100 protein-coding genes, 1 tRNA gene and 1 pseudogene (1 of these 102 running past the window's edge) are annotated in these 113,258 nt (G+C 69.6%); 53 read left to right on the top strand and 49 right to left on the bottom strand.

Annotated elements, in window-relative coordinates:
- Nucleotides 1–2,037: the 5' portion of a bifunctional acetate--CoA ligase family protein/GNAT family N-acetyltransferase gene (locus tag CIW48_RS14130; protein WP_149311346.1), read on the bottom strand. 639 nt of this gene lie to the left of the window's left edge; 2,037 of the gene's 2,676 nt are visible here — the first part of the coding sequence; the start codon lies at nucleotides 2,035–2,037; the stop codon falls past the left edge of the window.
- 407 nt (nucleotides 2,038–2,444) lie between these two features.
- Between CIW48_RS14130 and CIW48_RS14125 the strand changes: the two genes are divergently transcribed.
- Both CIW48_RS14125 and CIW48_RS14120 read left to right on the top strand, forming a co-directional pair.
- Nucleotides 2,445–2,858 carry a MucR family transcriptional regulator gene (locus tag CIW48_RS14125; RefSeq protein ID WP_149311345.1) on the top strand — a complete coding sequence of 138 codons (414 nt, stop codon included), beginning with the start codon at nucleotides 2,445–2,447 and terminating at the stop codon, nucleotides 2,856–2,858.
- 95 nt (nucleotides 2,859–2,953) lie between these two features.
- A complete protein-coding gene (locus CIW48_RS14120) occupies nucleotides 2,954–3,703 on the top strand; it encodes a restriction endonuclease (protein WP_149311344.1) in 750 nt (249 codons plus the stop codon).
- Nucleotides 3,704–3,709: 6 nt separating this feature from the next.
- On the opposite strand, the gene CIW48_RS14115 is transcribed toward CIW48_RS14120, so the two are convergent.
- Nucleotides 3,710–4,351: a DedA family protein gene (locus CIW48_RS14115; RefSeq protein ID WP_149311343.1), complete on the bottom strand. Its 642-nt coding sequence runs from the start codon at nucleotides 4,349–4,351 to the stop codon at nucleotides 3,710–3,712.
- Between the two features lie 92 nt (nucleotides 4,352–4,443).
- Complete coding sequence (locus CIW48_RS14110; protein ID WP_091777962.1) at nucleotides 4,444–4,923, bottom strand: peroxiredoxin; 480 nt, start codon at nucleotides 4,921–4,923, stop codon at nucleotides 4,444–4,446.
- Nucleotides 4,924–5,224: 301 nt separating this feature from the next.
- Here CIW48_RS14110 and CIW48_RS14100 point away from each other — a divergent pair, with 301 nt between their 5' ends.
- Nucleotides 5,225–5,875, top strand: a complete 651-nt coding sequence (locus CIW48_RS14100) for a YqgE/AlgH family protein (protein ID WP_281407344.1) — start codon at nucleotides 5,225–5,227, stop codon at nucleotides 5,873–5,875.
- 118 nt (nucleotides 5,876–5,993) lie between these two features.
- Here the strand turns inward: CIW48_RS14100 and CIW48_RS14095 are convergent, their stop codons facing one another.
- Nucleotides 5,994–6,977 (bottom strand): hypothetical protein, encoded by a 984-nt coding sequence (locus CIW48_RS14095; RefSeq protein ID WP_149311341.1) that lies wholly within the window; start codon nucleotides 6,975–6,977, stop codon nucleotides 5,994–5,996.
- 391 nt (nucleotides 6,978–7,368) lie between these two features.
- Between CIW48_RS14095 and dnaK the strand changes: the two genes are divergently transcribed.
- The 4 genes from dnaK (at nucleotide 7,369) to CIW48_RS14075 (ending at nucleotide 11,889) form a co-directional block, all read left to right on the top strand.
- Complete coding sequence (gene dnaK, locus CIW48_RS14090) at nucleotides 7,369–9,282, top strand: molecular chaperone DnaK (protein WP_091777959.1); 1,914 nt, start codon at nucleotides 7,369–7,371, stop codon at nucleotides 9,280–9,282.
- 255 nt (nucleotides 9,283–9,537) lie between these two features.
- Nucleotides 9,538–10,686 (top strand): molecular chaperone DnaJ, encoded by a 1,149-nt coding sequence (dnaJ, locus tag CIW48_RS14085; RefSeq protein WP_091777957.1) that lies wholly within the window; start codon nucleotides 9,538–9,540, stop codon nucleotides 10,684–10,686.
- 141 nt (nucleotides 10,687–10,827) lie between these two features.
- The gene (locus CIW48_RS14080; protein WP_091777955.1) at nucleotides 10,828–11,466 is read left to right on the top strand and encodes an rRNA adenine N-6-methyltransferase family protein; all 639 of its coding nucleotides are present in this window, start codon (nucleotides 10,828–10,830) and stop codon (nucleotides 11,464–11,466) included.
- A gap of 108 nt (nucleotides 11,467–11,574) precedes the next feature.
- A complete protein-coding gene (locus CIW48_RS14075; protein WP_149311340.1) occupies nucleotides 11,575–11,889 on the top strand; it encodes a hypothetical protein in 315 nt (104 codons plus the stop codon).
- A 138-nt stretch (nucleotides 11,890–12,027) separates the two neighbouring features.
- On the opposite strand, the gene deoA is transcribed toward CIW48_RS14075, so the two are convergent.
- The 9 genes from deoA to CIW48_RS14030 form a co-directional block, all read right to left on the bottom strand.
- The gene (deoA, locus tag CIW48_RS14070) at nucleotides 12,028–13,329 is read right to left on the bottom strand and encodes a thymidine phosphorylase (RefSeq protein ID WP_149311339.1); all 1,302 of its coding nucleotides are present in this window, start codon (nucleotides 13,327–13,329) and stop codon (nucleotides 12,028–12,030) included.
- Nucleotides 13,330–13,331: 2 nt separating this feature from the next.
- Nucleotides 13,332–14,063: a deoxyribose-phosphate aldolase gene (gene deoC / locus CIW48_RS14065; RefSeq protein WP_149311338.1), complete on the bottom strand. Its 732-nt coding sequence runs from the start codon at nucleotides 14,061–14,063 to the stop codon at nucleotides 13,332–13,334.
- On the bottom strand, nucleotides 14,056–14,880 hold the full coding sequence (locus tag CIW48_RS14060) for a purine-nucleoside phosphorylase (RefSeq protein ID WP_149311337.1): 825 nt from the start codon (nucleotides 14,878–14,880) through the stop codon (nucleotides 14,056–14,058). Before CIW48_RS14060 ends, deoC begins: the two co-directional genes overlap by 8 nt.
- A complete protein-coding gene (locus CIW48_RS14055) occupies nucleotides 14,873–15,301 on the bottom strand; it encodes a cytidine deaminase (protein WP_149311336.1) in 429 nt (142 codons plus the stop codon). The genes CIW48_RS14060 and CIW48_RS14055 overlap by 8 nt, the downstream gene beginning before the upstream one ends.
- 63 nt (nucleotides 15,302–15,364) lie before the next feature.
- Nucleotides 15,365–16,129, bottom strand: coding sequence for an anti-sigma factor (locus CIW48_RS14050; RefSeq protein WP_149311402.1), 765 nt, complete (start codon nucleotides 16,127–16,129; stop codon nucleotides 15,365–15,367).
- A gap of 101 nt (nucleotides 16,130–16,230) precedes the next feature.
- A complete protein-coding gene (locus tag CIW48_RS14045; RefSeq protein WP_149311335.1) occupies nucleotides 16,231–16,878 on the bottom strand; it encodes a sigma-70 family RNA polymerase sigma factor in 648 nt (215 codons plus the stop codon).
- Between the two features lie 57 nt (nucleotides 16,879–16,935).
- Nucleotides 16,936–17,490: a glutathione peroxidase gene (locus CIW48_RS14040; RefSeq protein WP_149311334.1), complete on the bottom strand. Its 555-nt coding sequence runs from the start codon at nucleotides 17,488–17,490 to the stop codon at nucleotides 16,936–16,938.
- A 115-nt stretch (nucleotides 17,491–17,605) separates the two neighbouring features.
- Nucleotides 17,606–19,297 carry a CHASE3 domain-containing protein gene (locus CIW48_RS14035; protein WP_149311333.1) on the bottom strand — a complete coding sequence of 564 codons (1,692 nt, stop codon included), beginning with the start codon at nucleotides 19,295–19,297 and terminating at the stop codon, nucleotides 17,606–17,608.
- Between the two features lie 234 nt (nucleotides 19,298–19,531).
- On the bottom strand, nucleotides 19,532–20,659 hold the full coding sequence (locus CIW48_RS14030) for a patatin-like phospholipase family protein (protein WP_149311332.1): 1,128 nt from the start codon (nucleotides 20,657–20,659) through the stop codon (nucleotides 19,532–19,534).
- Nucleotides 20,660–21,032: 373 nt separating this feature from the next.
- Here CIW48_RS14030 and ispG point away from each other — a divergent pair, with 373 nt between their 5' ends.
- From ispG to CIW48_RS14005, 5 genes are all read left to right on the top strand, one after another.
- Nucleotides 21,033–22,358 carry a flavodoxin-dependent (E)-4-hydroxy-3-methylbut-2-enyl-diphosphate synthase gene (gene ispG / locus CIW48_RS14025; protein WP_091777936.1) on the top strand — a complete coding sequence of 442 codons (1,326 nt, stop codon included), beginning with the start codon at nucleotides 21,033–21,035 and terminating at the stop codon, nucleotides 22,356–22,358.
- A gap of 439 nt (nucleotides 22,359–22,797) precedes the next feature.
- Complete coding sequence (locus CIW48_RS14020) at nucleotides 22,798–24,816, top strand: potassium transporter Kup (protein WP_149311331.1); 2,019 nt, start codon at nucleotides 22,798–22,800, stop codon at nucleotides 24,814–24,816.
- A 1,001-nt stretch (nucleotides 24,817–25,817) separates the two neighbouring features.
- Nucleotides 25,818–26,297, top strand: a complete 480-nt coding sequence (locus tag CIW48_RS14015) for a (2Fe-2S)-binding protein (protein ID WP_149311330.1) — start codon at nucleotides 25,818–25,820, stop codon at nucleotides 26,295–26,297.
- Entirely contained in the window at nucleotides 26,294–28,621 is a 2,328-nt protein-coding gene (locus tag CIW48_RS14010; RefSeq protein WP_149311329.1) for a xanthine dehydrogenase family protein molybdopterin-binding subunit, read from the top strand. The genes CIW48_RS14015 and CIW48_RS14010 overlap by 4 nt, the downstream gene beginning before the upstream one ends.
- Before the next feature lie 74 nt (nucleotides 28,622–28,695).
- Nucleotides 28,696–29,079 carry a hypothetical protein gene (locus tag CIW48_RS14005; protein WP_149311328.1) on the top strand — a complete coding sequence of 128 codons (384 nt, stop codon included), beginning with the start codon at nucleotides 28,696–28,698 and terminating at the stop codon, nucleotides 29,077–29,079.
- A gap of 215 nt (nucleotides 29,080–29,294) precedes the next feature.
- Here CIW48_RS14005 and CIW48_RS14000 read toward each other — a convergent pair whose 3' ends face one another.
- The 3 genes from CIW48_RS14000 to CIW48_RS13990 form a co-directional block, all read right to left on the bottom strand.
- A complete protein-coding gene (locus CIW48_RS14000) occupies nucleotides 29,295–30,077 on the bottom strand; it encodes a DUF1194 domain-containing protein (protein ID WP_149311327.1) in 783 nt (260 codons plus the stop codon).
- A 309-nt stretch (nucleotides 30,078–30,386) separates the two neighbouring features.
- Nucleotides 30,387–30,611: a hypothetical protein gene (locus tag CIW48_RS13995; RefSeq protein ID WP_012320868.1), complete on the bottom strand. Its 225-nt coding sequence runs from the start codon at nucleotides 30,609–30,611 to the stop codon at nucleotides 30,387–30,389.
- Nucleotides 30,612–30,907: 296 nt separating this feature from the next.
- Nucleotides 30,908–31,621, bottom strand: coding sequence for an NAD-dependent deacylase (locus CIW48_RS13990; protein ID WP_149311326.1), 714 nt, complete (start codon nucleotides 31,619–31,621; stop codon nucleotides 30,908–30,910).
- 120 nt (nucleotides 31,622–31,741) lie between these two features.
- Between CIW48_RS13990 and CIW48_RS13985 the strand changes: the two genes are divergently transcribed.
- From CIW48_RS13985 to CIW48_RS13950, 8 genes are all read left to right on the top strand, one after another.
- Nucleotides 31,742–32,305, top strand: coding sequence for an isochorismatase family protein (locus CIW48_RS13985; RefSeq protein WP_149311325.1), 564 nt, complete (start codon nucleotides 31,742–31,744; stop codon nucleotides 32,303–32,305).
- On the top strand, nucleotides 32,302–33,297 hold the full coding sequence (locus CIW48_RS13980; RefSeq protein WP_149311324.1) for a helix-turn-helix domain-containing protein: 996 nt from the start codon (nucleotides 32,302–32,304) through the stop codon (nucleotides 33,295–33,297). Before CIW48_RS13985 ends, CIW48_RS13980 begins: the two co-directional genes overlap by 4 nt.
- 103 nt (nucleotides 33,298–33,400) lie before the next feature.
- A complete protein-coding gene (hydA, locus tag CIW48_RS13975; RefSeq protein ID WP_149311323.1) occupies nucleotides 33,401–34,828 on the top strand; it encodes a dihydropyrimidinase in 1,428 nt (475 codons plus the stop codon).
- 59 nt (nucleotides 34,829–34,887) lie between these two features.
- Nucleotides 34,888–35,883, top strand: coding sequence for an ABC transporter ATP-binding protein (locus tag CIW48_RS13970; protein ID WP_149311322.1), 996 nt, complete (start codon nucleotides 34,888–34,890; stop codon nucleotides 35,881–35,883).
- Between the two features lie 17 nt (nucleotides 35,884–35,900).
- Nucleotides 35,901–37,163, top strand: a complete 1,263-nt coding sequence (locus CIW48_RS13965; protein ID WP_149311321.1) for an extracellular solute-binding protein — start codon at nucleotides 35,901–35,903, stop codon at nucleotides 37,161–37,163.
- A gap of 202 nt (nucleotides 37,164–37,365) precedes the next feature.
- Nucleotides 37,366–38,301: an ABC transporter permease gene (locus CIW48_RS13960; protein WP_149311320.1), complete on the top strand. Its 936-nt coding sequence runs from the start codon at nucleotides 37,366–37,368 to the stop codon at nucleotides 38,299–38,301.
- A gap of 2 nt (nucleotides 38,302–38,303) precedes the next feature.
- Nucleotides 38,304–39,191, top strand: a complete 888-nt coding sequence (locus tag CIW48_RS13955) for an ABC transporter permease (protein WP_149311319.1) — start codon at nucleotides 38,304–38,306, stop codon at nucleotides 39,189–39,191.
- A 213-nt stretch (nucleotides 39,192–39,404) separates the two neighbouring features.
- On the top strand, nucleotides 39,405–40,088 hold the full coding sequence (locus tag CIW48_RS13950) for a 50S ribosomal protein L25/general stress protein Ctc (RefSeq protein WP_149311318.1): 684 nt from the start codon (nucleotides 39,405–39,407) through the stop codon (nucleotides 40,086–40,088).
- 70 nt (nucleotides 40,089–40,158) lie between these two features.
- On the opposite strand, the gene pdxH is transcribed toward CIW48_RS13950, so the two are convergent.
- Nucleotides 40,159–40,782, bottom strand: a complete 624-nt coding sequence (gene pdxH, locus CIW48_RS13945) for a pyridoxamine 5'-phosphate oxidase (RefSeq protein ID WP_149311317.1) — start codon at nucleotides 40,780–40,782, stop codon at nucleotides 40,159–40,161.
- Between the two features lie 92 nt (nucleotides 40,783–40,874).
- On the opposite strand from pdxH, the gene CIW48_RS13940 reads away from it, so the two are divergent.
- Nucleotides 40,875–41,369: an RT0821/Lpp0805 family surface protein gene (locus CIW48_RS13940; RefSeq protein ID WP_246695243.1), complete on the top strand. Its 495-nt coding sequence runs from the start codon at nucleotides 40,875–40,877 to the stop codon at nucleotides 41,367–41,369.
- Nucleotides 41,370–41,430: 61 nt separating this feature from the next.
- On the opposite strand, the gene CIW48_RS13935 is transcribed toward CIW48_RS13940, so the two are convergent.
- On the bottom strand, nucleotides 41,431–41,727 hold the full coding sequence (locus tag CIW48_RS13935; protein WP_149311316.1) for a hypothetical protein: 297 nt from the start codon (nucleotides 41,725–41,727) through the stop codon (nucleotides 41,431–41,433).
- A 344-nt stretch (nucleotides 41,728–42,071) separates the two neighbouring features.
- On the opposite strand from CIW48_RS13935, the gene CIW48_RS13930 reads away from it, so the two are divergent.
- From CIW48_RS13930 to CIW48_RS13910, 5 genes are all read left to right on the top strand, one after another.
- The gene (locus tag CIW48_RS13930; protein ID WP_149311315.1) at nucleotides 42,072–43,688 is read left to right on the top strand and encodes a formyl transferase; all 1,617 of its coding nucleotides are present in this window, start codon (nucleotides 42,072–42,074) and stop codon (nucleotides 43,686–43,688) included.
- 139 nt (nucleotides 43,689–43,827) lie between these two features.
- The gene (locus CIW48_RS13925) at nucleotides 43,828–45,801 is read left to right on the top strand and encodes a monovalent cation:proton antiporter-2 (CPA2) family protein (protein WP_149311314.1); all 1,974 of its coding nucleotides are present in this window, start codon (nucleotides 43,828–43,830) and stop codon (nucleotides 45,799–45,801) included.
- A gap of 8 nt (nucleotides 45,802–45,809) precedes the next feature.
- Entirely contained in the window at nucleotides 45,810–47,255 is a 1,446-nt protein-coding gene (locus CIW48_RS13920) for an MATE family efflux transporter (RefSeq protein WP_149311313.1), read from the top strand.
- A gap of 108 nt (nucleotides 47,256–47,363) precedes the next feature.
- Nucleotides 47,364–48,140 carry a DUF937 domain-containing protein gene (locus CIW48_RS13915; RefSeq protein WP_149311312.1) on the top strand — a complete coding sequence of 259 codons (777 nt, stop codon included), beginning with the start codon at nucleotides 47,364–47,366 and terminating at the stop codon, nucleotides 48,138–48,140.
- Between the two features lie 73 nt (nucleotides 48,141–48,213).
- Nucleotides 48,214–48,531 carry a cupin domain-containing protein gene (locus CIW48_RS13910; protein ID WP_149311311.1) on the top strand — a complete coding sequence of 106 codons (318 nt, stop codon included), beginning with the start codon at nucleotides 48,214–48,216 and terminating at the stop codon, nucleotides 48,529–48,531.
- Between the two features lie 96 nt (nucleotides 48,532–48,627).
- Here CIW48_RS13910 and CIW48_RS13905 read toward each other — a convergent pair whose 3' ends face one another.
- Together CIW48_RS13905 and CIW48_RS13900 are read right to left on the bottom strand one after the other, a co-directional pair.
- Nucleotides 48,628–49,074 carry a hypothetical protein gene (locus CIW48_RS13905; RefSeq protein ID WP_149311310.1) on the bottom strand — a complete coding sequence of 149 codons (447 nt, stop codon included), beginning with the start codon at nucleotides 49,072–49,074 and terminating at the stop codon, nucleotides 48,628–48,630.
- Nucleotides 49,071–49,652, bottom strand: coding sequence for a hypothetical protein (locus tag CIW48_RS13900; protein ID WP_149311309.1), 582 nt, complete (start codon nucleotides 49,650–49,652; stop codon nucleotides 49,071–49,073). Before CIW48_RS13900 ends, CIW48_RS13905 begins: the two co-directional genes overlap by 4 nt.
- A 319-nt stretch (nucleotides 49,653–49,971) precedes the next feature.
- Here CIW48_RS13900 and glyA point away from each other — a divergent pair, with 319 nt between their 5' ends.
- The 4 genes from glyA (at nucleotide 49,972) to CIW48_RS13880 (ending at nucleotide 53,650) form a co-directional block, all read left to right on the top strand.
- Nucleotides 49,972–51,276, top strand: coding sequence for a serine hydroxymethyltransferase (gene glyA, locus CIW48_RS13895; protein ID WP_091777886.1), 1,305 nt, complete (start codon nucleotides 49,972–49,974; stop codon nucleotides 51,274–51,276).
- 113 nt (nucleotides 51,277–51,389) lie between these two features.
- Complete coding sequence (gene nrdR / locus CIW48_RS13890; protein ID WP_149311308.1) at nucleotides 51,390–51,917, top strand: transcriptional regulator NrdR; 528 nt, start codon at nucleotides 51,390–51,392, stop codon at nucleotides 51,915–51,917.
- Nucleotides 51,914–53,023 carry a bifunctional diaminohydroxyphosphoribosylaminopyrimidine deaminase/5-amino-6-(5-phosphoribosylamino)uracil reductase RibD gene (ribD, locus tag CIW48_RS13885; protein WP_149311307.1) on the top strand — a complete coding sequence of 370 codons (1,110 nt, stop codon included), beginning with the start codon at nucleotides 51,914–51,916 and terminating at the stop codon, nucleotides 53,021–53,023. Before nrdR ends, ribD begins: the two co-directional genes overlap by 4 nt.
- Before the next feature lie 3 nt (nucleotides 53,024–53,026).
- Nucleotides 53,027–53,650 carry a riboflavin synthase gene (locus CIW48_RS13880; protein WP_149311306.1) on the top strand — a complete coding sequence of 208 codons (624 nt, stop codon included), beginning with the start codon at nucleotides 53,027–53,029 and terminating at the stop codon, nucleotides 53,648–53,650.
- A gap of 117 nt (nucleotides 53,651–53,767) precedes the next feature.
- Here the strand turns inward: CIW48_RS13880 and CIW48_RS13875 are convergent, their stop codons facing one another.
- From CIW48_RS13875 to CIW48_RS13820, 12 genes are all read right to left on the bottom strand, one after another.
- Entirely contained in the window at nucleotides 53,768–54,196 is a 429-nt protein-coding gene (locus CIW48_RS13875) for a PaaI family thioesterase (RefSeq protein ID WP_149311305.1), read from the bottom strand.
- Nucleotides 54,197–54,298: 102 nt separating this feature from the next.
- Entirely contained in the window at nucleotides 54,299–55,876 is a 1,578-nt protein-coding gene (locus tag CIW48_RS13870; protein ID WP_149311304.1) for a SpoVR family protein, read from the bottom strand.
- A 119-nt stretch (nucleotides 55,877–55,995) separates the two neighbouring features.
- Nucleotides 55,996–57,297, bottom strand: coding sequence for a YeaH/YhbH family protein (locus CIW48_RS13865; RefSeq protein ID WP_091777874.1), 1,302 nt, complete (start codon nucleotides 57,295–57,297; stop codon nucleotides 55,996–55,998).
- Between the two features lie 191 nt (nucleotides 57,298–57,488).
- Nucleotides 57,489–59,441: a PrkA family serine protein kinase gene (locus CIW48_RS13860; RefSeq protein ID WP_149311303.1), complete on the bottom strand. Its 1,953-nt coding sequence runs from the start codon at nucleotides 59,439–59,441 to the stop codon at nucleotides 57,489–57,491.
- Nucleotides 59,442–59,659: 218 nt separating this feature from the next.
- A complete protein-coding gene (locus CIW48_RS13855) occupies nucleotides 59,660–60,103 on the bottom strand; it encodes a 4-aminobutyrate aminotransferase (protein ID WP_149311302.1) in 444 nt (147 codons plus the stop codon).
- Nucleotides 60,104–60,223: 120 nt separating this feature from the next.
- The gene (locus CIW48_RS13850; protein ID WP_149311301.1) at nucleotides 60,224–60,643 is read right to left on the bottom strand and encodes a hypothetical protein; all 420 of its coding nucleotides are present in this window, start codon (nucleotides 60,641–60,643) and stop codon (nucleotides 60,224–60,226) included.
- Between the two features lie 100 nt (nucleotides 60,644–60,743).
- Nucleotides 60,744–61,226 carry a MerR family transcriptional regulator gene (locus tag CIW48_RS13845; RefSeq protein ID WP_149311400.1) on the bottom strand — a complete coding sequence of 161 codons (483 nt, stop codon included), beginning with the start codon at nucleotides 61,224–61,226 and terminating at the stop codon, nucleotides 60,744–60,746.
- Between the two features lie 134 nt (nucleotides 61,227–61,360).
- Nucleotides 61,361–61,681, bottom strand: coding sequence for an integration host factor subunit alpha (locus CIW48_RS13840; RefSeq protein ID WP_149311300.1), 321 nt, complete (start codon nucleotides 61,679–61,681; stop codon nucleotides 61,361–61,363).
- Nucleotides 61,682–61,848: 167 nt separating this feature from the next.
- Nucleotides 61,849–62,856, bottom strand: a complete 1,008-nt coding sequence (locus tag CIW48_RS13835) for a beta-ketoacyl-ACP synthase III (RefSeq protein WP_149311299.1) — start codon at nucleotides 62,854–62,856, stop codon at nucleotides 61,849–61,851.
- Between the two features lie 107 nt (nucleotides 62,857–62,963).
- Nucleotides 62,964–63,998 carry a phosphate acyltransferase PlsX gene (plsX, locus tag CIW48_RS13830; protein WP_149311298.1) on the bottom strand — a complete coding sequence of 345 codons (1,035 nt, stop codon included), beginning with the start codon at nucleotides 63,996–63,998 and terminating at the stop codon, nucleotides 62,964–62,966.
- A gap of 401 nt (nucleotides 63,999–64,399) precedes the next feature.
- Nucleotides 64,400–64,915, bottom strand: a complete 516-nt coding sequence (locus tag CIW48_RS13825) for a DUF177 domain-containing protein (protein WP_149311297.1) — start codon at nucleotides 64,913–64,915, stop codon at nucleotides 64,400–64,402.
- Nucleotides 64,912–65,481, bottom strand: coding sequence for a ubiquinol-cytochrome C chaperone family protein (locus tag CIW48_RS13820; protein ID WP_149311296.1), 570 nt, complete (start codon nucleotides 65,479–65,481; stop codon nucleotides 64,912–64,914). The genes CIW48_RS13825 and CIW48_RS13820 overlap by 4 nt, the downstream gene beginning before the upstream one ends.
- A gap of 155 nt (nucleotides 65,482–65,636) precedes the next feature.
- On the opposite strand from CIW48_RS13820, the gene bamE reads away from it, so the two are divergent.
- Nucleotides 65,637–66,134 (top strand): outer membrane protein assembly factor BamE, encoded by a 498-nt coding sequence (gene bamE, locus CIW48_RS13815; RefSeq protein WP_091777857.1) that lies wholly within the window; start codon nucleotides 65,637–65,639, stop codon nucleotides 66,132–66,134.
- Here the strand turns inward: bamE and CIW48_RS13810 are convergent.
- The 4 genes and pseudogenes from CIW48_RS13810 to CIW48_RS13795 all read right to left on the bottom strand — a co-directional run.
- A complete protein-coding gene (locus CIW48_RS13810; RefSeq protein ID WP_149311295.1) occupies nucleotides 66,071–66,790 on the bottom strand; it encodes an HAD hydrolase-like protein in 720 nt (239 codons plus the stop codon). The two genes, bamE and CIW48_RS13810, sit on opposite strands and share 64 nt — an antisense overlap.
- Before the next feature lies 1 nt (nucleotide 66,791).
- Nucleotides 66,792–68,705, bottom strand: a complete 1,914-nt coding sequence (locus CIW48_RS13805; protein WP_149311294.1) for a PAS domain S-box protein — start codon at nucleotides 68,703–68,705, stop codon at nucleotides 66,792–66,794.
- 104 nt (nucleotides 68,706–68,809) lie between these two features.
- The gene (locus tag CIW48_RS13800) at nucleotides 68,810–69,901 is read right to left on the bottom strand and encodes an alkene reductase (protein WP_149311293.1); all 1,092 of its coding nucleotides are present in this window, start codon (nucleotides 69,899–69,901) and stop codon (nucleotides 68,810–68,812) included.
- Between the two features lie 182 nt (nucleotides 69,902–70,083).
- Nucleotides 70,084–70,262, bottom strand: a pseudogene (locus CIW48_RS13795) (IS5/IS1182 family transposase); the annotation flags it as partial.
- Nucleotides 70,263–70,332: 70 nt separating this feature from the next.
- Here CIW48_RS13795 and CIW48_RS13790 point away from each other — a divergent pair.
- The 4 genes from CIW48_RS13790 (at nucleotide 70,333) to CIW48_RS13775 (ending at nucleotide 75,599) form a co-directional block, all read left to right on the top strand.
- Complete coding sequence (locus CIW48_RS13790; protein ID WP_149311292.1) at nucleotides 70,333–70,977, top strand: SGNH/GDSL hydrolase family protein; 645 nt, start codon at nucleotides 70,333–70,335, stop codon at nucleotides 70,975–70,977.
- A gap of 538 nt (nucleotides 70,978–71,515) precedes the next feature.
- The gene (locus CIW48_RS13785) at nucleotides 71,516–73,318 is read left to right on the top strand and encodes an adenylate/guanylate cyclase domain-containing protein (RefSeq protein ID WP_149311291.1); all 1,803 of its coding nucleotides are present in this window, start codon (nucleotides 71,516–71,518) and stop codon (nucleotides 73,316–73,318) included.
- An 87-nt stretch (nucleotides 73,319–73,405) separates the two neighbouring features.
- Nucleotides 73,406–74,167, top strand: coding sequence for a phosphatase PAP2 family protein (locus tag CIW48_RS13780; protein WP_246695242.1), 762 nt, complete (start codon nucleotides 73,406–73,408; stop codon nucleotides 74,165–74,167).
- 67 nt (nucleotides 74,168–74,234) lie between these two features.
- Nucleotides 74,235–75,599, top strand: a complete 1,365-nt coding sequence (locus CIW48_RS13775) for a S8 family serine peptidase (RefSeq protein ID WP_149311289.1) — start codon at nucleotides 74,235–74,237, stop codon at nucleotides 75,597–75,599.
- A gap of 176 nt (nucleotides 75,600–75,775) precedes the next feature.
- On the opposite strand, the gene CIW48_RS13770 is transcribed toward CIW48_RS13775, so the two are convergent.
- A complete protein-coding gene (locus CIW48_RS13770; protein WP_149311288.1) occupies nucleotides 75,776–76,492 on the bottom strand; it encodes a helix-turn-helix transcriptional regulator in 717 nt (238 codons plus the stop codon).
- Between the two features lie 465 nt (nucleotides 76,493–76,957).
- On the opposite strand from CIW48_RS13770, the gene CIW48_RS13765 reads away from it, so the two are divergent.
- The 7 genes from CIW48_RS13765 (at nucleotide 76,958) to CIW48_RS13740 (ending at nucleotide 88,391) form a co-directional block, all read left to right on the top strand.
- On the top strand, nucleotides 76,958–77,674 hold the full coding sequence (locus CIW48_RS13765; protein ID WP_149311287.1) for a Crp/Fnr family transcriptional regulator: 717 nt from the start codon (nucleotides 76,958–76,960) through the stop codon (nucleotides 77,672–77,674).
- A 218-nt stretch (nucleotides 77,675–77,892) separates the two neighbouring features.
- On the top strand, nucleotides 77,893–78,027 hold the full coding sequence (locus CIW48_RS34520; RefSeq protein WP_281407343.1) for a hypothetical protein: 135 nt from the start codon (nucleotides 77,893–77,895) through the stop codon (nucleotides 78,025–78,027).
- A 677-nt stretch (nucleotides 78,028–78,704) separates the two neighbouring features.
- Entirely contained in the window at nucleotides 78,705–82,706 is a 4,002-nt protein-coding gene (locus CIW48_RS13760) for an autotransporter outer membrane beta-barrel domain-containing protein (protein ID WP_173009264.1), read from the top strand.
- 689 nt (nucleotides 82,707–83,395) lie between these two features.
- Nucleotides 83,396–84,607 carry an ABC transporter substrate-binding protein gene (locus CIW48_RS13755; RefSeq protein WP_149311285.1) on the top strand — a complete coding sequence of 404 codons (1,212 nt, stop codon included), beginning with the start codon at nucleotides 83,396–83,398 and terminating at the stop codon, nucleotides 84,605–84,607.
- A gap of 109 nt (nucleotides 84,608–84,716) precedes the next feature.
- Nucleotides 84,717–85,589, top strand: coding sequence for a branched-chain amino acid ABC transporter permease (locus CIW48_RS13750; protein ID WP_149311284.1), 873 nt, complete (start codon nucleotides 84,717–84,719; stop codon nucleotides 85,587–85,589).
- 38 nt (nucleotides 85,590–85,627) lie between these two features.
- Nucleotides 85,628–87,676, top strand: coding sequence for a branched-chain amino acid ABC transporter ATP-binding protein/permease (locus CIW48_RS13745; protein WP_149311283.1), 2,049 nt, complete (start codon nucleotides 85,628–85,630; stop codon nucleotides 87,674–87,676).
- Nucleotides 87,669–88,391 carry an ABC transporter ATP-binding protein gene (locus tag CIW48_RS13740; protein ID WP_091777833.1) on the top strand — a complete coding sequence of 241 codons (723 nt, stop codon included), beginning with the start codon at nucleotides 87,669–87,671 and terminating at the stop codon, nucleotides 88,389–88,391. The genes CIW48_RS13745 and CIW48_RS13740 overlap by 8 nt, the downstream gene beginning before the upstream one ends.
- Before the next feature lie 351 nt (nucleotides 88,392–88,742).
- Here CIW48_RS13740 and CIW48_RS13735 read toward each other — a convergent pair whose 3' ends face one another.
- Complete coding sequence (locus tag CIW48_RS13735) at nucleotides 88,743–90,434, bottom strand: methyl-accepting chemotaxis protein (RefSeq protein WP_149311282.1); 1,692 nt, start codon at nucleotides 90,432–90,434, stop codon at nucleotides 88,743–88,745.
- 601 nt (nucleotides 90,435–91,035) lie between these two features.
- Here CIW48_RS13735 and CIW48_RS13730 point away from each other — a divergent pair.
- Both CIW48_RS13730 and CIW48_RS13725 read left to right on the top strand, forming a co-directional pair.
- Entirely contained in the window at nucleotides 91,036–91,290 is a 255-nt protein-coding gene (locus CIW48_RS13730) for a NepR family anti-sigma factor (RefSeq protein ID WP_149311281.1), read from the top strand.
- Nucleotides 91,287–91,883, top strand: coding sequence for a sigma-70 family RNA polymerase sigma factor (locus CIW48_RS13725; protein WP_091777829.1), 597 nt, complete (start codon nucleotides 91,287–91,289; stop codon nucleotides 91,881–91,883). Before CIW48_RS13730 ends, CIW48_RS13725 begins: the two co-directional genes overlap by 4 nt.
- Before the next feature lie 74 nt (nucleotides 91,884–91,957).
- Here the strand turns inward: CIW48_RS13725 and CIW48_RS13720 are convergent, their stop codons facing one another.
- The 9 genes from CIW48_RS13720 to CIW48_RS13680 all read right to left on the bottom strand — a co-directional run bounded on the left by CIW48_RS13720 (nucleotide 91,958) and on the right by CIW48_RS13680 (nucleotide 101,862).
- Nucleotides 91,958–92,491 (bottom strand): isochorismatase family protein, encoded by a 534-nt coding sequence (locus tag CIW48_RS13720; protein WP_149311280.1) that lies wholly within the window; start codon nucleotides 92,489–92,491, stop codon nucleotides 91,958–91,960.
- A gap of 726 nt (nucleotides 92,492–93,217) precedes the next feature.
- A complete protein-coding gene (locus tag CIW48_RS13715; RefSeq protein WP_149311279.1) occupies nucleotides 93,218–94,234 on the bottom strand; it encodes an asparaginase in 1,017 nt (338 codons plus the stop codon).
- 144 nt (nucleotides 94,235–94,378) lie between these two features.
- Entirely contained in the window at nucleotides 94,379–94,915 is a 537-nt protein-coding gene (locus CIW48_RS13710) for a hypothetical protein (RefSeq protein ID WP_246695241.1), read from the bottom strand.
- Nucleotides 94,916–95,162: 247 nt separating this feature from the next.
- Entirely contained in the window at nucleotides 95,163–96,026 is an 864-nt protein-coding gene (locus tag CIW48_RS13705; protein ID WP_149311277.1) for a protein-glutamate O-methyltransferase CheR, read from the bottom strand.
- Nucleotides 96,023–97,234, bottom strand: coding sequence for a chemotaxis response regulator protein-glutamate methylesterase (locus tag CIW48_RS13700; protein ID WP_149311276.1), 1,212 nt, complete (start codon nucleotides 97,232–97,234; stop codon nucleotides 96,023–96,025). The genes CIW48_RS13705 and CIW48_RS13700 overlap by 4 nt, the downstream gene beginning before the upstream one ends.
- Nucleotides 97,235–97,306: 72 nt before the next feature.
- Nucleotides 97,307–97,699, bottom strand: a complete 393-nt coding sequence (locus tag CIW48_RS13695; RefSeq protein ID WP_149311275.1) for a response regulator — start codon at nucleotides 97,697–97,699, stop codon at nucleotides 97,307–97,309.
- Between the two features lie 11 nt (nucleotides 97,700–97,710).
- Complete coding sequence (locus tag CIW48_RS13690) at nucleotides 97,711–98,229, bottom strand: chemotaxis protein CheW (protein ID WP_149311274.1); 519 nt, start codon at nucleotides 98,227–98,229, stop codon at nucleotides 97,711–97,713.
- A 64-nt stretch (nucleotides 98,230–98,293) separates the two neighbouring features.
- Entirely contained in the window at nucleotides 98,294–101,050 is a 2,757-nt protein-coding gene (locus tag CIW48_RS13685; protein WP_149311273.1) for a hybrid sensor histidine kinase/response regulator, read from the bottom strand.
- 101 nt (nucleotides 101,051–101,151) lie between these two features.
- The gene (locus tag CIW48_RS13680) at nucleotides 101,152–101,862 is read right to left on the bottom strand and encodes a histidine phosphotransferase family protein (protein ID WP_149311272.1); all 711 of its coding nucleotides are present in this window, start codon (nucleotides 101,860–101,862) and stop codon (nucleotides 101,152–101,154) included.
- A 453-nt stretch (nucleotides 101,863–102,315) separates the two neighbouring features.
- Between CIW48_RS13680 and CIW48_RS13675 the strand changes: the two genes are divergently transcribed.
- Together CIW48_RS13675 and CIW48_RS13670 are read left to right on the top strand one after the other, a co-directional pair.
- The gene (locus tag CIW48_RS13675; protein ID WP_149311271.1) at nucleotides 102,316–105,270 is read left to right on the top strand and encodes a bifunctional [glutamine synthetase] adenylyltransferase/[glutamine synthetase]-adenylyl-L-tyrosine phosphorylase; all 2,955 of its coding nucleotides are present in this window, start codon (nucleotides 102,316–102,318) and stop codon (nucleotides 105,268–105,270) included.
- Between the two features lie 73 nt (nucleotides 105,271–105,343).
- A complete protein-coding gene (locus CIW48_RS13670; protein WP_149311270.1) occupies nucleotides 105,344–106,216 on the top strand; it encodes a 3'(2'),5'-bisphosphate nucleotidase CysQ in 873 nt (290 codons plus the stop codon).
- Here the strand turns inward: CIW48_RS13670 and CIW48_RS13665 are convergent.
- On the bottom strand, nucleotides 106,197–106,703 hold the full coding sequence (locus CIW48_RS13665) for a YHS domain-containing (seleno)protein (RefSeq protein WP_246695240.1): 507 nt from the start codon (nucleotides 106,701–106,703) through the stop codon (nucleotides 106,197–106,199). The genes CIW48_RS13670 and CIW48_RS13665 overlap by 20 nt on opposite strands.
- Nucleotides 106,704–106,936: 233 nt before the next feature.
- Here CIW48_RS13665 and CIW48_RS13660 point away from each other — a divergent pair, with 233 nt between their 5' ends.
- The 7 genes from CIW48_RS13660 (at nucleotide 106,937) to CIW48_RS13630 (ending at nucleotide 111,724) form a co-directional block, all read left to right on the top strand.
- A complete protein-coding gene (locus CIW48_RS13660; RefSeq protein WP_149311268.1) occupies nucleotides 106,937–107,557 on the top strand; it encodes a DUF1134 domain-containing protein in 621 nt (206 codons plus the stop codon).
- Nucleotides 107,558–107,683: 126 nt separating this feature from the next.
- On the top strand, nucleotides 107,684–108,394 hold the full coding sequence (locus CIW48_RS13655; protein WP_149311267.1) for a hypothetical protein: 711 nt from the start codon (nucleotides 107,684–107,686) through the stop codon (nucleotides 108,392–108,394).
- A 144-nt stretch (nucleotides 108,395–108,538) separates the two neighbouring features.
- A complete protein-coding gene (locus CIW48_RS13650) occupies nucleotides 108,539–108,841 on the top strand; it encodes a 3',5'-cyclic-nucleotide phosphodiesterase (protein WP_149311266.1) in 303 nt (100 codons plus the stop codon).
- Nucleotides 108,842–108,981: 140 nt separating this feature from the next.
- On the top strand, nucleotides 108,982–109,326 hold the full coding sequence (locus tag CIW48_RS13645) for a lipoprotein (protein ID WP_149311265.1): 345 nt from the start codon (nucleotides 108,982–108,984) through the stop codon (nucleotides 109,324–109,326).
- 168 nt (nucleotides 109,327–109,494) lie between these two features.
- Entirely contained in the window at nucleotides 109,495–110,763 is a 1,269-nt protein-coding gene (gene lysA, locus CIW48_RS13640; protein WP_149311264.1) for a diaminopimelate decarboxylase, read from the top strand.
- Nucleotides 110,760–111,620: a glycosyltransferase family 2 protein gene (locus tag CIW48_RS13635; RefSeq protein WP_246695239.1), complete on the top strand. Its 861-nt coding sequence runs from the start codon at nucleotides 110,760–110,762 to the stop codon at nucleotides 111,618–111,620. Before lysA ends, CIW48_RS13635 begins: the two co-directional genes overlap by 4 nt.
- Nucleotides 111,621–111,632: 12 nt before the next feature.
- Nucleotides 111,633–111,724, top strand: a tRNA-Ser gene (locus CIW48_RS13630).
- 224 nt (nucleotides 111,725–111,948) lie between these two features.
- Here the strand turns inward: CIW48_RS13630 and CIW48_RS13625 are convergent.
- On the bottom strand, nucleotides 111,949–112,608 hold the full coding sequence (locus CIW48_RS13625) for a DUF1353 domain-containing protein (protein WP_173009263.1): 660 nt from the start codon (nucleotides 112,606–112,608) through the stop codon (nucleotides 111,949–111,951).
- Nucleotides 112,609–113,258 lie beyond the last annotated feature (650 nt).

The following is a 113,258-nucleotide window of genomic DNA, read 5'->3' as shown; positions in this document are numbered from 1 at the left end:
GTTGATGTCGAGTTCGCGGACCTGCGGCAGGTCAGCGGCGAGCTGGGACAGCTTCACCAGCGTCAGCGCGATCGCCCCGAGATCGGCGGCGGGCACGTCGCGGTAAGCCTCGAGGCGCCGCGCGACCCGGGTGCGGGCGATGAGGTCGCGCGCCAGGGTCAGGTCCAGGGGCGGCAGGCCAAGGGCGCGGTCATCGATCACCTCCACGGCGGTGCCGCCCCGACCGAAGACCACCACCGGACCGAACACCGCATCCTCTGCGAGCCCAGCGATCAGCTCCCGGCGCTGGCCGCGGCGGATCATCGGCTGCACGGCGAAGCCGGTCACCCGGGCGTCAGGCCGCTCCCGGCGCGCGCGCGACAGGATGCTGCGGGCGGCCGCCGCGACGTCGGCCTCGCTGGTGAGGTCGAGATGGACACCGCCGATATCGGATTTGTGCACCACGTCCGGCGAGACGACCTTCAGTGCCACCGTTCCGCCTGCGGCGATGATCGGCCACGCGGCCGCCGCGGCCGCATCCTTATCGGGCGCCAGCGTGATCGGAACCGTCGGGATCCCGTAGGCCTCGAGGAGGCCGTTCACCGCCACCGGATCGAGCCAGGCGGCGCCCTGGCGCAGGGCGCCGGCGACGATCGAGCGGGCTCGCGCCGTGTCGGGGGAGAAGTCTCGCGGCAGCGAATCCGGCGTGCGCATCAGGTCGTCCTGCGCCTCGCGGTAGCGCACGAGATGCAGGAAGCCCTCGATCGCCTCGGAATCGGTGGTGAAGTGCGGGATCCCGGCTTGCGCGAAGGTCTCGCGTCCCGCCTCCGCGTCGCCCAGCGTGACCGCAAAGACCGGCTTCTTGCGGGTCTGGCCGGCGCGGGCAGCCCGAACGGCTCCGGCGATGGCCTCGGCCACCGCGCCCGCTTCCGAGCGGATGGTGGGCACGTGGATGGCGAGAACGGCGTCGCTCGTCCGGTCCGTCAGCAGCGGCGCCAGCGCGGCGGAGAAGGCTGGCCCGGCGGCATCGATGCCGAGATCGAGGGGGTTGCCCGGCGCGCGCCCCTCCGCCTCGGCCGGCGCCGCGAGGGTCCCGGCTCGCTCCATCAGCCGGTCCGCGGCAAGGAGGCCGATGCCGCGGCCGTTCGATACGATCGCAAGCCGGTGGCCCGGAAACGGCCGCTGGCGCCCCAGGGTCTCCACGGCGGAGAACATCGCGTCGAGGTCCGGCACGTCCAGCAGGCCGGCCCGGCGAAATGCCGCCGCATAGACCGCATCCGGACGGGCCAGGGCGCCGGTATGGGTGGCGGCGGCACGGGTGTCGGGGCGGTGCTGGCCGGCCCGCAAGACCACGACGGGCTTGGCCCGGGCGGCGGCGCGGGCGGCCGACATGAAACGCCGGGCATCCGCAACCCGGTCCAGGCAGAGCAGGATCGCGCGGGTGCGATAATCGGCGGCGAAATGATCCAGGCAATCGGCCACGCCGATGTCGAGGACGTTGCCCAGCGACAGCACGGCCGAGAAGCCGGTCCCGTGACGGGCGCCCCAGGCGACGATGGCCGCCGCGACCGTGCCGGATTGCGAGACAAGGGCGAGATCGCCGGCCTTCGGCGCATGGGCGAACAGGCTGGCATTGAGCTTGGCACCCGGTACAGCGAGGCCGGCGCTGTCGGGTCCGAGCAGGCGCAAGCCGTGGGCGCGGGCGATCCGGTGGGCGACCGGGCCTGGATCGTCCGGCCCGGAACCGAGCCGGGCCGTGAGGATCACGGCCGCACCGGCGCCGATCGCGGCCGCCTGCGCGACGACCTCTGGCACGCTCGGCGGCGGTACCGCGATCAGAACGAGGTCTGGGGCGGCGGGCAGATCCGCGACCCGCGGCATGCAGGGCAGCCCCTCGACGGTCGCGTGATCGGGCTGAACCGGCATGATCGCGCCGGGGAAGCCTGCAGCGCGCAGGCTGTCGAGCATGCTGCGCCCCAGTGAGCCCTCGCGTGCCACCGCCCCGACCAGGGCGATCGAGCGGGGCGCCAGCAGCTTGTCGAACCGGTAGGTGCTCACGACCGGCGGCTCACGGTGCCGCCGTCACGGGATGAGGTCCCGCAAGCCGTTCGTGGCGGCACGCATCTGGTCACCCTCGCTCACGTTCCATCAGGCGCGGCCCATCGCGCACTCGCCGCCCCCCAGATGGCGCGATCCGGCGCGCCTGCAACGCCTGAGCGGCGCGCGACGACCGGAAATCGGATGGCAGGCTCGATGCAGCCGTCCAGACCTCCTTTTCTCCAATAACGATCGCCATTTATCCACTCTAAGACGACACTTGTGAGTGGGTGTAGATTGGTCTTGCTATTAAATTCACATCACCATAGTAACTGCGCCTTAACTACCCTGTATCGGGTTGAGCAGAAACAGATTCCAGCCGGCGCCGACGGTCGGCGGCCGTCTGGGAACGAGTGGAGGTTTTTGGGATGGACGCCACGGGTGAAGGGCAACCGGACTATCTCGCGCTGTCCGTCGACATCGTGTCGGCCTTCGTGAGCAACAATCCGGTCCCCGCGCCGGACCTGCCCGGGCTTATCGCGGCTATCCACGCAACGCTGCACGGTCTCGGCGAGCCCGCCGCCACGCCGACGGAGGAGTTGCGGCCGGCCGTTCCGGTCAGGCGCTCGGTCCAGCCCGACTTCATCGTCTGTCTGGAGGACGGCAAGAAGTTCAAGTCGCTGAAGCGCCACCTGCGGACGCACTACAACCTGACGCCCGAGGAATACCGGGGGAAATGGGGTCTTCCGCCCGACTACCCGATGGTCGCGCCGAACTACGCCGCGGCGCGATCCAGCCTCGCCAAGAGCATGGGCCTCGGCCACCAGCGCCGGAAGGGCTGACGCGCCGCCCGCATCCACAGCTTTCGGATCCGGGTTAGGCTTCGGGCAAGCCGCGCTTGCGAGGGTCAGGGGCCCGTCAGCGCCCCCGAGACCCGATGCCCGGCAAGCCCAATCCCGTCGCCCGCCTGTTCTGGACGGCCGTCATCGGCCTCCCGTTCGGGCTCTGGTACGGCCTGCCGGCGCTCGCCGCGACGGGACTTGCCCTCGTTCTCGTCCTGCTCCGGCATCTCGGGCGCCCGCGCCGGTTCCGGTCCCGGGTGCGGCGGATCGCCCGGGCGCATGCCGACACCCTGGCGCTGCGGCGGCGTCAGGAGAGCTACTGCGATCCCTACGGCAACTGGATCGAGGACGGCTGGCTGCGCGAGCGGGACTACTTCCTCGACCGGACCGTCCTGCCGCAGCTCGGCCCCCGCTTCGCCGACCTCGCCGACGCGGAGCACGAGCGGATGCTGGCGATCATCGAGGCCGAGGCGGCCGCCGTCGCGCTACCCGATGAGGACGAGGCGCCCGGGGACGGGCTCGACTACGAGCGCTACTGCGCCGAGCGCCTGACCCGGGCAGGCTGGCGGGCGCACCGGACGCCTGCGAGCGGCGATCAGGGCGCCGACATCGTCGCGGTGCGGGACGGGCTGCGCCTCGTCGTCCAATGCAAGCGGCTGAGCAAGCCCGTCGGCAACGCCGCCGTGCAGGAAGTGGCCGCGGCGCTGCGCTACTGGGCTGGGGACCGGGCGGCGGTGGTCTCGAATGCCGGCTTCACGCCGGCGGCGCGCCGGCTCGCGACGGCCACCGGCGTGCTCCTCCTGCATCACGACGCCCTCGAGGCGATCGACCTCTTGGAGGCGTGACGGCCGTCAGGCGAGCGGCCCGGGGATGGCGATCTCCGCCTCGTTGAGCAGGCGCGCCTCGTGGCGGCGCACGAAGAGCCACAGGGCCAGGCCGCCGAAAACCACGAGCGCCAGCAGCGTCAGCCCCACCGGGCCGACGATGTGCTCGATCTGGCGCCCGCAATAGTACGAGCCGATGCCCATGCCACCGGCCCAGACGATGCCGCCGAGGGCGTTGAAGGCGAAGAAGCGGCGGGCATCCAGGCGGTTCACCCCGGCGAGCAGGGCGGCGTAGGCGCGCAGCATCGCGGTGAAGCGGCCGAAGAACACGATCTTGCCGCCGTGCTGACGGAACAGGTACTGGCCGAGCTTGAGCCGCCCGTGATCGAGGGCGATGAGATGGCCGTAGCGCAGGAGCAGGGGCATGCCCCAGCGTCGCCCCGCCCAATAGCCGACATTGTCCCCCAGGATCGCCGCCCCCGCGGCCGCGGCGATGACCAAGCCGATATTCAGGTTGCCGGTGCTGCCGGCATAGACGGCGGCCGAGATCAGCACCGTCTCGCCGGGGCACGGCACGCCGGCGCTCTCGAGGGTGATGATCACGAAGATCGCGATGTATCCGTAATTCGCGATCAGCTCGGCGATGGGCAGGTCGTTCAGGAAGGCCATGCGGTCCTCGGGGCCGGTCTCCGGGCAAAGCCCGGCGACACAAGCGGACGGAAGGTGGCCTTAAAAGGGCCGATCTGCGGCGCAGGGCGCCCTCAGAGGACCTTCAGCAGTGCCTCGGCGCCCGAGGCCTCCGCCTTCGAGGGCGTCTCCTCGACGTTCAGGATCCGGACGACGCCGTCCTCGACCAGCATCGAATAGCGCTTCGAGCGGATACCGAGACCGAAGCCCGTGCCGTCCATCTCCAGGCCGAGGGCCCTGGCGAAATCGGCATTGCCGTCGGCGAGGAATTCCAGCCCTTCCGCGCCGCTCGCCTTCGACCACGCGTCGAGCACGAAGACGTCGTTGACGCTCGTCACCGCGATGGCGTCGACGCCGCGGGCGAGGATCTCGTCCTTGTGGGTGACGAAGCCCGGGAGGTGGTTGCGGTGGCAGCTGGGCGTGAACGCGCCCGGCACGCCGATCAGGACCACGCGGCGGCCCTTGAACACGTCGTCGGTGGTGCGCGCGATCGGGCCCTCGGGGCCGATCACCCGGAAGGTGGCCTGGGGCAGGTGGTCGCCGACCTGGATCATCGCGGGTCCCTCGTTGTCGCGCGCTGGGATGGCGCGCGTGAGCAGCGCGCCTGACCTAGCGTGGCGGGTGGTGCCTGTCGAGGATGCGGCCGATTCCGACGTGCCGCGCCTTCAGGCTCCGAGGAGCTTGATGAAGGCTGCGCCGGCTCCAAAGAATGCCGCTCCTGCGGCCATGCCCGAGAGGGCAACGAGCGGCACCGGTATTCTGGAGCATGGATTGGAACACGTACAAGCTTGGGGGAGGCTTGCTGCGTCCCTTTTGCCTGCTGGACAACCGGAGGACGGGGCGTAGCATGGATGCATGGCGCACCCTCCGCATCGCAGGCCCGATCGCTCATCGGCAGCGTCACCGCTCCGGACGGAGCTGTCGGGCCCGAATTTCCTCGACGGGCAGTTCCTTGTGGCGATGCCCGGCATGGCCGACGAGCGCTTCGCCCGGTCGGTGATCTATGTCTGCGCCCATTCCGCCGACGGCGCCATGGGCATCATCGTCAACAAGGCGGCGACCGACATCAGCATGCCGGACCTCCTGGTCCAGCTCGATGTGGCACCCGAGGCGGATGCGATTCGCCTGCGCGAGCGGGTTGGCCATATGCCGGTCCTGATGGGCGGCCCGGTGGAGGGACGGCGCGGCTTCGTGCTCCACAGCGACGATTTCCACATCCAGCAATCGACGCTGATCATCGACGACGGCATCTGCCTGACCGCGACGGTGGAGATCCTCCGTGCCATCGCCAGCGGCGAGGGGCCGGCGAGCGCCGTCCTGGCGCTCGGCTATGCCGGCTGGCAGGCGGGTCAGCTGGAGAGCGAGATCATGGCCAATGGCTGGCTCAACTGCCCGGCTGATCCCGCCCTGATCTTCAACGCTGACCTCGACGCCAAGTACGACCTCGCCCTGCGGGCCAACGGCATCGATCCGGCAATGCTGTCGATGACAGCTGGCCGAGCCTGATCGACCGGCCCGGCGCGTAGGCTCGGGCGTCTCTGCCTTCGCGAGCGGAGCACAGCAATCTGGCGGCACAACGCGTGCCGTTGTGGCGCGACCCTGGCTCGCCTCGCTGCGGGAGCGTCTATTCCGGCAGCGCGTCGCCGCCGCCCACCGCATCCGGGTTCATGCCCTCCACGGCCGGCTTGGGACGTGGCCTGCGGGGCGCGACGGCCGCAGTGGGCGTCGCCGTGTTGGCGCCCAGCCGGGTTGCCAGGGCCAGGGCCCGGTTCTCCGTCACCCGCAGATGGCAGAACCCGTGCGTGCCCTCGCGCGCATAGGTGCGGCAGAGCTGCTCCCGGTCCGACGAGAAGGCCGCCTGCTCGCTGACGATCGGCCGCACGTCCTCGCGCCGGGCGCGCTGGGTCATCAGCTTGTAATTGTCCCGCACGGCCTTGTCGGCGACGCCGCGGGCCGTGTCGAATTCGCCGGCCCGCGGAAGCAGGGTAGCGGCGGCTGGCCCCCAGAGGCCCACCGGGGTCGTGGCGCAATCCGCCGCCGAGAAGGTGCAGACAGGTCCCGCGCCCAGGCTCGAGACCAGGATGCCCCCCTCGGTCACGTCGAAGCGCAGCGGGCATTCCGCCCCGGCGGCCTCGAAGCGCGGCACGCCTTCGGGCTTGCCTTCGGCGGTGAGCGTCACCGGATTGCCGCCGGCGAGCGGAACCGTGCAGGATTCCGCCGGCTGCGAGATCTTGGTCCCCGGCAGCTTGATCCGCGCCGTGACGGTAGTGCCGGACCGTTCCAGCTTCAGGGATCCGGCCAGGCCGTTGAGCTGGAGATCCTGGCCGATCACGCCCTCCTCGGAGGGCGTCTTCAGCACGACCGGGCGGGCCGGGGCCGGGGCCGGCCGGGGCGCCTCTGGGGCCGCGGGCGGGCCCGGCTCGCCCGGTGCCGCTGGGGCGGGCGACGGCTCCGGCAGGCCGCGCGGCGGCATCGGCGGCCGCTCCGGCTTGATGCCGAACAGGCGCTCGAAGAAGTTCTGGGCCTGCGCCGGGGGCGCGGCGAGCATCCCGGGCGCCACGACGGCGACCGCCAGGATCGGGAGCAGGAGGCTTCGGATCGGGCGCATCGGACTCTACGAAGGGGCACGAAGTGGCGGGGCCACGCGCAACCCCTTGTCGAAACGTTAACACGTCGTCGATGGCGCCGACGTGGCAGCGGAGCAACAAAATGCAGCCACGCCACCCGGCAGATGGGTGGCCTGCGGCGAGATCCTGCCGGAATGACAAGGAGATGGCGCGATTCCAGACGGCGCCCCCGCCGCGCAGGCTTCGCCTTGCGAGCCCGGAACGGGCTTCTTATATCGCCCTCGACGCGGGATTGCGCGCTGGGTTTCAGCCGTTCACGGCCCTTGATCCGGCCCGGGTCCCATACTCACATCACCCCCGTACACCGCCATGGGCCGAGCTGCTTCGGGGCTCGGCGGTCTGCTTGAACGCGACGAAAAGAGGGATCCCACCATGGGTAAAGTTATCGGCATCGACCTCGGCACCACCAATTCCTGCGTGGCCGTGATGGAAGGCACGCAGCCCAAGGTCATTGAGAATTCGGAAGGCGCGCGCACCACGCCGTCGATCGTCGCCTTCACGGATGACGGCGAGCGGCTCGTCGGCCAGCCGGCCAAGCGCCAGGCTGTCACGAACCCCGAGCGTACGTTCTTCGCCATCAAGCGGCTCATCGGCCGGACCTACGACGACCCGATGACCCAGAAGGACAAGGGCTTGGTGCCCTACAAGATCGCCCGCGGCGACAACGGCGACGCCTGGGTCGAGGCGGACGGCAAGAAGTACTCGCCCTCGCAGATCTCCGCCTTCACGCTGCAGAAGATGAAGGAGACCGCCGAGTCGCATCTCGGCCAGCCGGTCACGCAGGCCGTGATCACGGTGCCGGCCTACTTCAACGACGCCCAGCGTCAGGCCACCAAGGATGCCGGCAAGATCGCCGGCCTTGAGGTGCTGCGCATCATCAACGAGCCGACCGCGGCGGCGCTCGCCTACGGCCTCGACAAGAAGAAGTCCGGCACGATCGCGGTCTACGACCTCGGCGGCGGCACCTTCGACGTCTCGATCCTCGAGATCGGCGACGGCGTGTTCGAGGTGAAGTCGACGAACGGCGACACCTTCCTGGGCGGCGAGGACTTCGACAACCGCATCGTTGAGTACCTGACGGCCGAGTTCAAGAAGGAGCAGGGCATCGACCTGACCAAGGACAAGCTCGCCCTCCAGCGCCTCAAGGAGGCCGCCGAGAAGGCGAAGATCGAGCTGTCCTCGGCCACCCAGACCGAGATCAACCTGCCCTACATCACCGCCGACAACACCGGCCCGAAGCACCTCGCGCTGAAGCTCAGCCGGGCGAAGTTCGAGTCGCTCGTCGACGATCTGGTCCAGCGGACGATCGAGCCCTGCCGCAAGGCGCTCAAGGATGCCGGCGTCTCGGCCTCCGAGATCGACGAGGTGGTGCTGGTCGGCGGCATGATCCGCATGCCGAAGATCCAGGAGGTGGTGAAGTCCTTCTTCGGCAAGGAGCCCCACAAGGGCGTCAACCCGGATGAGGTCGTGGCCATCGGCGCCGCCGTGCAGGCCGGCGTGCTCCAGGGCGACGTCAAGGACGTGCTGCTCCTCGACGTGACCCCGCTGTCGTTGGGCATCGAGACGCTGGGCGGCGTGTTCACCCGGCTCATCGACCGCAACACCACGATCCCGACCAAGAAGTCCCAGACCTTCTCGACGGCCGAGGACAACCAGAACGCCGTCACGATCCGGGTCTTCCAGGGCGAGCGCGAGATGGCGGCCGACAACAAGCTGCTCGGCCAGTTCGACCTCGTCGGCATCCCGCCGGCGCCCCGCGGCATGCCGCAGATCGAGGTGACCTTCGACATCGACGCCAACGGCATCGTGAACGTGACGGCGAAGGACAAGGCGACCAACAAGGAGCACCAGATCCGCATCCAGGCCTCGGGCGGCCTCTCGGACGCCGATATCGAGCGCATGGTCAAGGACGCCGAGGCGAATGCCGAGGCGGACAAGAAGCGGCGCGAGCTGGTCGAGGTGAAGAACCAGGGCGAGAGCCTGATCCACGCCACCGAGAAGTCGGTGTCCGAGTACGGCGACAAGGTGCCGGCCTCCGACAAGGGCGCGATCGAGACCGCGATGACCGCGCTCAAGACCGCGCTCGAGGGTGAGGATGTCGAGGCCATCAAGGCCCGCACCACGGACCTGATGCAGGCCTCGATGAAGCTTGGTGAAGCCATGTATGCCGCCAACCAGGCGGCCGGCCCGGATGCCGGTGCCGAGGCGGCCTCCGAGAAGAAGGACGACGTCATCGACGCCGACTTTCAGGAGGTCGACGAGAAGGACCAGAAGAAGCGCGCCTGAGGCGCGGTTCTGTTAAGACCGCGCGGGGCCGGAGCAATCCGGCCCCGCCTTTGCGTGGGCAGCGTATTCAGAAGCTCCGTCATTCCAGGGATGCGAAGCGGAGCCCGGAATCCACGATCCGCCGACCGATCGCGCTTCTGCGCCGTCGTCGCATCTGGATTCCGGGCTCGTCTGCCGCGCCCCGGAATGACGACTCGATGTTAGAAGCGTCGCGATCCGAGGTCGGGCCGGGACGAGAAGGCACCTGAGGGCGGGATGTCGAAGCGGGACTATTACGAGATCCTGGGGGTCACCAAGACCGCGTCGGAAGGCGAGATGAAGGTCGCCTTCCGCAAGCTCGCGATGACCTATCATCCCGACCGCAATCCCGGCGACAAGGACGCCGAGATCAAGTTCAAGGAGATCAACGAGGCCTATCAGTGCCTCTCCGACGGCCAGAAGCGCGCCGCCTACGACCGGTTCGGCCACGCGGCCTTCAGCCAGGGCGGGGGCGGTGGCCCCGGATTCGGCAACGAGTTCGGCGACTTCATGTCGGACATCTTCGACAATTTCTTCGGCGACGGCCGCAGCGCCGGTGGCGCCCGGGGTGGACGCGGCGGCGCGCCGGGGCGCGAGCGCGGGGCCGACCTGCGCTACAATCTCGAGATCACCCTGGAGGAGGCCTTCACCGGCAAGGCCGAGACCATCAAGATCCCGACTTCGGTGACCTGCGAGGCCTGCGACGGTTCCGGCGCCAAGCCCGGGTCGAAGCCGCGTACCTGCCCGACCTGCGCCGGCTACGGCCGGGTCCGGGCGGCGCAGGGCTTCTTCGCCATCGAACGCACGTGCCCGAATTGCCACGGCCGCGGCGAGATCGTCGACGATCCCTGCACGGCCTGCCAGGGCGCGGGCCGGGTCAACCGCGAACGCACCCTCTCGATCAACGTGCCGGCGGGTGTCGATGACGGCCTGCGCATCCGGCTCGCCGGCGAAGGCGAGAGCGGGCTGCGTGGTGGCCCGGCCGGGGACCTCTACGTCTTCCTGTCCATCAAGCAGCATGAGTTCTTCCAGCGCGACGGCGCCGACCTGTTCTGCCGTGTGCCGATCTCGATGGTCACCGCCGCGCTGTCGGGCGAGATCACCGTGCCGGTGATCGACGGCTCGCAGACCCAGGTGCGAATTCCCTCCGGCACGCAGACCGCCAAGCAGTTCCGCATCAAGGGCAAGGGCATGCCGGTGCTCCGCTCGCGGGAGGTCGGGGACCTCTACATCCAGGTCTTCGTCGAGACCCCGCAGAACCTGACCAAGCGCCAGCGCGAGCTGCTCCAGGAGTTCGATCAGTCCGCCTCTCCGGAGAATCATCCCGAATCCGCGGGCTTCTTCTCGAAGGTTCGGGACTTTTTCGGAAGCGCGGTCCGGCCATGAGGCCGGATCCGAAACCCGGGAAGACCTGTTATGCAAGCGGCCGGCGTGGCTTGCATACCCTAGGCGCGGCGCCGGCTTGACTGTAAGACAGCGCCGTTCTTTAGCCTTTCATTCTCAATTCGGCATCAAGGAATCCAGGACTTGCCGCCGCTCCGCCGTCCCAACGCGAAGGCTCCTGCCGGCAGGAGCGCGATTTTCGGGCCGCGGCGCGACCCCCTGGAGGATGAAGCGCGGTTCTTGCGCTCTTGGTTCGAGCGTCCCCTCGTCACCGGCGCCGTGACGCCGTCGGGCAAGATGCTCGCGCGGACCATGGCCGCCTATGTCGACCCGCGGCTGGAAGGGCCGGTGGTCGAACTCGGTCCAGGCACCGGACCGGTGACCGAGGCGCTGATCCGGCGCGGCGTCGCGCCGGAGCGGCTGATCCTCGTGGAATTCAACCCCGATTTCTGCCGCCTTCTGACCCACCGTTTCCCGGGCGTCCAGGTGATCCAGGGCGACGCCTACAACATGCGTGCGAGCCTGAAGGACGTGCTGACGCAGCCCGCGGCCGCGACGATCTCGAGCCTGCCGCTGTTCACCAAGCCGCTGGAGCAGCGGCTGGACCTGCTCAACACCGCCCACGACCTGATGCGGCCGGGCGCGCCGTTCGTGCAGTTCACCTACGCGGTCGTGCCGCCGATACCGGCACGGTGCGAGGCCGGCAGCTACACTGCCGACCGTTCCAGCCGGGTCTGGCTGAACCTGCCGCCCGCGCGGGTGTGGGTCTATCGCCGTCCTTGAGCTGAACACGGCCTGAGCGAACAGCTCACAATTGCGTCAACTCAAAGGGCGCACACCTGAGACACGGCCGGATGCCCAGCGCGCCCGGCGTGGAACAGGAGAACGCCGATGTTCACCAAGACCGTACGGAATAGCTTGGCCGCCGCCCTGGCCTTCGGCGGCCTCGCCTTCGCGGCGCCCGCCATGGCCGCCCCCCTCAGCCGAGATGCCGGGCTGCAGCAGGGCTCCAGCGACATCCACACCGTCCAGTACGGGTACGGCCACGGCCACGGCGGCTGGGGACATCGCGGCTTCGGCCCGCACCATCGCCATCACGGCGGCTGGGGGCGCGGCCACCACTATGGCTGGCGCCACCACGGTTTCGGGCCGCGTCACCATCATCACGGTGGCTGGGGCCATCGCCACGGCCACGGCCGCTGGTGAGGCCGACGGGCATTCGCCCGCTTGTCACCCCCGTAAAGGCGCCGACGTCCTGCACCGTCGGCTGAACGCCATCGACTTGCGCGCCCCTCGCCTCTGCGGGGGGCGCGGAGCCGGCCGAACTGCCGCTCCGAGACGGATCTAAGATCCGGACCCCACGCGCTCGATGACCGCCGGCCGGCCGACCGGCGCCTCGCCCATGCGATAGGCGGCCCGCAACGCGGCCTCGGCGCGATCCGCGCCGGCCTCATCGGCGGCGTGGACAATCCCGAGCAGGCCGCCGGATGCGCCGGGAGCGGCAAGATCCGTGAAGCCGACGCGCGGATCGATCGGATCGTCCGGCCGGGTTCGGCCGCCCCCGAGTCCGATCACCGCCAAACCCAGAACCCGCGTCGCAACGCCCGCGACGGTTCCGTCCTGACGAACCGGACGCCGCACCGGCGCGGCGGGCAGATGTGAGGCGGGCTTCTTCAAAAGGTCACCCGGCCCGCCAAGAGCCGCGACCATACGGGCGAAATATTCAGCCGCCCGGCCCGACGCGAGGGCCTCCTCCAGTCGCTCCGCGGCGCTGTCGCGGTCCGGCGCCAGACCGCCGACAACCAGCATCTCCGCGCCCAGCGCCGTTGTGACCGCGTGGAAGCGCGGCTCGCGGCGCGCACCCGTCAGGTAGTCGATCGCGTAAGCGACCTCGACGGCGTTGCCGGCCGCACTCGCCAGCGGCGCGTCCATGTCGGTGATCAGCGCGGCCGTCCGCAGGCCCGCGCCCTCCGCCACCGTGACGATGCTCTCGGCCAGCGCCCGCGCTTCCGCCACGCTCTCCATGAAGGCGCCGGAGCCCTGCTTCACGTCCATCACCAGCCCGTCGAGCCCGGCGGCGAGCTTCTTCGACAGGATCGAGGCGGTGATCAGGTCACGCGACTCGACCGTGCCGGTGACGTCGCGGATCGCGTAGAGGCGCCGGTCGGCCGGGGCGAGATCGGCAGTCTGGCCGATGATGGCGCAGCCGACCTCTTTGACGACCCGGCGGAACGCGTCCAGCCCGGGCGTCGCGTCGTAGCCCGGGACGCTGCCGAGCTTGTCCAGCGTCCCGCCGGTATGGCCGAGGCCGCGCCCGGAGATCATCGGCACGTAGCCGCCGCAGGCCGCCACCATCGGAGCGAGCGGCAGGCTCACCGCATCGCCGATGCCACCGGTCGAGTGCTTGTCGAGGACCGGCCCGGGCAGGTCCCAGGTGAGGACGCGGCCCGATTCCGCCATGGCGCGGGTCAGCGCCACCCGCTCCGGCAGCGACAGCCCGCGGAAGAACACCGCCATGGCGAAAGCCGCCGCCTGTCCCTCCCCAACCCCGCCGTCGGTGAGGCCTCGGACGAACGTTTCGATCGCCTCCGGGTCGAGGGGCAGCCCGTCGCGCTTGGCCCGGATTGTTTCCTGCGGCAGCCGCACGCTCACAGCTCCCGGGCCTGGATCAGAGTCTCGAACAGGCTGCTCGCCCCGAGACGGAAGGTGTTGGGGCTCACCCAGCCGGGGCCCATGATCCGGTCTGCCAGGGCGAGATAAGTGGCGGCGTCGGCAACGCTGCGCAGGCCGCCGGAGACCTTCAGGCCCGCGGGGCGACCGCTCGCGCGGATCTCGGTCAGCATCGCCTCGGCCGCCTCCGGCGTAGCCGAGACCGGGCTCTTGCCCGTGGAGGTCTTCAGGAAATCGGCGCCGGCCTCGAGGGAGATCCGGCAGGCCTGCCGGATCCGTTCGGGATCGGCGAGTTCGCCCGTCTCCAGGATCACCTTGAGGATCGCGGACCCGCAGGTGTCGCGCACGGCCTCGACCATGTCGCGGGCGATTGCCGCCTCACCCCGCAAAAGGGCTCGGTAGGGCAGGACGAGGTCGATCTCGTCCGCGCCGTCGCGCAGGGCCTCGGCGGTGTCGTCGGTGGCGCGGGCGCAATCCTCGTCGCCCTTCGGAAAGTTGATCACCGTGGCGGTCCGGATGCCGGTCCCGGCGAGCGCCCGCGCGCCCTGTTCGACGAAACGCGGCCAGACGCAGATCGCCGCGACCCCGCCGCGCTTCGCGTCCCGGCAGAGGACGTCGATCTTGGTCTCGGTGCAGGTCTCGCCGAGATCGGTGAGGTCGAGGAGCGGCAGGGCGCGACGGGCGATTGCGCCGGCTTCGGGGTCAGTCATAGGCTCTCTCTCCGTCGGGCAGGCCGGCCACGAAGGCCTCGACCAACCGGCCAAGATCCTGCGCGGCCCGGGCCGCCACCGCCTTCGTCTCCGCGTGGTGCGGCGCGCCGCCGGCGATGCCGGCCGCGAGGTTCGTCACCACCGAGACCGCCGCCACCGGCAGGTCGAGGAACCGGGCGAGGATCACCTCGGGCACCGTGGACATGCCCACGAGGTCGGCGCCCAGGATGCCGGCCATCCGGACCTCCGCGGGCGTCTCGAAGCTCGGCCCCGAGAACCATGCGTAGACCCCCTCCTCCAGGGGCACGCCGCAGGCCTCGGCCGCCGCCCGGAGCCGCACCCGCAGACCCGGGTCGTAGGCCTCGGTCATCGGCACGAAGCGGGCGTCGCTTGCTTCGCCGATCAGCGGGTTCAGGCCAGAGAGGTTGATGTGGTCGGAGAGCAGCACGAGGCTGCCGGGCCCGGTCGCAGGCCGCAGCGATCCGGACGCGTTGGTGAGCAGCAAGCGCCGGGCGCCGAGATGCCGGGCGCAGGCGAGCGGCACCCGCATCACCGCCGGATCGCCCCGCTCGTAGGCGTGGGCCCGTCCCTCGAAGATCAGGACCGACCGCCCCGCGAGGCGGCCGCGGTGCAGCCGGCCGCCATGGCCGCTGACGCCCGGCCCCGGAAAACCCGGGATCGCCGCATAGTCGAGGGTGGCCGAATCCGTGAGAGCGTCCGCGATGCCGCCCAGCCCGGTGCCGGTCACAACCGCGCAGGAAAAGGGCCCCGCGAAACCGGCGGCGCGCAGGGCGTCGCGGGCGGCCGCCTCACTCACCCAGCGTCTCCGGTCCGAAGGATTCCGGCAGCAGCTCCGCAAGGGTGAAGGTGCGGGCGACGCCGTCCGGTCCGGCGGCGTGGATCGGCGTGTCGGGCCCGGCGAATTCACGAATGCGCTGGCGGCAGGCGCCGCAGGGCGTCACCAGGCCGATGCCGTCGCCGCAGACCAGGATCGCCGCGATGCGCCGGCCTCCGGCCGCCACCATGGCGGCAATCGCGCCGGCCTCAGCGCAGGTCCCGACGGGGTAGGCGGCGTTCTCGACGTTGCAGCCGGCATGGATCGCGCCGCGCTCGTCGCGGAGTGCCGCACCGACCAGGAAACGGGAATAGGGGGCGTGGGCCCGCGCGCGCACCGCGCGAGCGGCCTCGAACAGGGCAGCGAGCCCGTCATCGTCCCGTGCTGGATCCGCGGCCTGCATGGCCGATCTTTCGCACCCGCCGGGGCGCCCTGTCGAGGGCCCCGAAGAGGCTTCAGCGCGCGGTCAGCGGAGCGCCAGGCCGGCGCCGAGCAGGCTCGCCGCCTGCCGCAGTTCCGCGTCGCTCCGCGGGCCGCTCAGGGCGTAGGCGGTGTCGCCCGCATTCCACGCGACGACGTCGCCGTCATCCGAACCGGAGAGCGTCGTCGGCCCGCCGCGGATGCCGCGGGTGGCGAACAGCGACGCCTCGCCGAAATGTCCGGCCTCGAGGGCGACCTCGATCCCAGTGCCGTGCCGGGCGGGGAAGACCTGAATGTCGCGGACCCGCCAGCCGTCGGGCAGGGCCGGAAGATCGATCCCGGTCACAGAGCGGAGGCGCTCCCGATCGTAGACCGGTCCGTCGGCCTGACCACCGATGCTTTTGCGCAGCTGCGCCACGGCCCGAGCCTGCCGGGCATCCGCGATCAGCGCCGGATCCGGCGTTGCCGCCAGGGTATCGGGAACGCCGAACCGGCCGATCTCGTCATGGGCGAGCCAGCCCGCGCCCACGAGCACCGCGATGGCGGCGGCCCGCTTCAGGCGCGAGGCGACGCGGCGCCAGCGCAGGTTCCGGTCGAAGCGGCGCGCCAGGATCACGTTCCGGTCCGGCCCGGGCTCCGGAACGGGCTCGAAACAGGCCCGCAGGGCATCGCGATCGTGCATCTCGGCCATCACCCGGGCCGCCGCCTCGGGGTTGGCTGCCAGATGGGCCTCGACGTCGAGACGGCGCATCGGGTCGATCTGCCCGTCGACGAAGCCGATGAGATCGTCATCTGTGATCGGATCGATCATCGTGAAGTCCTCGAATCCAGCGTGCCCGGAGGCGATCCGCCGGTCGCAATCGTCAGTCGCCACCGGCGCCCTCGGGTGCCGGTCCTTCATCAACCTCGTCCTCAATCCTCTCCGACAGCGCGTCGAAGGGGCCAGACGGACCGGCCCTTCGGCTCGTCGGACACGACCAGCCGAAGGGCGGAGGGCGGCCCGCGCCGCGTCTCGGATGTCCGCTCGGGTGGCCGGGGGGGCTCCGCCTCGCCGGAGGTCCGATCGGTTCGCGTTCCCTCCTCGAAGGCCCGCAGGGCCGCGCGGCCGCGGCCGAGACGGGACATCAGCGTGCCGATCGGGATGCCGAGCACGTCCGCCGCGTCGGCGTAGGCCATGCCCTCCAGGGTGACGAGGTGGAGCGCGGCGCGCTGCTCCTCCGGCAGCCTGAGGAAGGCCTGCCGGATCTGGGCCAGGCGCACCTGTCCCTCCTGGGCCGGCGGCGCCATGTCCTCGGTCATCCGCACCAGTGTGTCGGCGTGCCGCGCCTCGACCTGCCTGCGGCGCTGCTCGTCGATGAAGGCGTTGTGCAGCACCGTCATCATCCAGGTGCGCAGGTTGGTGTTGGGCCGGAGCGTGCCCTGCATCTCCAGGGCGCGCACCAGCGTGTCGTGGACGAGATCGTCGGCCCGCAGCGTGTCGCGGGTGAGCGATCGGGCGTAGCGCCGCAGCGGCACCAGCAGGTCGAGGAGGTCCGGGCGCTTGTTCTTGTCCGATGCCATAAGGTGCGAACGCGGGGCAGCGACCCTTTAATCCCACGTGCCGGACCGGCGTCGACCTCAAGCTTGGTCGAGGGTCGTGGCGATGCCCGAAATGATCCGCGGATCGGTCGGCTCGACTTGCGTGGCGAAGGCCGCCGCGAGGGTCCCGTTCCGGGCGATCAGGTATTTGTGAAAGTTCCAGCGCGGCGTCTCGGCGGGCCGCTCGGCCGCAGCCCAGCGGTAGAATGGGTGGGCTCCCGGCATCTTCACCCGGGTCTTGGCCGTGAGCGGGAAGGTGACGCCGTGATTCTTCCGCGCAGCCTCCGCGATGGCCGGCCCGTCCAGCGGCTCCTGATTGCCGAAATCCGGGGATGGGACGCCCAGCACGATGAGCCCGCGATCGCCGAACCGCGTCCAGAGCGTCTGGAGCCCGGCAAGCTGCCCGGCATAGCCGCAGGCCGTGGCGGTGTTGACCACCAAGATCGGCTTACCCGCATAGGCAGAGAGCGGCATGGGGCCGCCCTCCGGAGTGTCGAAGGCGAAACTCGTGGCCCGCATGGGTTCGGCGGCGCGGGCCGTACTGGCGATGCCGGCGCCGATCAGGATCAGGGCTTCGCGACGCAGCAAGGTCATGACGGCAGCCTCGTCCGGGATACAACGCCCCGCAACGCGTCAAACGCGCTGGTGTTTCACCCACCGATCCGGTCGATTCGTCGCAGGCCTGCCTTGGACCGCCAGGGACGTTACCCTAGGCAGCCCGGACCGAGTCGAGGAAGCGACGCACCTCCGCGTCGAGCCGTCGGGCCTCGGTGGACAAGCCGGCCGCCGAGCCCAGGACCTGCGCGGCTGCGGCGCCGGCGCCCTCGGCGGCACGGGCTACCCCCGCGATGCTGCCCGTCACCTGGCCGGTCCCGAGTGCCGCCTCCCCGACATTGCGGACGATCTCCTGGGTCGCCGCGCCCTGCTGCTCGACTGCGGACGCGATGCCGCCGGCCAGGACGCTGATCTCGTTGATGCGGCCCACCACCACCGCGATCGCATCCGACGCCTCCCCGGTCCGGGATTGGATATCGCCGATCTGCCGCGCGACCTCCTCGGTCGCCCTAGCGGTCTGGCCAGCCAGTTCCTTGACCTCCGTCGCCACCACGGCGAAGCCGCTTCCTGCCTCGCCGGCGCGTGCCGCCTCGATGGTGGCATTGAGCGCCAGCAGATTGGTCTGCGCGGCGATCCCCGAGATGAGGCCGACCACATCGCCGATCCGGGCAGCGCCCGCGCGCAGGGTCTGCATCAGGTCGGCGGATTTCCCAGCCTCCGTGACGGCCGAGCCGGCGAAATCCGCCGAGTTCTGGACCTGACGCCCGATCTCCGCCACCGTGGCACCGAGTTCCTCGGCCGCCGCCGCCACCGTGCTGACGTTTGCGGAGGCCTGCTCGGCCGCAGACGCCACCATGGTCGATTGCCGCGCGGTCTCGGTGGCGGCCGCGCTCATGCTCGCGGCCGTGGATTGCAGCTCGGTCGCCGCAGTCGAGACGGCGCGCACGACGCCGCCGACCGCGGTCTCGAACCCGTCGGCCATCTCGCGCATCGCGGCCTTACGCTGCGCCTCCAATGCCGCCCGCGTCTCGGCCGCCTCGGATTCCAGTGCCTTGGCTCGGGCGAGTCCATCCCGGAAGACCTGTACAGCCTCGGCCATGGCGCCGATCTCGTCGCGACGTCCGACGCCTGGCACCGTGACCGACAGGTCGTCGGCGGCGAGGCGGATCATCGTCCCCGTTATGGCGCCGATCGGCCGGGCGATGCCGACCTGGAGGAGGAGCAGACTACCGAGCGCTGCGAGCACCATCAGTCCCAGCCCGACGTAGCTGGCAGCGCGCGACGAGGCGATGGCCGCCGCCGACTCGGCGGTGCGCGTCGTCAGCAAGTCCCGCTCGGTCGTCGCGATCTCGGTCGCCTTGGCACGCAGACCATCCATCGCGGCCTTGCCGGCTCCCGAACTCTCGATGCGGCGCGCCTCATCCCGGGTCGCGGGATCCTTCATCAGAGCGATCTCGTAATCCGCGACGTTCCGGCCCCAATCCTCCGCCAGGGTCTTCAAGTCCGTCAGCCTCCGCTGCTGCGCGGCGTTGTCGGACGTTAGACTGCGCGCCACGTTCCAGGCCACCGCGAATGCCGCGCGGCCCGCTTGCTCGGGTTCGAGGAAGCGGGGATCCGCCGAGATCAGGTAGCCGCGCATGCCGGTTTCGCGGTTGATCATCGCGGCCGTCATCTGCTCGACCGCGGAGATCAGTTCGTGCGTGTGCGTCGTCCAGGCTTCCGTATCTTCGGTCAAATCGATATTCCGCAGTGAGATGACCGATACGCTGATCGTGATGACCAGCATCACCGCCAGGATCAGCGCGATCTTCGCGCCGATCCTGAAATCGACCAATCGAACGCTCATGAACGACCTCTGCTCTGACGATGGAGCCCACCAGGGCAGCCATCTCGTCGGCACAAGTGGCCGGCAGAAGATAAAATCAGGATCAAAAAATCGTCTAAGATCTTTTCGACGCATGGATGCTGGAAATTTATTTGCAAAAAATCGGCTATTTATTCATGACTAACTCCAGATTTGGCCCATTTTTAGAAACTTTTAGCCATATTATGTCGAAAATTGCTAAATAATACAATCTATCTACTGATATGCCTGCTGCAGGTCGATCGTGCAATCCTGGCCGATCCGCTCGTAATTCTCGGCGAGCCAAGCCTGCGCGGCGGCTCGGCCCTTGTCGCGCAGGCGCTTGAACACGGTCCAGCGGGCGTCGAGCTTGGACGCGGCGTTGTAATCCTCCAGCGCGTCGGTGCCGTCGATCCGGTGCACGAGAACCCGACGGTACTGGCCCTGGCCGAGAACGCCCTCCTCGATCAGCCCGTCGAGAAAATCGATCGCCCGCAATTCCCGCATCAGGTTGGCGTTGAAAGTGATCTCGTTGAGCCGGTCCCGGATCTCGCTCTCGGTGCGCGGGGTCTCGCGCCGCTCCACCGGGTTGATCTGCACGAGCACGATGTCGCGGGTCTGGGCACCCCGGTGGAGCGGATAGAGCGGCGGGTTGCCCAGATAGCCGCCGTCCCAATACGGCACCCCGTCGATCTCCACCGCCTGGAAGACGGTCGGCAGGCAGGCCGAGGCCATCAGGTGATCGACGGTCAGGCGTTCGCGCTCGAACACGGCGAGCTTGCCGGTCCAGACATTGGTGGCGGAGACGAACAGGCCCGCCGTGTCGGCCGCGCGCAGACGGTCGAAATCGACCTGCTCGGCCAGCGCCTTGCGCAACGGGTTGATGTTGAGCGGGTTCGACACGTAGGGGCTCGGCGCCAGCATCTTGGCCCAGAATTCGGCAACCGGATTGCCCTTCCACAGGTTGAACAGGCCGCTGACGAGGTTGCGCTGGGCCGGCCCCAGGTCGCCGTCGAGGCTGACCTCGCGCCAGAAGCGCTCCAGACCCTCGCGCGCCCCGTCAGGACCACCCTTCAACCAGCCATCCACCAGGACGACGGCGTTCATCGCCCCCGCGCTCGCACCGGTCACCGCCTCGAAGCCGAGACGCCCATCCTCGATCAGGGCATCGAGAACGCCCCAGGTGAAGGCACCGTGCGCGCCGCCGCCCTGGAGGGCCAAGGCGACCGGCTTCTCGGCATTCGGCCCGGCCAGCATGTGGTTCGGCGCCTGCGCGGCCGGCACATCGATCGCATCCGAAACGGGCGCCTCGGGCACGGCAGTGACGGGATTGTGCGGCTCGGCGCCGCTGGGTTGCTCGCTCATTTCGGCCTCCTGATCCGCGACAGAGATGGGATGCTGCAATGCAGCATCAACCGCGGACCAAGCTTGCGCGCGGTCTCACAGCCCGGATCCGCACCGAGCGAATCGGCAACAGACGCGGACGAAAACCCGCCGTCGGGAGCGGCGGCGTCTGCGGGACGTGCAGAAAACTCGACATCTGCGCCCGGATACGACATGACAGCCGCGATGCTGTCATGCGCGATGCTGTCCTGCGCGGCGCCGGGTTGACGCGGCGCCGGGTCATCCGCAGCTAACTCGCGGCAGCCCCGAAGTTCCGGCGAGGCGTGTCCCCGGGACCGGCCCGGCAGCCGTCACGGCTCCGGCATCCCGCGAGGCGCGCACGCGAAGGTCCACGATGGAAGTCATGGAAGCCACCCGTTCCGAAATCCCCGCCGAGACTCCGCTGGCCAGCGGCGGCCCGGAAATCGCAGGCCCCGCGCCGCGCCACCGCACCGTCGGCGTCACGGTCGGCGAGGGTGAAGGCGCGGTCACGGTCGGTGGTGGCGCGCCGATTGTCGTCCAGTCGATGACCAACACCGACACGGCCGACATCGACGCTACGGTGGCCCAGGTCGCCCAGCTCGCCCGGGTCGGCTCGGAGCTGGTGCGGATCACGGTCGACCGCGACGAGGCGGCCGCTGCCGTTCCGAAGATCCGCGAGCGCCTCGACCGGATCGGCGTCCACGTTCCGCTGGTGGGCGACTTCCACTATATCGGCCACAAGCTGCTCGCCGACCACCCGGCCTGTGCCGAGGCGCTGGCTAAGTACCGGATCAACCCCGGCAATGTCGGCTTCAAGGACAAGAAGGACACCCAGTTCTCGGCGATCATCGAGCAGGCGATCAAGCACAACAAGACCGTGCGGATCGGCGCCAACTGGGGCTCGCTCGACGGCGAGCTGCTCACCCACCTGATGGACGAGAACGCCAAGGCGCCGCGGCCGATCGATGCGCGCGCGGTGATGCGCGAGGCGATGGTCCGCTCGGCGATCGGCTCGGCCGACCGCGCCGTGGAACTCGGCCTGCCGCAGAACAGGATCATCCTCTCGGCCAAGGTCTCGGCCGTGCAGGATCTCATCGCCGTCTACCGCGAGGTGGCGCGCCGCTCGGATTACGCGATCCATCTCGGGCTGACCGAGGCCGGGATGGGCTCGAAGGGTCTCGTCGCCGCCTCGGCCGCTATCGGCGTGCTGCTTCAGGAGGGTATCGGCGACACGATCCGCTACTCGCTCACCCCAGAGCCGGGCGGCGACCGGAGCGTCGAGGTGAAGGCAAGCCAGGAACTCCTGCAGACGATGGGATTCCGCACCTTCGTGCCGATGGTGGCGGCCTGCCCGGGCTGCGGACGCACGACCTCGACGACCTTCCAGGAACTTGCCCGCGACATTCAGAACTGGATCGTCACCTCCATGCCGGAATGGAAGAAGACCTATCCCGGCGTCGAGGGGCTGAACGTCGCCGTGATGGGCTGCATCGTGAACGGACCGGGCGAATCGAAGCATGCCGATATCGGCATCTCGCTGCCCGGAACCGGCGAGACTCCGACCGCGCCGGTCTTCATCGATGGCAAGAAGGCGATGACCCTCCGCGGCCCGACGCTGGCCAAGGATTTCGAGACGATCGTGATCGACTACATCGAGCGCCGATTCGGTCAGGGCGGGACGCGCACCGCGGCCGAGTGAGGGGCGCGGGGTCGGCGCGGGCGTCCTTCGCGACACGGAGGACCCGTTCGTCCGCACCGTCATTCCGGGGCGCGCAGGCGCGCCCGGAACCCAGACGCACGGTCGGTGAAAGGCGCCCGGCCTCGGCGGCTCTAGATCCCGGACTCCGCTGCGCGGGCCCGGGATGACAGGGAAGCGGCCGCCCAGGCTGGCTCCGACGCGCCGCTTTAACGTCTATAGCCCAGTCGGTCGCGCTGAGACCCAGCTCCGCGATCTTCGCAGATGCACACGGTTTCCGGCTGCACGAGGGCATGATAGCAAGGCCGCACGATCCCGCGAGCGGTCGGCCCGGTGGCCGGCCCGCACGGTTCGGCGGAGTCTTCGCGTTTTCTGCCCGGCCCCGATTGGCCCCTGAGCTGAACCGCGAAGCGCCGGCCACGCCCGAGCTTCCGACATCCGCATGAGCCACACTTTCGCACCCGGCGTAGCCGCCCAACCCGCGCCCGCAGCTCCCGACGCCGCGCGCGCGGACGCACCGGCAGCCGACGAGACCGGCGCTCAGGCGCCGACGCACGGGCCAGCCACCTCCGGCAGCCTCGACGCGCCCGAGAAGGGCGAGACCCAGCACGGTCATGCCGGCTTCTGGACGCTGCTGGTCGGCTCCGTCGGCGTCGTCTACGGCGACATCGGCACGAGCCCGCTCTACGCGTTCCGCGAGGCGCTTGTCCCGGCCCGGACCGACGGCATCCTGCTGCCCGAGGAGGTGATCGGCACGGTCTCGCTGATCCTCTGGGCGCTCTTCATGATCGTGACGGTGAAATACGTCGCGATCCTGCTGCGCATGGACAACAACGGCGAGGGCGGCATCCTCTCGCTGATGGCGCTGGCGCGAAAGGCGCTCGGTGGCTCGCGCATCGTGTTCATGCTGGGCCTGCTCGGGGCGTCGCTGTTCTACGGCGACGCGGTGATCACGCCGGCGATCTCGGTGCTCTCGGCGGTGGAGGGGCTTAAGCTCGTCACACCCGCCCTCGACGATTACGTCCTGCCGATCACCGTGGTGATCATCGTCGCGCTCTTCCTCGTGCAGAACCGCGGCACCGGGAAGGTGGCGGCCTTCTTCGGGCCGATGACCATCGTGTGGTTCGTCGCCATGGCGCTTGCGGCGCTGCCGCACATCGCCCTGCACCCGGAGGTGTTCCGCGCGGCCAACCCCGTGCACGCCGTGGTCTACCTCCTCGGCCATGGCACCGGAGCCCTGGTGGCGCTGGGCGCCGTGTTCCTGGCGGTCACCGGCGCGGAGGCCCTGTTCGCCGATCTCGGCCATTTCGGCCGCAAGCCGATCCAGGTGGCCTGGATCGGCCTCGTCTTCCCGGCGCTCGCCCTGAACTATCTCGGGCAGGCCGCCCTGGTGCTGGAGAAGCCCGACACCGCCGACCCGTTCTTCCAGCTGGTGCCGGCTTGGGGCCTGCTGCCGATGGTGCTGCTCGCCACGCTGGCCACCGTGGTGGCGAGCCAGGCGGTGATCACCGGCGCCTTCTCGCTGTCCCGGCAGGCGATCCAGCTCGGGCTGCTGCCGCGGCTGGAGATCCGCCACACGTCCGAGTCGCATGCCGGCCAGATCTACCTGCCGCAGATCAATTCGCTGCTGATGATCGGCGTGGTGCTGCTGGCGGTGCTGTTCAAGACCTCGTCGTCGCTCGCCTCGGCCTACGGCATCGCGGTAACCGGGACGATGCTGCTCACCGCCTCGCTGACCTTCCTGGTGATGTGGCGGATGTGGAAATGGTCGCCGGTGGCGGCGGCGGCCGTGATGCTGCCCTTCATCGTCCTCGAGTTCCTGTTCCTGCTGTCCAACCTGATCAAGGTGGTGGAGGGCGGCTACGTCCCTCTGCTGCTGGCCGGCGGCCTGATCATCCTGATGTGGACCTGGGTCCGGGGGGTGACGATCCTGTTCAACAAGACCCGCAAGACCGACGTGCCGCTCGTGGAACTCGTCGGCATGCTGGAGAAGAGCCCGCCCCACCACGTGCGCGGCACCGCGGTATTCCTGACGAGCGACCCCGAGATCGCCCCGGCGGCGCTCCTGCACAACCTCAAGCACAACAAGGTGCTGCACGAGAAGAACGTGATCCTCACCGTCGAGACGGTGGATACGCCCCGCTCGAACGAGGCCGACAAGGTGCGCATCGAACCGGTCGGCCCGCATTTCTACCGGGTCGTGATGAAGTTCGGCTACATGGAGACGCCGAACATTCCGAAGACCCTGGTGCTGCTGCGCCGCCAGGGCTTCAAGTTCGACATCATGGCGACCTCGTTCTTCCTGTCGCGCCGCTCGATCCGGCCGGCGGCGCATTCGAACATGCCTCTCTGGCAGGACCGGATCTTCATCACGCTGGCCAAGAACGCCAACGACGCCACGGACTTCTTCCAGATCCCCACCGGGCGGGTCGTGGAGGTGGGAACGCAGGTAACAGTGTAGGTAGCGGTCTCGTCAGCACACGACAAGACCGATTAACACTTTAGGATAGCACTGCGCTTTCACCGCCGAGATTTATATAGTCATACAATATTCTGAACATTCTCGCCGAGCAGCCGTCTCATTTCCGCGCCTGAGTCGGAGTCACGCATAGGCAACATTGCGGCCGGCCGCCTGCGAGTTCAGACAAACGATTCCTCGCGACTCTTTGAGGTCGAACCATGGTGATTGCGGAGCGACCTCTGTCGATACAGGACGGATCCGAGTTCAAGACGTGCAAGATTGCAATGCACGCACCTGAAAACGCGGATGTGATGTGCATCTGCTGCTATACGATCGGCTAGCCGAGAGCTTCGGCGCTGGCGTGGACGCCTGTCTAGCACTCCACCTAACGCTCCAGAAAATCGGCGTCACGCTTTATGCCAGCGCCGATCAAAGGCCGGCATCCTGGTGTTCGACAAGCTCGGGCGAAGCTACGGATTTGCCATTCCGAAGAACGGGCGTGACCTTCTGATCGGAAACGACAAGATCTTCGACGGGTGAGCACCGGACTCGCTCGCCGACTGATCGGCTCCGTCGTCGCGGGCCGCAAGGCACCTCTGGCGGGAGGCCGCCGGAGCCGCGGCAGCGCTGGACCGCTTCTCACTCAGACCGGGATCCGGGCCGGTGATCGACAGGTTGATCTTGCAACACTCGATGGCACGGCCTGACAGGCCGCGCCGGCTGAGCGGACACAATCTCCGGCTGTTCCCACAGCTACTCACCGCATGTGCGGCGCCGCACGCGGCATGACCTGAGCGCAAGCAAGCGAGGATGACCGGCCGTGTCCGTGCGTTGCGCCCGGGAGGGGGCCTGCTTTAGAATATTTATTATTCTGAGCTTGAGCGTTTGCCCGGCGATCTCCCCCGCATCGGCACGCGTGAGCCGGCAATGCCGGCCTTGGCCTCAGGCCCGGCTCGGACCCGACTGAACGCCGCTCCGGCGCCGCCAGACAGGACGCAACGATGATCAAACTCACCGTGAACGGGGCTGCGCGCAGCTTCGACGGCGACCCCGACATGCCGCTGCTGTGGTACCTGCGGGACGAGCTCGGGCTCACCGGCACCAAGTTCGGCTGCGGCGTCTCGCTCTGCGGGGCCTGCACCATCCATCTCGGCGGCGCGGCGACCCGCGCCTGCATCACGCCGGTCTCGGCGGCCGCGGGCCAGGAGGTCGTCACCATCGAGGGGCTGTCGCCGGACGGCAACCATCCCGTGCAGGTGGCGTGGCGCGACCAGAACGTCGCCCAGTGTGGTTTCTGCCAGTGCGGCCAGATCATGCAGGCCGCCGCCCTCCTGAAGGACACGCCCAAGCCCACCGATCAGGACATCGACGACACGATGAGCGGCAACATCTGCCGCTGCGGCACCTACCCGCGCATCCGCACCGCGATCCATCAGGCCGCCGGCCAGACGGCGCCCGCCAGCAAGGGAGAGCGCCTGTGATCCACGACGCCAAGCTGACCGCTGAGCTCGCCAAGACCAAGCCGACCCTCGACAATGTCAGCCGCCGCGGCATCCTCGGCGGCGCCGGCGCCCTGGTTCTGGCCCTCTCGCTGCGCCCGGCCCGGGCCGACGAGACACAGACCCAGGAGCAGAAGGAGCAGAAATTCGGCGCCGACGGCATGCCGCACGGCTGGCGCGACGACCCGAAGGTGTTCGTCGCCATCGCGCCGGACGGCACCGTCACGGTGACCAACCACCGCTCCGACATGGGCCAGGGCATTCGCACCTCGGTGGCCTTCACGGTGGCCGACGAGCTGGAGGCCGACTGGTCGAAGGTGAAGGTGGTCCAGGCCTGGGGCGACGAGACCCGCTTCGGCAACCAGGACACGGACGGCTCGCGCTCGACCCGCCACTTCTTCCAGCATTTCCGCCACGCCGGCGCCGCCGCGCGGCTGATGCTGATCCAGGCCGCCGCCAAGCAGTGGGGCGTGCCGGCCTCCGAGGTCACGGCCGTCAACCACACGCTGACCCACGCCAAGTCGGGACGCACCCTCGGCTACGGCGCGGTGGCCAAGGCCGCCGCCGAGCTGCCGGTCCCGACCGACGTCAAGCTGAAGGACCCGAAGGACTTCCGCTACATCGGCACCGGCAAGGTCGGGCTGATCGACAATTTCGACATCACAACCGGCCGGGCCGTCTACGGCCTCGACACCAAGCTCGACGGGATGCTGTACGCGGTCGTCGCGCGCCCGGCCGTCTACGGCGGCAAGGTAAAGTCCTTCGACGACAGCGAGGCCAAGAAGGTCCCGGGCGTCGTGAAGATCTTCAAGATCGACGGCGGCGAGATCCCGTCCGAGTTCATGCCGCTCGGCGGCGTCGCGGTGGTGGCCAAGAACACGTGGTCAGCCATGAAGGCGCGCGACGCCCTCAAGATCACCTGGGACGACGGCCCGAACGCCGGCTACGACACCGACGCGTTCCGCAAGGAGCTGGAGGCCGCGGCCCGCAAGCCTGGCAAGGTCGTACGCACGCAGGGCGACGTCGACGGCGCCCTGGCTAAGGCCAAGACCAAGGTCCAGGCCGAGTACTTCGTGCCCCACCTCGCCCAGGCGCCGATGGAGCCCCCGGCGGCGGTGGCCCGCGTGAAGGACGGGTTCTGCGAGGCCTGGGCCTGCGTCCAGGGTCCGCAGGCGGCCAACGACCGCCTGATGAAGGCGCTCAAGCTCCCCGACGACAAGGTCAAGGTGAACGTCACGCTGCTCGGCGGCGGGTTCGGCCGCAAGTCGAAGCCCGACTACGTGGTCGAGGCGGCGCTCTGCTCGCAGGCCGTCGGCGGCGCGCCGGTGAAGCTCGCCTGGACCCGCGAGGACGACCTCCACCACGGCTTCTACCACACGATATCGGTGGAGCACCTGGAGGCCGGCCTCGACGAGAAGGGCATGCCGGTGGCGTGGCTGCACCGCTCGGTGGCGCCGACGATCGGCTCGATCTTCGCGCCCGACCCGAAGCACGAGCTGCCGTTCGAGCTCGGGATGGGGCTGGTCAACACGCCGCTCAACATCCCGAATATGCGGCTGGAGAACCCCGAGGCCGCCGCCCATGTCCGCATCGGCTGGTTCCGCTCGGTGTCGAACATCCCGCACGCCTTCGCGATCCAGTCCTTCGTGTCGGAGCTGGCGCACGCCGCCGGCCGCGAGCCGAAGGAGTACCTGCTGGAGCTGATCGGCCCCGACCGGAAGATCAGCCCGACCGAGATCGGCGACGTCTGGAACTACGGCGAGGATCCGAAGCGCTACCCGATCGAGACCGGCCGGTTGCGCGGCGTGATCGAGGCCGCCGCCAAGGGCGCGGGCTGGGGACGGCAGATGCCCAAGGGCACCGGTCTCGGAATCGCCGGCCACTACAGCTTCGTCACCTACACGGCGGTGGCGGCCGAGGTGGAGGTCGACGACAAGGGCCAGGTGAAGGTGAAGGCGATCGACATCGCGGTCGATTGCGGGCCGCAGGTGAACCCGGAGCGCATCCGCTCGCAGATGGAGGGCGCGGTGGTCATGGGGATGGGGCTCGCCTTGACCTCCGAGATCACCTTCAAGCAGGGCCGGGCGGTGCAGAACAACTTCGACGGCTACGAGGTCCTCCGGATCGACGCCGCCCCGAAGGTGGTCCGCGTGCACCTCGTGCCGACCGGCGCCTGGGACGGGCCGCTCGGCGGCGTCGGCGAGCCCGGCGTGCCGCCGGTGGCACCGGCCATCGCCAACGCGATCTTCGCGGCCACCGGCCGGCGGGTGCGGCAATTGCCGATCCGCGATCAGCTGAGCGCCTGAACCGTCACCCGTCGCGAGGCGTTGGGGCCGTGGGGGAACCCGCGGCCCCATTCTTTTGGAAAGTACCCGACCCGATGATGCGTCCCGCCCTGACGGCCTGCCTGACACTGATCCTGACGGCGGCTCCCGCCCTCGCCTCGCCCTGCGGCGATCGGATCGAGGGCGTCTCCAAGCGGGTCCAGTCCGAGGTGAGCCAGTCGATCTCGGCCAATACCAGCGGCCAGGGCAACGCCGCCAAGCGCGGCGGGGAAGGGTTGACCGGCACGGAGGGCCAGCGGGCGAACGAGTCGCCGCAGGCCCCGCCGGAAAAGGCGGCCCAGGCCGGCCAGGGGGCGGATGCCGCCCAGCAGGCCAAGGTCGCCCTGGAGGAGGCCCGCACGGCCGAATCCAAGGGCGATACGAAGGCGTGCGAGGCGGCGCTCAACCGCGCGGAGCAGCAGTTGAAGAAAGCGCCGTGAGGGGTTTGGCAGAACACGCCGAGGCTGAGTGAGCGCGCCTCGACTTTTCCAGTGATCCAACCCTCCCCCCTCATCCTGAGGTGCCGGAGCGCAGCGGAGGCCTGGAAGAAACCCTCCAGAGGCCGCGCGATCACCAGAACTCTCCTTTGAGGCCCGCTGCGCGGTCACCTCAGGGTGAGGGGGAGGGTTGGACAAACCTCTGTCCGGCCCTGCCTCTATCGCTCCAGCGCGCTGATCTCGATCACGAATTTCCGCCGCAGCGCCCGCGAAAAATCGCCGTAGCCGGCGGCCACCAGCAGGAACGCCCCCGGGCCGCCGAGGACGTGGGCGCGGTACCATTGCTCAAGGCTGGTGCGGTCCTTCGGCAGCGGCGTCGGAAGCAGGCCGTAGCCCGGCGCCCGGTAGGCGCCGGCCCCGACCACGTCGTTCTCGCCCGGCACGAGGATCGGCAGGCCGTTCACGGTCGCGCCGGTGGCGAGCAGCGCCGCGTGGGCCTCCGCGAGACTGTCAGCATCGGTGCAATTGTCGATCCCGTCCCCCGAGACGTCGATCACCACGCGTTCGGCCGGTAGTGGCAGAGCCGGCAGCACGCCGGCCGTGACCGTCCGGAACATCTGCCCGAGGCAGGTGAATTCGCCCGCCTGCCGCGGCGTGGCCCGGACCAGAGCGGCGACGGCCGCCGCGTCGTCCCGGCCGGCGATCCGCCGCCAGCCGACGGCGAGATGCGCCCGGTCCGCCCAGGTCACCATCGCGAACAGGATCCCGCCCGGATTTCCGGTGATCGCGCCGATCACCGACGGATCTTCGAGGGCCTCGGCGATGCCCTCCATCTGCAGCCGGAAGCGGACGTCGTCGACGGATTGCGACACGTCGACCGAGACGACCAGTGCGGTGGCAACACTCTCGGGTGCGGCTGCGGCCGGCGCGAGCCCGAGGAGCAGGATGCCGGCGAACCGCGGCACGCCGCGGCGGATCCATCCCGATCCCGTCCGCTTCATCGGCATCGGCGCCCCTGGAAGGCGCGGCCCTGCGGCCGTCGCGCATCCGTTAGGCCATGTTTCGGCATCGCGCGAAACCGGCCTTTTGGGGGGCCTCGCGAGGTCCCGCCGGTCGGGCCGACGCGCGGACGGGATCCCGAATGCGCGTCGGCAGGTCTCGATCGGGCTCGAAGCCCGGCCCCGGTGAGGAAGGAAGGTTCACTCCGGCGGCGATGTCCCGCTCATCTCGGAGGCGACCCGTCCTCCGGCCCCATCCCTAGGCCGGCCGCCGGGCAGTCGAGGGCAGCCTCAGCCGCCCCGGAGGGTGGTTCAGGCCGCCGCGGCGGCGAGCGCGTGCGGGTTGCCGTTCAGGCCGGCGCAGAGATCGTCGATCTCGGCGAGGTCCAGCGCCTCGCCGGCCCGGCCGGCGATGGTGTCGATCAGGTGATCCTGACGGGGATCGAACGGATGCCCCTGCATCCGGTAGAACTGGTAATAGCGCAAAGCCGCCAGAACGGTGTCACGCTCGCGGTCGGTTACGGTGAAGTGCTGCATGGGTAGTTGCTTCCCCTTGTGGCTTCAACGAACGCTCGGGTGGGCCGCGACGCCGAGCCCAAGCTTGACTGTTGTAACCCGTGGGCAACTGCCCGACCAGTTCTTGACAGCTCGCGGGGACGTGATTCGCGCCATTTAAGATTTTGATCCTTGCCCGAAATGGCAGGCCGCGGATCGGAAACTGTTTTCTTCACAACAACTTGTCTGATGGGACAGCGGACAGCGCGCGGCCTGATCCGTCCGTGGCTCGCCCTGGATCCACTCGGGAACCGCGCCACCGCCGGTCCCGTGCCTGTCTAAAGGCCGAGCTCGGCCAGGTAGCGCGGCAGCACGGCGCTCGCCGGCCCGTAGCGGGCGTCGTCGAAGGCGGCGGCGTTGTCGGACGGCTCCAGGTTGACCTCGCAGGTGGGGATGCCGAGGGCGCGGGCCTGCCGCACGTAGCCCGCCGCCGGGTAGACCGCGCCCGACGTCCCCACCGCCACGAACAGGTTCGCCTCGGCCAGCGCCGCCTCGATCGCGTCGAGGTGCATCGGCATCTCGCCGAACCAGACCACGTCCGGCCGCATCCGGCCCAGTGTGAAGCAGGCGGGGCAGCGATCCGTCCGGCTCAGATCGGCACGCCAGGGCGTGACCGAACCGCAGGCGCAGCAGCGCGCCTTGAGCAGCTCGCCGTGCATGTGGGTGACCGCCCGCGAGCCGGCCCGCTCGTGCAGATCGTCGACGTTCTGCGTGCACAGGAACAGCCGCCCGCCCCGTGCGGCGATCCACGCCTCGGCCCGCGCCAGGGCGCGATGCGCGGCGTTCGGCTCCGCCGCGACCACGCCGCGGCGGCGATGGTCGTAGAAGTCGAGCACCGTGTCGGCGTCGGCCGCGTAGGCCTCCGGGGTGGCGAGCTTCATCGGGTCGAACCGCGCCCAGATCCCGCCGCGGTCCCGGAACGTGCCGAGCCCGCTCTCGGCCGAGACGCCGGCGCCGGTGAGTACGAAGAGGTTGGTGGGATGTCCCGTCACGGGCTGCTCCTGCGCGCCGGAGATTGGCCGGTTATGTCCGCTGATTGGCGGCGCGGTTCCTTTCGCTCTCTGCGCATCCGATGAACTTTGCGGCTCCCTACACCGAGCCGGGAACACGAAATGTCCGATGTTGCGCTGCTGGTCATCGATGTCCAGGAATCCTTCCGGCACAGGTCCTTCTGGAACGACGCCGATGTCCCACCCTTCACCGAGCGCCTGCAGACGCTCATCGACGGTGCCGCCGCGCGCAAGATCCCGATCCTGCAGGTCTTCCACGTGGCCGAGAGCGGCCCGTTCTCCCGCGCCTCCGGACATGTCCGCACCCTGGAGCCGGTCGTGATCGCGCCGTCGGCCTTCTTTCACAAGCGCCGGCACAGCGCCCTGGTCGATACGGGATTGTCAGGCTGGCTGACGCAGCACGGCATCCGCCGGCTGATCGTGTCGGGCATCCGGACCGAGCAATGCTGCGAGACCACGACCCGCCACGCCTCCGACAGCGGCTGGGAGGTCGATTTCGTGAGCGAGGCGACCCTGACCTTCGCCATGACCCATCCGGACGGCCGCCGGTTCAGTGCCCACGACATCAAGGCCCGCACCGAACTGGTGCTGACGGACCGGTTCGCCCGGATCGCCACCGTGGCGCAGGCCCTCGCCGCCCGGGACCTGCCGGTCGTCGCCACATGAGCGGAATGGCGCGGCGCATCGCATTTCTCGTCATCCTGCCGCCGCGCACGCTGCTGCTCGACCTCGCCGGCCCATTGGAGGTCCTGCGGATTGCCGGCACCGTCCAGGATCGGGTCGGCTTCGCGGTAAGCTACGCGGCGCCGCAGGGCCTCACCCGCTGCTCGATCGGCCTCGATCTGGGCGGCGCCGGGACGCTGCCGGCGACGATCGCGGATGGCACGGTCGTGCTCCTGCCGGGCTCCGCGACGCGGGTGCTCGGCGATGCACCGGACCGGGCGGAAGATGCCGCCGCCGAGGCCGAGATCGTCGCGTGGCTGCGCGCCGTCATCCGGCCGGGCCATAGCGTGGTGACGGTGTGCGAGGGCGCGCTGCTGGCGGCGCGGGCCGGACTTCTGGACGGCTACGCCTGCACCACCCACCATGCCAGCTGCGAGCGCCTGCTGGCGGCGGCACCCCGGGCTCGGGTTCTGGAGAACCGCCTGTTCGTGCAGGACCGCGACCGGTTCAGCAGCGCCGGCGTCACGGCCGGCATCGACCTGATGCTTCACCTCGTGGCGGAGTGGGCGGGCCCGGCGACGGCGGTCGCCGTCGCGCGGACGCTCGTCGTGTACATGCGGCGCGGACCCGACGATCCCCAGCTCTCGCCCTGGCTCGAGGGGCGCAGCCACCTGCACCCGGCGGTGCACCGGGCCCAGGACGCGATCGCCGGCGACCCCGCGCGGGACTGGTCGCCGGCCCTGCTCGGCCGGGTCGCGGGAGCGAGCCCGCGCAACCTCGCGCGGCTGTTCCGGCTCCACGCGGGCATGACGGTGACGGACGCGGTCAACCGGTCCCGCATCGCGCTCGCCCGGGACCTGATCGCCCAGAGCGATCTCGGCCTGGAGCAGGTCGCCGAGCGGGCCGGCTTCGGCTCAGCCCGACACATGCGGCGGGTGTGGCGGCAGTTTCACGCGGCGGCGCCGTCAACGCTACGGACTGCGGCAACGCGCTAGATTCCGCCGGGCGGCTGTGACCTCCTTCACGGATGGCGAATCGGCGCGGACAATGCATCCGCCTGTTCCGAGGCGCGCCCGACGGCGCGGAGGAGTGAGCGGCATGCCCGAATTCGACCTTGCCATCCGCGGCGGCACGGTGGTCACGGCGAGCGACACGGTCCGGGCCGATATCGGCGTGCGCGGCGGACGGATCGTCGCGGTGGCCGAGGGCATCGCCGACGCCGCCCGGGTGATCGACGCCTCCGGCCTGCTGGTCCTGCCCGGCGGCATCGACAGCCACGTCCACATCGCCCAGGAATCCGGCCCCGGCATCGTCATGGCCGACGACTTCGCCAGCGCCACCCGGGCGGCGGCGGCCGGCGGCAATACCTGCGTGATGCCCTTCGCGCTCCAGCCCCGGGGTGCCTCGCTGCGCGGGGCGGTCGACGCCTACCGGGCCAAGGCCGAGGGTCAGTGCCACGTCGACGTGGCGATCCACATGATCATCTCCGATCCGAGCGAGGCGGTGCTCGGCCAGGAGCTGCCGGCGCTGGTGGCCGACGGCTACACCTCGTTCAAGGTCTTCATGACCTACGACGACCTCGTCCTGAACGACCGCCAGCTCCTCGACGTGTTCCACGTCGCCCGGCGGCAGGGCGCCCGGGTGATGGTCCACGCCGAGGGCTACGACGCGATCCGCTACCTCAGCGACCGGCTGGAGCGGGGGGGCGAGACCAGACCGTACGGCCATGCCCTGTCGCGCCCCGAGATCGTCGAGCGGGAGGCGGCCCACCGGGCGATCAGCCACGCCGAGCTCATCGACCTGCCGATTGTGATCGTCCACGTCTCGGGCCGCGAGGCCACCGAGCAGATCGCCTGGGCGCAGGCGCGGGGCCTGAAGATCCGGGCCGAGACCTGCCCGCAATATCTCACCCTCACGGCCGAGGACATGAAGGGACTCGGCCACGATGATCCCATGGCGGGGTCGAAATACGTCTGCTCGCCGCCGACGCGGGACGTCGAGAGCCAGGAGGCGGTGTGGTCGGGGATCCGGCGCGGGATCTTCGACGTGGTTTCCTCCGACCATTGCCCGTTCCGCTACGATGACCCGCAGGGCAAGCTGAACCCGCGCGGGAAAACCTCCTTCCGCTGGATCCCGAACGGTATCCCCGGCATCGAGACGCGGCTGCCGGTGTTCTTCTCGGAAGGGGTCTCGAAGGGACGGATCAGCCTCAACCAGTTTGCCGCGCTGACCGCCACGAACCACGCCAAGCTGTACGGGCTCTACCCGCGCAAAGGCTCGATCGCCCCGGGCTTCGACGCCGACCTGACCCTGTGGGATCCGAACAAGCGCGAGACGATCCGCCAGGCGAACCTGCACCACGGCTCCGACTACACGCCGTGGGAAGGCTTTGACGTCACCGGCTGCCCGGTGGTGACCATCGCGGGTGGGCAGGTCATCGCCGAGGACGGCCGGGTCCTGTCCGAGCCGGGCCGCGGGCGGGTGCTCGACCGGGCCGTCGATCCGGCCGAGCGGCGGGACGCCTGAGGGCACAAAGGGGTGTGCTGGCCCGCCGCTTGCCTGCAGTCTCCGGGGGGAGGAACCGCATGGATGTCGAGCTGATCGGCCTGACCAAGCGCTACGGCGCGGCCAATGCGGTCGACGGCATCGACCTGAAGGTGCCGTCCGGCGCCTATTGTTGCCTGCTCGGCCCCTCCGGCTGCGGCAAGACCACGACGCTCCGGATGATCGGCGGCCACGAGCGCGCCAGCGCGGGCGACGTGGTGATCGGCCCGAAGGCGGTCGGAGACGCGGCCCCGGCCGCACGCGGCACCGCCATGATGTTCCAGAGCTACGCGCTGTTCCCGCATCTCGACGCGCGCGACAACGTCGCCTTCAGCCTCAAGATGCGCGGGATCGGCAAGGCGGAGCGCCGCACCAAGGCAATGGCGATGCTCGACCTCGTCCAGATGGGCCACCTCGCCGGGCGTCTGCCGGCCCAGCTCTCGGGCGGCCAACAGCAGCGCGTGGCGCTCGCCCGCGCCCTCGTCACCGGCCCGAAGGTGCTGCTGCTCGACGAGCCGCTCTCCGCCCTCGACCCGTTCCTGCGGGTGCGGATGCGGGTAGAGCTGAAGCGGATCCAGACCGAGCTGGGGCTCACCTTCATCCACGTCACCCACAGCCAGGAGGAGGCGATGGCGCTCTCCGACCTCGTGGTGGTGATGAATGCCGGCCGGATCGAGCAGGCCGCCGGCCCGCGCACCGTGTTCGAACGGCCGGCCACCGCCTTCGTGGCCCGGTTCATCGGCGGCCACAACGTGATTCGGCTGCCCGAGGGGCTCGTCGCCGTGCGGGCGGACCGGATGTGCCTCGGCGCCGAGGCCGGCCCCGCCGCGCTGCCGGCCCGGGTGGTGGCGGTCGAGTACCAGGGCACCAGCGTCCATGTCGGCCTCGACGCCGAGGGGCTGGAGCGTGCGCCTGAGAGCCCCGCCGCCCTCACGGCAATCGTCAGCGACACGGATTTCGCGGCCCGCCCGCTCCGCCCCGGCGACACGATCCCGGTCGGCTGGGATGCGGCCGCCGCCCACCGCCTCGACGCGTAACAGGTACGGAGATCACCATGGACCCGTTTCCGACGCCCAGCCGGCGCACGCTTCTGAAAGGAGCGGCGGCCCTCGCCGCGACGCCGGTGACCGGCTTTCCGGCGGTCCACGCCGCCGAGCCCGTGACCCTGCGCTACCTCGGCACCGCGGTGAACCAGTCCGCCGACATCGCCAGGAAGGTGAAGGAGGATCTCGGCATCACCATCGACTACATACCGGTGGTGACCGACGAGGTGACCAAGCGGGCGGTCACCCAGCCGAACTCCTTCGACCTGATCGACACCGAGTATTTCAGCCTCAAGAAGATCCTGCCCGCGGGCAACCTGCAGGGCATGGACGCCAGGCGGATCACGCTCGCCGACAAGATCTCGTCAGTCTTCACCAAGGGCGAGGTGGCGGGCAAGAAGATCGGTGACCAGGGCACGGCGCCCCGGAAGGTCTTCTACCTGGAAGGCCAGGATTCGAAGAAGTTTGCCGGCGAACAGACCCAGTGGATCTCGCTGATCCCCACGGTCTACAACGCCGACACGCTGGGCATCCGGCCGGACCTGATCAAGATGCCGGTGACGAGCTGGAAGGAGCTCCTGAACCCGGCCTTCAAGGGCAAGGCCTCGATCCTCAACATCCCGTCGATCGGCATCATGGACGCCGCCATGGTGGTGGAGGCGACCGGCGACTACACCTACGGCGACAAGGGCAACATGACGAAGCCCGAGATTGACCGCACCATCAAGGTGCTGATCGAGGCCAAGCGCGCCGGCCAGTTCCGAGCCTTCTGGCAGGACTTCAACGAATCCGTGAACCTGATGGCCTCGGGCGAGACGGTGATCCAGTCGATGTGGTCGCCCGCCGTCACCAAGGTGCGTGCGCAGGGCGTGCCCTGCACCTACCAGCCGCTGAAGGAGGGCTACCGGGCCTGGGCCTCGGGCTTCGGCATCCCCAAGACCCTGAGCGGCCGGAAGCTCGACGCGGCCTACGATTTCATCAACTGGTTCCTGTCCGGCTGGGCCGGGGCCTACCTCAACCGGCAGGGCTACTACTCGGCCGTGCTGGACACCGCCCAGGCGAACATGCAGCCCTACGAGTGGGCCTTCTGGATGGAGGGGAAGCCCGCCGAGAAGGACATCCTCGGGCCCGACGGCACCCTGATCGAGAAGGCCGGCGCCACCCGCGACGGCGGCTCCTTCGACGCGCGGATGGGCGCGGTCGCGTGCTGGAACGCCGTGATGGACGAGAACACCTACATGGTGCGCAAGTGGAACGAGTTCATCGCGGCGTGAGGGCGGTGGGCGCCCGCGCGCCCTTCGCCCGCCGCAGGCAACCGGAGGCGCCCGTCGTGCGCGGCCACGCGGCCGCCGGATGGGACGCGGGTCCCCTCTCCCGTGCGGGAGAGGGCGCGCGTCGCGCCTTGCGGGAGGCGATGCGTGCGCCTCGCACCCCACGGAGGAAATGGGACGCATCAGCGCGCGTGGGGCGAACCCGATGACCGATCTCGCCCTGCCCGCCGCCGCGACCGCCGCGCGGACCGCGGCGCCCCCCGTCGCCGCCCGCCCGCGCCGCCGCGCTCTCGCCTACCTCCAGGCCGCGCCGCTGGCCCTCGTCTTCCTGGTCTTCCTGGTGGTGCCGCTGGTGCTCACCGGGATCGTCTCGCTCTGGGAGTACAACGAGTACGAGATCATCCCGGCGCTCACCCTCCAGAACTACGCCGACGTGTTCGACGGCTGCCTGTCGGCCGACCTCTGCACGACGGTGCGCACCTACATGTCGACGGTGAAGTTCGTCGTGCTGACGCTGGCCATCACCCTGCCGCTGGGCTTCGCCATCGCCTACTTCCTGGCCTTCCACATCCGCTCCGGCACGGTGCGGATGGGCCTGTTCCTGCTCTGCACGATCCCGTTCTGGACCTCGAACGTGATCCGCATGATCTCGTGGATCCCGCTGCTCGGCCGCAACGGCCTCGTCAACGACACGCTCCGCACCCTCGGGCTGATCCGCGAGCCGATCGACGGTCTCCTCTACTCCGACTTCGCGGTGGTCCTGGCCTTCGTCCATCTCGACACGGTGTTCATGATCGTGCCGATCTTCAACAGCCTCGCGCGCATCGACCGGCGGCTGATCGAGGCGGCGCGCGACGGCGGCGCGTCCGGCGCGCAGATCCTCTGGAACGTGATCCTGCCGCTCGCCAAGCCCGGCATCGCCATCGGGACGATCTTCGTGACGACGCTGGTGATGGGCGACTTCGTCACCGTGGGCGTCATGGGCGGGCAGCAGATCGCCAGCGTCGGCAAGGTGATCCAGGTGCAGATGTCCTATCTGCAATTCCCAGCCGCCGCCGCCAACGCGGTGGTGCTGCTCGCCGCCGTGCTGCTGATGATCCTGGGGCTCACCCGGATGATCGATCTCCGGCGGGAGCTGTAGCGATGGACCAGCCCCGCGGCCGCGCCTTCTACCTGCTGGCGGCGGTCTTCGCCCTCTACGTCCTGTTCCTCTACGGGCCGACGCTCACGATCCTGGCGCTCAGCTTCCAGGGCCCGTCCGGCGGCCTGACCTTCCCGATGAACGGGGTCTCGACGCACTGGTTCGCCAAGCTGTGGGCGGGCGTCGGCGTCGTCGACATCTGGGCGGCGCTGCGGCGCTCGCTGGCCCTCGGCCTCGTGGTGATGGCGCTCACCGTGGGAATCGCGTTCTACGCCGGCCTCGCCTTCCGGAAGGGCTTTCGCGGGGCCGGCCTCGTCTTCGGCCTGGCGGTGTCCAGCCTGATCGTGCCCTCCATCGTGGTCTCGCTGGGCATCGGCCTTGAATTCCGGCTCCTCGACGACGCCGTCAAGGCGCTGGCGGCCGCCACCGGCTGGGGGTTCCTGCAGGATCACGGCACGCTCATGGGCCTCTACACCTCGGCGCTCGGGGCGCATCTCACCTGGACGCTGCCCTTCGGCCTGCTGATCATGTTCGCGGTGTTCAACCGGTTCGACCCGGCCTACGAGGAGGCCGCCCGCGACCTCGGCGCCAGCGGCCCGCAGACGCTACGCCACGTGGTGGTGCCGATCCTCGCGCCCGCCCTCGTCGGCGTCGCCCTGTTCGGCTTCACCCTGTCGTTCGACGAGCTCGCCCGCACCAGCCAGGCGATCGGCGGCCGCAACACCCTGCCGCTGGAGCTGCAGGGCCTGACCACCACGGTGACGACGCCCGAGATCTACGCGCTCGGCACGGTGACCACGGCGGTCTCGGCCCTGGTGATCGGGACGGCGCTCGGCCTGAGCCTGTGGCTGCAGAAGCGGCGAGCGCGGCGGGCGCTGGCCGGCCTGTGACAGGAGCTGGGCGGCTGGGCCGAGTAGCGTCCGGATCGCGCGGCCACCCTCGCCCCTGGACACCCCGACATTGCCAATCCGCCCCCGTCCGTGTATGCGCACGGCGCGCCCCCGAGACACCCTTGGAGGCAGGGGCGCGCCGGGAAGGATGTGGCCGCCCGCCAGGGGCGGCCTTTTCGTTTTCCGGCTCCAGCAATCGTAAAGGATCACGCCATGAGCGCTGTGAAGACGCTTGAGGCCGTGGCACGCGACCGGGTCGGCAAGGGGGCCGCCCGGGCCGTTCGTCGCCAGGGCCAAGTTCCCGCCGTCATCTACGGGGGCGGCCAGCCGCCGCAATCCATCGCGGTCGACCTCGTCCGCACCCGCACCCTGATCTATGCCGGCGGGTTCAAGACCACGCTGTTCGAAATCAACGCGGACGGCAAGAAGGTCCGCGCGATCCCGCGCGACTTCCAGCTCGACCCGGTGACCGGCGTGCCGCTGCACGTCGACTTCCTGCGCGTCGTGTCGGGCCAGACCGTCACGGTCGAGGTGCCGGTGCACTTCGTCAACGAGGACGCGGCCCCCGGCATCAAGAAGCTCGGTGGCACCCTCAACATCGTGGCCCACACGCTGAGCCTCGACGTCGCTCCCGACCAGATCCCGGACGCGATCGAGGTCGACCTGACCGGCCGCGCGATCGGCGACGTCATCCACGTCTCCGACATCAAGATCCCAGCCGGCACCTACACCGGCGAGGCGACCGACCCGGTGGCCAACATCGTGCCGCCGACCGTGCTGGGCGCCGAGGTCGAGGCCGAGGAGGCTGCCATCGCCGAGGCGCAGTCGGCCGGGGCCGCCGAGGAGAAGGCCGAGGAGGCCTCCGAGGACGAGAAGAAGGACGGCGAGGAGGCCTGAGCCTCGTCGCTGCCTGTCACGCGAAGCGAGAGCCCCGGCCCTGCCGGGGCTCTCTTCGTTTCGGCTGTGGTCAGGGATAGAGCCGCGCCCGGCTCCAGCCCTCACCGGTCCGGGTGAAGCGAACCCGGTCGTGCAGGCGGAAATCGCCGTTCTGCCAGAACTCGACGCTCACCGGCGCGATCCGGAATCCGGTCCAGTGCTCGGGCCGGGGAATCGGCCCGTCCCCGTAGCGCTCGGACAGCTCCGCCACCGCTTTCATCAGCGTGGTCCGGTCGGCGAGCGGGCGAGATTGCTGGCTGGCGATGGCGCCGAGCCGGCTCTCCCGGCGACGACTCTGGAAATAGGCATCCGCCTCCTCGGCGGTCACCGGCGCGATCGGTCCCCGGGCGCGCACCTGACGACGCAGGCTTTTCCAGTGCAGCACCAGGGCCGCCTGCGGGTTCTGCGCCAGCTCCTCGCCCTTGGTAGACTGCGTGTTGGTGTAGAACACGAAGCCGCGGGCATCGAAGCCCTTCAACAGAACCATCCGCACGTCCGGAAGGCCGTCCGACCCGGCGGTGGCGAGCGCCATCGCGTTCGGATCCTCGGGCTCGGCCGCCTCGGCCTCCGTCATCCACGTGGCGAACAGCCCGACGGGGTCGTTGCTCAGCGTGAAGTCCGGGCTCTTCGGGTCATCGGTCCTTAACTGATCCACGCCAAGACTCCTGCCTGCCGCGTCCAGGGCCTGAGGGGGCACCGACATCGGCGTGTTCGGTCGAGCGAATAGCCCGTCGTGAGTCAGGTGTAATGCGGCGATGCGCGTGTAAAGGGCCAAGCCGGCGGTCGCGCATCTGTGCGTCCGTGTCGGGCCTGTCGATGGCGATGGCGATGGCCCTGTGCGGCTGCAGTCAGCCGCTGCTGGTCTTCCGGGGCGATCCTCCAGCGGCGCCCGTGGTCGAGGAGCCGACCGTGACCGGCAGCATCGAGAAGCGGCCTGTGGGTTTCGGGGACGACCTCGCCGAGGAGGATTGGCGCCGGGCACGCGCCGCCCTGAGCGTCGCCCTGGATCCGCAGGGTAACGGGCGCCCGGTAAAATGGGACAACCCGGACACGGGGCTTCACGGGTCGGTCAATCCGACCGGACTGCCCTTCGTCTCGGACGACCTGATCTGCCGCAACTTCCTTGCATCCGTGATTGGGTCGAACCGCAGCCGCTTCGTCCGCGGCACCGGATGCAAGCTCTCGGGCGGTCCGTGGACGCTCAAGCGCGTCCGGACCGCGAGCGGCGCCGGACACTCCTGAACCATACGGTCACGCGGCCTCCCCCCGCCATCACGGCAGCGGGAGAGCCGCAGCGCCGCACTTAGTAGGGCTGGCCGTAATAGGGCCGCATGCGGAGGCGCGGCTGTGCCGCCGGCGGGGCGGCGTAGCGGGCCGCAGCCTCCGGATCGTAGGTGCGGATATACGGGTCGAGGGCCGGATCGCGGTAATTGCCGTTGTTGACGCCAGCCGAGCGATCATTGCCGCTCAGCGCCGCGTAGGGCGAGAGACCGCTGCCGCTGTCGCCGCCACCACCACCGCCGCCCCAGGCGAAAGCCGTCCCCGGAACGGCGGCGAGGAGCATCGCCGCGAGGGGCATCATCAGCGTCTTGCGCGTCATGTCCTGATCTCCGCACCACGTCATTGTCTGGCGAACGGTCCAGCTGGAGGTGGGGTTCCCCTGGGCGAACCACCATGGCGTCGCGACATTGTATCACCGGCTGCCAACACGCGTTTATTTGATGCGGTGAATTTCGATTTTTCCGGTTCACCGCCCAGAAATCGTCTCGCGCGTTAAGCTTGTACCGGTAGACAGCCATCCGGCCGTGCTTGATCGTGGCGCGGCGTAACAGCATTCGAGCCTGCGGCGACCGTATCGACGGCCGACGTCGGGCGCATCCCAGGTCTTGCCGCCGTGAACGTCGATACGAAACCCGGCATGCGGGGCGTGAGGCCGGCCGGCTGATGGAGCGGGCGATCGGAGGCGCGGACTGGCCGTCGGCGGCCGGCGGTCGGGCTCCCGCCCGGGCGGAGCCGTCGACTTCCGGGACGCCCGCCCGCATCCGGACCGTCACTGTGCGGCTCGACCGCCGGGCGCTACGCGGCTGGCACATCCGCCTCCTCGACCATCTCGGGCAGCGGCCTGACCACCGGATCCGGGTCGCCTGGGTCGATCATGCGGAGGGTCTGCCGCCGAACGCGGAACTGCTGTTTCGACTGGAAGCCGCCATTCACGGTCTGCCCCGGCCGGGTCTGGCCACCGCGGCGGAACCGGTGGCACTCGCCCCCTACGAGGCCATCCCCGATGGCGAGGAGCCCCGCGGGAGCGACGCCGACCTCGTCCTCGACCTCTCGGGCAGTCCCGCGGAACCGGGATCGGAGCCGGCCTGGCGGCTCGATTACGACGGGATGCCGGGTGAGGCGGGCCTCCTCGCCGCCCTGTTCGCCCACGGGGCGCCGGTGGCGGCCCTGCGCGGGCCGGACGGAAAGCCGGTGGCGGTGGGGCGCCTGGGCGCGGAATCGCATACGGTGATGCTCGCGGCCTTCGAAGGCTACCTCGCGCGGACCATCACGCTGATCCTCGCCGCCCTCGACGGCGCGGCCTCGATGGAGCTTCCCGACGGCGCCGGGGCGCCCCTTCAGCCCGCAATCGCCTACGACCTCGGCGGCCTGGGCGCCCGGCGGCGGGCCGCCGGGGGGCTGGCCCGGCAGATCGCCCGCAGGCTCTACGCCCTCTGCTTCCACGGCCCGCACTGGCGGGTGGGCTGGCGGCGGATCGTCGGCCCCGACCTGATCGACCTGCGTCGGCATCCCGAGGGCGGCTGGCAGGTCCTGCCCGACGACGGACGGCGCTTCTACGCCGATCCCTTCGCGATCGCCCGCGACGGCGCCGTGACGCTGTTCGTGGAGGAGTTCGACTACCGCCGCGGCAAGGGTGTCATCGCCGCGGTCGGCTTCGGCGTGGACGGGCCGCGCGGCCGGCCGGAGCCGGTCCTCGAACTCGAGACCCACCTCTCCTACCCGTTCGTATTCGAGGCGGACGGGCAGGTCTGGATGATCCCGGAATCCCACGCCTCCGGCACGGTCGACCTCTACCGGGCCACCGACTTCCCGCGCGGTTGGGTTCACGAGGCGGTGCTCCTCGACGGCGTTGTGGCCGGCGATGCGACCCTGCTGCAGCACGGCGGCCGCTGGTGGATGTTCGCCACGGTTCGGGCGGGCGGGGGCAGCTACTCCGACACCCTGCATCTCTGGCACGCGCCGCATTTCCGTGGGCCCTGGACTCCCCACCGGCACAACCCGGTCTTGATCGATATCGGTTCGGCCCGGGCCGCGGGTCCGATCGTGGCCCGCGACGGCGGCCTGATCCGGCCCGTCCAGGATTGCCGCCAGGGCTATGGCGCGGCGCTTGGGCTCGCGCGGATCCTGCGCCTCGACGAGGAGGCTTACGCGCAGCAGGTCGAGACGCGCCTGTGCCCCGGCGCGGCCTGGCCCGGCACACGCCTGCACATGCTGAGCGCGGCCGGCGGCTTCGAGTTCATCGACGGCTCGCACCGGGCCCGGGCACGGTTCCCGGGTTGAGCCCGGGCCAACCGCGGATGGAGCACCCGCGGGGACCCCGGTGCCGAACGGCACCTGCCGACGGCTCGCATCCCGGCGCCGCGCGCGCTAAGCGGGGGCTCCACCTGCGCCCATCGAGCCGAACGCCGGGACGATCACCATGGCGAGCCCCGTCGAACATGCGAGCTTCCTGCCGCCGGTCCTGACCTTCCTGACGGCGGCGGTGATCGGCGTGCCGATCTTCCGGCTGATCGGCCAGAGCGCCGTGCTCGGCTATCTGGTGGCCGGCGTATTGATCGGGCCCTCCGGCCTGTCGCTGATCGCCGAGCCCGAGACGGCGGCGAGCGTCGCCGAGATCGGGGTGGTGCTGCTGCTGTTCATCGTCGGGCTGGAGCTGCATCTCTCGCAGCTCGTCTCGATGCGGCGCGACATCTTCGGCCTCGGCACCGCCCAGCTCGTCCTCTGCGCGCTGGTGCTGGGCGGCGCCGGCGTCCTGGCGGGCCTCAGCGTCGGCGCCGCCGCGGTGATCGGCCTCGCGCTGGCCCTCTCGGCCACCGCGGTGGCCCTGCAACTTTTGGAGGAGCGGGGCGACCTCGGCAGCGCCTACGGCGGGCGGGCCTTCGCGGTCCTGCTGTTCCAGGATCTCTCGGTGGTCGGCATCCTGGCGCTGATGCCGCTCCTGGCCTCGGCGGGCGAGGCGACGGACGTCTCCTGGCTCGGGGAGGCGGCGATCTCCACCGGCAAGGCACTCGCGGCAATTCTCGCGGTGGTCTTGGTCGGCCGCTACGGCCTGAACCCGTTCTTCCGGCTGCTGGCGGCGAGCGGCGCCCGCGAGGTGATGACGGCTGCGGCGCTTCTCGTGGTGCTCGGCACCGCGCTGCTCATGGAGCAGGTCGGCCTGTCGATGGCGATGGGCGCGTTCCTCGCCGGCATCCTGCTGGCCGAGTCGAACTTCCGCCATCAGCTGGAGGCCGATATCGAGCCGTTCCGCGGCATGCTGCTCGGCCTGTTCTTCATGAGCGTCGGCATGTCGATCGACGGCAACCTCGTGCGCGAGGTCTGGCCCGCCCTGTTCGGCGCGACCCTGGCGGCGATCTTGGTCAAGGTCGCCATCGTGGCCGGCCTGTTCCGGCTGTTCGGCTCTGACACGCTCGGGGCCCTGCGGGGCGCGGCGGTGCTGGCGCCCGCGGGCGAGTTCGCCTTCGTGCTGCTGCCCCAGGCCCAGGATCTCGGCCTCACCGGCGTCACGGCGACGCGCTTCGCGGTAGCGCTGGCCGCGCTGACCATGCTGATCGGGCCGATCGCCGCCAAGGGCCTCGACAAGCTGATCGAGCGGCGCAACGCCCGCAGCACCCTCGATCTGGAGGAGCCCGCCTCCGAACTCGCCGAGAGCGGCGAGGCGCGGGTGCTGGTGATCGGCTTCGGCCGCTTCGGTCAGGTGCTGACACAGGTGCTGATGGCCGAGGGCATCCCGGTCACCGTGATCGACAAGGATGTGGAGCAGCTGCGCGCGGCCTCGCGCTTCGGCTTCCGCATCTATTACGGCGACGGCACCCGGCTCGACGTGCTGCGCGCGGCCGGGATCGGCCGGGTCGAGCTGGTCTGCATCTGCGTCGACGACCGGGAGGGCGCCCTCAAGATCGTCGACATCGTCCACGAGGAATTCGCCAGCGTGCGCACCTTCGTACGCGCCTATGACCGCCTGCACGCGGTGGAGCTGATGAACCGGGACGTGGACTACCAGATCCGCGAGACCGCCGAATCCGCCCTCGCCTTCGGACGGGCAGCGCTCGAAGGGCTCGGCCTGTCGCCGGAGGCCGCAACGGCGCGGGCCGACGACGTGCGTAAGCGCGACATCGCCCGCCTCGTCCTGCAGCAGGCGGGAGCCCTGCCCGACGCCAGCTGGATGCGCGGCGCGGCGGCGGGGCTGAAGCCCGAGCCGCTGACCGCTCCCGTCCGGCCGGCCCGGGCACTCAGCACCGAGACCCGCGACCTCGTGGGCAGCGACCGGCGCGAGGCCGCCGAGCGGCTCCTGGAGAAACCCGCTCTCGCGCCGCAGGAGACAGATGCCGCAGAGGGGGAGGCCGATCCGGAGGCGGAACTGGAAGCGGAAGGCAGCACCCGGAATGCGTGACGGCCCGGATGTCTGAGGGATCCGACGGCCCGCCCCTGGGGGAAACGGGCCGCTTCGTCACAGGCTCGATCCTCCGGCACGTAGTGGTGATGGCCGCCACCGGGTCGGTGGGGCTGATGGCGATCTTCGTCGTCGACCTGCTGTCGCTGTTCTACGTTTCCACGCTCGGCGACCCGAACCTGACGGCGGCGGTCGGCTTTGCCGGCATCGTGCAGTTCTTCGCCACGGCGGTGAATATCGGCCTGATGATCGCCGCCGGCGCCCTGGTCGGAAAGGCCGTCGGCGCGCGCGACCGTACGGCGGCGCGGCGCCTCGCGACCTCCGCCTTGGTCCTCGGCAGCCTCGTGGCCGCCTTCATCGCCCTGCTGATCGCGCTGCTGGCCGACCCGCTCCTGGCCCTGATCGGCGCGAAGGACGAGTCGCTGCAGATGGCGATCCTGTTCCTGCACATCACCCTGCCGTCGAACCTGCTGCTCGCCGCCGGCATGCTGTTCACCGGCCTGCTGCGCGCGGTCGGCGAGGCCAGGCAGGCAATGTCGGTGACCCTGGCGGGCGCCGTCGTCACCGCGCTCCTCGATCCGCTGCTGATCTTCGGGGCCGGCCTCGGCGTCACGGGCGCGGCGATCACGGTCTGCGTGGCACGCGCGACCTTCGTGGCGGTGGGAATACGCGGCGTCGCCCGTCACGGGCTTCTAGGCCGGCCATACCTGTCCGGCCTGCCCGGCGACGCGGCCGCCCTGGCCGGCGTCGCGGGGCCAGCCGTGCTCACGAACCTCGCGCCGTCTGTGGCGAGCGCGTTCCTGGCACGCCTGTTCGCCGGCTACGGAGCGGATGCGGTCGCCGCCGCGTCGGTGATCGACCGCCTGACGCCGGTGGCCTTCGGCGGCCTGTTCGCCCTGTCTGGGGCGATCGGCCCGATCCTGGCGCAGAACTGGGGCGCGGGTCAGTTCGACCGGATGCGCGGCGTGATCGGCGCGGCGATCCGGGTGACGCTGGCCTACTGCGTCGTGATCTGGCTCACCCTGGCGCTGGCCCGGGGATGGCTCGCCAGCGTGTTCGGCCTGCAGGGTGTCGCGGCCGAGCTGTTCGGATTCTTCTGCCTCGTTGGCGGCGCGATCTGGTTCTTCAACGGGCTGCTGTTCCTCGGCAACGCCGCCTTCAACAATCTCGGCTTCCCCTTACGCTCGACGCTGCTCAATTGGGGGCGGGCGACACTCGGCACCATCCCGCCGGCGATGCTGGGCGCGACGTTCTACGGCCCCCGTGGGGTGGTAGCCGGGATGGGCTTCGGCTCCCTGGTCTTCGGCGTGCTCGGCATCCTGCTCGCGCGGCGCACGGTCGACCGGCTCGAAGGGGCCGGACGGCGCGGCGGGAAGCCCGAAGGCGCCGCCGCGGCCGCTCAGCGCCTGGCGCCACTTCCGCCGGGTCACGCCCATCCCGAGCCGCTAAGCTGAGGTCGGGGCGTCGGACACAGCTTCCGCGGGTAAGAACTGGTATTTCCCCGCGCAAACGGTCACGATGCCTCGTCTCGGTTGGTCCGACCGCGACAGGATCGAGGCGTCATGTTCAACCCGCTCGAGATGTTCCAGGCCCAGAGCGAGGCCGGGCTTCAGGCCATGGGCCAGCCATTCGGTCTGTCAGCCGAGCAGACGGCCCGTGCCTTCGAGGCGCTGATGCCGGCCCTGACGCTCGGCCTCCAGCGCAGCGTCGGCATGGACCCGACCGGCTTCGCCCGGATGTTCGGGCTGGAAGCCGCCAAGCCGGCGTCCCCGCAGGGATTCGAGGCCCTCGGCCAGATGTTCGGCTCGGCGCAGCTGATGCAGGCGGTGCTGCGGCAGGCCTCTGCCACGAGCGGTGTCGGCGCGCAGGTGCTGCGCCAGATGCTGCCGATGATGGCGGGTGCCGTCGTGGCGAGCATCGTCCATGTCATGCTGAACCAGCCGCAGGCCGAGCCCGCGCGGCCGAGCCCGCCGCCGCCCGTGCCGTTCCCGTTCGCGCCGGCCTGGGCCGAGATGGCCAAGGCGATGATGCCCGCGGTCGAGCCGCAGGCCCCGCCGCCGAAGCCAGCCGCGAAACCGGCCGCCAAACCGCCGCAGGCAGGCGCGGGCGAGGCCGGCTCCGACATGTTCCAGCAGATGCTGCGCACCGGGGCCGAGGTCCAAGGCAACAACATCCGGGCGATGCAGGAGCTGTTCGAGACCTTCTGGCCCACCTCCGGCACCTCGGCCGGGAGCGGCACGGACCCGGCCGGCGCCGCGGCCCGCCCCGATCGGGCGCCGGCCGATCCGGCGGCTGGGAAGGGCCGGCGCGGTGGTCGCCCGCCCGGCGGGACCGGCTGACGCAGGGACGGGGCCCGGGCGGGCGTTGACCCCGCGGATCGAAGCGGCACCCTGCCACCGAGGAGACCCGCCGATGAACGACCACCTAACCGCCTGGGACGACCGCGCCGAGAGCGTCGCCGGGAACGGCGTCGCCAAGCGCACGATCCCAGGCTCCGGCGCCAGCCTCGTGCGCGTCGTGGTCCCGGCGGGCGTCTCGGCGCCGGCCCACAGCCACGATCACGAGCAATTCGTGCAGGTGCTCTCGGGCTCAGGGATCCTCGAGACCGAGCAGGGCCGCACGCCGTTCTCGGCCGGCAGCGTGTTCCACTTTCCGTCCGGGGCGTGGCACGCGGCCGCGTTCGAGACCGAGACCGTCCTGATCGAGACGAACGTCGCGACGGAGGTCTGAAATGGGTCCTGCGGGTTTGGACGGCCCTGCCGAGGTTCTCCGGCCTTGCCGAGGTTCTTCAGGCGGGTCAGGCCTGGCGCTGCGGATGATCCCAGATCATTCCGGTCCGGGGCCGAGCTGCCGCTCCAGTTCCTCAGCCGCGGGCACCGTCTCGCGCGCGTACTGGACGGCCTGATCGGCGGTCATCAGGCGACCGTCGTCCGCATAGTAGGCGAGCCCACCGACCACTTTCGCGCAGGCCGCGATCGCCATCAGGGCGCCGATGGATTCCGCGATGGTGCCGAAGCAGAACGCGTACACGCACGGCCAAGAGCCGGCGAAGTCGGTCCCCGGATAGGTGTCCTTCAATTCCGAGAGCGGCATGATCGAGCACTCGAAGCCCGAGGCCCGGCCGCGCCGCTCGGCCGGCAGATGCCCCGACGAGGCCGGCGGAATCGCCCCGCCGCGAAGCTGGAGATCGAAACCGAGCGCGTCCAGGCCGGTCTGCCATTCCGCTACGCTGGCGAGCGGTCGCGGACACAGGGCGTACGCTTCCATACTCATGCGACCACGACTCCGGTTCTGACGGCGACAGAGATGCGGCTCTTGACGGAAATGCCGCGGAGCAGATGGATCTCGATGACGGGGACGCTGTCGTCGACACCTGCGCCGGCCCGCAAGGCACGGATGCGGCGCGGCGACAGGCCCTTTTCACCGGTCTTGATGTCCCAGATCGCCCGGATCGGCGCCGCGCTGGTTCGGCCATCCCGGAGAAGAACATCCGTGCGTATGCTGCCCGACAGGCCGTGGCGAACGATGTCTCCCGCGACGAAACTCTGCTCGACGCCGTGCCGGCCGATCCCGGGGAGATCCAGCTCGCGCAGGCGAGCCGCCAGCTTCGTGTGGATCTGAATCCCGTAGAGGACCCCCTCTCCCGGCTCGGTGCTCTCGACGACGTCCTTCAGGACATCGAGGATGTCATCGGTCTGCGCGTCGACCCGAGGATCCCCCGTTCGATCCTTGCGAACGACGGTTAGCGAACCGCCCTCTCCGCACCATCGACCATCGCAGCCCCGTGGCTGATCCGGCCTGAATCCGGCTTTGATGTCCAGAAGTTCCAGAGCAACGAAGGCCAGGCTCAAGCGAAGTTCCGCTATGGAATACGCCAAGATCACATCTGGATCATGACCTCGCATAGCGCCGTAACCCGCCCTCTTTGTTCATGTTTTATTTCATGATTCTTTTCCTCCTGTCAAGCCACAGCGGGGTGGATTAGGAAAATATGTTCGCCCTGCCGGGCAGAGGCGGCGCACGGCCTGCGGCAAATTATTCTTGGCGCGCGAGCAAAATGCCTGTGCTTGGCCTGAGCCTTCGGCGCGTGTAGGAATCCCACCTTCAACGCCCGCCCGTGCACGCCGACGAAAGGCCGGGCCATCGCCCCTACCAGAACAGAGGCAGACCATGAGCGCCGGTACCGCCGCCGACAAGCACTTCTCCAACAGCTTCTTCGCTGCCCCTCTCACGGAAGCCGATCCCGAGATCGCCGAGGCGGTGGCCAAGGAACTCGGCCGTCAGCAGCATGAGATCGAGCTGATCGCCTCGGAGAACATCGTCTCCCGTGCCGTGCTGGAGGCGCAGGGCTCGGTGCTCACCAACAAGTACGCGGAAGGCTATCCGGGCCGGCGCTACTACGGCGGCTGCCAGTTCGTGGACATCGCCGAGGACCTCGCCATTGAGCGTGCCAAGCGCCTGTTCGATTGCGGCTTCGCCAATGTGCAGCCGAATTCCGGCTCCCAGGCCAACCAGGGCGTGTTCCTGGCCCTGATGCAGCCCGGCGACACCTTCCTCGGCCTCGACCTCGCCGCCGGCGGCCACCTCACCCACGGCGCCCCGCCGAACGTCTCGGGCAAGTGGTTCAAGCCGGTCTCCTACACGGTGCGCCGCGAGGACCAGCGGATCGACATGGAGCAGGTCGCCCAGCTCGCGCAGGAGCATAAGCCCAAGGTGATCATCGCCGGCGGCTCGGGCTACCCGCGCCACTGGGACTTCGCCAAGTTCCGCGAGATCGCCGACTCGGTCGGAGCCTACTTCATGGTCGACATGGCCCATTTCGCGGGCCTCGTGGCGGCCGGCGTCCATCCGTCGCCGTTCCCGCACGCCCACGTCGCCACCACGACGACGCACAAGACCCTGCGTGGCCCGCGCGGCGGCATGATCCTGACGAACGACGAGGCGCTCGCCAAGAAGTTCAACTCGGCGATCTTCCCCGGCATCCAGGGTGGCCCGCTCATGCACGTCATCGCCGGCAAGGCCGTGGCCTTCGGCGAGGCGCTGAAGCCCGAGTTCAAGATCTACGCCCGCCAAGTGGTGGAGAACGCTCGGGCGCTTGCCGACACGCTGATCTCGGGCGGCTACGACATCACCTCGGGCGGCACCGACAACCACCTGATGCTGGTCGATCTGCAGCGGAAAGGCCTCACCGGCAAGGCGGCGGAAGCCGCGCTGTCGCGGGCGCACATCACCTGCAACAAGAACGGCGTCCCCTTCGACACCCAGAAGCCGACCATCACCTCGGGCATCCGTCTGGGCACACCGGCCGGCACCTCGCGCGGCTTCGGCGTGGCCGAGTTCAAGCAGATCGGCGGCTTCATCGTCGAGGTGCTGGACGGTCTCGCCGCCAAGGGTGAGGCGGGCGACAGCGCGGTCGAGGCCGACGTCAAGACCCGCGTCCATGCACTGACGGACCGGTTCCCGATCTACGGCTGAGCAAGACGGGGCCCTTGAGCCGGGCCGGCCTTCCGAGGCGGCCATGCCTAGTCTAGGAAACGGCCGCGGATCCGCTTGATCCGCGGCCGTTTCCATGTCCGAGATCCAGACCCATGCGCTGTCCCTATTGCGGCGGCTCCGAGACCCAGGTGAAGGACTCGCGGCCCTCCGAGGACGGCGCCGCGATCCGGCGCCGCCGGGTCTGCCCGGATTGCGCCGGCCGCTTCACAACCTTCGAGCGGGTGCAGCTGCGCGAGGTCGTGGTGCTCAAGCGCTCGGGCAAGCGCGTGCCCTTCGACCGGGACAAGCTCCAGCGCTCGATCGACGTGGCGCTCCGCAAGCGCGCCGTCGATCCGGAGCGGATCGAGCGGCTGGTCAGCGGCATCACCCGGCAGCTCGAGAGCGCCGGCGAGCCCGAGGTGACCTCCGAGGCGATCGGCGAGCTGGTGATGGCGGGGCTGAAAGGTCTCGACGACGTCGCCTATGTCCGCTTCGCCTCCGTCTACAAGAACTTCCGCGAGGCCAAGGACTTCGAGGATCTGCTCGGCACGCTGAGCGACGGCACCCCTGTGCCGGCGGCAGGGCCGGAGGCGGATCCGGAGCCCGAGGCATCGGGGCGCCGCCGCGCCGGACGCTCATGAGCGACGACACGCACTTCATGCGCCTCGCCCTGGCGCTGGGCCGGCGCGGGCTCGGCACCACGTGGCCGAACCCATCGGTCGGCGCCGTCGTGGTCGAGCCGGCCACGGGGCGGATCCTCGGGACGGGTGCGACCGCCCTGGGCGGCCGCCCGCACGGGGAGCCCCTGGCGCTCGCCGCCGCGGGCGAGGCCGCTCGCGGCGCCACCCTCTACGTCACCCTGGAGCCCTGCTCGCATCACGGCCGCACCCCGCCCTGCACCGACGCGATCCTGGCCTCGGGGATCGCCCGGGTGGTCAGCGCGATCGAGGATCCGGACCCGCGGGTGGCAGGCCGCGGCCACGCCATGCTGCGGGCCGGCGGCGTCACGGTCGAGACCGGCCTGCTAGGGGACGAGGCGGCGCGTGACCATGTCGGCCACATCACCCGGGTGACGCGCGGCCGCCCGGCCCTGCACCTGAAGCTCGCCCGCACCCGCGATGGCTTCTGCGCCTCCGCCGGGCCGGACCGCCTGCGGATCACCGGGCCGGTGGCGGACGGAGCGGTCCATCTCTGGCGAGCCCATGCCGACGCGATCCTGATTGGCATCGGGACCGCCCGATCCGACGATCCGTCGCTCACCGTGCGGCTGCCGGGCCTGGCGGCGCGCTCGCCCCTGCGGATCGTCCTCGACACGCATCTGCGGCTCTCCCCGGCCAGCGTACTGGCCCGGACCGCCCGCGACACGCCGACCCTGGTGCTCACCACACGCTCCGCCCCGGCCCATGCGCGGCGCGCCCTGGAGGCCCTCGGCGTCGAGGTCGCGCCCGTGCCGGCGGATGCGGCCGGCGGGATCGATCTTCCGGCGGCCCTGGCGCATCTGGGCGAGCGCGGCCTCACCCGCCTGTGCAGCGAGGGCGGCCCCCGCCTTGCGGAGGCGCTCGCCCGGGCCGATCTGATCGAGGCCTGCACGCTGGTCACCGGACCGGTGGAACTGGGATCGGCCGGCGGCCTGCCGGCGCTGGGGCCGGTTCTCGCGGAAGCCCTGACGGGCGAGAGGTTCCGGGAGGCCGAGCGGCTCCGGCTCGGGCCGGACGAGGCCGTGACCTACGAACGCAACAGGACGTAAGCGATGTTCACCGGGTTGGTCAGCGCCGTTGGTACGGTCGTCTCGGTTTCAGGGGCGGGCGACCTGCGCCGGATCGTGATCCGCGCGCCCTACGATCCGGCCACGATCGCGCTCGGCGCCTCGATCGCCTGCGCGGGGCCGTGCCTCACGGCGGTGTCGGTGGAGCCGGCCGAGGGCGGCTGCAGCTTCGCGGTGGATGCCGCCGCCGAGACGCTGGCGCGCACCACCGTGGGCAGCTGGGCCGCGGGCACCCGGATCAATCTCGAACGCTCCCTGAAGATCGGCGACGAACTCGGCGGCCATCTGGTCACCGGCCATGTCGACGGCGTCGCCGAGATCGTGGCGCGCGAGACCGTCACCACGGGTGCCTGGGGTCCGAGCGAGCGCTTCACCCTGCGGGCGCCGGTCGCCCTGGCGAAGTTCATCGCCGAGAAGGGCTCGGTCTGCCTCGACGGGACCTCGCTCACGGTGAACAGCGTCGCGGACGACCTATTCTCCGTGCTGCTCATCCCTCACACGCTGCAGGTCACCACCTGGGGTGAGCGGCGCGACGGGGACCGGCTCAACCTAGAGGTCGACCTGATCGCCCGCTACGCCGCGCGGCTGACCGAGGCGCGGGCCGGCTGATCGGGATTCCTTCGTCTTTGCGGTCGGAGCGAAGCAACCCAGCGGCGCCCCGTTCGCCGATGTTGCGCTGCCCGGGATTGCTTCGCTCCGCTGGCAAGGACGGCGCGCGATTTCGCCTCAGCGAGGTGGCATCGAGTAGGTGCCGGTGGCGTGGCAGACGAGGTCCGGGCTGCCAGCGGCGGTGATCCGCACTTCGCCGACGGCCAAGCGCCGGCCGAGCTTGAGCAGCCGGCACTCCGCCACGAGGTCCCCCGAGGCGGGCTTGCGCAGGAAGTTGAAGTTCAGGCTCGTCGTCACCGCGAGCGCCACCGGGCCGCGATTGGCGAGGATCGCCGCGTAGAGAGCGTAGTCGGCGAGCGCCATCATGGCCGGCCCCGACACGGTCGCGCCGGGCCGGAGGAAGCGCTCATGGGCCTCCAACCGCATCCGGGCGGAGAGCGGACCGACATCCTCGAGATGGTAGGCCCGCCCGCCCGCCTGCATCTGGGGAAATTCGCGGTCGAGGAAGTCGCTGGTCTCGGCGAGGGTCAGGATCGTGACGGCCATGGTCTCTTGCAGCACGGGCGCGACCGTGAGGCAATCCGCGGCCCCTCTCGCCCCCCCTCATACGGAGGTGTTCGGGTTTGATCAGCCGTCTCTCCGAGCCGATCAGAAGAAAATCGGTCGCGCGCTGGCGGTGATCTCACCCAGCACCGCGCCGGTCGCCGGCTCGATCTCCTTGAGCACCACGTCGTAGCCCCAAAGGTCGGCGAGGTGCTGCAGAACGCGCTTGGCGTCGTCCTTCTGCAGGGTGATCTTGTTGATCGCCTTGTGATGGAGGATGAGGCGCCGGTCACCCTCCAGGTCGACGTCCACCACCTCGATGTCCGGGTCGAGCCAGGCGACGTCGTACTGGCGCGCGAAGGCCCGGCGCAGCTTGCGGTAGCCACGTTCGTCGTGGATCGCCTCGACCCGCAACTCCGGCTCCTCCGGATCGTCGACCACGTGGAACAGACGGAGGTCGCGCATCAGCTTGGGCGACAGGAATTGCTGGATGAAGCTCTCGTCGCGGTAATTCTCCCAGCAGTCGCGCAGCACCGCCATGGCGTCGCCGGTGCCGGCAATCTCGGGGAACCACTCTCGGTCCTCGCCGGTCGGCTGCTCGACGATGCGGGCGATGTCCTGCATCATGGCGAAGCCGATCGCGTAGGGATTGTGGCCGCCATAGGAGCGGTCGTCGTAGTTCGGCTGCCGGATGACGTTGGTGTGCGATTGCAGGAACTCGAGGTAGGCCGCCTCGGTGATCTGCCCTGATTCCGACAGGGCGTTCATGATCCGGTAGTGGCAGTAGGTGGCGCAGCCCTCGTTCATCACCTTGGTCTGGCGCTGCGGGTAGAAATACTGCGCCACCAAGCGGACGATGCGGAGGATCTCCCGCTGCCACGGCCGCAGGCGCGGCGCGACCTTCTCCAAGAAGTACAGGATGTTCTCCTGCGGCAGTTCGAGCAGCGCCTTGCGCCGCTCCGCCGCCAAGTCCGGGCGCACCGTGCCGATCTTCTGCGGCAGGGTGCGCCAGAGATCGTTGTAGATCTGCTCGCCGTGCTCGATCCGCTCGCGCTCGCGCCGCTGCTCGGAGGCGAGGTCCGGCCGCTTCTTGCGCGGGTAGCGGTGGACGCCCTGGCTCATCAGGGCGTGGGCGGCGTCGAGCACCTGCTCCACCGCCTGATGGCCGTAGCGCTCCTCACAGCGGGCGATGAAGCCCTTGGCGAAGTCGAGATAGTCGAGGATCCCTTCCGCGTCGGTCCATTGCCGGAACAGGTAGTTGTTCTTGAAGAAGTGGTTATGGCCGAACGCAGCGTGCGCGATGACGAGCGTCTGCATGGTCGCCGTGTTCTCCTCCATGACGTAGGAGATGCACGGATCGGAGTTGATGACGATCTCGTAGGCGAGCCCCATCAGGCCGCGGCGGTAACCGGCCTCGTGCTGGGCGAAGTGCTTGCCGAAGGACCAGTGCTTGTAGAACAGCGGCATGCCGATCGACGCGTAGGCGTCGAGCATCTGCTCGGCCGTGATGATCTCGATCTGGTTCGGGTACCAGGACAGGCCGAGTTGAGGCCCGGCCACGGCCTCGCAGGCATCGTGGATGCGGCGGATCGTATCAAAATCCCAGTCGTTGCCGGTGAACAGGGGTTTGTCGACCTTGACAGTCGGCGCGCTCACCTTGGATCGGCTCAGGCTGGTCACCATGAAACCCTCATCACATTCTCCCCTCCCCTTGTGGGGAAGGGCCGGGGTTGTCCGGTCGGCACCGCGGCGATCCGGTCCGCCCCCACCCGTCCCCCTCCCCACAGTGGGAGGGGGCGGTCTCACCCCTCCACCTCCGCCCGCGCATCCTTGCGGCCGAACAGCTCGCGGAAGACCGGGTAGATCTCCCGCCGGTGATTGACCTTGCGCATGGCGATCGGCCCGCCGGCCTTGGTGATCGCCTCGTAGGTCCGCCACAGGGTGGTGCGGTGCTCCACGAAGCCGGCGCGCGGGCCGTTCTCGTCCCCCACTTCGAGATAGGCGAAGTGCTGGCAGGCCGGCAGGATGTGCGACCGCAGCAGCTCCGTCGAGGTCGGCCCGTCGGAGGAGACGTTGTCGCCGTCGGAGGCCTGGGCGGCGTAGATGTTCCAGTCGTTCGGGTCGTAGCGCTCGGCGATGACGCGCTTCATCTCCACCAGCGCCGAGGAGACCAGGGTGCCGCCGGTCTCGCGGGAGCCGAAGAATGTCTCCTCGTCCACCTCGGTGGCCCGGTCGGTGTGGCGGATGAACACGATCTCCACGTGGCGGTAGCGGCGCGTCAGGAAGATGTGCAGCAGGATGTAGAACCGCTTGGCGAGGTCCTTCATGTGCTCGGTCATCGAGCCGGACACGTCCATCAGGCAGAACATCACGGCCTGCGCGATCGGCCGGGGATAGGGCTCGAAGCGGCGGAAGCGCAGGTCGATCGGATCGACGTAGGGGATGCGCTTCGCGCGCTCGCGCAGCTTCAGGAGCGCCTGCTCCAGCTCAGCTCGTTCGGGGTCGCCCGCCGGCAGGGCGTCGAGCCGCGCCTCCACGGCCGCGACCTCCTCGGGCTTCGGGCGCTTGAGGGCGATCCGCCGCGACATCGAGTTGCGCAGCGTCCGGGTGAGCGCGAGGTTGGCCGGTGAGCCGGTCACCGTGTAGCCCGCGCGGCGCAGGCCCTCGGTCTCCACCACCGCGAGGCGGCGCTTGGCGAGGTCTGGAAGCTCAAGATCCTCGAGGAAGAGTTCCAGAAATTCCTCGCGGGTGAGAACGAAGCGGAACGCGTCCTCGCTGTTCTCGCCGCCCTCCCCGCCTTCGCCGGCGCCGCGCCCGCCGCCGCTCCCCGGCGGCCGCTCGATCGTATCGCCTTCCACGTAGGTCTTGTTGCCGGGCAGGATATGGTCCTGAAGGCCGGTGCCAGGCTGGCGGGAGAAGCGCGGCTCGCGCACGCCGTCCGCCGGCACGCTGACCCGGCCATCCTTGCCGAGATCCTTGATGTCCTTCTCGCGGGCGGATTCCCGCACGGCGCGCTGGGCCACGTCCTTCACGCGGCGCAGGAAGCGCTGGCGGTTGGGGAGACTTTTGCCACCCGGGTTCAAACGTCGGTCGACGATGTGCATCCGCTGCGAAAACCCTCGTCCGCGTGTGCCGGCCGGGTCCGGACCCTGATCGTACCATGCTGCCGGCGGAGGAATGGATCCCTCTTTCGCAGCTGGGCCTCAGATCTTCACCGGCTGGTCGTCCGAAACTGTGGCGGCGGAGGGTCAAACCCTGGCCCGGCCGGATTGGACCCGGCCGGGCGCCCGGCGCCTCAGCCGGCCTGTTTCACTCGCATGTACCATTCCACCAGGCGGCGGACCTGCCGCTCGGTGTAGCCGCGCGCGACCATGCGCTCGACGAACTCGCCGTGCTTCTTCTCGGTGTCGCCGTCCTTCTTGGAGCCGAAGGAGATCACCGGCAGCAATTCCTCCACCTGGGAGAACATCCGCCGCTCGATCACTTCGCGCAGCTTCTCGTAGCTGGTCCAGCTCGGGTTGCGGCCGCCGTGCTGGGCCCGGGAGCGCAGGGCGAACTTCACAACCTCGTTGCGGAAATCCTTCGGGTTGGCGATTCCCGCCGGCTTCTCGATCTTGGTCAGCTCCTGGTTCAGGAGTTCGCGGTTCATGAGCTGACCGGTCTCGGCATCCTTGAAATCCTGGTCCTCGATCCAGGCATCGGCATAGTCGATGTACCGATCGAACAGGTTCTGCCCGTAATCGTGGTACGATTCGAGGTAGGCCTTCTGGATCTCGTGGCCGATGAACTCCGCATAGCGCGGAGCCAGCTCGGTCTTGATGAATTCCAGGTACTTCTTCTCGGTCTCCGGCGGGAGCTGCTCGCGCTTGAGCGCCTGCTCCAGAACGTACATCAGGTGCACCGGGTCGGCCGAGACCTCGGTTGTGTCGTGGTTGAAGGTCGCAGCCAGCACCTTGAAGGCGAAACGGGTGGAGATCCCGTCCATGCCCTCGTCGACGCCGGCCGTGTCCTTGTATTCCTGCATCGAGCGGGCGCGGGGATCGACCTCGCGCAGGGACTCGCCGTCATAGACCCGCATCTTCGAGAAGACGTTGGAATTGGCGTGCTCGCGCAGGCGTGACAGCACCGAGAACCGCGCCAGCATCTCCAATGTGCCGGGCGCGCAGGCCGCGTCCGACAGTTCCGAGCCGGAGATCAGCTTCTCATAGATATGCTGCTCCTCGGTAACGCGCAGGCAGTAGGGGACCTTGATCACGTAGATCCGGTCGATGAAGGCCTCGTTGTTCTTGTTGGTCTTGAAGGTCTGCCACTCGGCCTCGTTCGAATGGGCCAGGATCACGCCGGTAAACGGGATCGCGCCGATATTCTCGGTGCCGACGTAGTTGCCCTCCTGCGTCGCGGTGAGCAGCGGGTGCAGCATCTTGATCGGCGCCTTGAACATCTCGACGAATTCGAGGATGCCCTGGTTCGCCCGGTTCAAGCCGCCCGAGTAGGAATAGGCATCGGGATCAGCCTGCGACAGGGTCTCCAGCCGGCGGATGTCGACCTTGCCGACCAGGGACGAGATGTCTTGGTTGTTCTCGTCGCCCGGCTCGGTCTTGGCGATGGCGATCTGGCGCAGGCGCGAGGGCCGGACCTTGATCACCTTGAAGCGCGAGATGTCGCCGTTGAACTCGTCGAGGCGCTTCAGCGCCCACGGGCTCATCAGGCCGGTGAGGCGCCGGCGCGGGATGCCGTAGCGGCGCTGGATCTCCTCGCCCATCGTCTCGGGGTCGAACAGGCCCAGCGGGCTCTCGAAGACCGGCGAGACCTCGTCCCCGGCCTTGAGGACGTAGACGGGGTGAACCTCCATCAGGAGCTTCAGCCGCTCGGCCAGCGACGACTTACCGCCACCCACCGGACCGAGCAGGTAGAGGATCTGCTTGCGCTCCTCCAACCCTTGAGCGGCGTGGCGGAAGAACGAGACGATCCGCTCGATCGTCTCCTCCATCCCGTAGAACTCGCGGAAGGCCGGGTAGGTGCGGATCGTCCGGTTCATGAAGATCCGGCCGAGGCGCGAATCCTTGGCGGTGTCCACGAATTCGGGCTCGCCGATCGCCGCGAGGATCCGCTCGGCGGCCGAGGCGTACATCAGCGGCTCGTCGCGACAGGCATCGAGATACTCGGAGAGCGTCATCTCCGTGTCGCGGCGGGCCTCGTAGCCTCGGGCGAAGCTCTGGAAAAGGTCGTTCGTCGCATGCATGGGCATTCGATAACCCTCTCAGACCGTGACAGCTTCATCCTGTCTCGGCTCGGATGCAACCGACAGGCCCGCTTTTGTCGCAGTGCGGCGAGCATGGCGCCCGGCATGTCGATTGCTTGCAACACTCCCGAGCGCTGAAGGCGGCACGGGCGAGACTCCGTGCCGCGCCCGAACGGCTGCCCGGGCCTCAGAACTAAGCAGATACCGCGTCGGCCGGCCCCTGCTCACAAATCGGTGCCCTCTTTCTTGCCCTCGTCTCCCGATTTGGCGCCGGCCGCCCCGACCGTGATCTTGATGGTCTGCGTCTGCACTTGACCGTCGGAGCTCTTGACCTCGAACGTCACCTCGTCGGTGCCGGTGAAGCCGCTGTTGGGCTGGTAGAACAGCGCCTGGACGGCCGCCTCCTTGTTGGGGCAGCGGTAGCTCGCCGGCGTCTTCAGCTTGCCGACCTTGGTGATCACCGATCCGTTCTTCGGCGATCCGGAGACCTTGAACTCGGGCATCGGCCCAGGAGAACAATCCTTCTTGAGGTTCGGCGCGATCTCGAGCCGCACCGTCTTGCCGGGCGCCACGGTCTTGGTTCGACTGGCCGGTGCCTGGGCCAGGGCCGGCGCGGCGAGGGCCATACTCCCGGCGATCAGCGCGGCGAACGGACGAAGGGCAATCATGGCAGCGTCTCTCCAGTGCCGACCCGGGACCCGCCTTCGGACGCGCGTCCGGAAGCCCCGTTCATCGGTGGAGACCATGTGGGGACGCCCCGCACGGGCGTCGAGGGCCCGGGCGGCGGCTTAATTCTGGAGCGCGGCCGCGACGATCCCGGTGATGCGCGCGATCTGCGTCCCGTCGAATTCGCCGGCCAGGGCGGCGGCCAGCCGCGCCTCCACCCGTGCCCGTTCCCCGGCATCGGCGATCGGAATGGCGGGTATCTCGTCCTCGGCCAGACGGCAGACCCGGCGGATCGTCTCGGCGGCGGCCAGGAGTTTCTCCCGATCGGTGGGACCCATCTCCCAGAGCGGATTGCGCAGGCGACTGATCACCCGCTTGGCGTCGCGATACTCGCGGTCGACGCTGGTGGCCGCCTCGATCTGGCTGACGAGGAACATCAGTTCCAGCACTTCGGAGGCCGCCTCCGGGCAGGTGCGGACGATCCGCATGATGCGGGCCATCAGTTCCTGGCTGGGCGTCAGCTTGGATTTGGGCGCGGCCATGCGGGCGACAACGCGGGTTGTTGCCGGAAAGTTCGCTCGCCGCGCTGAGCGCAAGACCAGGTACGGCCACAGGACCGAGCCCGCGGGCCATTGTCGGGTGTCAGATGCCCGCGGCGGCACCGCGCAGCCCGTCGAGCAGGGCGCGGCAGGCCTGAAGCTCCTCCAGAGCCTCCGCCAGCGACGCCCGGTCCGAATTCCCGAGCGCGCCGCTTCCACCTCCCGCCTCGACCTCCTGGACCATGGGCGCGGCCGCCACGGCCTCGCCGCGCCCCACGGCCTGGACGAAGCGGACGCCGTTCTCCTTGAGCACCCGTTGCGCCCCCGCGATGGTGTAGCGCCGCACGTGGAGAAGGTGGCGGATGCCGGCGACGAGTTCGACGTCCTGGGGCCGATAGTAGCGCCGCCCCCCGGCCCGCTTCACGGGGCGGATCTGGCCGAACCGGCTCTCCCAGAACCGCAGCACGTGCTGGGGCACGTCGAGTTCCTCGGCCACCTCGCTGATCGTGCGGAACGCGTGCGCACTCTTCTCGCCGGCTCCGCCCGAGGGTTCGACGGTCTCTTCGGCGGCGAGGGATGGGGGCATGGCGGTCTTGCTGATCGGCACGGGATGGCCCGATCTTGCCGGGTCACAGGGCCGCACTCAAGCCTGATGGCTGCAGGAATCCGGCGGCGTTCGGGGACGCAGCGCCGGAAACGCCGCGCGGCGCCTCTCCCCGCTCAATCGTCGTCGTGCGCGCCCGCGCCGTTCAGACCGTTGATCTTGGCCTTGAGCACGTTGGAGGGCTTGAACACCATCACCTGCCGCGGCTCGATCGCCACCTCGACCCCGGTCTTGGGATTGCGGCCGACACGCTTGCCCTTGCTGCGCACCACGAAGGAGCCGAACGAGGACAGCTTCACCGTCTCGCCGCTCGCCAGGCAGGTGCAAATCTCCGACAGCACAGTCTCGACGAGGGCTGCCGACTCGGTCCGCGACAGGCCCACCTGATGGTAGACGGCCTCGCTCAAGTCGGCGCGCGTCACCGTCTTGCCTGTCATGCCGTGTCCCCTCGCCCGCATCGTTCGCCCCATCACGCATGTCGCGGCCCAGACGGCGGCGCCAAACGCTCAAGGCGTATCCCTATGATCCGGCACGCTAATCGGCGCTCTGCCCATGGTCAACCACGCCGGGGCAGCGAATTGTTTCAGGTACGCCGCCGGCGGCGTTACCAGCGGATGAGCGCCGCCCCCCAGCTGAAGCCGCCGCCGATCGCCTCGATCATCACGAGGTCGCCCGCCTGGATGCGGCCGTCCCGCCGCGCCACGTCGAGCGCCAGGGGAATCGAGGCCGCCGAGGTGTTGCCGTGGCGGTCCACCGTCAGGACGATCTTGTCCCGGGCGATCCCGAGCTTGTCGGCGGATGCCTCGATGATGCGGCGGTTCGCTTGGTGCGGCACGAACCAGTCGAGGTCCTCCGCGGTCGTGCCCGCCTGCTCGAACGCCTCGACGATCACGTCGGTGACTTGTCCGACGGCGAACCGGAACACGTCGCGTCCCTCCATGCGGAGGCGCCCGGTGGTGCCGGTGGAGCCGGGGCCGCCGTCGACGTAGAGCTTCTCCCGGTGGCGGCCGTCCGAGCGCAGGCTCGTGCTGAGGACGCCGCGGCCCTCCGCCGCCTCCTGCGCCTCCAGCACGATGGCGCCCGCCCCGTCGCCGAAGAGGACGCAGGTGGTGCGGTCCTCCCAGTCGACAATCCGCGAGAAGGTCTCGGCACCGACCACCAGCGCCCGGCGGGCGGCCCCGGTGGTCAGGAACTTGTCGGCGGTCGAGACCGCGAAGACGAAGCCGGCGCAGACCGCCTGGAGGTCGAAGGCCGCCCCCTGGTGGATGCCCAGCCCTGCCTGGATCTGGGTCGCGGTTGACGGGAATGTGTGGTCCGGCGTCGAGGTGGCGCAGATGACGAGGTCGATGTCGTCCGCCGTCAGCCCCGCATCCTCCAGAGCGGCGCGAGCGGCCTGCGTGCCGAGCACCGACGTGGTCTCGCTCTCGTCCGCGATGTGCCGCTGGCGGATACCGGTGCGCTGGACGATCCATTCGTCGGAGGTGTCGACCCGCTCGGCGAGGGCGGCGTTCGTCACCACCCGCGCGGGCAGGCTCGACCCGGTCCCGACCACCACCGAGCGCAGCTTCGGGGCGCGCCGGGACTGCTCGGGATCTGTGCGGAGCGTTGCCATCTGTGTCCTTCCCGGACGGTAGCGGCTTCACAATTCTCAGGTGTGATGCCGCGACCGTCCGATTTCCATCCCGTCCGGCGACGGGCACTCAAGCCAGCACCGGCCGTTCAGGCCGGCGCCAGCGCCGCCGTCTGGTCGAGCATCTCGCGGATCGTGCGGATCATGTCGTGACGCGCCATGTCGTGCGCCAGATCGATCGCCGCAGCGAAGCCCTGCGCGTTCTCCGAGCCGTGACTCTTGATGACAATGCCCTCCAGGCCGAGGAACACGCCGCCATTGGCCCGGCTCGGATTCATCTTATCCTTCAGCGCCCGGAAGGCTTGCCGCGCGAACAGGGCCCCGATCTTGGCCGCCAACGTCCGGGTCATGGCGGCGCGGAGATACGTGCCGATCTGCTTGGCGGTACCCTCGGCGGTCTTGAGGGCGATGTTGCCGGTGAACCCCTCGGTCACCACCACGTCGACCGTGCCGCGCCCGAGATCCGTGCCCTCGACGAAGCCGTGATAGGTGAGGCCCGGACTCTCCATCTCGCGCAGGATCCGGGCGGCCTCCTTGACCGCCTCGTTGCCCTTCATCTCCTCGGTGCCGACGTTGAGCAGGCCGACGGTGGGACGCTCGAGGTCGAATACAATGCGCGCCATGGCCGAGCCCATCACGGCCATCTCGACCAAGTGCTCGGCATCCGTGCCGATGGTGGCGCCGACGTCGAGCACGACGCTCTCGCCGCGCACGGTCGGCCACAGGCAGGCGATCGCCGGGCGCTCGATGCCCGACATGGTCTTGAGGCAGATCTTCGACATCGCCATCAGGGCGCCGGTATTGCCGGCCGATACGCAAGCATCGGCCTGGCCATCGCGGACGGCCTGAATCGCTTGCCACATGGACGACTTGCCCCGGCCCTGGCGCACCGCCTGGCTCGGCTTGTCGTCCATGGCCACGGACACGCTGGTGTGGCGGATCTCGACGGCGTCCTTGAGCCTGGGCTCCTTGGCGACGAGCGGCGCGATCACGGCCTCGTCGCCGAACATCAGGAAGGTGGTCTCGGGATGGCGCTCGCGAGCCAGCGCCGCTCCGGGCACGACCGTAGTGGGCCCGTGGTCGCCGCCCATGGCGTCGAGCGAGATGCACACGCGTTGGGACATATCGGTAGCGGGTCGCGGGTCTCAGCGGGGGGATATGGCGGGGCAGGGTCCGTCAAGCGCGGCGGACCATAGCGATACCGGCCCGGCGGGCAAATGAATTCGGGCGATGCACGGTTCCGTTCTCCGACCGGGAAGCAGCCCTGGCAAGGTGTTTGGCAGAATGCGCTGCGCGATCACGTCCAGTTTGACCCGGGACGCGCCCAGTCCCGGACGCCTGGAACGCAGTGGCGGGCGGTCCGGGATCCAGCACGCAGGCCGGCCGCATCAGCAGCACAGGTTGCTTCATCGGGACGCTTCGCAACAGCCTGCGCTTGGATCGCGGGGCGCCCACTGCTGGCGCTCCATGCGCCCGGGGAAGCCACAGCCCCCTCTATCCACCCGACACCTCGGACGAGCCGGGCCTACGCCTCCCCGTCACGGATCCGGCGCAGCTTATCGAACGGTCCCGACTCGTCGCCTGCCACCACCGGTTCGAAGGTGATGCCGGGCTTGCGTGGGTAGGGATCGAGACCGAGCGCCAGGAATTCGGCGGTGAGCGCACCGAAATCGATGCGGCCGCCGACCAGCGGGTCGGGGATATCGGCGTCCTCGGCATCGGTACCGGCGAGCTGGTCGGTATCGGTGAACACCACCTCGACCGGCTCCCGGACCGGCGCCTCGAAGGGTTCGAGACTGACGGTGCAGACCTGCGTCACCAGGGCCTCCACGGTGCCGGTCACGGTGAGGCGGCTGGTCGGCCCCTCGATGGCGAAGCGCCCGACCAGATCGCGAATTCCGGGGATGCCGAAATCGGCGGCCAGCGCCGCGCACTCGGCCGGGCTCGCCTCCACGGTGACGGCGCCGCGCCCCTGGGGCAGGCGCTCGACGCTGACCCAGCGCGCGAGGGGAAAGCCGTCCGGGCTGGCGTGGCGGGTCATGGGTTTCCTCCATCTCCAGCGTGGGCCGATGCCGGCGCGAAGCCGTCCGGCTCCGGGAAGGGCGGGCCGGCCCCGAGCAGCCCGTCGAGATCCGCCCCGGCGAGGGCGGCATCGGCGGCTTGCACGTAGGCGGAGAGCGCGCGTCCGTCACCCTCTCCGCCCAGCACGTTGCGGACGAGAACGGCGCGCAGGGCCGCCGTATCGCCGGCCTCCAGGGCGGCATCGTAGCCCTCGGCCCGACCATAGAAGGCTGCACCGAGCTTCTTCATCCTCTTGGACACGCCCATGTCGCCGACCCCCAGTTCGCGCAAGGAAGCATCGAGTTGGGTGAACACCGAATTCACGAGATCCTGCGCCACCTCGGCGGCGGGTTCCGGCAGCCGGTTCAGCCGGCGCAGGACCAGGATGGCGTGCAGGCACAGGGCTTCGAACCGGCCCTCGACGGTGTCGGGCACGCCGAGGCGCGTGTAGAGGCCCGGCCGGCGTGCGGCCTGGCTGAGGGCCAGGTGGAGCCCTTCGACGGCGCGGCGCCGTGCGCGCGCGCGCCGGAACAACGCGGCGATCATCGGTGCCGAACCCCGGCCATCTGTGGCCAAGCTTGCCTTGTCAAAGCCATAACCCCGCGGTACGGCAACCCACGCCCAGGGCGCAAGCGCCGTCGGAGCCCCGTGTCGGCGGCGACGGTTGCGCCCCGTCCGTCAACACGCTCTCTGGGGGCCCGATGCGGCGCCGTTTCGTCCAGTCCTTCGCGCGCCTCGCCCTGCTCGGCCTTGCGGCAACCGGTCTGTCCGGCTGCATCGGCGAGGAGCTGCGTCACGGCTATCAGGTCGATCAGGCGGCACTCGCCACGATCAAACCCGGCATGAGCCCCGAGCAGGTGCTGCAGATCCTCGGCACGCCCTCGACCGTGTCCACCGTGGGGAACAAGTCCTGGTACTACATCTCGCAGAACACCCGCCGCACGATCATGTTCCTGGGTGAGCAGGTCGAGGACCAGAAGGTGACGGCGGTCTATTTCTCGTCCGCCTTCAAGGTCGAGCGGGTGGCGCTCTACGGCCTGCAGGACGGCCGGATCTTCGACTTCATCGAGCGCACGACGCCGACGAGCGGCGCCGACCGCGCCTTCCTGAGCCAGCTGTTCCGCGGCCTGACCCGCTACGAGCCATTCGGCAGCGGCAGCGGCACCAGCGTCGTGCCGGGCGCAAATCGCGGCCTGTGATCGGCCGCGCCCGCCACGAGGCGGGCGATCTCCCCTGGCTCCGAGAACAGGTGCTCGGGACCGAGGGACGCGAGGGCCTGCGGGTCGGTGTAGCCCCAGGCCACGGCCCCGAATGGACAGCCGAGGGCGCGCGCCGCCTCGAGGTCGCGGATCTCGTCGCCGATGCAGAGAGCCCGGCCCGGCGGCACGCCGGTCCGCGCGAGCAGGGCCCGCAACCGACGCGCCTTCCCGAAGATCGAGGCCCCGCAGGCATAGGCGCCGATGCGGGCGGCATTGTCCGGCCCGAGCACCCGCCGCACCGTCTCGGCGCGGTTCGACGACAGGATCGCCAGCGGGACGCCTCCCTCCGCGATCGCGGCGAGCATCGCCGGGATACCGGGAAACAGGGCGATCTGCGCGGCGTCGCGCGCGGCCAGCGTGTGCATGTGGCGGGCGATGAGCGGCAGCTTCCAGCGCGGGATGCCGAGATGGGCGACGATCGCCCGCGCGCCCTGAAGCCGCAGTTCCTCGACCTCGTGGGCTTCGACCCGGCGGAAACGGTAGCGGTCGGCGACGCCGTTCAGCACCGAGCAGAACCACGCGAAGCTGTCGGCCAGCGTACCGTCGAAATCGAGGACGACGAGCCCTGGTCCGGGCGCGCCCGGCGGCCGGGCCATGTCAGGTCCGCAGGTTCTCGAGCGGGACGCTGAGCCGCATCAGGAGACCACCCGGCGCCCAATCGTGCTCCAGCACGCCGTCGAGCTGGCCGGCAACGCTGCGCTCCGCCAGCACCGTGCCGAAGCCCTTCCGGGACGGCGCGCCGGTGACCTGCGGGCCCCCCTCCTCTCGCCAGGTCAGCATGTAGCGGCCCGCCTCCCGGATCCCGCTCAGCGAGACGCCGCCCGCGCGCGTCGAGAGGCCGCCATACTTGACCGCGTTGGTGGCCTGCTCGTGCATGATCAGCGCGAGGGCCGTGGCGGTGCGCTCGCCGATCTCGGCATCGTCGCCACTGATCATCACGCGCGAGCGGCCGTCCTCATCGTAGGCGGCCATGATCAGGCGCATCAGCCCGAGCACCGTCTGGCCGGCGACCGGCGGGGCGCTGTCGGGAGAATGCGGACGGACATATTCGTGGGCCCGGGCCAGCGCCCCGAGCCGCTCGCGGAACGCCGCCACGAACGGCTTGGCCGCGGGATCGCTCCGGGCGGTCAGGGCGGCGAGGCCGCCCACCACCGCGAAGATGTTCTTGATCCGGTGCGACAGCTCGCGGATCAGCAGGTCGCGGGCCTCCTCGGCGCGCTTCGCCTCGCGCAGGTCGCGGGTCACGGTGGCGTAGCCGATCTCCGCCCCGGTCGGGTCGCGCACCGGGAAGATGTTGTAGAGCACCGATACGGGCTCGCCGGTGACGAAGTGCCGGAAGGCGAGTTCGCCCTCCCAGAAGCCCTCCCGACGTACCGCCGGCATCACGGTCTCGGCCAGCACCCGCCGGCTATCGTCGGTGAAGAAATCGTGAACCTTGCATGCGCACGCGGCGGCGAGATCGGGCAGGCCGACCAGGGTCAGCGCCGCCTCGTTGAGATGCGTGATCGCGCCCTCGAGGGTGGAGAGTCCGATGAAATCCTTGGAGGTCTCGACGATCACCGCGAGCTTGCGGGCCTCGGCCTCGGCGCGCTTCAGATCGTCGATGTCGGTACAGGTCCCGAACCAGCGCTCGATTCGCCCCTCGGCGTCCCGGATCGGCATGGCGCGCCCGAGGGTCCAGCGATAGTCGCCGCTGTGATGGCGCAGGCGATACTCGATCTCGTAGGGCTCGCCGGTCGCGAGGCAGCGGCGCCAGCGCGTCCAGGCCCGCTCCTGATCCTCGGGATGGAACACCCCGTTCCAGCCCTCGCCGTCGGTGGAGCCGTAAGGGACGCCGGTGAACTCGTACCAGCGGTCGTTGTAATAGTCGTGGAAACCGTCCGGCCGGGTGGTCCAGACCATCTGCGGCATCGCGGCGGTCATCACGCGGAAGCGGCGCTCGCTCGCGGCGAGCTCGGCCTCGCGTGCGGCGACCTTCGCCAGCGTCCGGCGATGCTCCAGCAGGCTCGAGATCTGCCGCGCCAGCGCCAGTAGCGTCGCTGTTTGCTCCGGATCGAGCCCGTCGGGCCGCGGGACGCGGTCCAGCACGCACAACGCGCCGAGCGGGATGCCGTAGCTGCCCCGGATCACCGCGCCCGCGTAGAAGCGGAAGGCCGGCGCCCCGGTCACCAGGGGATTTTCCGTGGTCCGCGGATCTGCCGTCAGATCCGGGATGATGAGCAGATCGCCGGCCTCGATCGTGTAGGCGCAGACTGAGCAGGTGATCGGCAGCTCGCGTTTGCCGAGGCCCACCTCCGACTTGAACCATTGCCGCTCGGCATCCACCAGGCTGACCAGCGCGACTGGCGCTCGGCAGACATAGGCGGCGACCCGCACGAGATCGTCGTAGAGCGGCTCCGGCTCGGAATCGAGGATCGCGAGGTCGCGCAGTTCCGCGATCCGGTCCGCGGCGCTCCAGCGCCCGTCGGTCGGTCCGGCTTCCGCGAGCGTGTGAGGTGCAGGCACATCCATGGTCCTGCCTTCACATAGGCGCGCGACGGTCCGCTGCCTAGGGACCGCCACGCTTTGCCGCCGCGCCTGTCCGGAGCGCGGCGGCGAAACCTGGCCGCGACGCCTCAGGCGGCGCGGGACTCGGTCAGGGTCGGGTAGTCGATGTAACCCTCCGGGCCCTGGCTGTACCAAGTCGCAGCGTCGTCCTTGTTGAGCGGTGCCCCCTTGGCGATCCGCTCGACGAGGTCCGGATTGGCGATGAAGGTCCGGCCGAACGCGATCGCGTCGGCCTCGCCGGCATCCAGCACCTTCTGGCCGCTGATCCCGTCGTAATCGGCGTTCAGGATCATCGGGTTGCGGAACACGCGCCGCATCGCCGGCGCGATCGGCGGGTGATCGGCCTTGCCGAAGGTGCCGTTCGGTCCCGGCTCGCGCATCTCGAGGAAGGCGATCCCGGCATCGGCGAGCGCCTGGGCGGCAGCCACGAACAGCGGCTCCGGATTCGAATCGTTGCAGCCCTGGATCGCGCCGTTCGGCGAGAGACGCACGCCGGTGCGCTCCGGCCCGACGACCTTGGCCACCGCCTCGGTCACCTCGCGCAGCAGCCGCACGCGGTTCTCGATGGAGCCGCCGTACTGGTCGGTGCGATGGTTGGTGCCGTCGCGGAGGAACTCGTCGATCAGGTAGCCGTTCGCCGCATGGATCTGCACGCCGTCGAAGCCGGCCGCCACGGCATTGGCGGTGGCCCGTTCGTAATCGGCGAGCAGCCGCGGGATCTCGGACACCTCGAGGGCGCGCGCCTCGCCGTAGGGCTTCTTGCCGGAATAGGTGTGGGCCTGGTCGGGCGCCGTGGTGGCGGAGGACGAGACCGGCTTGGCGCCGCCGAGGAAATCCGGATGGACCATCCGGCCCATGTGCCAGATCTGGCAGACGATCTTGCCGCCCCGGTCGTGCACCGCTTTCACGATCGGTCGCCACGCATCGACCTGGGCATCGGACCAGATGCCCGGCGCGTAGGGCCAGCCGAGCCCCTCCTGGCTGATGCCGGTCGCCTCGGTAAGGATCAAGCCGGCGCCGGCGCGCTGGGCGTAATACTCGGCCATGATCGGGGTCGGAACGTGCTCGCGGGTGCCGCGGCCGCGGGTGAGCGGGGCCATGAAGATCCGGTTCTTCGCCTCGATGGCGCCGATGCGGATCGGGTCGAGCAGGGACGGCATGGGTTACCTCGTGCAGGTGCGGCGCAGGCCGCGTCCGGTTTTATTCCGGCGCCGAGGTGGCGCTGCGGCACCGCGATGCCAAGGTGCTGCGCCGCGGGACTGACCGGCGCGTGCGGGGGCGCACACAGCGAGCCGCGCAGGGCCGCGCATCTTCTCGGTGAGCGCACAGGCGACGATCGACACTGGGCTGAGACGAGCGAGGCTTCCGGGTCTTTCCACAGGCGTCGGTTGCGGCTGATCCCGGCGAAGAACCGGGCAACGCCCGCCGACGTGGATGCACGGCAAGGCCGACCTGATCGAGCGGCTTGCGCGCGCTCTCGAGGGCAATGATCGTGGCGGCCGCCGGCCCGTCACCAGCGTAGCGGCCACTCAACCCCGCGCGGGACGCCTGCCGGACGCGCTCTGAGACAGACATTTCAGGTGAGGCACCAATGGCGCACGTCATTCTCCTCGGTGACTCCGTCTTCGACAATGCGGCCTATGTCGGCGTGGGGCCCGAGGTCGTGCAGCAGCTTCGCTCGGCGCTGCCCGATTCATGGCAGGCGACGCGCCTCGCCCTCGATGGGAACGTCACGGCGGATGTCCGCCGTCAACTTGGAGGCATCCCGCCCGACACCACCCACCTTGTGGTGAGTGTCGGGGGCAACGATGCGCTGCGTGCGTCCGGTGTGCTCGAACGGACCGCCCGTTCGGTGGCCGACGCCCTGGGCCTTCTGGCCGAGGTGCGGGAGCGCTTCCAGGCCGAGTACGCGGCCATGCTGGATGCGGTCCGGTCGGTGGCACGGCCAACGGCCCTCTGCACGATCTACGATCCGCGCTACCCGGATCCGCAGCGCAGGCTGCTGGCGAGCACGGCGCTCACCTTGCTCAACGACGTCATCACGCGCGAGGCGTTCGCCCGCGGCCTCGACATCCTTGATCTGCGTGTTCTCTGCAGCGAGAACGCCGACTTTGCCAATCCGATTGAGCCATCGGTACAGGGCGGGCGCAAGATCGCCGAAGCCATCCGCGCCTTCGTTCAAGCGCAACCCGAGCAGCGCGACAGCAGGGTATTTGCCCGCGTGCGACAGGGATGAGGCGGTCTTGTCCGACGCAATTCACCGGCTCGAGGGGCGATCCGCACGCCCTCGGTCGCGCCGCGTCGGGCTGGCATCCGCCGAAAGGCCGGATGGGGCTGTACGTGGCCCAGACCGGGCGCACGGGGCGAGCACCCCGTAGGCGCAGGCCGACCGCGATCAGCCTGGGTCGATAGCTCGACTGGCGAGGAGGCGGAAGTACCGGCCAGCCTCACTCAGGCGCTGTGCTTGTCGATCAGGTCGGCGGTCACGCGGATATACGGAGTATCAGGATCGGCCAGCTTCGTCAGATTGCCCGTATTGTCGAAGACGACCGGCTGGCGCCTGCTTTTCAGAATCTTGGTCAGTTCGGCGATCCTGTCGGGAGGTCTGGATGCAGTCTTCCGCAGGCGCGATGCAAATCGACTGGCTAGCTCAACTCTGCTCCTGAGTCCCGATGGAGAAGTCCTGATCAGGAGGCTGCTCCCCAGGTACGCCCCACCATGATAAGGAACCATACTGCCGCGATGCACGGCTTCATCGGGATCGCTCGTTACGGATGGACGATCAGGAGCCACGGACGGCGGATGCGCGGGCGCCAGCCGAGGAAATCGTCCGCAGCACGCTCGCGATCCTGGCGGCCGACGTGGTGGGCTACTCGCGACTGACCGAGATCGCCGAAGAGGACACGCACACGCGGCTCCGCGCGCTCAGGGTTCGCACGATCGATCCCTGTGTCGTCTCTTTCCGTGGCCACATCGTCAAGAACACCGGCGATGGCTTGATCGCGTCCTTCGACTCGCCGCTCGACGCGGTCGCGTGCGCGATGCAACTGCAGGACGAGGTCGCCGCCACGGAGCGCGCCCAGTCAAGCGAGCGCAAGATCAGGTTCCGGATCGGCGTCAACGTCGCCTCCACGATCATCGATTCCGGCGACGTGTTCGGCCGCGGCGTCAATATTGCGGCGCGCTTGCAGGAAATGGCGCCGGCGGACGGCATCATCATCTCCAAGCCCGTCTTCGACTCGATCGCGCCACGCGCGAAGATCAAGGCGATCGATCTCGGTCCGGTCCACCTCAAAAACATGGCGATACCGGTGCGGGCTTATTCGGTGCTGGGGAGCCAGCCCGAATCCGATCCAGCGGCGCGACCGCTGCGTCGGCGGAAGGCCAAGGTCCCGTCGATCGCAGTGCTGCCCTTCCATACCGATGGGCAGGCGATCGGCTCGGACTACATCGGGATGGGGCTGGCCAACGACCTCATCGTGGCGCTGCAAAGCGTGCGCGGGTTGCTGGTCATCGCGCGCAGCTCCACCCTGCCGTATCAGGGCCGTAGCATCGACCGCCGGCGGGTCAGCCGCGAACTGGGTGTGCGCTACGTGCTCAGCGGGTCCGTGGCGGTGAACAGGGGGAAGCTGCGGATCAACGCCAGCCTCGCCGATCAGGAGACCGGTGCGGTCATCTGGGCCGACCGTTACGACGGATCGACCTCCGACATCTTCGCAATGCAGAGCCGCATCGCCACTCGCATCTTGTGGAGCATCGCCCCCCATGTCCGCGAGGCCGAGCTGAAGCGCGCGCTTCGTAAGCGCTCCGAGAACCGGAACGCCTACGAACTCGTGCTGCAGGCTGTCGACACGATGTACCTCATGCGCAGTCCTGAGTTTCCGAAAGCCCGTGAACTTCTGCAGGACGCCATGCGGGCCGACGAGACCTACGCGACGTCCTTCGCGTACGCCGCTCTGTGGCACATCCACAACGTGGCGCAGGGCTGGGCCACGGACGTAGCCTCCGAGGCCGAGGAGGCGACACGCCTCGCGGTCGCCGCTGTCGAGCGCGACCCGGCAGACGGGTTCGCGCTCGCAGTCCACGGTCACACCCAGGCGCTCTTCTTCCGCGAATACGACAAGGCGATGCTGATCTTCGAGCGCGCCCTTGAAGCCTCGCCCGGCAACGCGATGGCCTGGACCCTCAGTAGTGGCGTTTACGGCTATGTCGGACAGGGAGACGCGGCCGTCAGCCGTGCGGAGCAAGGGCTGCGCCTCTCTCCGGTCGACGTGCAATCCTATTTTTACCTTATGTTCCTGGGGCAGGCACATTATCTTAATAAAAACTACGAAGAGGCGCTCGTATGGTCTCAGAGGACCTACACTCTTAATCAAAGGCTCAGCGCAAATTTGAGAATACTTGCGGCAACGCTGGTTGCCCTAGATCGAATTCCGGAAGCCAAACGCGTCGCGCAAGCAATCCTCTCAATTCAGCCAGATTTCCGCCTGAAAGCTTATTCCGCCAGATGCCCCTTTTCACGAATGCTGTTAGAAGAATTTATAGATAGGCTGGAGAGGGCCGGGCTGCCGCAATAGGGGCGGCAGTCTGCGCCATGGCGGATTGGGGAGCGGGCGATGGGAGGCAACTGGTTCGACGCGCTGGGCGGCAACTGGAATAGTCCTATGGGCGGCAACTGGGCCGACACCGCGACGTCTCCCGGTCCGCAGGTCTTCGCCATGCGTGCTGACCGTCCGCTCGCGGAGATCCCGGTTCCGGCCAATCTCACCGCCAAATTTCGGGCCTCCGATTGGGATCCTGACCTGCTCGCGCTCGCCATCATGCCGCAATTCATTAAGGCAAAGGTGGGCACCAAGACCTGGGATGCCGCGATTGCGCTGCCGGGGCCGGCCGCCATCACCCAGGCGATGATCGACGATCTGTTGATCCTGGCGATCACCGAGCGCCCGGACGCACTCTCGGAGATCGTCCAGCAGAACCAAAACTTCCAGACCTCCTGGCTGCAGCTGCTGAACATCAGCAGGGCCTCGCATCCGCAGACCTATTTGCTGATGAAGCTGATCGCGCGTTGCGGCGAGCTGGCGATGATGATGCTGAAGCTGCGCAACCCAACACGGCCGCGGCCATCCCAGGTTTGCCCGATGCTCTACCCGCCGGTTCCGGTGCCGGGTCACGCTTCCTATCCGGCCGGTCACGCTCTGATCGGGAGCTTTACCTCCGCCTGCCTGGCGGAACTTGTTCCGGCCCACGCCCAGGCCCTGGAGGCGCTGGCCGCGCGGGTTGGCTTCAACCGCGTCATTGCGGGCCTGCACTTCCGTCAGGACGTCGATGTCGGCCTCCAGGTGGGCCAGCAGCTGAAGCCCTTCATCAAGCAGTGCCAGCTCTACAAGGACACGCTGGTGGCTGCACAGGCGGAATGGGTCTGACCATGCACCGCCGAGGCGGACATCGCTTCGGCAGCGCCTGATCGCGCGGCGAAGAATGGAGGCGTCCGTGGCGCGCAATGTACCGCAATCCGGATTCCGTCGCGTTCTCTGGGAAAGGCCGCGCGATCCGGCCCTGGTGCGGACCGCCGAAAGTCTGACCGCGCGCGAGGCACCCAACCGCTGGCTCAGCGCGCATCGGGTCCCGGATGGGGTGAAGCTCGACGGTGATTTCGGGGCGATCCCGATCGGCGCGGGAGCGCCCGCGCGGGAGATCTCTCCCATGGCCTTCGACTCACGCCGGTCGGATCGGTTCCTGGTGCGCGCCACCATCCCCGTGCCTGCCTCCGGAGAGATTCCCGCCACGCTCGATGGGGGTGCGATCTATTCAGATGCCGAGATCGGCACGACCCTGACCTGCGGCAGCAGCCGTGCGGCCGGGACCGCGGCGGATGTGCGGACGCGGCTCGACACGGGTGTGCTTGCCCGGAACGGCCTCGACGGCACGGGCGTGGCGATCGCCATCGTGGATGTTGGGGTCTCCCTGGCGCGGCTGAGCGCGCGGCTCGGCACGCCGCCGCTCCTCGACGCCGACCAGTCCTGGTCGCCCCCGGCCATCGTCTCCGTACCCGGCATGCACCGGGTCGGGCACGGGACGATGTGCGCCTTTGACGCGCTGATTGCGGCGCCGAAGGCCACCCTGCTGGACATCCCGGCACTCACCGCCCGCGCGGCTGGCGATCACACGGCTGCGGGGACGGTCGGAGCGGCCATCCAGGCCTACTGGTTCCTGATCACTCGCTGGGTGCTCGACGGGCCGCCCGCCGGGCACGACGCGCTCGTCGTGAGCAACAGCTGGGGCATCTACCACCCGAGCCTCGACTTTCCTGAAGGTCATCCCGGCCGCTACGTCGACAACCCGAACCATCCGTTCCGGTCGTTCGTGCGCGCCCTGACGCTCGCCGGAATCGACGTCGTGTTCGCGGGCTCGAATTGTGGGCCCGAATGCCCCGCAGCTCCGTGCCTCAAGCGGGCGACGGGTGCGATCATGGGGGGCAACGCCTATCCGGAGGTGCTCACCCTTGCCGCCTGCACGGTCGCTGGGGAGCGGCTCGGCTATTCCGCCAAGGGACCGTCGATCGCCGGGATGATGCCGCAGAAACCGGACCTGACGGCCTACAGCCATTTCCTGGGCTCGCTCAGCCGGAGCCGGTTCGTGCCCGATGGGGGAACCTCAGCGGCCTGCGCGGTCGCGGCCGGCTGTGTCGCGGCCCTTCGTACGGGCGCGAAGCCGACGGCCACCACGGCCGCGTCGATGGTGCAGACCCTGCGCGCGACCGCCCTGCAATCCGGACCTGCAGGATGGAACGCGGAGTTCGGCTACGGCGTCCTGCGGCCCGTCGAAGCCGGCCGCAGCCTGGGGCTGATCCCTTGATGCCCGTGGCCGCGGGCCGGGCATGAGAACTCTGCCGCAGCGAATGACATGCGTGACTGATCCGTCTCACACGATCGGATACAGGGCACAGCTGTTCCCATGGCCGGTTGGCCGACGTCTGGGAGGCTTCGAGCACCACCGCGGCCTGAACCCGTCGGGATCCGGGTCGATGCAATTTAAACGGCCTGCCCCATGATCGTTCGCGGGCAGAGCAGAAGGAGTCGTATCAAGGACGCTTGACGGCATGTCTCCGTCTTATCGAACATGCTGCGCAGGTGAGCGCGTGCCGTGTTCAGCGTGATCCCTCGATGGATCGCACAGGCGGCCAGGTCGTTTCCGGCGAGCATCTCGAGGGCGAGCGCGGCTTCGGTGTGGGTGAATCCGAACTGTGCCCGCAGCGCGCTCTCGCTCGGCAGCAGAGCAGTCGCAGGATTGATCAGTCGCAGAAGCACAGATGTCTCTAAGATCGAATTGTTCTTGAACGGAATTGCGCTCGCGGCGATCAGCAACGTATCGCAGCCGGAGACGAGACGAAGCGAGCCACCGCAATTCTTGACTGCGCAGTCGTCGATCATCTTGCGGAGCGCCATGCTGCCGCTCGACGAATTCGCACGCAAATATCCGTCTAGAAGGCGCAAATGAGTGCCGTCCAGAATCTGTTTGGCAGCAGCATTGAGGAACAGCGCCCGCCCGCACTTGTCGACAACCGCCAACCCCTCCTCGAACTGATCAACGAAGGTGCGAAGCGCGCCCTCGACAGCGTCCGGGTTTGGAGATCCGTATTGGCGACCGCTGGCCATGCCTTTCCAATTCGAGAGGGCGTGGGCCGGATCCTTGAGCGCCGGCGACGACAGGTCGGGCCTGAAAGGCTTCTGGTCTGGGGCAGTTTGCATGAGCAGCCTCTCATCAGGCTTAGGGCGAAGCACCTCGTGGGAGCGGAGATTGTAAAGTTGATCGGCTCGCAGCACGTGTGACGGTCATCACACGGGTAGAGGCCCCGGCATCGCCGCGGATCCGCACGCTCTGCGTCTTACAGCGAGCGACATCGCGGACGCCCCGACAGCGGCGCGCTTCGATCGCCGCTCGACGACGCCGCCGCCCAGAGCATCAGATCATCGACCGTTTCTCCGGGCCTTCCGATCCGAGCGCGCTGCCGGGGCCCAGCGTGCGAGATACCCTTTTACAGCATTCAGCCGTCGCGCTATCGTGTGCATGCCGCTCACGAACCCCGAATACGGTATCTTTCATCAGCGGCATGCATCGGATGCGGCGGAATATGCGAGATCCTGAACGCTACGGATTTTCGCCGCGCAGCGATTCGATGCTGTGCTTCGGGCAACCGAGCAGGAGCCCGGCGCGTGCGGTCCGGTAAAGCCGGCTCGATTGTCGATAAGCGTGCCGTGCTGTCGCGGCACAAGCTGTTCTGGGAGGCTCCGCAAGCGGTCCTCGACCGGCTCGCACTCCGCGCGCAGCCTCTCACATTCCGCTGCGGTCAGCGCATCTTCTGCCGGGGAGACGAGAGCCATGGGCTGCTTGCTGTCGTCAGCGGCCACGTCCGAATCTCGGCGCCCGGTCCAGAGGGCCGGTCGGAACTGGTGATGAATCTCATTGGCCCGGACGAGGTTTTCGGTGAGATCGCTTTGCTCGATGATGGGCCCCGGACGGCCGACGCGATCGCGGCGACCCGCTGTTGCCTGCTGCTGCTCGAACGGCGCGACCTGCTGCCTCTTTTCGATGACTTCCCCGTTCTGGCAGTCCGATTGCTCGCAATCCTGAGCGGACGACTGCGCCGGACAAGCCAGCAATTAACGGATCAAGCCTTCGCAGGCGCAGAACAGCGTCTGGCCAAGGTGCTGATCACGCTGGCCGGTGGCTCGGACCGGGATGGCACTCGTGTCCTGACCACCCAACGCGAACTCGGGCATATGGTCGGTCTCTCGCGAGAGGGCACCAACCGGCATCTCTCAGCTTGGCAGCGGAAGGGTTATATCTCTCTGGTGCCGGGCGCCTGCACGATCTACGACCACAAAGCCTTGCGGAAGATCGCGCAAGGCCATACGGCAAGCGAGATCTGACTCGCATGGCACCCGATTTCCACCTCAGATTGCACAGGATTTTCGCCCTGAGTATTCGTATGTCTTGAGGCGCATGCACGAACCGCGTGTATTCACGTCAGTCTCTTCCAGATCCGTACGCGTCTGTGCCCGCATCGCGGAGCGAATGTGAGGCGCATCACACCTCCCACAACCGGGATCTGATTAGGTAAGTCGCATTCACGACGCGGAGGCCGTCGATGCTGCGCTTCCTGCTGGACCTGCTAGTGGCACAAGCCCGGATTCGGAGCAGTCACCGCATTCTGCTGCATTTCACCGATCGTGAACTGGAGGATGTCGGCTTATTGCGGATCAACATACCCGACCGACCATGATGATGGCAGCCGCGCCGGCTGCACACCACCAAGGTTCCAGTTCTTGCGGGATTGCGCGCGCTGGGGCGCAGTTTTGATGTCGCAGCAGGATGGTCAAGAGCCTGCGCTGTAGATCCTGCGGCGGCGTTTCTGCATTGGGTCCACAAGCCTTGACCAGTGCCCCAGAACAGTCGATCGCGTGCCGCACAGCATCGTTCCTCTCAGAACGGAGGCACAAAACGCATGCTGCGCCCGATGTATCAGGCGAAGACAATCCCTAACCGCCCAGCGGGTTCGTTTGCCAGTTGTTAACCTATCCACCCCCTCCTGCGCGGTCACGAAGTCGTGGCTCGAAGTGCAGGTCGATGGTGTTGACGTTCGCTGACCGTTATCGCGCGGCGCTCTTTGCCGGGATGGCGCTCTCGATGCCGGCCGCGGCTGGCCGCGCCGAGGGTGTCGCCTGGAGTCTCTATTCAGACAAATCGACCAGCATCACCATCCCCTACACCTCCCCCATCGTCTTCGCGGCGACGAAACCCGATGGTTCACCCAACGCAGGTGCGACGCTGAGCATCAGCTTCGGCTCGAGCAACACGTCGAGCCCCTTTCAGGTCGATACAGGGTCCACCGGCATCGCCATCGGCAAAGATTCGGCAGCGTGGCAGCCCGCTCCTGGCCAACGTCCCATTGGACCAGGAATGATCAATTACAGCAGCAGCAACCGCTACTTATATGGTGATCTCTATGAGATGACCGTCAACCTCTACGACCCGGACAAGCAACAGTTCGTCGCCTCCACCCGTGTCCCGATATTGCGGGTGACGTCGGAAACGAAGAACGGGATTGCCGTGACCGGTCCGATCACCACGCAGATGTTCGGTATCGGCTTCGGCCGCGAGGCGTCCGGCTTTCCGAATGGAACGCCCGACGCCAATCCGTTGCTCAATATCGATTGGATCGCCACGGGCGACGCCTCCAAGCTTGTACGCGGCTATATCGTTACCCAGAAAGGCATCGAGCTTGGCCTGACGGCTGCCAATACGCGGGGGACGACGTTCCTGAGACTGACCGCCGGTCCGAATGCCGGGACGGCCATCGAATGGCAGATGACACCGGGTGACCTGCAGGCCGGGGGCGCCATCGGTTCCGGGACCGTTCTGCCCGACACCGGCGTCTACACGGCCTATATCAAGCTCCCGGATGGCAGCAGCATCAAAGACGGCGAGAACATCCCCAAGGGAACGCTCGTGACCGTCTACATGCCGGGGCGTACGAGCCCGCCCGTGGCTCTTTACAGCTTCAGGGTCGGCGACACGAACAATCCGCTCGCCCCCGTCGGCGACGTCTTTGCCGAGAGTAAGAAGACCGGCGACACCGGCGCAACCTACATCAACACGACGATCACCATCCTTCGTGGCTTCAATCTTATCTATGACGCCGATAGCGGGTTCGCAGGTTACCGGCGCATTGCCCCCGAAAGCGCGGATCTCATCGCCCGGCCGATGATCGCGCTGCAGGGCAACTTGAGCCTGGCCTCTCAATTCACGACCGGCCTCCCCGTGTTCCTGATGGGGACGACAGCCCTGACGCCGCTGGATGCCGCGAATTTGAGCGGCGACATTTCCGGGCCCGGCGGCCTGATCAAGACCGGGCTGGGCACGCTGGAACTCGCCGGCACCAACACCTATGCCGGCGGCACCGCCGTCTACGGCGGCACGCTGGCCGTCTCCCGCGACGCCAATCTCGGCGCCGCCGGCACCGGCCTCACCCTCGGCAGCGGCACCCTTGAGGTCCTCACGGACGGCTTCACCACCGCCCGCCCCTTCACCCTCGCCGGCGCCGGCACCCTGCAGATCGACCTCGGCACAGCCACCTTCGCCGGCGCGATCGCCGACGGCAGCCAGCCGGGCACCCTCGTCAAGACCGGGCCCGGCACCGCAATCCTGTCGGGGGCCAACACCGTCACGGGCGGCGCCATCGTCGGCGCCGGCACCCTGGCCCTGACCGCCACCGGCAGCCTCACCGCCCCGGTCCTCGTCGGTGCGGGCGCAAGCTTCCTCAATGCCGGCCTCGTCTCCGGCAGCATCGCCAATCTCGGAACCCTCGCCAACAGCGGTACCCTCACGGGCGGCCTGACCAATGCCGGACTGACCCTCAACACCGGCACGATCATCGGCGGCGCGACCAACAGCGGCTCCCTGAGCAACGCCGGCACGATCGTCGGGGCCGTGGCCAACAGCGGCTCCTTGAGCAACGCCGGCACCCTCACGGGCGGGCTGACCAATGCCGGCCAAGCGCTCAATACCGGCACTCTCGCGGGCGGCGTGGCCAACAGCGGCCTCCTCGCCACCAGCGGCACAATCGGCGGCGGCCTGACCAATGCCGGCACCGTGCTGGCCAGCGCCGGCCGCATCGACGGCGCCATCGCCAACAATGCCGGCCTTCTCGCCGTCTCCGGATCGGTCGCCAGCACCGGCACCTTCGCCAACGCCGCCGGCGCCACGCTGGCCGTCATAGGCGGAGGCAGCTACAGCCTCGTCGGACCGCTCAGCAATGCCGGCACCGTCATCCTCGCCCCCACCGCCAGCCTCACCGCGCCCGCGGGCCTCAGCAATGCAGGCCTCATCACGAGCGACGGCAGCCTCACCACCAACCTGACCAACACCGGCCTCGCCCAGCTCTCCGGCCAGCTCAACGGCGCGCTGATCAACCAGGGCCTCCTCCAGATCACCGGCCCGCTCGCCGGTCTCACCAGCCTGACCAATACCGGCGCACTCGACCTCAACGGCGGCGCCCTCGCGGTCCCGAGCCTGTCGGGCACCGCCACCGCCGTTCTGGGCAACGGCAGCCTCACGGTCACGGGTGCGGCCTCCTCGGCATACGCCGGCGCCATCCTGGAGACGGCGAGCGCGACCAGCCTGACCAAGGCCGGCACCGGCACGCTCACGCTCACCGGCCTCGGCCGCTTCTCCGGCCCGACCACGATCCAGGCCGGCACGCTCTCCCTCAACGGGCTCTGGACCTCGCCGGTCACGGTCGCGGCTGTCGGCACCCTGCGCGGCATCGGCACCGTCGCGGCCCCGGTCACGGTCGCGGGCGCCCTGCGGCCGGGCAACTCCCCCGGCACGCTCACCGTGCTCGGCCCGGTGGCGTTCAACCCCGGCAGCAGCCTCGGCCTCGACATCGACGGACCGGGCACCGGCACCGGCGCGGGCAGCTACGCCCGGCTCCTGGCGCTCGGGCCCACCGGCACGGTCGCGGCCAGCGGCACCCTGGTGCCGGTCCTGCGCGGCATCACCGGGAACGCCACCAACAGCTTCACTCCGGCGCTCGGCCAACGCTTCGGCGTGCTCAGCGCGCAGGCCGGGCTGTCGGGCTCCTTCACCGGGCTCGCCCAGCCGGCGGCGGGCCTGGCGGCCGGCACGCGCTTCGACGCGCTCTACGCCGCCACCGGCCTCGACCTCGTGGTCACGCCCGCCGCCTACGGCAACCTCGCCGGGCTCGGCCTCGCCCAGTCCGGCAACGCCCGGGCGGTGGGCGCCGCCCTCGACCTGGCGCGCCCGGAGGCCGGCACCCGGCCGGACGCGGCACGAGCGCGGGTGTTCGACCCGCTCTACGCGGCCGGCCCGGCGACCCTGCCGGCCGGCCTGGCGAGCTTGTCAGGCCAGAGCTACGGCGACGCGCTCATGGCCGATCTCGCCGCGCGCCGGCTGCTGGCCGACACGATCGACCGGCACCAGCGTGGCCTGGGCGGCGGCGCGAGCGCGTTCAGCGCGGGCGATCCGGGCCTGGGTCCGAACCGCACGGCGCTGCAGGTGCGCGGCGGCGCCGGGGCGGCGGAGCGGCCGCTGGCTGCGGGCGAGGGCCGGGTCTGGGCCGACGCGCTGTACGGGTTCGGCGCGCGCGCCGGCGACCGGGCGGCGTCGGGCGCCGGGTTCGACGCGGGCGGGCTGCTGATGGGCGTCGACCGGCAGGTCGGGGCGGACACGCAGGTGGGCGGCGCGTTCAGCTACCTGCGCGAGGGCGGCACGTCGCGGGGCGCGGGGCTGGGCCGATTCACCACCGACAGCTACGGCGGCAACCTGTACGCGAGCACGCGCCTGGGCGCCGTGGTGCTGCGGGGCACGGCGGGGGTGTCGTACGCGGACGGTCGGATCGACCGGACGGTGGCGCTGGGCACGGCGGTGTCGCAGGCGAGCGGCCTGTCGTCCGGCTGGAACGGCGGGGTGTCCGGCTTTGCCGGCTACGCGCTGGCGGTGGGTCTTCCGGTGGAGGTCGTGCCGGAGGTGGGCTTCAGCTACGATCGGCTGACACGGGGCCGGGCGTCCGAGCGGGGCGGGCTGGTCAACCAGGGCTTCGGCGGCCAGGGGTTCGCAGTGGCGGATCTCGACGCGGCGCGCAGCCTGGTCGGCGGGCGGGTGACGAGCGTGGCGTTCGCGGGGGTCGAGGACCTGCGGCTGGAGGGTCGGGCGTACTGGGCGCACGAGCTGGCCGACACGGCGGCGGTGACCCGGTCGAACCTGTTCGGGGCGGCGTTCTCGGGGCGGACGAGCGCGCTGGGCCGGGACGGCGCGGTCCTGGGCGTGAGCGTGACGGGGGCGGTCGCCGAGGGCGTGCAGCTGTCGGTGGGCTACACCGGCGATGTCCGCCCCAGCGCCACCGCCCAGGTGTTCTCCGCCGGCCTGCAGGCCGCGTGGTGAACACCGACGACCCGGGCCGGCCAGCACAGCGAGACCGCAGGAGCGTGAGCCGGATCCGGGCGATTGGCTGACTGCCACCTTCGGAGAGCTTCCGAGAGCGGCAGCCGTAACGATGCCGAACGGCGCGGCCCCGGGGTGTCAGGCCCGGCACCCCATTGAGGTTCGCCGGAAAGCGCATCTACGCCACCAAGACGCAGGCAGCGATCCGCGACGGGAAGCCCTGCTGGCCACGGCACTCGTCGAGGCGCAGATTCAGCCGGCCGACCGGTTCCGGGTGAGCCCGTCGCAGGTGGCCGGCTCTGCACGGGCCGGGGAGGCGGTGCTCACCCTCTGCGCGGCCCCGGAGGTGCGGCAGGGCGGCCCGCGCTCCTGCCGATCCCGCATGCCGTGCCGGGCCGGCCCGGCGACAGGCCCCATGGCCAGGACACATCCGCCGCAAGTCATGCCTGCGCCCCGGAGCGCACCTGCGCGCTACGCACGCGCACGACGATTAATCCGCCCGGTGGGGTGGCGCGCCTGAATTTTCCTCATCTGCAGCTTTTCAACGGCCACATCCGCACAAACTGTAATGATCGTCCGGGATTCATCAGAGCCACAGCTTGACGGCTCGTCCTGGATCAAAGAGATCTGCCCGTCAGAGTGCCACGGTGAAGGGCACGCCGCGCAAGCGGAAGCTTGGAGAGGAAACGATGGTCTTCGCAGGTCGCGCGGCAGCCGCGGTGCTGTTGTTCACGCTATTATCGACCTCCGCAAGGGCTGCGGACCCGATCAAGATCGGGCTGACCGGCCCCTATACCGGCGGCTCGTCTTCGATGGGCGTCTCGATGCGCGACGGCGCCAAGCTCGCCGCCGCCGAGATCAACAAGGCCGGCGGCGTGCTCGGTCGCCCGATCCAGCTCGTCGAACGCGACGACGAGGCCAAGAACGAAGTCGGCGCGCAGGTCGCGCAGGAACTCATCAACAAGGAAAAGGTGGTCGCCACCGTCGGGTTCATCAATACCGGCGTCGCGCTCGCGGCCCAGCGCTTCTACCAGGAGGCCGAAATCCCGGTCTTCAACAACGTCGCCACCGGGACGATCATCACCAACCAGTTCAAGGAGCCGGATTACGAGGCGAACTACGTCTTCCGGAACTCCGCCTACGACGTGCTCCAGGCCGGCCTGATGGTCGACGAGGCCCTCGCCCAGGGCCACAAGAAGATCGCGGTCCTAGCGGACTCGACCAATTACGGGCAGCTCGGGCGCGAGGATATCGAGAAGTATCTCGCCACGAAGAACGTGAAGCCCGTCGCGGTCGAGAAGTTCAACATCAAGGACGTCGACATGACGGCCCAGCTGCTCAAGGCGCAGCAGGCCGGCGCCGAGGTGATCCTCGCCTACGGGATCGGGCCGGAGCTGGCCCAGATCACCAACGGCATGGCCAAGCTCGGCTGGAAGGTGCCGATGATCACCAGCTGGCCCTCCTCGATGCAGAGCTTCATCGATATCGCCGGCGCGAACGGCAACGGCGTGATCATGCCGCAGACCTTCATCGAGGATCAGACCCTGCCGAAGCGCAAGGCGTTCCTGGAGAACTACTACAAGACCTACGGCGTCACGAAGATCCCGACCCCCGTGGCCGGTGCTCAGGGCTACGACTCGATCTACCTCCTCGCCGCGGCGATCAAGCAGGCCGGCGGCACCGACGGCGTGAAGATCCGCACCGCCCTCGAGAACCTGAACGAGAAAGTCGAGGGCGTGGTCACGACCTACGACAAGCCCTTCACCGCCAAGGACCACAACGCGATCTCGCGCAACATGGTCGTGTTCGGGAAGGTGCAGGACGGCAAGATCGTCTACGCCAAGGACGAAGACGCCAAGAACGCGGGCGTCGTCCGCGTCAAGGAGAAGTCCTCGAACTGAGGTCCCGCACGGCCGCGCGGGCTTGCCTCGGCGCGGCCGTCTGCGAACTGCCCAGCGATCCCGCGGCGTCCGCTGCGGGATCGGCCGCCCCTCCGGTGACAGTAGACCCATGGCCATCCTGCTTCAGCTCATCGCTTCAGGCGTCGCGGTCGGCATGATCTACGCCGCCATCGCCTTCGGCTATCAGCTCACCTTCGCGACCTCGAAGACGCTGAATTTCGGCCAGGGCGAGGCGCTGGCGCTCGGGGCCCTGTTCGGCCTGACCCTGGTGCCTTTCATCGGCTATTGGTTGATGATCCCCCTGGTCCTCGTCTTCGGCTTCGCCCTCGGGGCCGTGGTCGAGCGCCTCGGCGTGCGCCCGGCCGTGAAGATCAAGTCCGAGTACGGGTGGATCATGGCGACGATCGCACTCGGCATCATCTTCAAGAACGTCGCCGAGAACGTCTGGGGCCGCGATGACCTGAAATTCCCCTCGCCGCTCCCCGAGGCCGCCCTGCAGGTCGGCGGCGTGCGCATCCTGCCGATGGAGCTGCTGATCGTCGCGGGCGCACTGCTGATGATGCTCGCGGTCGAAATCTTCAATCGCAAATCGATCTGGGGAAAGGCGGTCGTCGCAACCTCCAACGACATCGACGCCGCCGGCCTGATGGGCATCAACACCCAGAAGGTGATCACCCTGTCCTACTCGATCAGCGCGATGACGGCGGCCTTCGCGGGCGTGCTGGTGGCGCCCGTCACCCTGACCGGCGCCACGATGGGCTCCGTGCTGGCGCTGAAGGCCTTCGCGGTGGCGATCATCGGCGGCCTCGAATCCGGCCTCGGCGTCATCGTCGGCGGCCTGATCCTGGGCGTCGCGGAGACGCTGACCGGCTTCTACATCTCGACCGGCTACAAGGATGTGCCGGGCCTGATCCTGCTCCTCGTCGTCCTCTCCATCCGCCCCGTCGGCCTGTTCGGCAAGGCGGTCATCAAGAAGGTCTGAGCTTGACCTCCCGCGCATCCTTCACGGCAGCCTGAGCCATGGCGCAGACCCTCGCCCCCGCCGAAGCGCCCGCCCCGGCCGCCGCTCCGAGCCTGTCGCGCCACATCGGCGTCCTCGGCGCCGTGCTGCTGGTGGTGTGCCTCGCCGCCTTCCCGCACGTGGTCACGAGCTCGTACTACATCCACCTGATGGTGGTGATCGCCATCTACGCGATCCTGATCCTCGGGCTCGACATCGTGGTCGGCTATACCGGGCAGGTGAGCCTCGGCCATGCCGGCCTGTTCGGCGTCGGCGCCTATTCGGCGGCGGTCCTGTTCCTCCACTTCAAGCTGGGCCTGTGGTGGGGCATCCTGGCCGGAATCGGCGTCACCTCGGCCTTCGGCGTGCTGCTTGCCGTGCCGGCGCTGCGCGTCACCGGCCCCTATCTCGCCATGGTGACGCTCGCCTTCGGCACCATCGTGCAGATCTTCATCAACGAGCTGACGCCGCTGACGAACGGCCCCCTCGGCATCACCTTGCCGCCGGCCCGGGTCCTCGACTTCTCGCTCCTCGGCCTCCAGGCCCCCTGGGGCGCGGCCGGGCGCAAGCTCGAATTCTACTATCTCGTCTGTCTCGCGCTGCTGGCCACGATCCTGGTCGTCAACCGCGTGGTGCGCTCGCCCTACGGCCGCGCCTTCGAGGCGCTGCGCGACTCGCCGATCGCCTGCGATTGCATGGGCGTCAGCGTCTACCGCTACAAGGTCTACGCCTTCGTGATCTCGGCGGCTTTGGCCGGCCTCGCGGGCGCGCTGTTCGCGTGGTCGGAGCGCTACGTGGCGCCGAACTCCTACGGGTTCGAACTCACGGTGCTGTTCCTGCTCGCCGTCACGATGGGCGGGCGCAAGTCGCGGGCGGGGCCGATCATCGGCTCGGCGATCATCGTGATGATGCCGAACGTGCTCGCCGATATCGGGCTCGTGCGGATCATGGCGGGAATCATCGCCCTCGCAGCTTTGGTCGTGGGCGTCCTCGCCTTCCTGCGCCGCCGGGAGAACCGGTTCGCCCTGCTGGTGCCGGTCGGGCTGTGCCTCGCTTTCTTCCCCGCGACCCTGCTGCTCGAATCCGTCACCGACTTCCGCCTGACGGTGTTCGGCCTGATGATCCTGTTCGTGGTGTACTACCTGCCGGACGGGATCGTCGGCTTCGTCCGCGAGATGATCCCGGCCCTGCGCCCGGCCCACACCGCAGAGGGCAAGAGCCTGCACGCCGAGGGCGCGGCGCTGAGCGTCCAGAGCGGCGGCAAGGGCGCCGACCCGCTGCTCACCGTCGATCAGGCCCTGATGCAGTTCGGCGGCCTCAAGGCGCTCGCCGGCGTCGACCTCACGGTGCGGCCGGGGACGATCCACGGGCTGATCGGGCCGAACGGCTCCGGCAAGAGCACGATGATGAACGTGCTCACCGGCATCTACCGGCCGACCGGGGGCAGCGTGACCCTGGCCCGCGGCCAGGGCACGAAGCGCCTCGACGGGCGCACCCCCTCCGAGATCGCCGCCGCCGGCGTCGCCCGCACCTTCCAGAACGTGCAGCTCTTCCGCGAGATGACGGCGCTGGAGAACGTGCTGGTCGGGCTCCACCACAGCTTCCGCGGCACGCTGTTCGACGCGATCCTCGGCACGCCGCGCCGCCGCCGGGAGGAGCGCGAGCAGCGCGCCCGCGCCATGGCGATGCTCGATTTCGTGGGCCTGGGCGCCCTGGCGCAGGTGGAGGCCCGCAACCTGCCCTACGGCAAGCAGCGGCTCCTCGAGATCGGGCGCGCGCTCGCCCTCGACCCGGTCCTGCTGCTCCTCGACGAGCCGGCCGCGGGTCTCACCGCCCCTGATATCGCCGAGCTGACGACGATCATCCGCAAGATCCGGGACGCCGGGATCACGGTGATCCTGATCGAGCACCACATGGACGTGGTGATGGGCCTGTGCGACCGCGTCAGCGTCCTCGATTTCGGCCACAAGATCGCCGAGGGCAGCGCCCGTGAGGTGCAGGCGGATCCGAAGGTGGTCGAGGCCTATCTCGGCAGTCCCGTCGCCGACGAGGAGATGACCCATGCTTGAGGTCACGGGTCTGTCGGCCGGCTACGGCCAGGTCGAGGTGCTGCACGGGCTCGATTTCGCGGTCCCGAAGGGGCAGGTCGTGGCGCTGATCGGCTCCAACGGCGCCGGCAAGACCACGACGATGCGCGCCCTGTCGGGCATGATCCGCCCGCGCTCCGGCTCGATCCGCCTGAATGGCCGGGAGATCGGCGGCCTCGAGAGCCATGACGTCGCCCGGTTCGGCCTCGCGCATTCCCCGGAGGGACGGCGCGTGTTCCCGACGCTCTCGGTCGAGGACAACCTGACGCTCGGCGCCTTCCCCCGGCTGACGGGCTCGCGACCCAAGGGCGACGTCGCGGCCGACCGGGCGCGGGCCTTCGAGCTGTTCCCGCGACTGAAGGAGCGGCGCACGCAGCTCGCCGGCACCCTGTCGGGCGGCGAGCAGCAGATGCTCGCCATGGGCCGGGCCCTGATGCTGCGGCCCGAGATCCTCCTCCTCGACGAGCCCTCGATGGGGCTCGCCCCCAAGCTCGTGGAGGAGGTGTTCCGGATCATCCGCCTCCTCAAGGCCGAGCAGGTGACGATGTTGCTCGTCGAGCAGTTCGCGATGGCGGCGCTCGGCGTCGCCGACCACGCCTACGTGCTGGAGAACGGCCGGATCCGCTTCCAGGGGCCGGCGCAGCAGATGCGCAACGATCCGGCCGTGCGCGCGGCGTATCTCGGCGGCAGCCACTGAGGTCACGGCCCGCCGGGTCGGACCGGCTGACGGGGAGCCAAGGGCCGACAAGCTGGGCCGACAAGCTGGGCCCGCGGCTCGCCCTGCGCATCCTCAAGGCGGAGCGGACGAATGTCGGCCGACATTGCGGCTCCGCTACCCGCGCCGATCGCCAGGGGTGGATGGGCGGCAATCCGCGAAGGGGCCCAGGCCGATTCGGGTGTCTGAGCCCAAAACACCCTCCCGGAGACGGGAGGCAGGGTGACTGGCATCCCGGCGCCAGGAGAGCGCCAAGATTCCGCAAAGGTCCCTGCCGGTCCCCGGTGGACCGGCACCGCGACAGCAGGCTGGCTCCCATACCCGGCCGCGTCGCTAAGCTGCACGAACCTCGTCCAGGAAGCTGCGGACGGCTCGACTGAGGCCGTCGGACCGCACCGCAAGGGTGCGTGCGGCTCCGAGAACCTGCGTCGCCGCCGATCCTGTATCGCTTGCCCCCTCGCGCACCGAGCCGATATGGCCCGTGACCTGCTGGGTCCCGTGTGCGGCCTCCTGCACGTTCCGCGCAATCTCCCGCGTGGCCGCCCCCTGCTCCTCGATCGCCGACGCGATGTGGGTGGCGATGCCGGACATGGCGTCGATCGTGCGGCTCACGCCCTGCACCGCCTCGACCGCGTCGCGCGTGGCAGACTGGATCGCATCGATCCGAGCGGTGATCTCCTGCGTCGCCTTCGCTGTCTGCTCGGCCAGCGTCTTGACCTCTGCGGCCACCACAGCGAAGCCGCGTCCCGCTTCACCCGCGCGCGCCGCCTCGATGGTGGCGTTGAGGGCGAGCAGGTTGGTCTGACCCGCCACGCCCGAGATCAGGCCCGCCGCGGCGCCGATCCGTTCGGCGCTGTCGGACAACTCTCGGATGATGCAGCCCGTCTCCTGCGCGCGCGCGATGGCCGAGGCCGCAATCGCGACCGAATGTGTCACCTGTCCGCTGATCTCCTGAACGGAGGCCGCCATCTCCTCGGTCGCGCTCGCCACCCGCTGCACGTTGCCCGATGTCTGCTCCGCCGCGGCCGAGACGCTGACGGCGAGGGTGTTGGTCTGCGCCGCGATCTCCGTCATCGATGCGGCGGTCGCCTCCATCTCCGTAGCGGCTTCTGTCAGTTCATCGGTGAGCGCACCGGCCTCCCTCTCGAAGCCGCGCGTGATGCGGTCGAGAAGTTCGGCGCGGCGCATCTTGGCGGCGTCGGCTTCGGCCTGCAGCGCGGCCAGCCGGCGCGCCTCGATCCCCGCCTCCTTGAACACCTGGACGGCGTCGGCGATCTGGCCAATCTCGTTCCGTTCGCCCTGATGCGGGATCGCGACGGCGAGATCGCCGGCCGCAAGCTGCCGCATCGGCCCCAGCACGGCGTGGACACTGGCGGCGATGCTGCGCACGATCACTGTCCCGAGCACGGTGGCAAGCACGAGCGCGACCGCGCCGATCGCAAGCATGAACCGCTTGGCACCGGATGCGGTGCTTGTCCCTTGCGCGACCGCCGCCTCCCCCTTGGCATTGTCCAGGGCTACGATCTCTTCGAGAGCCTTGGAGGCCGCCTTGATATGGGGACGGATGCCGATGAGGCTCTCGCGCAGCGCCTGTTCCTTGCGGCCGGTCCGCGAGTGTTCCAGCACGCCGGGGATGGCCGCGAGATAGCGCTGCCATTCCCGGTCGAACACATCGAAGAGTTCACGCTCCCGCGCAGTGTCGATCAACGGCGCGTAATGGCGCATCGCGGCGGCCACGGCCTCTGTCTTCTGTGACAAGGCAGCTTCCTCGGCCTGCATCTGCGCGGCTTCTGGGTAGAGGATGTGGTTGACGACGCTGACGCGCACATCGATGACGTCGCCGCGCAACTCGCTGGCATACCGCACGCTGGGCAGCGTGTTGTTGCCGAGGCTGCTCTGGTCGGCAGCGAGGGTGCCGACCGCATGAAGCCCGACGCCGTCGACGAGAAGCAAACCGGCGATGAGGATGCCGAGTGCGCCGACAAGCCGGTGCTTGATCGAAAGTTTCGAGAACCGAGCGTTCATCGTCCGAGCGCAGCTCCAAAGCGACGTTGAAGTCATGGATGAGCGGCGATAAAATTCAGTTAACTGACCCGGTACTGGATTTCTTTCAAAGCAATCCGCATGAATCAATTTTTGGTTGAACTGACGAAAGTCATTATTCTTCTATAGGTGCATATCCGCTTCACCTAGATCACGGACGCCTGTACCGCTTCCACACGCGACGACACGGATCCAGCAACGCTCTCGCCAGCGTCAGGCTCGCAGACCTCCGGATCTGGCTCAGAGCTTACTGAGGCCACGATCCAAGGTACGGCCCGGCCTGCGCCCGGATCGTGACCCGCTCATGCTCCGTTCAGGCAGGCGGAACGATCGTCTGAACAGCCAAGCTAGAAACAAGTATTTCTGATTTGTAACTACGCATAATTTTGAAGAAATTCGTACAAGCTGGGCCATTAGAAGATTAAAATTAGCTGAATATGCAGTTCAGAGCCGATTAAATCCGTCGCTCCTACCAGCAGTGCCGGAAGGCGATGCGACGCGCCTTCGCCGAACCGACCGGGACAGCGGTCCGGCGGACGGCCGGGCCCTCGGGGCCGCATCGCGGACGGCAGGGGGCGCGACCATGTCAGGGACCGAGCACGACCAAGCGCTTCCGGACCCGGCCGGAGCCGTCGCCGCAGCCTCATCCTGCCCGGCACCCCGCCCGGCGCGACCGGACCGCCGCCCTGGCCGAACGATCGACGACGCGGCGCGAGACCGAATCGGGCGCGGTCTGCGCCTGCACTATGCCGGCGTCCTGGCCCTGCCGATTCCGGACCGGCTCCGGACGCTGCTCGACGATCTCGCCGCCTGCTCCGACACGGAGGCCTCGCAATGACCCTGATGCTGCAAGCCGCTCCCGCGGGGAGCGGATCCGGCCCGGCCCCCTTGGGCGTCGACGCCGAGATGCGCGACCTCCTGCTGGGGGCGATCCCGGCGCTGCGGGCCTTCGCGTTCTCGCTGACCTACGACCTCGACCGCTCGGACGACCTCGTGCAGGACACGCTGGTGCGCGCCTGGGTCAATGCCAACAGCTTCCGCCGCGGGACCAACCTGACCGCGTGGCTGTTCACGATCCTGCGGAACCTGTTCTACTCGGAGCAGCGCAAGCGCAAGCGCGAGGTGGAGGATGCCGACGGCGTCCATGCCGGGCGCCTGACCGCCCTCCCCGAGCAGGAGATCCGGATGGAGATGGCGCAGTTCCAGAGCGCTCTGAACCGCCTGCCGTCGGCCCAGCGCGAGGCGCTGGTCCTGGTCGGCGCCCAGAGCTTCACCTACGAGGAGGCGGCCGCGATCTGCGGCGTCGCCGTGGGCACGATCAAGAGCCGGGTCAGCCGCGCCCGGACGCGCCTGATCGAGGTGCTGGGCATGAACGGCACCGACGATATCGGCCCCGACGCGCAGACCCGGGCGGCCCTGGACGGTCCCTAGACCGCCTTCCGCCGAAGCGGATACGGGTTCGGCGAATTGCGCGTCGAGACAAGGGCCGGGATCCGCGCCGACGGCTACTTGATGAGCTTGACGACGTCGCGGAACCGCTCGTGCCGCGCCGTGCCGAGCCACTCGAACACCACCATCTCGGTGGTGACGATCTCGGCGCCGTGGGCCGCCATGCGGACGAGCGCCGTCTCCCGGTTCTCGATCCGCCGCGAGCCGATGGCATCGGCCACCACGTAGGCGCGGCGCCCGGCCTCGCGCAGCCCGAGAACCGTCTGCAGCACGCAGATATGCGCCTCGCAGCCCGTGACCACGAGATCGCGATCCGCAGGCAGGCGTTCGAGGAAACCCGGCGTCCGGGTGGCGCCGAAGCTCATCTTCGGGACGGCCGTCCCGGCCTCGGGCGCCAGCGCCGGCACGGTCGGCCCGAGCCCGCCGGCATTCTGCTCGGTGACCAGGACCGGAACGTCGAGCAACTGTGCGGCGGCGACGAGGCGGCCGGTATTGGCGATGACCCCGCCCCCCTCGGCGATCGCCGGCATCAGCCGGACCTGGACGTCGATGACGAGGAGGAGCGAACGGGCGGGGTCGATCAGGGGCATCGGTCAGTGAAACCTGAGGACGGGCCCGGTCAAGAACGGGCGAACCCATCCTCGCCGCATCCGAACCGGTTGAGACCGCGTCCACCGGCATGACAGATGCGCGTCAGGACCGCGCTCCCGCTCCGGGTCAGCGCCCGAGCGGCGTGCGATGTCGCCGGGGGCCTTCGTCGCATCGGCGCCACCGGCCGCCTTTCTCGAACCACAGCCGGGCGATGGCATAATCCTGCTTCACGCCCTGGCCGTTGATGGAGCGGACAGCGCGATCTTCTGCGGACATGTTGACGGCCACGCCCTGCGCGGGAGCCGGCTCCGAGCATCTTCGGCAATGCTGATCGCTGCGGCCCCAAATCCAGCCCTTGTCGATTACAGTCGTCCGGGAGCAACGCTACCCGGAACGACTGCACCGAACCGATCGGCGATCTATCCGGGCGCGGCGCGGCTTCATGGACCAAAACGCACACTTGGCCCGCGCTGAGGACTCGCCCCACAGGCCGGCGACGGTTTCGCGCGCGGCGGAGCCCCGTGGGCTTCCCGGGCTTGATCGGGGCGGGATGATCTTCCGGGGCCGGCGACCGGCCCGCGTGATGCCCCTTCGCCAAGCCTGACGGCGCAGCCGCTCGCTCCTCACGGGCTCGCGGTGGCGGCCGTCGCGCGGCATGCCGGATCGCGGGAGCCTGATCGGGTCGAGCGAGCCGCCGGGACCACGTCGCGGCAGGGAAGCACTCCCTAATAGGTCGCGAACAGCCGTGCCACAGCCTCGGGCTCGCTCGTGACGGTCAGCGCCAGGGCGAGCAGGATCCGGGCCTTCTGCGGGGTGAGGTTGTCGGCGCTCAGGATGCCGCGGCTGCGCAGCCGGGAGGTGAGCGGGACCACACCGCTGCCGGCCCGGGTCGACATCACCACCACGATCCCGGCGTCAGCCGCCGCCTCCAGGGCCTCGGCCTCGGCCGGCGGGGTCATGCCGGGAGCGAGACCGGCCGAGACGAGGCCGCGCGCGCCTGCCGACCGGAAGGCCCGGACCGCGGTGCCGTCCGCATCGGCGTACCCATAGGCGATGTCGACCCGCGGCAGCGCGGACAGGGGGCGGATGTCGAAGGGCGTGCCCGGCGCATGCGCGCGCTCGGAGCGGCGATAATAGTGGACGCTGTCGCCGTCGACATGGCCGAGCACACCGAAATCCGGCGTCCGGAACGTCTGGAGCCGGGCGACCGAAGTCTTGGTCACCTCGCGCGCCGCCTGGATCTCATCGTTGAGCACCACCAGCACGCCGCGCCCGCGGGAGGCCGGCGCCGCGGCCGTGCGGATGGCGGCGACAAGGTTGAGCTTGGCATCGGTGGAGAGGGCGCTCATCGGCCGCTGGGAACCGACCAGCACCACCGGCAGGTCGATCGTCAGGGTCAGGCTGAGGGCGTAGGCGGTCTCCTCCAGGGTGGCGGTGCCGTGCCCGATGACGATGCCGGCGAGATCCGGGTGCTCGGCCGCGACGCGCTCGCACAGCCGGACGAGGTCGCGCCACTCGGCGAACCCGATCGCGGGGCTCGGGACCGCCCGGAACGGCACCGGCACCACGGCGGCAACGGTTGCGAGTTCCGGAACCGCGTCCAGGATGGCGCCGGCCTCGAGGCGCCGGTCGGTGGCGCTGTAGTCGAGGATGTCGAGGGCGTCGCGGCCGAGGGACGCGATCGTCCCGCCCGTGCCGATGAACGCGACCTTGGACAATCCGGTCCCCGATCCTGCCGCCATGCCGTGCCTCCCGACCCTGTCCGGTCGCGCCAATGCGAGGGCGGAGTGATGCCGCGTCGCGCGGCCGGGGTCGACCCCGGCCGCGCGCAGACGGGCGATGCATCTGGCGGAACGCCCCCGGCCGGCTGCACGCGCAATGCCGGCTCAGCTCCGGAAGTCGACCAGCAGGGCCGAGATGGTGCTGCTGTTGGTGGTGCCGCTTGCTCCATAGCTGGCGCTGCCCGACCGGCTGCTCTGGAGTTGCTGGATGAAGGTCGAGAGCAGGTCCTTCGCCGACTGCGTGACGGAGGTGGAGGACGAGGTCCCGCTTCCGGTGTCTCCGGATGCAGCGTTCCCCGGCGGCGAGCCGGGTGGGGGCCCGGGCGGCGGGCCGTCTGGACCGGAGACGTCGATGGTGGCGTCGGCGCTCTGGGTGCTCCGGCCGTGGCTGGCGAACAAGTTCTTCAGCTCCGTGGCCTGGTCGGCGGTGAGACTGCCGCTGCTGACCTGATCGGCAATCAGGCCGTCGATCCGGTCCTTCATGGAAGAGGGATCGAGCTTGGCCGGGGTTGTGGCGCTGCCGGAGGCGGAGCTGTCCGACGAAAGGCTCGAATCGATGCTGCTCAGCGCGCTCGTGAGCGCCGTGGAGTCGATGCTGCTGATCGTGCCGGCCGACAGCGCGCTGCCGATCGTGTCGGGCATCTGGATCGTGGGCGACGGAAGCGCCGACCGTCGCCGCGCGGAGAGCTGCGACGTCGCGGTAGACGAGACGGTACTCATGAGGGGACTCGGGTCACGGATGAGCCGGATTCGCCCGGCGACGGGTCCGTGTGCAAATTACCCACGCGGTTCTTAAAGCCGCGTTTCGGGGATCGCCCGGATCCCCGTCGTGGTTCTGGATGCCGGCCGTCCGGAGCCGAGGCGCGACCGGGAACCCCGATCGCGCCGCTCAGAGGCTCGCGGCCATGCGCAGCGGCGTCGATTCGGCCGGGCGCGCCGCGGCCTCGGCGTGGCCGTAGAGGCCGCGGTGCTTCGGGTTCGGCGAGAGCCTGTCGGTCAGGCCGATCACCGTCTCGGCGGCGCCCAGCAGGAGCGCGCCCTCCGGGGCGAGCTGCGCCGCGAGCCGCGCCAGGACGTCCGACTTGGTCGGGGCGTCGAAGTAGATCAGCACGTTGCGGCAGTAGATCACGTCGAACTGGCCCAGCGAGGCGAAGCTGTGCAGCAGGTTGAGCTGCCGGTAATCCACCATGCTGCGCAGGCTCTGCGCGATCTGCCACTGCTCGCCGACCTGCGTGAAGTACTTGATCAGCCACTGCACCGGCAGGCCGCGCTGAACCTCGAAATGGCTGTACAGCCCGAGCTTGGCCTTCTCGATCACCTCGGTGGACAGGTCGGTGGCGACGATCTCCACCTGCCAGCCGGCGAGCCGCGGCGCCGCCTCTTGGAGGAGCATGGCCAGCGAGTACGGCTCCTGTCCGGTTGAGGCCGCCGCGCACCAGATCCGCAGCCGGCGGCGGCCGGCATTGCGCGCCAGCACGTCCGGCAGGAGCGTGTCGCGGAACAGGTCGAAGGGGATCCGGTCGCGGAAGAAGAAGGTCTCGTTCGTGGTCATGGCCTCGACCACGGCCCGCTCGATCGCCCCGTTCTGGCCGAGCTTCAGGGCGCCGATCAGGTCGCCCAGGCTGGCGAGCCCGAAGCGGCGGCAGACCGGAGTCAGCCGACTCTCCACGAGGTAGCGCTTCTCCGGGGTCAGCGCGAGGCCGGAGCGCTGCTTCAGGAAGGTGCGCAGGAATTCGAACTCGAGCTCGGTCATGCCGGCTGCCCCGTGATCAGGGCGCGCAGCGCCGTCGCGAGTTCGGGCAACGGCAGCACAGCCTCGGCGAGCCCGGCCCGCGCGACGCTGCCCGGCATGCCCCAGACCGTGCTGGTGGCCTCGTCTTGGGCGAGAACCGGGCCGCCGGCCTCGGTGAGCGCCCGGGCGCCGTTGGTCCCGTCCGAGCCCATGCCGGTGAGGATCACGGTCGCGGTGGCGGCGCCGAACACCACCGCCGCATCCTTGAACAGGACGTCGACCGCGGGGCGGCAGAAATTCACCGGCGGCCCGTCGGTGAGCTTGATGATCGGGCCGCCGGCCCCGGCGGCCAGCCCCATGTGGCGGCCGCCCGGGGCCACGTAGATGCGCCCGGGCTCGACCCGCTCGTCGGCCTTGCCTTCGGCGGCCGGGATCCCGGTGCGGGTGGACAGGTGCTCGGCGAAGACCGCCGTGAAGATCGGCGGCATGTGCTGGACGATCAGGACCGGCAGGCGCCGCAGGGCGGCCGCGCCGATACCCTCCAGCATCTCGCCCACCGCGCGCGGCCCGCCCGTGGAGGAGCCGATCAGCAGGGCCCGGGGCTGAGTCCGGTTGCGGACCTTGGGCCGCAGCGTGAACGGGGTTGCCGGGCGCGGCGTGGCCGGGGCCGGATGCGCGGCGGCCGCGGGCACGGGCGCAGGCGCGGCATGGTGGCCCGGAGCATGACCCGCGGAAGCGGAGGCCGGGCGCCGGGTCCGCGTGCGGGCCGAGCCGAACACGCGGACGCGCTCGATCAGCTCGACCCGGAACGTGTCCGAGGTGGTGACGCCGCGGCTGCTTTCGGGCTTGGCGATGTAGTCCACCGCCCCGAGGGCGAGGCATTTCAGCGAAATGTCGGCGTTGCGCGTCGTCAGCGTCGACATCATCACGACCTGCACGCTCGGGCTCATGGCGAGCATGCGCGGCAGCGCGGTCGTGCCGTCGAGTTCCGGCATCTCGATGTCGAGCAGAACCACGTCCGGGTCGTGCTTGGCCATCAGCTCGAGGGCGATCCGGCCATTCGAGGCCGTGCCGACGAGCTCGAACCCGGCCTCGCCGATCCACCGGGCCACGAGGCCGCGCACCACGGCGGAATCGTCGGCGACCAGAACCCGGATCGCGGTGGCCGATGAGGTCGTGCTCTGGTTTGGCGGCGTACGCAGCGGGGCAACCGCGGGACTCAGGGCCATGATGATTGCCTCGGGTGCAGGGTCGCGGGGCTAGGATCGCGGGGCTAGGGCCGCGGGTCGGGAGGCTTGCGATCAGGCCGCGTCGGCGACGAGTCCGACCTGTTCGAGCTTGGCCTTCAGGATGTCGCGGTCGAAGGGCTTCATGATGTACTCGTCCGCCCCCGCCCGGAGGGCGCGGGCGATGGCCCCGACATCATTCTCGGTGGTGCAGAACAGGACCTTCGGCACGCCCCCGCCCTCGCTCTGGCGCAGGGCCTGGAGGAACGCGTAGCCGTCCATGTTCGGCATGTTCCAGTCGAGCAGGATCGCGTCGGGCATGCTGGCCGCGCAGGCTTCGAGGGCGGCGCTGCCGTCCTCGGCCTCGCTGACATTCATGCCGAGATCCTCGATGATCCGCCGGGCGACCTTCCGGATCACCGCGGAATCGTCCACCACCAGGCAGGTGGTCTCGTGCGGCGCCTTCATCGACCTCTCCCTCAAGCCGCCTTGGCGCCGGCGGGCGTGAAGCCGAGGAGCGCGTCCACGTCGAGGATGACCAGGAGCCGCCCGTCGAGGCGGTGGACGCAGATGGCGAGATCGCGGAAGCGCGGATCCAGGTTGATCGGCACCGCCTCGCGGCTGTCGGCCCCGAGCTTGAGCACCTCGCCGACGCCGTCGACCACCAGCGCGAAGGTCTCGCCGGCCTGCTCAAGGCCGATCGCCATCTTCGGGCTGGCCTTGGTGCCGTCCGCCTCGGCCTCCGCGTCGGGCAGGCCCAGGCGCCGGCGCAGGCTCATGGCCGTCACGACCCGGCCGCGCAGGTTCAGGAGGCCTACGATCTCGGCCGGCGCAAGGGGGACCGGCGTCACGCCCGAGGGCACGAAGACGTCGTGGACCCGCTCGATCGCCAGCCCGAACAGCGTCTCGCCGACATAGACCGTGACGAAGTCGTCGGTGGCGCCGGTCTCGACGCCGTTTGTGGGGGCGCCGCTGGTGTTGGCGTTGGCAGCCTGCATCGGAACTCTCCGGATTCGTTCGTCGCGATCGTCGCGATCGGCGTGGGGCGGGCGGCGCAGAGGCTCAGGCGGCTTTCGACACCGTCGCGGCGCCGATCTCGGCCAGCGCCGAGATCAGGCCGCTGCGATCGAACTTTGCCACGAGATCGCTGATCGCCAGGGACCGGGCCTGTTCCACCGCGTCGGCACCGATCGCGCCGGTGAGGCCGATCACCGGAAGACCGGCGAGACGCGGCTCGGCGCGCCGCATGGCGGCGACGAGATCGAAGCCGCTGCGGCCCGGCATCTCCAGGTCGGTGACCACCACCTCGATCTGCGGATCGGACTGGAGGGCCGCCAGCGCCGCATCCGCGCTCGCCGCCGTGATCACCTGGTAGCCCGCCGCCTTCAGCACCGGGCTCAGCATGTCGCGGAAGAAGGCCGAGTCGTCGACCAGCAGGATCGTGGAGATCTGCTCGGGCCGCTTCAGGCCGCGCGCCCAGTCGTCGTAGGCCAGCGGCAGGAAGTGGGCGATGTTGATGATGTCGGTCGCCCGGCCCCGCAGGACCGCCGAGCCGATCAGGTCCGACCGGTCCGCCGCGATCTCGATGTCCAGGCGCTCCTCGACGATGTCGACGATCTCGTCGACCACGAGGCCCATGGCGCGCTCGCCGTCGGAGAACACCACCAGGGCCTGCGTCCCCTCCGACTTGATGGTGATCGCCGCGTCCGCCGGGACCAGCGGCATCAGGCGCCCGCGGTACTGGATCAGCGCGCGGCCGCCGAGCCACTCGACCTTGGCGCACTCGATCTCCTCGAGGCGGGTGACCAGCGACAGCGGCACTGCCTTGAAGCTGCCCTGGCCGCCCTTGAACACCAGGAGCGTGGTCTTGGTGTCGGCCATCTCCACCGCCTCGTCGGCGTCGGCGTCGATGTGGCCGCCGCTGCCCTGGACGCCCTGCGCCACCTGACGGGCCACGCCGTTGGGATCGACGATCAGCACCACGGCGCCGTCGCCGAGGATCGTGTTGCCGGCAAACATCGGGATGTGCCGCAGCTTCACCGACATCGGCTTCACGACGATCTCCTCCGTGTGGAAGACCTCGTCGACGAGGATGCCGAAGCGCTCGCGCCCGACCTGGGCGACCACCACGAAGCCCGCCTGATCCGTCTCCGCGCCCGGGCTCGACTGCCCGAGCAGGCCGGTGAGCGAGACGATCGGCAAGAGCCGCTCGCGCAGGCGCAGCACCGGCGCGCCGTTGATGTGCTCGACCCGCTGCGCCCCGGCATCGACCCGCACCAGTTCCAGCACGGCCACCTGCGGCAGCGCGAAGCGATGCTCGCCGGCCCGCACGATCAGGGCGGCCACGATGGCCAGCGTCAGCGGGATCTTGATGGTGAAGGTGGTGCCGCGACCCGCCGTGGTGGCGATGTCGATCAGGCCGCCGATGGTCTCGATGTTGGTCTTGACCACGTCCATGCCGACGCCGCGGCCCGAGACCGAGGTCACCGCCGCCGCCGTCGAGAAGCCGGCGTGGAAGATGAACTTGGCGACCTGGGCGTCGGTCATCCGCTCGATATCGGCCTGAGAGGCGAGGCCGCGCTCCGCCGCCTTCTTGCGGATCGCCGCGAGGTTCAGGCCCTTGCCGTCGTCGGCGATCTCGATCGTGATCGTGCCGCCCTCGTGGTAGGCGGCAAGCCGGATCGTGCCGCGGGCGGGCTTACCCGCCGCCACGCGCTCGGCGGTCGATTCAAGGCCGTGATCGGCCGAGTTGCGGACCATGTGGGTCAGCGGGTCCTTGATGACCTCAAGGACCTGCCGATCGAGCTCGGTCTCGTTGCCGACCATCACGAGGTCGATCTGCTTGCCGAGTTCGGCCGAGAGGTCGCGCACCACGCGCGGCAGCTTCTGCCACGCATTGCCGATCGGCTGCATGCGCGTCTTCATGACGCCTTCCTGCAGCTCGGCGGTGACGTGCGACAGGCGCTGCAGCGGGACCTTGTAGCTCGAATCCTCGTGCCGGCGGGCGATCTCGAGGAGCTGGTTGCGGGTCAGCACCAGCTCCGAGACCATGGTCATCAGGTGCTCGAGCGTGTCGACGTTCACCCGGATCGTCTGGTTCTTGGCGGCGGCCGCCGTCTCACCCTCGGCGCCCTCAACCTTCTCGACGCGGGCCGGCTCGGGCTTCTCGGCCTCGACCGGTTCGGCCTTCGCTTCGATCTTCGCTTCGATCTTCACCTCGGCCTTCGGCGCCGTCGGGGCGACGGCTGCCGGAGCGGCGGGTGCCGGCGTCGGAGCCGGAGCCACGGGGGCCGGCGGCGCGAGGAAATCGGATTCGTCCGGCCCCGGGGCGGACATGAAGGCGGCCTCCAGATCTTCCAGGGAGACCTCGCCGGGCTTCAGCTCGCGGACCACCGGATCAGGCAGGATCGGCTCCGGCGGCGGGGCGGCGGCCACGGGCTCGTGCGGCCCCTCGGACATGCGCTCCAGGGCGGAGATGAGGTCGTCATCCGAGCCGGAGGGCTCCGTTCCGGTGGCTTCCAGATCGGCCAGGATCGCCTTGAGCCGGTCCAGCGTGAGCAGGATCAGGGTGACGGAAGCCGAGGTGGCGGGCAGCCCGTCGCGGAAGCGGCCCATCAAGGTTTCCGCGGCATGCGCCAAGGCTTCGAGCCGCGGGAGGCCGAGAAATCCGCAGGTTCCCTTAATCGTGTGCACGAGACGGAAAATGTTCCGTAGAATCGTCTCGTTGTTCGGATCTTGCTCGAATCGCACCAGTTCTGCATCGACCGTGTCGAGATGCTCCCCGCTCTCGGTCAGAAACTCGCGAAGCAGGTCGTCCATAGTCGCTACTCGTTACGCGGAGAAGGTCTCGCGCAACCTACTTACTGGCGCGGGGTTAGGGAAGCGTTTCCATCGGCCCCGCGTTTTGGTTTTTCAGAATTTCAGGCCAGCGCCGTGTCCGAAGCCTCGCCGCCAGGAATTTCGGGCACGCTGATCACTGTGGGTGCGGCGGTGATAGTCACTTCATCGCCATCGATGGCGAATCGCACATCCATGGCGGCGGCCCGCGCCACGAGGCCCGCGTAGAACGGCAGGATGCCGTGGGCATCGACGGTGCCGCTCTCAGGGCTTCCGGCCATCAACTCCTCCACATGGGGCGGGATGCGGGCGTGCGAGCCCTTGGCCTTGAGCACGAGCGTGGGTGCCTCGGCATCGCCGGAGACGACGACGTCGATCAGGCCGCCCCGGGGAATCGCCGAGGTGGCGACCATCACGAGGTTCAGGAGAAGCTTGACCTTGTTCTTCGGGAACAGGGCCTGCGGCGCGCTCCAGGTCAGCTTGGTCTTCTCGTCGGAGAACATGCCCTTGGCCACGCTTTCGGCGTCGGCGAGGTCGATCGAGGCACCGGCCGAGCCCGCGGCCCCGAAGGCGATGCGGGCGAATTTCAGCCGCGCCGAGGCCTGACGGGCACTCTTGCCGATCAGCTCCAGAGCGAAGGTCCGCATCGATTCGTCCTGGTCGTCCTCCAGGACCTCGAGCCCGTTCACGATCGCGCCGACAGGGCTGATCACGTCGTGGCAGACGCGGGAGCAGAGCAGGGCGGCGAGGTCGAGGCCGTCGAGATTCAGGGTGGGCGAGGTCGGGGAGGACATGGTGCGCTCCGGGCGGGCGGATCTGAAATGCGGACGTCTGCGGGCCGGGGACCCGGTTGGGGCTGCCGGTTCCCGGCCGCCCGATTCTCGGCCGCCCAGTTCTCGGCCGCCCCTGCGGCGATCGAGTCGCCCGAAGGAATCCCACACGGCCTGCGGGTCGGACCGGGGGCGACGACCGGTCCGCACGGATAGACGCCACGGCCGGCTTTGAAAAGCGTTACCGAACAGGACGGAGGGCCGGGCGCCTCCCGATTCCGCGTCGGAACCCGGCGCAAGACATCATGCGCGCGGGGCCGGACAGCGGCGGCCCGGATCGGCTATGATGCCGCCCCGTCGCGCCAGGGAGGATGCGGCATGAGACACGAGATCGATCCTTGGAACGGATCGGCCGCCGCCAGCCGGTGGATCCCCGGGCGCGACGCCCGGCAGGCACGCTGACGCGGGGAAGGCCCGATGCAACCTGCCCCGACCCTGCGGGAAGCCCTGGCCCCCCGCCTCCGCCTCGCCGATCCCGCCACCGCGCAGGCCCGGCTCGCCGAGATCGCCCCAGCCCTCCCGGCCGGCTTCCTGACGCCACCCTGCCGGGACCTGCTCCTCGGCCTCGCGGACCACTCGCCCTTCCTCTGGCGGGCGGCCACCCGGTCGCCGGACCGGCTCGTCGCCCTGCTGGAGCAGCCGCCGGACGCCGCGAGCCACGCCATCATCGCCCGGCAGCGCGCGGTCGGCACGGCCTGCGGGGCGACTCCCGACCTCGCCGAGGTCGGCCGGCGGCTGCGCGCCAACCGGGAGGAACACGCCCTCCTGGTCGCGCTGGCCGATCTCGGCGGCGGCTGGGACCTCGACGCGGTGACCCGGGCCCTGTCGGCCTTCGCCGACGCCTCGGTGAGCGCGGCGGTCGAGGCGCTGCTCCGTCAGGGAATCGCGGCCGGTCGGTACCGGCCCGCGGATCCGGAGACGCCGCAGGACGGGTCCGGCCTGATCGTCCTGGGTCTGGGCAAGCTCGGCGGCTGCGAGCTGAACTATTCGAGCGACATCGACCTCGTCGTCTTCTACGAGGCCGAGCCCGCCGCCGCGGCGACCGGCGGCGATCCGAAGCCCTTCTTCGTCAAGCTCGCGCAGGGGCTGGTGAAGCTCCTGGCCGACCGGACCGCCGACGGCTACGTCCACCGCATCGACTACCGGCTGCGGCCGGATCCGGGCTCGACCGCGGTGGCGCTCTCCACTGGCTTCGCCTTCGACTATTACCAGACGCTCGGCCAGAACTGGGAGCGCGCGGCCTTCATCAAGGCGCGGCCGATCGCCGGCGACATACCGGCCGGCGCGGCGTTCCTGGCGGAACTCGCGCCATTCATCTGGCGCCGGCACTTCGATTTCCCGGCCATCGCCGAGATCCACGCCCTGAAGCGGCAGATCCACATGGTCCGCGGCCACGAGACCATCGCGGTCGGCGGCCACGACATCAAGATCGGCCGCGGCGGCATCCGGGAGATCGAGTTCTTCGTCCAGACCCAGCAGCTCGTCTTCGGCGGCCGCAAGCCCGCCCTACGGGGCCGCCGCACCGTCGCGATGCTCGCCGAACTCGTCGCGGAGGGCTGGATCGACGGGCAGGCCCGGGACGAGCTGAGTGCGGCCTACGCGTTCCTGCGCACCCTCGAGCACCGGATCCAGATGATCCGGGACGAGCAGACCCAGCGCCTGCCCACCGGGACCGAGGCGCTGACCGCGCTGGCCCTGTTCGCGGGCTTCCCAGACCTGCCGGCCTTCGAGGCGGCCCTGCTCCATCATGCCGGCCGCGTCCAGGCGCACTACGCTCTCCTGTTCGAGGCCGGATCGGAGGCCGGCGCGGACGGAGCCGCCCTGGTCTTCGGTGAGAGCGAGCCGGATCCCGAGACCCTGGCGCGGCTCGGCGCCTTCGGGTTCCGGGATCCGCCCCTGGCCTGGGGGACCGTCCAGGGCTGGCATCTCGGGCGCCGCCCGGCCCTGCGGACCGGCCGGGCCCGGGAGATCCTCGCCGAGGTTCTCCCGGCCCTGTTGCGGGCGCTCGGCGGGACCGCCGACCCGGACGCGGCGCTGCTCGCCCTCGACCGGGCTTTCGCGCGGATGCCCGCGGTGGCGGAACTCCTCGCCATCCTGCGCTCGCACGAGCGCCTGCGCCTGCTCTTCGCCGACATCCTGGGGACGGCGCCGCGCCTCGCCGACACGGTGGGCCTGAGCCCGCACGTCCTCGACACCGTGCTCGACGCCGATTTCGTGACGCCGACCACGGATCCGGACCAGGTCCGCGCGCAGTACCGGGCGCTCCTGGGGCAGCCCGCGAGCCACGAGGAGGGCCTCGACCGCTGCCGGGACGCCACGCGGCAGATGACCTTCGTCACCGGGGCCCGCCTCCTGTCGGGTATCCTCACCCCGCGCCAGGCCGGTGAGGCCTACACGGCGATCGCCGAGGCGACGGTGGCGCTGAGCCTGGAAGCGGAGGAGCGCCGGTTCGCCCTGGACCACGGGGCGGTGCCGCAGGGCCGCTGCTGCATCCTGGCCCTGGGCCGCCTCGGTTCCCGGCAGCTCAGCGCCGAATCCGACCTCGACCTCGTCTTCCTGTACGATTTCGACCCGGAGAACCGCACGAGCGACGGCCGGCGCCCCCTCGACGCCGTGGTTGCCTACAATCGGCTGGCGCAGCGGGTCTTCGCGGCGCTCACCACGGCGACGCGACGCGGGCGGCTCTACGCGGTCGACCTGCGGCTGCGGCCCTACGGCAGCCACAGCCCGCCAGCGGTTCAGCTCAGCGGCTTCTCGGCCTATCACCGCGGCGAGGCGGAGCCCTGGGAGCACATGGCGCTGGCCCGCGCCCGGGTCGTGGCCGGCGACGCCACCCTGGCGGCGGCCGTCACGGCCGAGATCGCCGCGGTGCTCCGGCAGCCGCGCGCGGCGGCCGCCGTGTGCGCCGAGGCGGGCGCGATGCGGGCGCTGGTCGCCCAGGAGCGGGGCCATGCCGGCCCCTTCGACCTGAAGCTCGCGCCGGGCGCGCTGTTCGACCTCGATTTCCTGGCTCAGGCCATCGTGCTGAGCCAGGCCCATGACTGGCCCGGCTGCATCGGCCTCGGTGCGGAGACCCTCTTCCGGGAGGCGGCGGCGCGCGGCGTCCTTCCCGCGGCGGCGGGCGAGCCCCTCGCCGAGACCTACGGGTTCCTCGACGCCGTCTATCAGTGGCAGCGCCTCGTGATGACTGATCCCGCCGCGGAACCGTCCGAGACCGCTTCCCGGCAGATCGCCAAGGCCGTGGGCCTCCCGGACGCGCGCAGCCTGGCGGCGGAGCTGCGGCGCCACCGCCGCCGGAGCCAGGCCCTGCTGGCGCGGATCCGGCGGCGTGTGCGGCCGCGCCCTGTCGACGGACCGCCGGAGCGCGGGTGACGAAGCACCCCGTGCCGAAAGCCGTCGACATTCGTCCCCTGCTCGGGCATTCAGGGCAATCTCGGGAGGGATCATGACGGGCGCGGCAACGATCTCGGGGCCGGAGCGCGAGCGGATTGCCGCGGCGCTCGCCGAGATCGCCTGCGCGGCGGGCACGATCCTGCGCCGGTATCACCGGGGCCCCTGCCCCCACGCCCTGAAGCCGGACGGCTCACCATTGAGCGCCGCCGACATCGAGGCGGAGGACCTGATCGTCGCCGCCCTCGCCGAGCGCTTCCCGGGCATCACGGTCGTGGCCGAGGAGCGCGCCCAGGGTGACACCGCGCGCCCGGCCGATCTCTTCTTTCTCGTCGATCCCCTGGACGGCACCCGCGACTTCCTCGCCGGGACGCCGGACTACTCGGTCAACATCGCGCTGGTGTCCGGCGCCCGCCCGGTGGCCGCCGCGCTGGCGGCCCCGGGACTCGGCCGGGTCTGGTGGGCGGGGGCGGCGACGCTGGAGGCCCCCGTCGTTGCGGATCGACCGGGGGCCGGGCGGCCGGTTCGTGCGCGGCCGGTACCGGCGGCGGGCCTCGTCGCCCTGGGCAGCCGGCGGCACGGCGATTCCGAGACCGCCACCTGCCTCGCGGCGCTGCCCATCGCGGAGACGCGGCAGGTCGGATCCGCCTTGAAGTTCGCTCTGATCGCCGCCGGCGAGGCGGATATCTACGTGCGCTGCGGCCCGACCATGGAATGGGACACCGCCGCGGGCGACCACATCGTCGCGGCGGCGGGAGGCTGCGTGGTGGTGCCCGGGGGCGGCCCGATCCGCTACGGCCAGAACGGCCCCGACCACCGCAACGGGCCCTTCGCGGCCCTGGGCGATCCGGCCCTGGCGCCGCACCTCGCCCTGCCGACCTGCGCGGACGGCAGGGCGACCGCACCGCTCAGCGCGGCGCATCGGTAGGCGGGACGTCCTGCAGGGCACGCAGGCCCGGCCAGGCCGCCTCCGCCTGCCGGGCCAGTCCGGGCTCCGCCAGGAACCGGGCCCGCCGTTCGGAATTCCGGAACAGGTAGAGGCGCTCGCCGATCACTGCGAAGACCAGCGGATCGGCATCCACCAGCCGGCCCTCCAGGACCCCGGCGGCATCGTAACCGCCGAGGCGCGGGGCGTAGGCCGGCGGATCGTCCCGGAAGGCCTCGCGGTTGGCACCACTGGAGAAGCGCCAGACCCGGCCGCCCCAGGACAGCTCGAACCGCGCCGTCCCGGCCTCCGGCCCGCCCTCCAGGAAGTAGCTGACCGGATCGAAGCCGTTGAGCGTCAGCAGCTCGATCCGCGTCCGGGACGGCAGAGCGACCTCAGCCGCTGCGAGGCCGGAGCCGCCCCCCGGCCAAGGGGCCAGCCAAGGGGCCAGCATGGCCGCCAGCGCCGTCACCAGTGCCGCCCCCGTCATGATCGCGCGCCCCGGCCGCGGTCCACGCGCCGCGCCGGATGCGGGTTCAGGGCGCGTTAACCACATCTTGCGGATTCCCTCAGAAGCTGGTCCGACTCATCCACCCGAGTCCGCAGGACGAGGGACCGGATGGATGGCGGTGCCCTGTCCGGTTCGGGTCGCCGACGCGGCGGGACGGGCGCGGCACAGGTCCATCGCACGAACCGTTAATCGAACCGGGCGAGGAGGCAACGATGACGGCACGAGACGATCGCGGCACCGACCGCCGCACCCTCCTGCGCGTGGGCCTCGGTCTGGCGCTGGGTCCCCCCCTCGCCAGCCTTGGCACCGCAGGGATGGCCCTGGCGGCGGGCGAGGATCTCGACACGCCCGAGACCTTCCGACCCGGCGAGATCGTGGAGTCGGGCCACCGGTTCTTCGGCACCGTGTCGCGCGGCCTCGCGCTCACCGTCGAGGAGGCGGGCCGGCGCTGGGGGGAGCCCAACGGCTACATCCTCGGCCAGGAGGGCGGCGGCGCTGTGGTGGCGGGCGTCCGCTACGGCGAGGGCACCCTCTATACCCGCAATGCCGGCAAGCGGCGCATCTACTGGCAGGGCCCGTCCCTCGGCTTCGACGTCGGCGGCGACGGCGCCCGCACCATGATGCTGGTCTACAACCTGCCCAACGTGCGCGACCTGTACCGCCGCTTCGCCGGCGTCGACGGCTCGGCCTATCTCGTGGGCGGTTTCGGGATGACCGCGGTGGTCAACGACCGGGTCATCGTCGTGCCGATCCGCAGCGGCGTCGGTGCGCGCCTCGGGATCAATGTCGGCTATCTGAAGTTCACCCGTGAGCCGACTTGGAACCCGTTCTGATCCGGAACGCGTTCTGATTGACGGGTGCCGCAGGATTTCACCCCCGCGGCCAACCTGGGCTAGAGTGGGATTGGGTCGGGTCTTCCGGCCGGATGCGCGGGCTGCACCCTCGTGATCGAAACGGTGATGATCTTCGCGCTGGGTTTCCTGGCGGCGAGCCTGTGCGGCCTCCTGCTGCTGCCGGCCCTGAACGCGCGTGCCGCGCGTCTGGAGCGGCGCCGGGCCGAGGCGCGCCTGCCCCTGTCGCCGGCCGAGATCGCCGCGGAACGCGACTTCCTGCGCGCGCAATTCGCCGTTCAGCAGCGCCGCCTGGAGCGCCGGGTCGAGACCGTCGAGGCGCGGCGGCAGGCCGATATGGCGGCGATCGGGGCCGGGACGATGCGGGCCGCCGCCCTGGCGCGCGACGTCGCGGCCCGCGATGCCGAGATCGCTCAGGTCCAGTCCAAGGCCCGGGAGCTCGAGGCCGAATTGGCGGCCGCCCGCGAGGACGGAAGCGCGAGCCTGGCCACCCTCCAGACCCTCGAAGATGCCCATGCCGACCTGCTCGACAGCCTCCTGGCGCTTCGGCAGGCTGCTGCCCCGGCGGCGTCCCCGGACGCCACGACCCCCGACGCTGCAACGCTGGCAGCCGAACGCGACGATCTGCGTGCGAGCCTGAAGGCGGCCGAGGAGGCTCTGGCTCTGGCTCTGGCCGACAGGCAGCCGGACCGGCAGGCCGGCATCGAGCGCGAGAACGCCGATCTGCGCCGGCGAATCGTCGAGGTCGCCGACGCCCTCGCAAGTCCGGGCCGGATGCCACGCGTCGCCGCGCCCATGCCGCAGCCCGAGCGCGTGTGAGCGGATCCGCCTCCGAGACGGGCATTTGGCCGCCGAAACGGAACTGAAAACCTGCGACGACTGCCTTGTTTCGACCACGCAAAGGCATCATCGCAACGCCGACGCGTTCTGCATTCACAACTTCGATAGATGGTACGGATAGCCATGCGCCTGAAGCCGATCGTCCTCGCCGTCGCGACGGCCGTTGTCCTGACGCTGCCGGCAGCGGCGCAGCAGACGAAGCGCGGCAACGAGACTCTGAAGAAGTACTGCACCGGCGATTATCTGACCTACTGCGGCAATCTGGCCCCCGACGATCCGGCCACCGATGCGTGCTTCCAGAAGAACTGGAAGAAGCTCAGCGAGAACTGCCGCCGGGCGATCGACGCCTACGAGGCCGAGCAGGAGCAGAACGCCCCCGGCAAGAACCGTCAGGGCTCGCAGGGCGCCCGGGAGCGGCGCGGCTGACGGCTCCGGGCAAGAGCCCGCGGCCGCGGGCCAAGCTGGCCTGTGGCGGACGCGCGCTCGCGCCGGAGCGCGGCAACGGCTAAGGTAGCGGTCCCGCCGGCCATCGCGTGCCGGTGCCGAGCCCGCCGGACCCTCGCGCGATGTTGTCGAAGCCCGCCCTGAAACTCCTCGCCTTGTCCGGCCTCGTGGCCCTGGCGGTCTCCGCCTGCGGGCGGCGGGGCGCCCTGGAACCGCCGCAGACGGCGGCACCGGCCGCCGCGCAAACCGGCCCGGACGCGGCGACCGGGCGGCGGACCCTGCCGGCGTCCATCGGGCTCGGCGGCGGCGCCCCGGAGCCGGATGCGGCCTCGGTGCGCGCCGGCGACGAACTCTCCGTGGCGGCGGTGCCGCCCGGCGGCACCGAGGCGCCGGTTGAGACCAGTCGCGGCGCGCGGCGGGGCTACCGTGTGCCGAAGGAGCCTTTCATTCTGGATCCGCTGCTGTAGAGGGCTGAGGCCGGCACGGTGCGCGAGCACCGCCGGCACGCCGTCGTGGTGCCCCCGCGCCCAGTGACCCGGTCGGATCCGGCCGCGGGCGTAGGCTCCTCCGGCCTGCGGCGGAATGTTTCACGGGAAACAGGCCGCGCTCCGGCGCGCCGACGAGACACGGCCGAGATGCACCATTTCCACTATCGCGACGGCCGCCTGCACGCCGAGGATGTTGACCTGACCGGTCTCGCCGCGGAGGTCGGAACGCCGTTCTACTGCTACAGCACCGCCACCCTGGAGCGCCATTACCGCGTCTTCGCGGAGGCCTTCGCGGCCGATGACGCGCTGGTCTGCTTCGCCATGAAGGCGAATTCGAACCAGGCCGTGCTGCGCACACTCGCGGCCCGTGGCGCCGGCATGGACATCGTCTCGGGGGGCGAGCTGCATCGGGCGCTGGCGGCCGGGGTGGACCCCGGCAAGATCGTGTTCTCGGGCGTGGGCAAGACCCGCGCCGAGATGGAGGCCGCGCTCAAGGCCGGCATCTTCTGCTTCAACGTCGAGAGCGAGCCCGAACTCGCGGTCCTGTCCGAGGTGGCTATGGGCCTCGGGCTCAAGGCCCCGGTCTCGATCCGGGTGAACCCCGACGTGGATGCCGGCACGCATGCCAAGATCTCCACCGGCAAGTACGAGAACAAGTTCGGCATCCCGATCACCCGGGCGCCGGCGGTCTACGCCGCCGCGGCCGCCCTGCCGGGAATCGCGGTGCACGGCGTCGACATGCATATCGGCAGCCAGATCACCGACCTGGCGCCTTTCGCCGACGCGGCCCGGCTGCTCGCCGGCCTCGCCCGGGAGCTGATGGCGGCCGGCCATCCCCTGCGCCACATCGATTTCGGCGGCGGCCTCGGGATACCTTACCGCGACGACAACGCGCCGCCTCCGGATCCGGCCGCGCTGGCGGCGACCCTGCGGCCGCATTTCGCTCCCCTTGGCCTGCGGCCGGTCTTCGAGATTGGCCGGATGATCGTCGGCAATGCCGGGATCTTGGTGACGCGGGTGCTTTACGTGAAGCACAGCGAGGGGCGCACCTTCGTGATCGTCGACGCGGCGATGAACGACCTGATCCGACCGACCCTATACGAGGCCTATCACGGCCTGCGCCCGGTCATCGAGCCGGGCCCCGAGACGCCGCGCCTCGTCGCCGACGTGGTCGGCCCGGTCTGCGAGAGTGGCGACTATCTCGCCCTCAACCGCGAGATGCCGACGGTAGCGGCCGGCGACCTGATCGCCGTGATGAGCGCCGGCGCCTACGGCGCGGTGCAGTCCTGCACCTACAACACGCGTCCCCTGGTGCCGGAGGTTCTGGTAAGGGGGGAGCGGGCAGCGGTGGTGCGTCCGCGCCTCGACGTCGACGCGCTGATCGCCCTGGACCGGGTGCCGGACTGGCTGGCGTGAGCCGCGCTCCCGCGGGCAGTTCCGCATCCGCGTCGGCAGCGGGATCCGGCGAGTGCCTGCCGCTGTCGGTCTTCATCATCGCCCACAACGAGTCGGACCGGATCGGCGCGACCATCCGGGCGATCCAGGGCCTGACGGACGACCTCGTGGTGGTCGATTCGGGCTCCACCGACGGCACGCAGGCCCTCGCAGAATCGCTCGGCGCGCGGGTGCTGCACAATCCGTGGCCGGGCTACGGCCCGCAGAAGCGCTTCGCCGAGGATCAGTGCCGGCACGTCTGGCTCTTGAACCTGGACGCCGACGAGGTGGTGCCGGAGGATCTCGTCCGGGAAATCCGGGCCCTCTGGGCCGCGGGCGAGCCGCGCCGGCCGGCATGGCGGATCGGCATCGCGGAGATCTTTCCCGGCGAGGGCCGTCCTCACCCGCTCGCCTATACGCTGACGCCGGTCCGGCTCTACCGGAAGGACCGGGGCCGCTACTCCGCCTCGCCGGTCCACGACCGGGTGGCGCTGGAACCCGGAGTGAATCCGGGGCGGCTCAGGGGCGTGATCCACCATTTCTCGGTGCGCTCGCTCGGAGACCAGCTCGACAAGCTGAACCGCTACTCCGACCAGCAGGCGGACGACCTGGAGATGCGGGGCGTGGTGATTCCGACTTGGCGGGTGTTCGTTGAGCTGCCGGGCAATTTCCTGAAGGCCTATCTCGGCCGCCGCCATTTCGTGCGCGGTACCTACGGCTTCCTGACGGCGATGAACTACGCGATCTCGCGGCATCTGCGCGTCGCCAAGCATGTCGAGCGCCGCCGCGCGGCCGCAACCCGCCAGGATCGGGTTGACCCGCCGGATCCGACCTTCTAGAGCCAGAGCGCCGGAGACGTGGCCGAGCGGCTGAAGGCACTCGTTTGCTAAATGAGCATACCCAGAAATGGGTATCGAGGGTTCGAATCCCTCCGTCTCCGCCACTTTAGTGGCAGAAACCACTGATACAATTAGGAAACTCGGCCCAACCGAGGCCGTGACCCCACTTTATAACCCACATCGTGAATCGGCTTGTACCGATCCGTTTCGGACGTTGACGGCCAATGGCCTCGCGCGCAAGGGCTGACGCCCCGCCCCGCTAGGCGGATCTGGCGTGCAGTCGGGTTGAGAGCCGGCACTAGGCAGCCACGCTGATCCGCTTCAGAGCCTAGCGGAACCGCCGCGGGCGTGAGAAGTCGATCTGGACAACGGTTGGCCCCTCGGGAGCAGCCCGGCGCAGGCTCACCACGGCTGGCGTCTGACAGTTTGTCCCGGTTGGAGGTGCGTCCCACAACCGGCGCCCGAAGGATGTCCGCACCCCCGCCTCGATCAGCCCGCGAGCCTGGGGATTCTGCGGAACCATGCCCTCGCGCATCAGCGTGTCGATCACCTCGCCCAGAATGCGCGCAGACTCGTCGAAGCTGATCTGGTCCGCGCCAGGATAGCCGCAGCGGTGCTGCTCGAACAGCCAGTCGTGAACGATGTAGGCCGGTCCATACCCCCAGGGCGAGAAGCCAGGGATGGGCTGGAGGATAGGCGGGATCGAGCCGCCATCGGTGTACATCGGCTGCGGGATGATGGCTCGGTTGTCGGTGGTCACGAAGGTGAGCGGGTCCTTCGGGTCCGGCAGGTAGGCAAACCGGTTCTCGCCTACCCATTGCACGATGAGCTTACCCTTCAGCCGTCCGCCCGGTCCCGGCTGTGCAAGAGTCGCGCAGCCCGCCAGCGCAGCCGCGCTCAGGCTGACTGCCACGCTGCGGCGAAGGAAGCGCGCGAGATCGGATTGGCGGCCCCGCTCGGGGGCTCTGGTACTTTGGCCCTTGGTCACCGCCCATCCCCCCGTTTGCCGCAAGCTTGACCATAACGCGCGCGTGGGGACGCATGCCTCAAATAGGGGACGCGGTCGCATCCAGCCTTGTTGCGAGCAAGCCTTCTGTGACCCGTGATGAACCAACCCAGTTGGGTGCGTTGATAGAGTTCGCGGTCGCGCACATTGGTGCCGAGGATCAATCCGGCGGTGAGCGGCTGAGAAAATGGTTCGATCCGCGCACCCTACTACTCCGCCTTACGTAGCCTCAGTAGCCGACCTCAGTTCCGCTGCCTCACGCTCTTGAGATAGGCTGACCGACCGGGTGTTCGCCGCCGCGCCAGCTCGGCGAGCGCAGCTACAATCTCAGCCTCACTGATGTCGTCGGGGTCGTCGGTACCGCCGAGCCGCGTCAGTATGGCCTTCGCTCGCGATGGCGCAGTTGGGTTACCGCCTGCACAAGCTCTCCACAGTCCGGTCTCGGGATCGCGGGCGCGGGGCGGCCTGATGGATCGGCTCAGGGATGGGAAGGGGCTGCGCGGATGTCGGTCAGCAGGGTGGACCTCGTGGATGCGGGCACGCCGGAGGCGCTCGTCAAACGCATCCTACAGGCCGAGCCGAACCTTCCGGTGCCCGTGCCGATCCAAGAGCTGTGCGCACGACTCGGCATC

It is taken from the genome of Methylobacterium sp. P1-11, from assembly GCF_008329595.1.
Classification (GTDB): domain Bacteria; phylum Pseudomonadota; class Alphaproteobacteria; order Rhizobiales; family Beijerinckiaceae; genus Methylobacterium.
Note: the sequence above shows the minus strand (reverse complement) of the source record. Positions and strands in the feature narration are given on the sequence as shown.

Bases quoted from the DNA above. Each gene is read 5' to 3' on its own strand.
- CIW48_RS13960 (WP_149311320.1), top strand. From the start codon at position 37,366: ATGACCGATCTCGCCCTGCCCGCCGCCGCGACCGCCGCGCGGACCGCG.
- CIW48_RS14055 (WP_149311336.1), bottom strand. From the start codon at position 15,301: ATGCAGGCCGCGGATCCAGCACGGGACGATGACGGGCTCGCTGCCCTG.
- CIW48_RS14015 (WP_149311330.1), top strand. From the start codon at position 25,818: ATGATCAAACTCACCGTGAACGGGGCTGCGCGCAGCTTCGACGGCGAC.
- dnaJ (WP_091777957.1), top strand. From the start codon at position 9,538: ATGTCGAAGCGGGACTATTACGAGATCCTGGGGGTCACCAAGACCGCG.
- CIW48_RS13825 (WP_149311297.1), bottom strand. From the start codon at position 64,915: ATGACCCGCCACGCCAGCCCGGACGGCTTTCCCCTCGCGCGCTGGGTC.
- dnaK (WP_091777959.1), top strand. From the start codon at position 7,369: ATGGGTAAAGTTATCGGCATCGACCTCGGCACCACCAATTCCTGCGTG.
- CIW48_RS13695 (WP_149311275.1), bottom strand. From the start codon at position 97,699: ATGAAGGCGCCGCACGAGACCACCTGCCTGGTGGTGGACGATTCCGCG.
- CIW48_RS13925 (WP_149311314.1), top strand. From the start codon at position 43,828: ATGGCGAGCCCCGTCGAACATGCGAGCTTCCTGCCGCCGGTCCTGACC.
- hydA (WP_149311323.1), top strand. From the start codon at position 33,401: ATGCCCGAATTCGACCTTGCCATCCGCGGCGGCACGGTGGTCACGGCG.
- CIW48_RS14005 (WP_149311328.1), top strand. From the start codon at position 28,696: ATGATGCGTCCCGCCCTGACGGCCTGCCTGACACTGATCCTGACGGCG.
- glyA (WP_091777886.1), top strand. From the start codon at position 49,972: ATGAGCGCCGGTACCGCCGCCGACAAGCACTTCTCCAACAGCTTCTTC.
- CIW48_RS13950 (WP_149311318.1), top strand. From the start codon at position 39,405: ATGAGCGCTGTGAAGACGCTTGAGGCCGTGGCACGCGACCGGGTCGGC.
- CIW48_RS13715 (WP_149311279.1), bottom strand. From the start codon at position 94,234: ATGGCGGCAGGATCGGGGACCGGATTGTCCAAGGTCGCGTTCATCGGC.
- CIW48_RS13810 (WP_149311295.1), bottom strand. From the start codon at position 66,790: ATGGCCCGGCCGCCGGGCGCGCCCGGACCAGGGCTCGTCGTCCTCGAT.
- CIW48_RS13745 (WP_149311283.1), top strand. From the start codon at position 85,628: ATGGCGCAGACCCTCGCCCCCGCCGAAGCGCCCGCCCCGGCCGCCGCT.
- CIW48_RS13980 (WP_149311324.1), top strand. From the start codon at position 32,302: ATGAGCGGAATGGCGCGGCGCATCGCATTTCTCGTCATCCTGCCGCCG.
- CIW48_RS13725 (WP_091777829.1), top strand. From the start codon at position 91,287: ATGACCCTGATGCTGCAAGCCGCTCCCGCGGGGAGCGGATCCGGCCCG.
- CIW48_RS13805 (WP_149311294.1), bottom strand. From the start codon at position 68,705: ATGGATGTGCCTGCACCTCACACGCTCGCGGAAGCCGGACCGACCGAC.
- CIW48_RS14110 (WP_091777962.1), bottom strand. From the start codon at position 4,923: ATGATCCAGGTCGGCGACCACCTGCCCCAGGCCACCTTCCGGGTGATC.
- deoC (WP_149311338.1), bottom strand. From the start codon at position 14,063: ATGACTGACCCCGAAGCCGGCGCAATCGCCCGTCGCGCCCTGCCGCTC.
- CIW48_RS13755 (WP_149311285.1), top strand. From the start codon at position 83,396: ATGGTCTTCGCAGGTCGCGCGGCAGCCGCGGTGCTGTTGTTCACGCTA.
- CIW48_RS13645 (WP_149311265.1), top strand. From the start codon at position 108,982: ATGTTGTCGAAGCCCGCCCTGAAACTCCTCGCCTTGTCCGGCCTCGTG.
- CIW48_RS13875 (WP_149311305.1), bottom strand. From the start codon at position 54,196: ATGGCCGTCACGATCCTGACCCTCGCCGAGACCAGCGACTTCCTCGAC.
- CIW48_RS34520 (WP_281407343.1), top strand. From the start codon at position 77,893: ATGCTGCGCTTCCTGCTGGACCTGCTAGTGGCACAAGCCCGGATTCGG.
- CIW48_RS13965 (WP_149311321.1), top strand. From the start codon at position 35,901: ATGGACCCGTTTCCGACGCCCAGCCGGCGCACGCTTCTGAAAGGAGCG.
- CIW48_RS13675 (WP_149311271.1), top strand. From the start codon at position 102,316: ATGCAACCTGCCCCGACCCTGCGGGAAGCCCTGGCCCCCCGCCTCCGC.
- CIW48_RS13915 (WP_149311312.1), top strand. From the start codon at position 47,364: ATGTTCAACCCGCTCGAGATGTTCCAGGCCCAGAGCGAGGCCGGGCTT.
- CIW48_RS13970 (WP_149311322.1), top strand. From the start codon at position 34,888: ATGGATGTCGAGCTGATCGGCCTGACCAAGCGCTACGGCGCGGCCAAT.
- CIW48_RS13845 (WP_149311400.1), bottom strand. From the start codon at position 61,226: ATGCCCCCATCCCTCGCCGCCGAAGAGACCGTCGAACCCTCGGGCGGA.
- CIW48_RS13690 (WP_149311274.1), bottom strand. From the start codon at position 98,229: ATGCAGGCTGCCAACGCCAACACCAGCGGCGCCCCCACAAACGGCGTC.
- CIW48_RS13740 (WP_091777833.1), top strand. From the start codon at position 87,669: ATGCTTGAGGTCACGGGTCTGTCGGCCGGCTACGGCCAGGTCGAGGTG.
- CIW48_RS13865 (WP_091777874.1), bottom strand. From the start codon at position 57,297: ATGCACATCGTCGACCGACGTTTGAACCCGGGTGGCAAAAGTCTCCCC.
- CIW48_RS13750 (WP_149311284.1), top strand. From the start codon at position 84,717: ATGGCCATCCTGCTTCAGCTCATCGCTTCAGGCGTCGCGGTCGGCATG.
- CIW48_RS13985 (WP_149311325.1), top strand. From the start codon at position 31,742: ATGTCCGATGTTGCGCTGCTGGTCATCGATGTCCAGGAATCCTTCCGG.
- CIW48_RS13700 (WP_149311276.1), bottom strand. From the start codon at position 97,234: ATGGCCCTGAGTCCCGCGGTTGCCCCGCTGCGTACGCCGCCAAACCAG.
- CIW48_RS13685 (WP_149311273.1), bottom strand. From the start codon at position 101,050: ATGGACGACCTGCTTCGCGAGTTTCTGACCGAGAGCGGGGAGCATCTC.
- CIW48_RS13785 (WP_149311291.1), top strand. From the start codon at position 71,516: ATGGACGATCAGGAGCCACGGACGGCGGATGCGCGGGCGCCAGCCGAG.
- ispG (WP_091777936.1), top strand. From the start codon at position 21,033: ATGGAAGTCATGGAAGCCACCCGTTCCGAAATCCCCGCCGAGACTCCG.
- CIW48_RS13940 (WP_246695243.1), top strand. From the start codon at position 40,875: ATGCGGCGATGCGCGTGTAAAGGGCCAAGCCGGCGGTCGCGCATCTGT.
- CIW48_RS13840 (WP_149311300.1), bottom strand. From the start codon at position 61,681: ATGACAGGCAAGACGGTGACGCGCGCCGACTTGAGCGAGGCCGTCTAC.
- CIW48_RS13760 (WP_173009264.1), top strand. From the start codon at position 78,705: ATGATCAATTACAGCAGCAGCAACCGCTACTTATATGGTGATCTCTAT.
- CIW48_RS13870 (WP_149311304.1), bottom strand. From the start codon at position 55,876: ATGGTGACCAGCCTGAGCCGATCCAAGGTGAGCGCGCCGACTGTCAAG.
- CIW48_RS13850 (WP_149311301.1), bottom strand. From the start codon at position 60,643: ATGGCCGCGCCCAAATCCAAGCTGACGCCCAGCCAGGAACTGATGGCC.
- CIW48_RS13910 (WP_149311311.1), top strand. From the start codon at position 48,214: ATGAACGACCACCTAACCGCCTGGGACGACCGCGCCGAGAGCGTCGCC.
- CIW48_RS13995 (WP_012320868.1), bottom strand. From the start codon at position 30,611: ATGCAGCACTTCACCGTAACCGACCGCGAGCGTGACACCGTTCTGGCG.
- CIW48_RS13930 (WP_149311315.1), top strand. From the start codon at position 42,072: ATGGAGCGGGCGATCGGAGGCGCGGACTGGCCGTCGGCGGCCGGCGGT.
- CIW48_RS14050 (WP_149311402.1), bottom strand. From the start codon at position 16,129: ATGATCGATCCGATCACAGATGACGATCTCATCGGCTTCGTCGACGGG.
- CIW48_RS13920 (WP_149311313.1), top strand. From the start codon at position 45,810: ATGTCTGAGGGATCCGACGGCCCGCCCCTGGGGGAAACGGGCCGCTTC.
- lysA (WP_149311264.1), top strand. From the start codon at position 109,495: ATGCACCATTTCCACTATCGCGACGGCCGCCTGCACGCCGAGGATGTT.
- CIW48_RS13880 (WP_149311306.1), top strand. From the start codon at position 53,027: ATGTTCACCGGGTTGGTCAGCGCCGTTGGTACGGTCGTCTCGGTTTCA.
- CIW48_RS14035 (WP_149311333.1), bottom strand. From the start codon at position 19,297: ATGAGCGTTCGATTGGTCGATTTCAGGATCGGCGCGAAGATCGCGCTG.
- bamE (WP_091777857.1), top strand. From the start codon at position 65,637: ATGCGGCGCCGTTTCGTCCAGTCCTTCGCGCGCCTCGCCCTGCTCGGC.
- CIW48_RS13735 (WP_149311282.1), bottom strand. From the start codon at position 90,434: ATGAACGCTCGGTTCTCGAAACTTTCGATCAAGCACCGGCTTGTCGGC.
- CIW48_RS14020 (WP_149311331.1), top strand. From the start codon at position 22,798: ATGAGCCACACTTTCGCACCCGGCGTAGCCGCCCAACCCGCGCCCGCA.
- CIW48_RS13680 (WP_149311272.1), bottom strand. From the start codon at position 101,862: ATGTCCTCCCCGACCTCGCCCACCCTGAATCTCGACGGCCTCGACCTC.
- ribD (WP_149311307.1), top strand. From the start codon at position 51,914: ATGAGCGACGACACGCACTTCATGCGCCTCGCCCTGGCGCTGGGCCGG.
- CIW48_RS14040 (WP_149311334.1), bottom strand. From the start codon at position 17,490: ATGACCTTGCTGCGTCGCGAAGCCCTGATCCTGATCGGCGCCGGCATC.
- CIW48_RS13790 (WP_149311292.1), top strand. From the start codon at position 70,333: ATGGCGCACGTCATTCTCCTCGGTGACTCCGTCTTCGACAATGCGGCC.
- CIW48_RS14045 (WP_149311335.1), bottom strand. From the start codon at position 16,878: ATGGCATCGGACAAGAACAAGCGCCCGGACCTCCTCGACCTGCTGGTG.
- CIW48_RS13670 (WP_149311270.1), top strand. From the start codon at position 105,344: ATGACGGGCGCGGCAACGATCTCGGGGCCGGAGCGCGAGCGGATTGCC.
- CIW48_RS13730 (WP_149311281.1), top strand. From the start codon at position 91,036: ATGTCAGGGACCGAGCACGACCAAGCGCTTCCGGACCCGGCCGGAGCC.
- CIW48_RS14095 (WP_149311341.1), bottom strand. From the start codon at position 6,977: ATGCGCCCGATCCGAAGCCTCCTGCTCCCGATCCTGGCGGTCGCCGTC.
- CIW48_RS13935 (WP_149311316.1), bottom strand. From the start codon at position 41,727: ATGACGCGCAAGACGCTGATGATGCCCCTCGCGGCGATGCTCCTCGCC.
- CIW48_RS14030 (WP_149311332.1), bottom strand. From the start codon at position 20,659: ATGAGCGAGCAACCCAGCGGCGCCGAGCCGCACAATCCCGTCACTGCC.
- CIW48_RS13770 (WP_149311288.1), bottom strand. From the start codon at position 76,492: ATGCAAACTGCCCCAGACCAGAAGCCTTTCAGGCCCGACCTGTCGTCG.
- CIW48_RS13780 (WP_246695242.1), top strand. From the start codon at position 73,406: ATGGGCGGCAACTGGGCCGACACCGCGACGTCTCCCGGTCCGCAGGTC.
- CIW48_RS13710 (WP_246695241.1), bottom strand. From the start codon at position 94,915: ATGCCCGACACGATCGGCAGCGCGCTGTCGGCCGGCACGATCAGCAGC.
- CIW48_RS13650 (WP_149311266.1), top strand. From the start codon at position 108,539: ATGCGCCTGAAGCCGATCGTCCTCGCCGTCGCGACGGCCGTTGTCCTG.
- CIW48_RS13705 (WP_149311277.1), bottom strand. From the start codon at position 96,026: ATGACCGAGCTCGAGTTCGAATTCCTGCGCACCTTCCTGAAGCAGCGC.
- CIW48_RS13820 (WP_149311296.1), bottom strand. From the start codon at position 65,481: ATGATCGCCGCGTTGTTCCGGCGCGCGCGCGCACGGCGCCGCGCCGTC.
- CIW48_RS13855 (WP_149311302.1), bottom strand. From the start codon at position 60,103: ATGATTGCCCTTCGTCCGTTCGCCGCGCTGATCGCCGGGAGTATGGCC.
- CIW48_RS14075 (WP_149311340.1), top strand. From the start codon at position 11,575: ATGTTCACCAAGACCGTACGGAATAGCTTGGCCGCCGCCCTGGCCTTC.
- nrdR (WP_149311308.1), top strand. From the start codon at position 51,390: ATGCGCTGTCCCTATTGCGGCGGCTCCGAGACCCAGGTGAAGGACTCG.
- CIW48_RS14115 (WP_149311343.1), bottom strand. From the start codon at position 4,351: ATGGCCTTCCTGAACGACCTGCCCATCGCCGAGCTGATCGCGAATTAC.
- CIW48_RS13660 (WP_149311268.1), top strand. From the start codon at position 106,937: ATGACGGCACGAGACGATCGCGGCACCGACCGCCGCACCCTCCTGCGC.
- CIW48_RS14125 (WP_149311345.1), top strand. From the start codon at position 2,445: ATGGACGCCACGGGTGAAGGGCAACCGGACTATCTCGCGCTGTCCGTC.
- CIW48_RS13835 (WP_149311299.1), bottom strand. From the start codon at position 62,856: ATGGCAACGCTCCGCACAGATCCCGAGCAGTCCCGGCGCGCCCCGAAG.
- CIW48_RS13905 (WP_149311310.1), bottom strand. From the start codon at position 49,074: ATGAGTATGGAAGCGTACGCCCTGTGTCCGCGACCGCTCGCCAGCGTA.
- CIW48_RS14120 (WP_149311344.1), top strand. From the start codon at position 2,954: ATGCCCGGCAAGCCCAATCCCGTCGCCCGCCTGTTCTGGACGGCCGTC.
- CIW48_RS14000 (WP_149311327.1), bottom strand. From the start codon at position 30,077: ATGAAGCGGACGGGATCGGGATGGATCCGCCGCGGCGTGCCGCGGTTC.
- CIW48_RS13800 (WP_149311293.1), bottom strand. From the start codon at position 69,901: ATGCCGTCCCTGCTCGACCCGATCCGCATCGGCGCCATCGAGGCGAAG.
- CIW48_RS13665 (WP_246695240.1), bottom strand. From the start codon at position 106,703: ATGACGGGGGCGGCACTGGTGACGGCGCTGGCGGCCATGCTGGCCCCT.
- CIW48_RS13720 (WP_149311280.1), bottom strand. From the start codon at position 92,491: ATGCCCCTGATCGACCCCGCCCGTTCGCTCCTCCTCGTCATCGACGTC.
- CIW48_RS13955 (WP_149311319.1), top strand. From the start codon at position 38,304: ATGGACCAGCCCCGCGGCCGCGCCTTCTACCTGCTGGCGGCGGTCTTC.
- plsX (WP_149311298.1), bottom strand. From the start codon at position 63,998: ATGTCCCAACGCGTGTGCATCTCGCTCGACGCCATGGGCGGCGACCAC.
- CIW48_RS14100 (WP_281407344.1), top strand. From the start codon at position 5,225: ATGGCGCACCCTCCGCATCGCAGGCCCGATCGCTCATCGGCAGCGTCA.
- CIW48_RS13860 (WP_149311303.1), bottom strand. From the start codon at position 59,441: ATGCCCATGCATGCGACGAACGACCTTTTCCAGAGCTTCGCCCGAGGC.
- CIW48_RS13655 (WP_149311267.1), top strand. From the start codon at position 107,684: ATGATCTTCGCGCTGGGTTTCCTGGCGGCGAGCCTGTGCGGCCTCCTG.